Consider the following 112,665-nt stretch of genomic DNA (forward strand, 5'->3'; position numbering starts at 1 on the left):
AGAATAAACACAAAAGCGCCTTCAGCGCTCGGACGTCTGCTACGCATCCGCCCATGTTATTGGCGTTATATGATCGCAAACTCAGAAGTATGGAACATCGATGGATAAATTATTTTTTCGTTTAGGCATGCTGTCTGGGCCGTGGTGGGTTGTTACTCTGGCGATTTTTGGTGCTTTGTATCCAAATTACTCTCACCTCTATAAGGCAGTTAGCGAGCTTGGGGCGTTCGGTGCGCCTCACGCCTTGGCAATGAATGTCCTTTGTTTGTTTCTTACGGGATTATTTGTCATCCTTTCTGGCGTTGGATTTCGTAATTTCCTGCTAAAACAACAGTATTCCACATCAGCGGCTTGGTGGGTTGTCATTCTTGGGGTCATGCTGGCAGGCGCCTCAGTTCCAGCGGATATGGATCTGCGGTTTGCTAGCCCGTGGACGGTGTTGCATGGCATTTTCGTATTGCTTGGTGTGGTACCTTTTTTTGTGGCATCTTGGAAAACACACCGGGCCCTTAGAGATTTAAATATTCAGTCACGTGTTGTCAGCCATTTTCCTGTATTGATTATTCCGGTATTTCTATTGCACGGATTATTAGATCAAGGGGGGCTGGTCCAGAGACTTACAATCTTAATTGTTCTTACTTGGGTTGGGTTGCTTAGCAGGCATGTTTCAAAAGCTAAATGCACATAACAACGCGCTCAAATACGTTCCGGGCCATTGGTCCTCCACCGGACGGCCAAGGCCGCCTAGCTTGCGCTTGTCGCTACGCGCCATTTTATGCGCAAGCCAGTCAACCATGTTCGCCGTTTAGCGCAGTGTTAGGTGAATAAAACATTGTGAATCGGAATCTCGTTCATAGAATCTGCCTAGTGTTTTGCGCCAGCTTTCTTTCGGGGTGTGGTGATTCGCCTATTCTGACTACGCCTCTTCCAGACGGTTACTCGATGCATTCCAACGGTGGAGGTTTCGCCAACGTGCGGCGTCCAGATGGATTGAGAATGTCAGACTATTTTGGCATTTTGGATAACGGTCATGAGCAATGGTGTCGTGGCTTCGCATGGGATGGTCAACAAGTAATCTGCGAGTTGGAAAATTCCGTGAATGGCGGTGGTGATCTGCAAGGTGGTAATTTCTTCTCGACACCGGTACTGGAAAGGCACAGATATTGTCGAGTGACTCAGTTGAAAAAGAGTGGAAACTAAAGACTGGAGCCGAATTTCCCATCCTTCGAACTCGGTATGAGAGCACGAGTGCCAAATAATTCACCTAATATAGATAAAACGAAAATGCCGCCAGCGGCAAGGACGCGCAAAAAGATGTGCGCTCGTTTTAGGGGCGTAAGGTATACAAGTTGGAACGCTTAAGGGCTAATTTAATGTATGTCGTGATTTTAGGTTCGCTCGGCTACATTATTTACACAGCGAAATTCGATCCGGCTTATCCAACTGGTGAGTATAAGAAAGCAGTAGTTCAATCAGTAGCCCCAAATTATTCACGATTTAAACCAAAGAAGACCGTTTATATAAAAACGGAAGATGGTGAAGAATTAGTGCGTGTTGTGGATATAAATAGACGTTTGATACCAGGTCAGGAGATAGAACTTAAAGTTTATCGTTCGAAAGTAAGGGGTATAACTAAGTATGAAATTTTGTAGTAGATATCTAACAAGAACAACCACTAAAAATAGAACAGAAAGAACAATGGACACCCATTTTTTTACTTATATGCGACAAGAACGCTGAGGTTTAACATTGAACATCGGAATCTATATTTACCAAAACGCAGAAGTGCTGGACTTTTCGGGTCCATTTGAAGTGTTTTCAACCGCCAACAGGTTTACCGGTCCTGACCCTGCTTTTAATGTCTTCTTGGTAGCCGAAGATACCTGCCCGGTGCAGGCTAGAGGTGGGTATAGTATCAATCCGCACTATGGGTTCAGTGACCACCCTCACATAGATGTCTTGATCGTTGTTGGTGGCATCCACATGGAAGAGTTAAGCAAGACCAACGTAATAGATTGGGTTGCGGCAACCTCAGAGAAAGCCGAACTTGTAGCGTCTGTCTGTACTGGCGCGTTTATTCTCGCCCAAGCTGGACTATTGAATGGGCTTGAAGTGACTACGCATTGGGAGGATATCGACGCGTTACGTGGTTCGTATGCGGATCTAACGGTCGTTGAATCCAGACGCTGGGTAGATACAGGCAAGGTTGTATCATCGGGCGGAATATCTGCTGGCATTGATATGAGCCTACACTTAGTATCAAGGCTTGTTGGTGCGGAGCTGGCCGAAAGAACTGCTCGACAAATGGAATTTGAGTGGCGAAAGAACTCGTTGTAGAGCAAATCATCGCGTTCTAACCAGGTTGCGGGGTTTCACGTAAGCTTCAATCGAAAAACTATGTAAACAGAGGAAATAGCGTGGAAGTTGTAAGAAGTAAAGAATTTATTGCAGACTGTTCATGGGGGGCAAAAGACCTCGCATCAATGAATGGCATCTCTACCCGATTGCATTGGACAAAAGAGCCATACAAGTGGCATGTAAATGATGGCGAGGAAGTCTTTGTGGTGCTGGATGGAAAAGTGGAAATGTTCTACCGAATAGGTGGCGCCGAGACCTCCTGCATTTTGGAGTCAGGCGATATATTCTATGCCTCAGTGGGTACAGAACACGCCGCGCACCCTATCGGCGAAGCAAGAATATTAGTGGTGGAAAAAGAGGGCAGTGTCTAACGCGTTTGCGGAGTCCGGAGAAAGACAACGGTCAGCGACACACCGTCTTTTTGTTCTGTCATCTCTCAAAACACGGTAAGGTTCCTGAAGCGTGGAAGTTGTACTTTGCGCGCGACACAAGCTGGCGATGATGTCTATTTGGTCGCGATTGAAACCTCGCTGACCTTCGAAATGGATAATGATACGATCGTTGATGCGGTGGATAATTGTCCAGCGCAGGCGAATGAAGACCAAGCCGATTTTGAAGGCGACGGAATCGGTGACGTTTGCGACGCGGATGATGATGGCGATGGGATGTCGGATGAATTCGAAATTGCCAACGGTCTGAATCCACGGAATTCATTTGATCGTGATGCGGATCCGGACGGTGATGGCTTTACCAATGGGCAAGAAGCCGCTTTCAACACTGATCCGAATGTGCTGAATGAAGACTTAAATAATAACAATATTCCAGATAGTGTAGACCAGCAGCGTTTACGTAGTACTCGGAGTCTCCCTGCCGTATACAAACTTCTGCTGTTGGATGAAGAGATCAACTAAGAGAGATAACTATGAGCAAGCAAGCCCCCAATGCCGCATCGTCAACCCTGCGAACTCGACGCGCTTTGTTTGGCCTTGCCACAACGGCAGCCCTGGCACCGTTGTGGGCCAAACCGGTCGTCAACACGATTGTGTTGCCGGCCCATGCGCAAACCAGTGTTTGTGTGACTGATACTACGGTCGGTGGTCCACTGGCTGGCGCACCGGACAATCCACCAAATTGTCAGGTTGCCTGCGAAGCCGAGGCTGCTCGCGAAAATGCCTTATTGTGTGAAGTCCGCGAAACGCCAACTGACTCTGGTACCGACTGCGCCTGTGATATCGACGTAATCTAGCCTCTGCTGCGCGCAATGCTATGCCAGCTTGCGTGCGGCGGATGTCAGCGCAACCCAAAAACCCTCAGGCAAAGGGTGTGCTGGTAACAGGTTCTGCTGGCCGAGTTGGTCGGGTGATCTAGCGCCGTTTAGTTCGAGAGTTTGCTCCGCTGAGCTTAGATTGTGTGGTTCGACGAGCATGAGCTTGGTCGAGCAGCCAGTTTTAGTCCGCACTGCCGGTGGCCAATGTGTGCGATATACGCCTTTAGAATCCACATTCGTTGTCGGCCGCATTACTGTCATGTATATCGGTTATGTCGAGCGTAACCAGAATGCTTAACGCCTGGCAAGCCGATGAGATAGTATTTCCGCTATACTCCTACATCTTCATGATTGGGATCGTGTTATCGCACGGGTATTTTAGCGACTATGTCTACTTCAAATGCAGAGCAAAATCGATTACTTAAGTTCTTGAGTTGTGAGGCGCTAGACCTGAATTTGTTTCGTGGTCAAAGCAAAGACTTTAATACCGGTCAAGTCTATGGTGGCCAGGTTTTAGGTCAGGCAATCAAGGCTGCGTATCAAACTATTGACGAAGGTCGTCATATCCATTCAGCTCATGCGTATTTCCTGCTACGCGGAGACGTCAACGCGCCGATTATCTATGAGGTAGATCGATCACTGGATGGTGGCAGTTTCTCGTCTCGACGCGTGGTAGCGATTCAACATGGACGGCAAATTTTTCACTTGTCTGCGTCGTTCCAGAAACAAGAAGAGGGTCTGGAATATTCTGAGACCTGGGTGCCGCCCTTCGATGTGGTGGAGGAAGCACTCGCCAATGGTCCGTCAAAAGACATTAATTTTCAGGCCGGTTATCTCGATGTGTGTTACGTGCCAAATGAACGCATCGAGCGCAATGACACCACGCAGTATTGGTTCAAAACCAAAGACAGTTTGCCGGACGATCTAGCTTTGCATCACACGGTACTGGCCTACATCTCGGATATGGGGCCATTACAGGCGACCATACAACCACATGATCTAAATGCACCCAAGTTGGAAGACCGTAAACGGCAAGTGCTGTTGGCCACGATCGATCACGCGGTTTGGTTTCATCGGCCGTTTCGCGCGGACGATTGGTTGTTTTATGAGTGCCGTGCTCAGTCTACCGGTAATGGGCGTGGTTTGGCCTACGGGCGGATTTACGCGCAAGACGGCACGCTGGTAGCATCCACGTCACAGGAAGGCCTGCTGCGCTTACGTCGCTAAAGTATTAAAGCGCGCAGTTAAGTCATCCAGTTGCGTAAACCGCGATGGGTTAGCAAGAAGGTACGGCGTGCCATATTTGCTTAGATGCCATAATAAATCCCCCCAAAGTAGAGCGATTTGCGCAGCTAGAAAAATAGGCGTTTGCTGTTTAGCTTCCCAGCCGGGCGCATAATGTGCGAGAAAGTGCTGGCTTTGTTGCGAATCGAGTTCGAAGTAGAGCACGATTGCGGCCAGATCGAACCATGGGTTGTGCAGCATGGTGTATTCCCAATCAATAAACCAAACCCGTTTAGCCTCAAACAAACAATTGCTGATGACCAAGTCATTGTGGCAGACGCACCAAGGGGTAGCGTCTTGTGCAAAAGAGTGAAGGGCGTTGGCCAATCCGCGATGAATCGACGTTGCTTGTTCGGCCAGCGCACCCTCTAAATTTGCTAAGTATTGTTGACAAAATTCGATCAAATCGAACCTTGCAAATGTCGTTGGCTCAGGTGCTGAGTGCAGTTTATGTAGAGCCTGTGCCAGAAGCTTGATGTGGTGCCCAGCAAACGGGACGGATTCCTGATATGCCATCAACGCAACGTCATCGTCTGCAAAATGGATTTTAGGTGCTAGGCCTTGAGCCGCTGCCCAGCGTTGTGCCGAGATGGCCAAATCGAAGGAATGTGAGAATTGTTTTAGTACCCAAAATTCATCCGCGGACTGCAATAACACTGTCTGATGGTTTTGACCCGCGGTGAACTGTTCGACGATTTTTGGTTGAGCCGTCAGTCCCCAACGCCGCCAGTTAGCGAGTAAATTACTGGGTTGCATGTTGATACCGGGTGCGCCACTCGCGGTAACCAAATACGGCAATAACGGTGTAGGCTACAAACAGCAAAGCGTATAAATACAGCCCCTTCTGCCAGAATAACCACACTGAGACAGCATCGATCACAATCCAGTACAACCAGTTTTCTAACACCTTGCGGGCGACCATCCACGTGGTGAACACAGCCGCCCAGGTGGTGAATGAATCAACAAAAGGGTAGTCAGCTTGAGTAAACCTTTCCAGGCCCACCCCGCTGGCTACACTCAGTGCTAAAATCACCGTTATCGCGATCGCGTGGTGTAGGGGTTGCCAGCGTTGGATAGCCAGTTGGTCGTGATCTGTGCTGCCATAGCGCCACTGATACCAGCCGTAAAGCGCCATGACGAGGTAGTAAACATTCAACCCAGACTCCATCAACAAGCTGACATCCCAAAACAAGATGATTGCCGTCGCGGTGCCAATTAATGCCGCAGGCCAGCACCAGATGTTTTCTTTGGTCGCCAGAATTATGTACGCGACGCCGAATGCCACCGACACCCATTCCAAGAGCGAAGTGGCGTTCCACGCCGCGAGCAGCGCATCCATCATGTTAATTTACTCGTAGCCTTCAAGTTGACGCGCATCGCCTTCGAGGTATTTACACACAAACACGATTTTGCCGAACTGCTGCATTGAGTGACGCATCGCGGAGTTCAGGAGTTGCGTTACTTGTTCAAATTCGCCAAACACGCGTGTGCTCATGTTTGAGGTACGAATATCAACGTCATTTGCTTGGTTCAGTTGGTCTAGAAAGGCCTTAATTTTGGGTTTGTACTCATCTTGTAACGGGTACATGCTAATTTCAACGGATAACATCATAGGTGGTTCCTCCGAGCGGATCTAGAAATCGAACGTGGCGCGCAGGCCAACAACGCGAGGCGCGCCATATTGTGTGTATGGCTCAGTTTCATAGAACTTGCGCGGGTCATTACCGAAGCTCCCAAAGCCACGCGTGGTGATGGTCTCGTCACCCAGGTTCTTACCATACAATGCAATACGCAGCTTGTCGCGCGTGTAAGCCAGTTCAAGGTTGATTGAGGTGTAGGCTTGCGAACGCAATTCATGACGATCCGAAAAGTAGAAATCATCCTTGCCTTCCAGTGAGCCGTGAATTGACCAATTGTCCGCCAGTTGCAGGTTTCCACCCAACAGCCATTGGTATGATGGCGCGTGTGCTTGCTCGCGCCCAGCGAGGTTGTATGGGATACCATTGTCACGGTCTGCATTGACGTGGTCGAAGGTCAGCAACTGGTCGAACTCAGTGTCCAAGAGGCCAAGCGTACTGTACAGGCTCCAGTGCTCGCTAGGGGCCCAATTAAGCTCGACTTCCAGACCTCGATTTGTGCCGCTGGCGGCGTTATCGGTGAAGTCAGTAAAGCCACAAGGGCAGGGGTCGCCAGCCACGCCAGTGGCAATCGAACGTACCACGGATTGCTTGGTCTGAATCGCGTCGCGGTCTTGGTAGAACACGGCCGCCTGCAATTGGAGGTCTAGTGCATCGAAGTAGTGTTTGAAACCGAGTTCGTAGTTCAACATGGTTTCGGTGTCGTACTCACGTTTGGCAGCGTCGAGTTCTTGATCTAGATTAAATCCTCCGGGCTTGAAACCGCGAGACACCAGGCCATAAACAAACGCACCGCTATCGGTCCGGTATTCCAGCGCGAGTCGTCCGCCCCATAGATCTTCACTCAAGGACGCTTGAGCCAAATCGGAATCCGCGTAGTCCACATCTCGAGTTTCACTTCGCAGGCCTCCAACAATGGCCCAGCGCGCATTGAGCGCGTAATTCAGCTGACCATAAATGGCACTGTTTCGGGTGTCGAATTGGCTACGGAATAGGCCGTCGTTGTAGGTGTAGTCACGGGTCAAGTCGATAGATTGATCGCGATGATACACACCGGCAACCCAAGAAACCTGGTCTCCTTCCGATACATAGCGCAGGTCTACGCTGGTATTGTCATTATCGCGCTGATAAGCATCGAACGAGGCATAAAACCAGTCAAACCCGAACAGCGCGCTATCACACGCGGTGGCGTCGCAAATACCGGGATGGCTCCAATCTTCATCATACGAGTAGGCCAGGTCGCTGCTGGCAACGCTTAGCATCGCTTCGAGGTGTTGTTGCGCCGTGATGGCGTAACGAGCGCGGACCGAGCCGGCCATCGTATCTTGTTGATCCACGCCGGGTTCGTCAGAGTAGGTCTGGCGCGTATTGTCCAGACTGAACGCGTCGTAGCCATTGTTGATGTCCGCCAAGAATAGCGTGAAATTCATGGTGAGATCGTGATTGGCCTGCCAGGCGAGTTGCGCGCGTGCGGTGGTTTCGTCGATCCGCATGGTGTCGTCACGATCTAAGAAAACGTTTTCAACAAAGCCATCGCTTTGCACATTTTGCGCCGCAATACGATAGCCGAGCGACTCGTTTAGAGGGCCACTGATCATGCCTTGGATCAATTGCCCACCATACTCTGCAATGCCGAGGCTTAGGCGAGACTCCAAGGCCTCGGTTGGTCGATTGGAGACCATGTTGATCATGCCCGCCAGTGCGTTGGCACCGAATAGCGTACCCTGTGGGCCACGCAACACTTCGACTTGATCTAAGTCGAGCGTACTGGCTCCGGTAGCGATGCCGGTCATATCGATCCCATCCAGCACAATACCGACAGAGTTAATTATCGGGTCCTGAAATTCACTGCGCTCTCCAATACCTCGGATCTGAATAAACCGTCCACGTGAAGCGCCCGTGGCGTAGTTGATATTGGGTGACAGATTTAACAGGTCTTCAAGATTAGACGCGTGGCGTAGGTCGATCTGAGATTGACCAATGACCGACACACTGTTGGGTAATTCGAGCACGCTGGTCTCGATCAGTTCAGCTGTGACTACGACTTCTTCGAGTTCAGCCGCGGCGTTGGCGCAGAGGCAGCTACCTGCCAGCAATACGCAAATAAGATTTTTTTTCATTTTGGTCTCTTCAGATAATAGCGATGATGAGACCCGGTAGGCGAGAGTGAGGTGTGACAGTTCGCGAGAACATTGTTACCCATCCCTACGCCGGTGTTAACCGGATCAGGTTCATGGGGTTTATGTCACCGCACTGCGCATGATGAATGTTCGCGCAGGTATTAGACAAATCTCAGGTCGATAAGGTTCAACCGCCCCCTGGGTGCTGATATTTCAGCGAACGAGAGTGTAGCACGCGGGTAACAGAAAACACGTAAAAATTGGCGGGAATGCCTGGCCTTCATGAGGAATTTTGAACTCAGCATGCGATTTGTCTCAAAAAGGCGTATAGTCCGTCTCTTATCACTGTCATCGCCGTGCAATCTGATGCAGGTATGGTCAGTCAGTTTGAGAAATCAAATTCAGTTTGAATGAACGCTTATAATCACCAAACATCAGCGCTGACGACACCCGAAGCCGAAACCGCCAAAATTCTGGTGATCCGCTTTAAACACATCGGCGATGTGCTACTTACTTCGGTGCTGTGTAATACCCTCAAGCAGACCTTTCCTAAGGCCCGAGTGGATTTTCTGATCCAGAATAAAAGCGCGGACCTATTTATCAATCACCCGTACATCAATCGTGTGATTGCGTTGACTCCGGAGCAGCAAAAAAACCCCATAAAATATTGGCGTCTGATTCGCCAAATCACCAAAGACAAATACGATCTGGTAATAGATGCGCAGTCGACTGCCAAGAGTGAATTGGTCTCAATGCTGGCGAGACGGAGTGCGATCTGCATCGGGCGCAAAAAATCCAAACGCGGTTTTTTCTACACGCACAAGGTTGTGCCATCGCCGCAGCGCGTAAACAAAATCGATGAACGGCTCAGTTTACTGGCCCCCCTGGCGGGAATGGGTTTTGACATCAAACGGCACGACGAGATGGTGGTCGCGGTGCCGCCTGAGCGGCAACAGCGGTACCGTGACATCATGCAATCAAAAGGCATTGATTTTAGCCGCCCAGTGTTTGCCGTGTCAGTAAGTGCTAAGTTGTCCTATAAAAAGTGGCGCAATGATTACTTGCAACATGTGGTCGATCACTGTGTGGAAACCTTTGGCGCTCAAATTGTGTTGAACGCGGGCAGCGACGACGAGCGTCGCGATGCGATGAATTTCAAACAACAATCCAAACATGCGGAAGCGCTATACGCAGATATCAACACGTTCACCTTGATGGATTTGGCGGCGATGTTGTCACGGTGTGATTTATATATTGGTAACGAAGGCGGACCTCGCCATATTGCACACGCCGTTGGTTTGCCAAGTGTGTCGGTGTTTTCACCCAGTGCGAAAAAAGCCGAATGGTTGCCCAGCACGTCGCGCGCGCACCAGGGTGTGGAATGGGATGATTTGGTCGACACCACGCTAGAAGAGAAACAAAAGGTGCACGCAGCGCTGGAGATTGGCAGTGACGATTACTATGCTTTGTATCATACTATCACGCCACAGCCAGTGATTGAGTTGATTGATGACGTCACTGACTTCGTTGGCATACAGCGTTTGGAGCACGTTGGCTGGTAAGTCGCTGGTTGAGTTGTTCAAACCCGAAAAGAGTTGATTTATGACTGAATACACGTTTATTGCGGCCATTGCTGGTGTTCTACTCGTCGGGGCGATGAGCCCTGGGCCCAGTTTTTTGGTGGTCGCGCAGAATGCCTTGTCCAAGTCGCGCGCGCACGGAGTTGCGACCGCATTGGGCACGGGTTTAGGTGTGGCGATCTTTGCGATTCTGGCGAGCTTTGGTGTCACCGCGCTGATCGAGACGGTTCCGAGCGCGTATCTGGTGTTTAAGATACTCGGCGGTGCCTACCTGTTATACCTAGCAGTGCGAATCTGGCGCGGTGCGAGTGAGCCACTGATAACCGAGGTATCAGAGGGCGAGAAACAAACCACCTTGTTACAAGCATTTATGCTTGGATTGGTGACTCAGACCAGCAACCCCAAAACCGCATTGGTGATCGCCGGTATTTTTGCTGCCTTTGTGCCATCGGAACCACCGCAACACACAACCGCCCTGGTTGCCGTGATCGCATTTATTATTGATTTTAGCTGGTACGCACTGGTGGCAATCAGCTTATCATTGCCTAAGAGTCGAGGTGTCTATCAGCGCGCTAAAGCGGGCTTTGACCGAACCGCAGCGCTGTTCCTTGGCGCGGTTGGCGTTAAACTCTTGATGAGTCGAATCGACTAGAGTGTTGAATAATTTCTAGATGGCCAAACAGTAGTGCCTGTTCGGCCATCTTTTTAACCTGTGAGTTAATGTCTGAAGTGACGCATCCCGGTGAATACCATCGCCATACCGGCTTCATCCGCAGCGGCAATCACTTCCTCGTCGCGCATTGAGCCACCCGGTTGAATGACGGCGCTGATACCGGCTTGTGCGGCACTGTCGATACCATCTCGAAATGGAAAGAACGCATCAGATGCCATCACCGACCCTTTGACTTCCAAACCGGCGTGCTCGGCTTTGATGGCGGCAATTCGTGCCGAGTTGATACGACTCATTTGCCCCGCGCCAACGCCAATCGTCATATTACCTTTGGCGTACACAATCGCGTTGGACTTCACAAATTTGGCTACTTTCCAGGCGAATAACAGGTCTGCCATTTGGGCTTCCGTCGGCGCTACCTTGCTGACGATTTTGAGTTCATTATGCAGAGCCAGGTCATTGTCTTGCACCAGCAGACCGCCGGTTACCCGTTTGTACTCCAAGAGATTGCTGGCTTGGTCTTGCCATTGACCGCTGCTTAACAAGCGCACGTTTTTCTTCTTTGCGACCGCTGCGACTGCGTCGGGGGATACGCTTGGCGCGATGATCACTTCGACAAATTGACGATCGACGATCTTGGCGGCGGTGGCGCCGTCTAATTCACGATTGAACGCAATGATACCGCCGAAAGCCGACTCTGGGTCGGTTGAGAAGGCCTGGTCGTAGGCCTCACTCAAGCTGGCAGCGGTTGCGACACCGCATGGGTTGGCGTGTTTAACGATCACACACGCTGGTGCATCGTTGAATAGCTTCACGCACTCGAGTGCGGCGTCGGTATCGGCGATATTGTTATACGACAGTTCTTTGCCCTGTAGCTGGGTGGCTGTGGCGATACCGATGGGCGCATTGTCTTCCACATAGAACGCCGCCCGTTGATGTGGATTTTCACCGTAACGCATGGTTTGCTGATGTTTAAATTGCAGATTGAAAGTGCGGGCAAACTCACTTTTACTGCCGTCGGATTGGACTTTGCCGAGGTAGTTGGCAATCGCGCCATCATATTGAGCGGTGTGCTCGAAGGCTTTGGTGGCAAGTGAAAAGCGGGTCGCGTAGCTTAAACCGCCTTGTTGAATCTCAGTGATCAATTGATCGTAATCACCAGCGTCGACCACAATCGCCACATCGCGATGATTCTTGGCGGCCGAGCGCACCATGGTTGGGCCGCCGATGTCGATATTCTCAATCGCTGTTGGCAAGTCGCAATCTGGGTTCGCCACAGTTTGCTGGAATGGGTACAGATTGACCACCACCATGTCGATTGGCGCAATGCCATGGGCTTGCATTACATCACCATCGATATCACGTCGGCCAAGGATGCCCCCGTGAACTTTTGGATGTAGGGTTTTGACGCGTCCATCCATCATCTCTGGAAAGCCGGTGTAGTCAGAAACCTCAGTCACGGTGAGCCCCTGGTCTGCCAAAAGCTTGGCTGTGCCACCCGTGGACAACAGTTCAACACCCAAGTCTGCCAGTTGACGCGCAAAGTCGACGATGCCGGTTTTATCAGACACACTAAGCAGTGCACGAGCAGGGCGGAGTGATTTTTCCGCAGCAAAATCAGTCATAGTTAATACCTTATGAGAAGTGAAACGACGGCTTAGGCGATGTCGTAGTGTTTGAGTTTTTTACGCAGCGTATTGCGGTTGATGCCGAGCATATCGGCGGCGCGAGTCTGATTGCCATTTACTTTTTCCATGACGACCTGGAGAAACGGTTTCTCCACTTCATTGATAAAAAAGGTGTGTAGATTGGTCGGTAGCTCGCCATTTAGATCATTAAAATACTGTTCCATGGAGTGCTTAATACACACGGACAAAGGGTCGTTCTTGGTCATGATTGCATGTCAGAGTCGGTCAAGTGGTCAATGGAAGTGTCAGGCAGCAAGGTTGAGCTGCGAAAACGTTAAAAACTGTGCCAGCAGATTGCGCTGCTGGGCCGCGTTGTCAGTGGTGGTGATGGCACGCCGAGCTTGATCGTCAATTGAGACAGGCCAATGCGCCAGATACCACTTGATGTGTTTGCGTGCCAGGCGCACGCCCATGCCGGGGCCATAGAACTCATGCACAGCGTTAACGTGGTTCAAAATTGTCTTGACCCGCGTCTCTAGATCGGGTGCTGTGGTGTGTTGGCCAGTAGTCAAATAATCAGCGACTTGCCGGTAGAGCCAAGGTTGGCCCTGTGCTGCGCGACCAATCATAACGGCGTCGGCCTGAGTGTGTTTAAGCGCGATGCGGGCCGCTTCGGGCGATGCGATGTCACCGTTTAACACCACCGGGATGCTGAGCTGCTGCTTTACCTCTGCGATGGTGTCGTACTCAGCCTGGCCATCGAATTTACACGCCTTGGTGCGTCCGTGAATGGTGATGGCGCTGATACCGGCTTGTTCGGCGATCCTGCCAATCGTCACGGCGTTGCGTCGATCGGGCGCAATGCCGGTGCGAATCTTGACTGTCACCGGCACATCGACGGCCTCGACAACCCGCGTTAGAATCTCGGAAACCAGTTGTTCATTTGCGAGCAGAGCGGAGCCAGCCGCCTTTTTACACACCTTTTTGGCAGGGCAACCCATGTTGATGTCGATGATCTGGGCCCCATTGGCCACGTTGAATTGCGCCGCGCTCGCCAGTTCATCAGGTTCGGTGCCAACGATTTGCACCACCACCGGTTCAGGTTCACCGTCGAGATCGGAACGGAATTTGGTTTTAGCTGAATCACGCAGGCCAGACTGGCTGGTGATCATCTCTGACACCACCATCCCCGCGCCGTGATCACGGCACACCTGTCGATACGGTTTGTCTGTCACACCGGCCATGGGCGCGGCAATCACCGGATTAACAAGTTGATAAGGGCCGATTTGCATCGAGTGTTCCGTTGTAAAAGTTAGTCACTGTTTGCGCCTTCACGAGCAAATGTGGTGGCAAACGCGACGGGTGGTGCCGTCAGGAAAAGGGAGTCAGATGATACCGATCCGGTGAAATCGGGTAAAGATTCAACCTTAAAAAACTGCTACTTTTTTAAGCAATTTTAAAATTACTGTCGGTCAGAAATCAGCGCCGAATCAGTTTTAGCTCGTAACCGACGGCTTGTTTGGGGAAGGTGAGCATTTCGATGGTGACTTTTTTAAGCTCTTTGGCACCGATCATGGCGTCGGTTTGATTATTGTAAAGATAGTCGTGTGGCGACAATTGTCGGCGTGATACGACCTTACCGTCGGCACTCATCAGACTTAGTTCCAGCCAAGGCAAAGGTTGCGCGATCTCGGCGTGATTGATGAGGCTGACTCTAAGTAACGTGGTGGAGGATCTTGTTGGATGAGGTTCATTACGTGCGGCAACGATCTCGAGCTGCGCCAAATTACGTCGAACGGGTAGCGCAATGTCGCGTTCCGCCAGCCGCTCAGACAACGGTAAGGTAAGCTGTTGAATCTGTCGATCAAGCTTGCTCTGCGGGTCAATTGAGATCAGTTGCTTGAACCAAACCTGATACAGTAGCAGTGCGGCGAGACCCAGTGTCAATGCGAGCAGTAGTAAAAACATCATTATGCGCAGCAGACCAGCGACTGCGCTACGTTGGCGCTTCGATTTCGGTCGAGCCACAGGGCGTGGTCGAGTGCGAACCGGTGCAGCCAGTGGCACGTTAGAGCGCTTGGGTTTGATCAATTTATCTTTGATTAGCGAGTCCACTTCGTCAATCAGCTGGCTGTCATTTTTCTCAACATCGGTCGAGGACGTAGTCTCTGGTTCGGAGCCAGAATTTGCGGGCGTCGATGTTTCAGTGTTTGATGCAGGCAGCGCGATCTCTGTTTGCCCGTATTTCTCTGCGGTTGCCAGTTTGCGTGATTTGGGCGTTGTCGGTTCAGGTGCAACCAGCTCCTCAACTTCTTCCTTGTGTGCGTTAATGTCGGCAACTATTTGATCAACCAGCGAAGGCTCGCTGAGCGAGTCGGGGTCGACGGTAATCGAATTGGGTTCGAGTTGCGGGTCCGCGTCAGCCTCGTTGCTTTCGGTGTGCGGGTCGGCGAACTCAATTTCCATAGTTTCCGGCGCGCTGGTGTCTTGAGTATCGGGCGTGTCTTCGCTAATGGGTTCAATAAACGCACCGCGCGGGTCGAACTTGGGAACGCTGATACTGGCATCGATCAGTCTGGCCTGGAAGCGTTCGCGACAGGTGCCACAGCGCACCATGCCTTCAGACACGCGAAATTGTTCGTCACTGATGACGTAAGTGGTAAAGCAGTGCGGGCACTGTGTTTTGTTTAAACCCATCGATAAACGTTTAAGCTTTTGGAGTCGCGATTATCAGAGCCCATTGCTCTTGATGCTCAACATGATAAGCCATTTTATCACCAAAGGCGGCGGTCACACGATCGACCTGCGTGGTGAGAATGCCGGTGAGTAAAAGTGTGCCCTCTGCGTGTAAATGCGCCAGTAGTGTGTCTTTCAGTTGGATAATCACATCGGCCAGTATATTGGCGATGACCAGCGGATAGCGATGTCGAGGTTCATCGGCCAGTTGGTTGGGTAAACAGGCGTGTAAGTTATGGCCAAGTTCATTGCGTGCGGCGTTTTCATCGCAAGCTGTTACCGCCAACGGATCAATGTCGACCGCCTCGGCCGACTCCGCACCGCTTAATAGCGCTGCGATCGCCAAGATGCCTGTGCCGCTGCCATAGTCCAGTACTGCCTGACCACTTAGGTCTTGTCGTGATAGCCACTGCAAACAAAGGTGTGTGGTTGGGTGAGTACCAGTTCCGAATGCCAGCCCCGGATCTAAAATAATATTGCGTGCCTCGGGGTCGACTGGGTCACACCAGCTTGGACAGATCCACAAGCGATCACCGACTTCAATCGGCGTGAACGAATCCAACCAAACGCGTTCCCAATCCTGATCAACGAGCGTCTCAACCTGTACTGGAATTTCTGTGTTGGATTGCGCAGAGAAGTGTTGTTGCACAAAGTCAATAATCGGCTCCAATGCGATTTGGGCATCAAACAACGCCGTGACGCGCACCTTTTGCCAGGTGGGCTGGCCGGGGAAAGCCACCTCGTAGTACTCATCCGCACCTGCGTTTTCGGTGGTTACGGCTTGAGCTAAGAATGCCTCGAGTGTGGCCGAAAGCCGGTCCACTTGATTGGCATCCACCACAAATCTTGCTTGAGTCCAGCGCATATCAATTGCTGCTCGAAATATTGGGTGGCAAATAGGTGCTGAGCCAAGCAGCGATTTGCTGTTCATCCACTTTGCCTAGAACTTGTTCGATTACGCGACCTTGTTCGTCAAGCAGTAACGAGTAAGGCAGCAGTCCTTGCGGATTTCCAGCGGTTTCCATCACCGTCATGCCGGATTTTTCGGCGTAGAAAATCGGGTAGGTTATGTCCATTGAGTCCAGCATTGGCTGCGCGGTTTCGGGATTATCGATGGCAACGCCGATCACTTGAAAGCCATCGGACTTTGCGGCGCGGTACATCATTTCAAATACCGGCATTTCTTCTCGACAGGGTGTGCACCAGGTGGCCCAAAAATTCACCAGCGTTACTTTTCCAAGGTGCGAATCGATGCTGGCAGGGTTTGACTCATAATCTAACTTGGCTTGCAAAAGGGGCTGACTGTCGATGACTTCTGATACACGTGACTTATTGATTGCAAAGCCGACCACAAAAGCCACCACCGCAATCAGGGCGAAAAGAATTTTAGTTTGATTCGACATAGTGCGTATTAGTCTACTTGGTTTACCAGTGCCAGAAAGGTCTGTTTATCGAGATAGCCGTATTGTCGTAGGTCTTGCACTTCAGTACCATCAGCGCGAATGAACAAGGTGGCTGGAGGACCAAAGACGTCAAAATATTGTTTCAATTCTTCGCTGTCCTGGTTGGTGTCTGTTACATCCACCTCGATCAACTGCCAGCCAGCGAGAGCCGTGTGTACGTCCGGCTCGCGAAAAGTCGATTTGGCCATGCGCTTACAGTCAAGACACCAATCGGCGTAAAAATCCACCAGACTGGGTTGTCCGGTTTGTTTGGCCTGCGCCAAAAGAGTTTGGGCGGCGGAGAGTGTGGTGACCGTTTTGAAAGGAACTTTGTCGTTCGTATTTGCGGCACCGCCACTGAGCATTACCTCAGACAGCGGGTTTAGCACGTCGTCACCGCCACGCGACGCTCCGAGCAAGCACAGGCTGCCCCAGAGCAAAATCGCGAACGCCAGTGCTTTTAGTGCCGACGCGAACAACGTATGTTCAAGGTCTTTGCCGACTTGCCATAAATAAAAACCGATCCAAAGCAACAGTGCTGCCCAGAGCAACAGCGCGGGTACGAAGGCCAGAAAACTAGCAATGTAAATGGCAACGCCAAGCACCATAAAGCCGAATAAGACCTGTACGTGTTTCATCCAGGCTCCGGCTCTCGGCAGAATCCATGCCGCGCCAAACCCGACTAAAATCAACAACAAGCCCATACCTAAGGCCAGCGCGCTCATGATGGCGGCGCCTAATACGGGGTCGCCTTGTTTGATTGCAGCACCAATCGACAAAAAGAGCACCGGAGACACACAGGCACCTACCACCAAGCTGGAAATCACGCCCAGTAAGAAGGTGGTGATCGATACTGACCGGGTACTGAGCTGAGTGCCGCTGATGCGGGTTTGAATCGAGCTCGGTAGTTCGAGTCGAAACGCGCCGAATAGCGAGGCTGCCAGCGCGAGCAATAAGGTACAGATAACGCCAATCGCAATCGGGTTCTGGAAATACGCTTGCAATTGCGTGCCGGAAAGACCGGCAATCCAGCCAGCGATTGCGTACACCAGTACTGTGCCCGCGACATAGCAAGTGGCGAGCCAACCGGCACGAAGTTTACTGGGGTTGTTTTGACCTGCGATCACGCCGAGAAGGATCGGGATCATGGGGAGCACGCACGGCGTAAAGCTGAGCCCGATTCCGGCAAAGAACGCGATCACCACGTACTGCCAAAAGCTTTTATTAGGTTCATTGGCGTCTGCCGGAGTGTCGACGGGCGGTACTGTCGATACTCTGGCAGCTGACGCGTTGGTCGCCACTGAGTTGGCAGAGCGCGTGGTGCTGGGGTCGATATCAACGCTCAGCGTACGAGTTATGGGTGGGTAGCACACGCCAACCGGTTTATTACAGCCTTGGCCTTTTAACTCAAGTTCAATACTGGTGGCGTCGGGAGGTAGATTGGTGACCGGTGCAATCAACTCGACGTTATAGAAATACACCACGACTTCGCCGAATATTTCGTCGTTTTCGATTTGACCGGCGGGAAAGTCGATGGCACCAAACGAGATTGCGGGGTCGGTGCTGACGATGTCGAACTGATCCCGATACATGTAGTAATCTGGCGCTATGGTCCAGAATACTTTTAGTTCTTGATCAACGATCTGGGCGGTGGCAGTGAACGCTTGGTCGTCCGGCAACAGATCGGTCTTCTTCTTATTCCAGAACTGCGCCTGTGCGGTTGCTGTCACCAGTAATAACAACAGAGTGAGTAGGCGAATAAGATGGTGCGAAAATCGTTGCATGTGAGTTAGCGGTAAGCGATTTGGTTTCCAGTGCTCAGTAAGACCGGGTTAGTTTACGGATGCTGACCCTCGACCTGCTGAGCTGGGTATTGTGCCATTAAACGCGTGGCGAACCTATGATAATCGGGAACTCCTAAGTGTATCGTAATAGACGATTCTCGATGTCGAGACGTTCATACCTTGAAATATACCAAATCAAACCAATTAACTACGCACTGATGGGTTTGCTATGATGCAATCCGTAACCACGAACTTGCCAATACCATGCCCTCCATTTCACAGATCCTTCAAAGTATGACCAATCGACTGGTGATTATCACGGTGTTGGTGTATTTCGTTCAGACCACCGTCTTCGCAGGTCGCTTCACTGGTGGCGAGTTGTTCGGTTGGCAGTCGCCGAATTTTGAGCTATGGCAGTTGCTGACGCATGTGTTCTTGCATGGCAGTGAGATGCATTTGTTGTTTAACATGATTGCCTTATGGTCTTTCGGTCGAGTGCTTGAACGAGTCTGGGGCAATCGTCGCTTTTTATTGTTCTACCTGATCTGCGGAGTCGGCGCGGCGGTGATTTCGATGCTGGTCAATAATCTGATTTTGAACACCCAGTTCACCGGCCATATGGTCGGTGCGTCCGGTGCCATCTACGGCATTTTGGTAGCCTTTGCTTTGTTGTTTCCAAACTTCAAAATCATGCTGATCTTTTTACCGGTGCCAATTGCGGCCAAGTATTTTGTGCCGGTGTTATTGCTAATCGACCTGACGGCTGGATTTACGGGCGTGTCGATTTTCGGCCAAAATATCGCGCATTTTGCTCATGTCGGCGGGGCCATTGTGGGCGCTGTATTGGTCTTTTTGTGGTCGGCGCAGTCAACTCGGAAGTAAAGCGGCTAAGGGCGGATAGTCGGTATCAGCGTGCGGGGTATTGAGTAACTGCTGTCCTGCAACGATAGCGCGATGACCGGTCTGACAGGCTAGTACCACTCGATGACAGTCGGCAGGGAGTCGCAGCGGCTGTGACGAGGCCAGTGGTTGCTGGCTGTGCACCACAAATGGTTGTGGTTTAGCCTGTACTTCCTCTTCTGAACGCACGTCGATCACGTAGTCGGAGTCTTGGAGTTGGTGTTGGCTGATCAAATCGATCCGTGGTCCTGTCGGCTCCGTGGCTGCGCTAACATCGACGATGGATACGTCATATTGCCAGCAGTCAAGATAAAGTAATCGGCCACCAAGTGTGGGTTGATGCGTCAGCAGTTTAATCGCTTCCTGCGCCTGCAAGTTGGCCAGTAGACCGACACTCGGGCCCGTCACACCGACCTCATTGCATCCTTGTTGTTGCGTCGGGATGCGCGGAAAGACTGCGCGCAGACTCGGCCATTGTGCGCCGAATAGTCCGAGGTAGCCAAAGGTTTTGTTGACCGACGCGCTCAACAGCGGGATCCCGAGCTGTGTACTCGCGTCGGACAACAGGTAAGAAGTGCCGAAATTGTCGGCCGCGTCGATGATCAAGTCGACACCGTCTGCCAGTTCTAAGGCATTGCCAGGGTGAATCCGCGTGTTGTGACGGGTCAGGTGGACATCCGAATTCAACGCCTGCAGCGCAAGGTGCGCCACCTCGACTTTGGGTTTACCAGCATCCTGTTCTCGATACAGGTGTTGCCGATGCAGGTTGCTAATATCGACACAGTCGTGTTCCACTAAGGTGACTTCACCAATGCCGGCACCAACCAATTGACTGGCGACCACACAGCCGAGTCCACCAAGACCAACCAGCAGTACACGACTGTTGGCCAGCGCCTGTTGTCCGGTCAGACCGATCTGCTCGACCGTAATTTGTCGTTGGTAGCGTTGGTAGCGTGCGTTCATGCTGGCATTCTATGTCTTTGATCCGCCAACTGTCAGCCCACATTGCAAAAATAGTTGCTGCACGCGAGCCACGTGTTGAGCCGGAGCCTGTTGCCGTTGTTGCATCCGCCGTCGACGTTGCTGTGCCCATTGTTGGTAAGGCAAAGCCGCGAAGGGCAGCAACAGGTCTTCAAACTGATTGTAGTCATCCAGCAGCGCTTGATCGAGTTGTTGTAGTTGGATGCTCAATGGCTGGACTTGTTGGATAAACACCTTGCTAATGACAGTCTGGAAGCGGCGTGCCGATGGCGTTGCTTGTGTATTGAAGCACAGCGGTTGCGCTAAACGCAGTGCAATGAGGGAATCAGCGCGTGTTAATGCGTGCACAATTTGGTCCGATTCGATCAAGGCGTCCCCGCCTCGACCAAATCGCAATTCGCCGAGATGACGTTCGATTAGGTTGCGCTCAGGCTCGCTGAAGTGAGTGCGGCCGGTCAATACTTCGCGGCTGAACTGGGTAAGGTACGCGATACTTTTTTGTGCTGGTGCATAAACCCGTAAATCCGTTTCGTGGTGAGCCCGCCAGAAGGCACGATTCTCGTCTTGATGCAGTAATGCGTGCGCTAGTTGGTGGGGTAGCTGCGCCTGTTTGAGGGTGATGAATTGACTCAGCTTGCTGGCCAGCGTTTTATTATTAAGTTGTGCAATACACTCAGGGCCCGTCGCCAGGATCTCCAAATCGTTAAATAATCGTTGAGATTGGGAGGCCAGTTTACCCATTTGGCTATTTCGATGAGCCAGCGCGGTGTGTAAACGACAACCACGTAGACTTAAAAATTCGCGCACACTGAGTACGGTGTCGCTCTCTGGTCCGAGCAGCTGGCGTGGTGCAGGGAAGCTCAAAGTGTGATTTTCGATACGCGGAGCATCCCGATCCAGCACTCGTTCTAGACGGATTACATAGTCTTCGCCGATAGGTCGGTCACAGCCGAGCAACACCAGTAGCAGTAATGGAAAAATGCGCCTGTGCATCGTCTATCTTTGATGGATCACTGGGATGCCCAGTTGTTCTATAAAACGCTGCACCTGTTTTTTTTCCGGCCGGTTTAAAAATTGCCCGATTTCTTCCTGTTGGTTCAGGTATTGCAGTTTCAATGTTGGCGCACTGAGACGGTATCGACTTTCTTGTCGTATCAGGCGTGTCTGGTCGCGCTGCCAGTGCCATTCCTGCTTTGGAAAATACACGCCTTTTTGCAAAATTAATGACTGCTCTTCAATCAGCAGAATTTCCTTGAAGCTGAGTTTCCAGGACACATAATACATACCGATGCCGACCAGCATCACTTCCAACCCCGCGAACGGTAACACCATCCACGCGCCCATCCACGCCCAGCATGCCGCAATCGTCATATTAACTACAAACATGGCGATTAGTATTTTCTTATTTGTTTGCCAGCTCATGGATCGATTCGGCGACATGATAAGCTGAATTTGTTTGCCTACGATGTGTGTTTCAACCATAGTTGGTAGTTACCAGTGACTCTTAAGGTGTTTATAACGTCGTCACACATCACGCAGCGTTGCGTGAACAATGCGAGTGAATCCCAACTTTTGATTCGGAGGAATCAGTATGCCAGAGAAACCAATAGGCCAAATAATGTGGCGCGATTTGACCGTAAAGGACGCTGATCAAATCAAGGACTTTTATTCTGCTGTCGTTGGCTGGAAATCGCAGCCAGTATCGATGGGCGACTACGATGATTTTAATATGAACCTGCCAGAATCAGGTGAAACCGTGGCCGGTGTTTGCCATGCGCGTGGCGGCAATGCGGACTTGCCAGCACAATGGATGATGTATGTACGCGTAGCAGACGCGCAAACCAGTGTTGAAACGGTGCAGAAAATGGGTGGTGCTGTGCTGCAAGGTCCGCGTACGATGGGTGAGGAAACGTATTACGTAATTCGTGATCCGGCAGGCGCTGTTTTGACGATATTTTCGTAGTCGTGTGGATCCGCTAATCAGGAAGTATGTGCGTCCAACCATGCAAGTACGTCCGCATAGACGCTCTCGGCCTCTGGTTCGTTGAAGATTTCGTGATATAGCCCCGGATAGATTTTAAGTTGTTTGTCTTGCGACGCAACACAACTGAAGAGTTTCTCTGATCCTTCTGGCGCGGTCATGACATCTGCACCACCATGCATGATTAATATGGGCAGTGTGATTTGGCTGGCCTCAGCCAGTACGCGGTCCATGGTTTGACGTAACCCTAGAAGGAACCGCGCTGAAAGCTTGGATTTGCTCACTAAGGGGTCGCACATATAAGCTTCAACCACCGCCGGATCACGACTGATGCCAGATGCATCCAACGCAAGAACGGGTGTCTTGGGTAGTATCGCGGCGATAGCCTTAATGATACTCACCTGCCACGCGGGTGGTTCTTGCGGGCTTTGAATCGCGGCGCTTGACAGTAACGCGCCGCGGAACTTATCTTGGTGATCCAGCAACAGGTTGGCGGAAATCAGCCCGCCCATACTGTGACCGAGTAAAAAGACAGGAAGGTCCGGATAGATTGCGCGCGTGCGCGCGTACAACGACAGCACCGCATCTGAGAACTGTGAGAAACGATTTATATGGCCGGGTGTGCCGCTGGAGTTTCCATGACTGGGCAGATCCATACCGCACACGGCGTAACCTTGATTGCCAAGATAATTGGCCAGCGCATCGTAGCGCTGACAATGCTCGCCTAGCCCATGCACCAGCACTACAACCGCTTTGACATTGCCGTGGACAGGCCAACTCCGGTAGTAGTAGTCGCCGTCGAGTTGTTCGCTAATTGTTTGCATGAGAATCTGCCGAGATAATTGCTGATAAAAGCATCTTAGCAGACCCGCGACTTTTTGGATCAATACTTGCTGCTAATGACCCGCAAATAAAAACGTGCTTTTGGCGTGTGACTGGCGCTGTAATTCCGCGTGCTCGCGTTGTGCCAAGGCAGTTCTAAATTGGGTGTTGAGCACCGCGATTTCATCACTGCGGTTGACGTTGCGTAGTACCGTGATCAGGTCTTGCACACCGTCCAGCAGGGTGGCGACGATATGCCGATCAAACTTGATGTCGTCGAAGGCGGGGTCTACGTCCTTCATTTTTGCTGCTTCGTCGAACACCGCGAATAGTTCTTCCATCTTGTGCTTTGGTTCTGACAGCAGGTCGCTGCAAACCTGCCAATACTCACCTTGTACTAATAAATCCCAAACAAATTTGCTGAGTTTGGCAGCCGATTTTGGCTCACGATGGTGCAGAGCGAGAAACTGCTCCAGCGCATCGTGTTCCAAACCCAAAGCACGCGACACACTCAGATAGTCATGAAAACGCTCGGGGTCGCGGTGGCGCAGATATTCGTCCAGTAAGTTTTGTTGCTTGGCTTCTAAGCGTTGTTTGGCACCCGGAAACACGGTCGCCAGCTCGGCCCAGCCATTGAGGCAGTGTGATAGTCGTACACCGTACAAAGCATAGGGATCGTCGTCTAAGGCATGATCAAAAAAGTGTTCGTAGAACGACAGTGCGTTGACGAAATCACCGGCTTGGTGAGCCAAGTGTGCACTTTCTAACACCTCGATAATGGCAGGTTTTTCCATTCTTGTTTCGGCGTAATGGACGTTAAATCATGCCTAATTCAAGTTTGGCTTCTTCTGACATGTTGTCCATCGTCCATGGTGGGTCAAAGGTCAGTTCTACGCGCGCGTCAGATACGCCGACCACACTTTTCACTGCGTTTTCAACGATACCAGGGAAGGTCTCGGCAACCGGGCAGCCCGGTGCCGTGAGTGTCATACTGACATCGACAAAATAGTCTTCATCGATCTCGAAATTATAAATCAGTCCGAGATCATAGATATTGACTGGAATCTCCGGGTCGTACACCGTGCGCAGTGCGTCGACGATGTCGGGTCGCAATTCTTCGGGTGTGCGTGGGCGAGCGCCGCTCTCAATCGGTTTGTCGTCAGCGCCTTCGGGTTTTTTGATGTACGGAGTAAGCGTTTCGTTCATGATAATCAGGTCAGCATAGAAATTGCTTTTTGGATGGCATCGACCAAGGCGTCAATGTCTTCACGCGTATTGTAAAAGGCCAGTGACGCACGTGCCGTCGCGTCTACACCAAAAAACGCCATGACGGGCATTGCGCAGTGGTGGCCAACTCGGATGGCGACGCCTTGATGATCCAGCAATGTGCCCAGATCTGAGGCATGTACGCCAGCAATTTGAAACGACAGGATGCTGGCTTTGTCTTTGGCAGTACCGATGATACGTAATCCGTCGATCGCGGACAGTTTCGCGGTAGCGTATTCCAGCAGTGCGTGTTCATAGGCGGCAATCTGACCCAGGCCAATTTGTGTGACGTAATCGATGCCGGATGCCAGTCCGATCACGCCAGCGATGTTGGGTGTGCCAGCTTCAAATTTATGCGGGAGCTCGTTGAACTCGGTGCCTTCAAAACTGACCACCTTGATCATTTCGCCACCGCCTTGATAGGGTGGCATCGCGTCTAGCAGCGCACGTTTACCATACAACACGCCGACGCCCGTTGGCGAAAACAGTTTATGGCCGGAGAACGCATAGAAATCACAGTCCAATGCCTGCACATCGACTTCCATATGGGCGATTGCCTGTGCGCCATCGACCAGCACTTTCGCGCCAACGTCGTGTGCGGCGTCGATCATTGCCTTTAAGGGCGTAATGGTGCCGAGGGCATTGGAAAGCTGCGTGATGGCAAGCAACTTGGTTTTGGGACTCAGTAGTTTTAAAAACTCGTCGAACAGCAATTCGCCGTGTTCGTTAATCGGGATTACTCGAACCTTTAAACCGACTTGCTGTTCGAGTAATTGCCAAGGCACGATGTTCGAGTGATGTTCCATCATTGACACGATCACTTCATCACCGGGTTGCAGATTGGCGCGCACGAAGCTGTGTGCTACCAGGTTGATCGACTCGGTGGTACCGCTGGTGAAGATAACTTCCTCAAGTGAGGCGGCGTTGATGAACTGGCGCACTGTTTCGCGCGCGGCTTCGAACAGGTCGGTGGCTCGTTGGCTTAGGGTGTGAATACCACGATGTACGTTGGCGTAATCATGCGCGTAGAACGATTCGACTGCGTCAATAACCGCTTGTGGTTTTTGGGTCGAGGCGCCGTTATCCAGATACACCAATGGACGACCGGAAATTTCTTGATGCAAAGCGGGGAACTCAGCGCGATATCGATTGACATCGAATTCGCTGTGCATCGTCGCCTTGGTGATGGGCTCTATCGCGTTGTTCATAACTTTTTATCTACACACTCGCTCTAACTAGGATGGCTACACCAAATCGGCCAGCCCGCTGAGTAATTCTCCAGCGATCAGCTGTGTTAACTCGGTACGAATTGACTCGACTTGCACACGCTCAATCACTTCATTGGCGAAGGCAAAGGTCAGTAGCGCATTAGCCTGTTCCGCATTGATGCCACGGGACTTCAAATAAAATACTGACTTCGGGTCTAACTGGCCGACGGTAGCACCGTGCGAACATTTTACATCGTCGGCGTAAATCTCCAGTTGAGGTTTGCAATCGGCTTCAGCTTGCGCAGACAACAACAAATTGTTGTTCTGTTGATCTGCGTTCGTTTGCTGTGCATCCTGAGCGACCACGATTCGACCACGGAACACACTGCGCGACTGGTCATCCAAAATTGTTTTGTAGTACTCGTCACTGGTACAGTGAGGCACCAAATGGTTAACCTGTGTGTGATTGTCAACGTGCTGTGTGCCAGACCCGACCACCAGGCCGTTCATTTCGATATGCGCGCCCTGACCTAACAAGTTGCTATGCACATCATTGCGCACGATGCGCCCGCCGAGTGCAATATTGTGGCTTTTGACGTGAGCATTGCTGGCGTGATTGACAAACACGCCGCCAATATGAAAGGCCGCATCCCCGAGTTGCTGAATCTTATAATGATCTACATGGGCATTGTCGGCTGCGACGATCTCGGTAATGACATTGCTCAACTGCGCAGGGTTGCCGGCAGCACTAATATGCCGCTCGATCACTGTGCATTGGCTATGGGCACCTGCAATAATCACGTTGCGTACATGACTCACGGCATCGCTGGCTTGGCTAACAAACACCACTTCCAAGTGCCCTTTGAACACCTGCTTTGGCGGCAAAATCAGCACGTAGCCGTCACTCGCATAAGCTGTATTGAGTGCCATAAAGCCATGCTGTTTGACCGGCAGCGTGGTGCCGAATGCGGCTTGTACGTCAGTGTTGTCCAGCATGTCGGCGAGACTGCCGTAGGTGAAGTCGACGCCGTCCAGGTTGGATGCTTGAGCATCGACATACCCGTCTACGATAACCAGTCGAGCACTGCTTGAAGCAGGTAACTCGACGTCTAACGACGTGCGTTCGGTTGGTTGGTAGGCGTTACTTTTCAGTGCACGTAAGTTTGTGTAACGCCATTGTTCATCGCGCACACCAGGCAAGCCCAGTGCTTCAAACTGTGTCAGGGCATCGGAACGTTGTTTGTTTAGCCACGCTGGTGCGCTGGCCAACAAACTATGACCATCGATCCAACTTTGGGTTTGGTCTGCTGCAATCATCGCTAGCCCGCCTTTTGAAGTCCGTCGATCCAGCCGTAGCCTTTTTCTTCCAGCTCTAATGCCAGTGATTTGTCGCCAGACTTTACGATGCGCCCATTTGCCAGCACGTGCACGTGATCTGGCACGATGTAATCGAGTAAGCGTTGGTAGTGGGTAACCAGCACCATGGCACGATCTGGACTTCGCAGGGCATTTACCCCTTTTGACACAACTTTCAGTGCGTCGATGTCCAAACCGGAATCGGTCTCGTCAAGTAAAGCAAGCTTGGGTTCGAGCATTGCCATTTGTAGAATTTCATTGCGTTTTTTCTCACCGCCTGAAAAGCCTTCGTTAACCGAACGCTTGAGAAACTCCTGTTTCATTTCGACCAGATCGGCTTTCTCACGAATCAGCTTGAGAAAATCACCTGCACTGATTTCGTCTTCGCCGTGATATTTACGTTTGGAGTTGATGGCCGCCTTCAGCATCGCCATATTGCTCACGCCGGGTATCTCGACTGGATATTGAAACGCCAGGAAGATACCTTCACAGGCACGTTCGTCCGCTTCCAGTTCGGTTACATCGCTGCCCATATATTCAATAGAGCCTTCGGTTACTTCATAACCATCGCGCCCGGCAATCACATTCGACAACGTGCTCTTGCCGGAGCCGTTCGGACCCATGATGGCGTGGACTTCGCCAGCGTTCACTTCAAGGTCTACGCCTTTGAGAATTGGCGTATCAAATACGGATACATGGAGATTTTTGATTACTAACATTCGACTTTCTGTTTCGTTCTAGTTTATCTGATGAGCTGATATCCGGCTTAGCCGACGGCGCCTTCCAGAGAGACGTCCAGCAATTTTTGTGCTTCCACCGCGAATTCCATCGGCAGCTCGCGGAATACTTCTTTGCAGAAGCCATTCACGATCATGGAGACCGATGCTTCTTCATCAAGACCACGTTGTTGCAAGTAAAACAACTGATCTTCAGAGATTTTCGAGGTGGTTGCTTCGTGCTCCAAATTAGCGCTTGGATTCTCAACCTCCATATACGGGAAGGTGTGGGCTCCACAGCGGTCACCCAACAACAGGGAGTCGCATTGCGAAAAATTACGCGCATTGTCGGCACCCTTGGTGACTTTCACCAAGCCACGATAAGCATTTTGCCCGTGACCGGCCGAAATACCTTTGGAGATGATGGTGCTGGAGGTGTTCTTGCCCATATGAATCATCTTGGTGCCGGTATCGGCTTGTTGTTTATTGTGCGTGAGAGCAACGGAGTAAAATTCGCCAACCGAGTGATCGCCTTGCAATACCACGCTGGGGTATTTCCAAGTAATCGCCGACCCGGTTTCCACTTGCGTCCAAGAAATTTTTGCGCGATCGCCTTTGCAGACCCCGCGTTTGGTGACGAAGTTATAGATGCCACCTTTGCCGTTTTCATCACCCGGGTACCAGTTTTGGACCGTAGAGTATTTGATTTCAGCGTCTTTATGCGCAATCAGTTCGACCACCGCTGCGTGCAATTGGTTTTCATCGCGTTGCGGCGCGGTGCAGCCTTCCAGATAACTGACATAGGCACCTTCGTCGGCGATGATCAGCGTGCGCTCGAACTGACCGGTGTTCATTTCGTTGATACGGAAGTAGGTAGATAACTCCATCGGGCAGCGTACGCCTTTGGGTATGTACACAAAGGAGCCGTCAGAGAAAACGGCCGCATTCAGTGCGGCGTAATAGTTGTCTTGTGGCGGTACCACGGTGCCGAGGTATTGTTTAACCAGCTCTGGGTGTTCCTGCAAGGCTTCCGAGATCGGCATAAAAATAACGCCTGCTTTGGAAAGGGTCTCACGGAATGTGGTGCGCACCGACACACTGTCAAACACCGCATCGACGGCCACATTGGCCAGCATTTTTTGCTCTTCCAAAGGGATCCCCAACTTCTCATACGTCTCGAGTAGTTTCGGATCGACATCGTCTAAACTGTCCAGTTTGGGCTTCTTTTTAGGCTCTGAAAAATAGGCGATGTTCTGAAAATCGATCTTTGGGTAATCAATATGCGCCCAATTAGGTTCAGGCATTTTTTGCCAGCGACGAAATGCCTTGAGGCGATATTCGAGCATAAACTCAGGCTCGTTCTTGCGTTCTGAAATCCGACGGATGACGTCTTCGTTCAGCCCGGGTTCAAACGTGTCTGATTCGATGTCCGTAATAAAGCCCTCTTTGTATTCGCGCTTAACCAGCGCTTTGAGATCTTTATTCTTTTCGTTCAAGGCTTCTGACATGATAACTACCTATTAAATTGGATCGGGATATCACCGATTTGTAAGATATCCTGTTGGGTCGCCAGAGTTTGTACATGGCGCGTACGAACTACGTCACTGAGTTTCTTGCTATGTAAAAATGCAAAAAACTCGCGACTCAGGTTGGTCCACAAATTGTGCGTGAGGCACGGTTTGGCATCATTGCAAGTATTTCCACCGCCGCAAGCTAGATTAATGTTCTCATCGGCGGCCACTAAGATATCCGCAAGGGAAATTTCTTTGGCATCGCGAGCCAGCATATAACCGCCTTTTGCGCCGCGCACCGATAGTACGAGTCCTGCCTTACGCAGGCTGCGAAATAGTTGCTCAAGATAGGCTAATGAAATTTTCTGGCGCTCAGCAATGTCCACCAACGAAACGCGATCGAGTTTGGCGTGCAGGGCCAAATCCATCATCGCAGTGACGGCATAGCGTCCTTTGGTGGTCAGTTTCATGTGCTCTCTATCGGTTCGAGTCGGTATCGGTTAGACGATGTAGAAATAAAACCTGAGTAAATTACTCGGGAATCGAAGTATAGGTACGCATGTGACCAACTTCAAGAGTATTTACCGGTTTAAAGCCTTATTTAATGCGCCTTGCAGGACTATTCGGCATTACCAAGGGGAATACTGGTTTGGCGTTCGAACAAAATCCGGACGGTGCCGAAGTGGTTGCCATTCGCACGATACAGATTTGATGCGCCATGGTAGTAGGCCAGTTGTTGGCTGTCAGAGTAGTAAGCCACTCGCACGGGCTCCAACAGCCAGCTAAATAGTGGGTTGGCCAGAGTCATCTCAAAAGAGGTCAGGTCATGGACCCCCAGGTCACCAGGTAATTTGGTGTCACGTTGCCGAATGGCAATTTTGACCAAATCCATCCGCTCAGTACTGACGAACTCGGTGGTGAGTTTCTCTCCGGTAGTGACGCGATCCCAGTTTCGAGTGATGAATTGCGAGAAGCCGGCATCAATCGTAACTTCCTGATTGGACTTGGTTCTCAACACGGTCGAATTATCCTGCTGGTTCTTCTTAAGGCTGATGGCGATGCCGTCGACCAATCGTTGGATTTGTTCGGTGCGATCGTGCTGGTGGTACGTCAGGCGGTAAGATTGAACGCGGTCTTGGTCAAACGTTACTTCACGAGTGGCAATCAATTTCCCGTCCGGTGCTAAGTACTGTGTACGGATCCGCTGTTGGGTAATTGTATGCTGTTCTTCGTACAGCAATTCACCAGAGTTGGCGTCATAAGCTTTGCCCACCAAGGCTTCAGCTTTGGCCATGGGTAAGGCTGCTGTGAACAACAAACAACATGCGATGATGATGCGAGGATACATGGGCCACTCCGGAGATCAGTCTTCAGCCGTTGCAGCTCGTGTGTTTAATGGCAGAAGGCAGAATTAGATTGATGGTACCAACAAAAGGTCTCGTGACCCTTGTTGCCTCAGTGCATGAGGCTACCAAAGTGGGTGTGAAGCGAATTCTAGGTGTGTGTAGATCGTGTGTAGAAAGACAAACAGCCCGCTAAGCGGGCTGTTTGTAGTGATGCTGACAATCCGGACTGCCTATTTTGGAATGCGAATTTTTTGTCCAACGAAAATTTTGTCTGGATCCTCGATAACTTCTTTGTTGGCTTCGAAAATTTCTGGATACTTAGCGCCATTGCCAAGAAACTTGGCGGCAATACCCCACAGCGTGTCACCACTTTCGATGACATAGTACTCAACTTCAGGTTGCGCTTCTTCGGGAGCGGGTTCGGGTGCACTCAGGCCGTCGCCATTCACGGAGCCAACGCCTTTCATATTACCTGCCATCAGAATAGTTTTCTCTTTCGCCTCGACAGATGCGCAGCTGCCCTCGAGGGTACAAATCTCATCGTCCAGAGAAACACTCAAGTCGCTTACGCCAGGGTTGTTTGCTTCGATGTTCGCCTTAATCTGTTCAGCCGCATCTGCGTCGCCGATGCCAAATACTTTTTTGCCAATATTGGCCGCAAAATCAAATAATCCCATGCAATCTCCTACCTTCAAATAAAGGGTTTCAGTGTGGTGTTTATGAATTTACAGCGTACCCGCACAGGAATATGTTTGGCAAGGTGTAAATTTCTAAGGTAAATATCTGCGGGGAAGTTTCAGATCTAATCTGACCTTCCTTTGGCGATCAGCACGCCGATGCCGATACCCAGCAACCAAGGCCCCAGCGCCACAGTGTGTTGCCCAAGGGTTGGAAACCATTGAGGAAGCAGGTAGGCGACTAGGCCCAACGCGCAAAGCCCGATACCCCAATGGCGGGTGGTGGATTTCGGGCTGTCCTTTGATTGTAATTGTTGATGGAGTGCGCTTGGTAGGGCTGCCAATGTGGCACGCCAGAGTGGCCAATCCCGTTGCAAGTCTTCCAACAAACGCAGAGGCGACATCTGCTGCACCATCCATTTTTCCAGAAACGGCTTGGCGGTGTCCCATAAGTTAAGCTGTGGATAGAGCTGTCGACCGAGGCCCTCGATATTCAAGATGGTTTTGTACAACAGTACTAACTGAGGTTGCACAGGCATCTCGAATTGACGCACTGTCTGGAACAACTGCATGAGTACATTGCCAAAGGAGATATCACTGAGCGGTTTGGCAAAGATAGGCTCACACACCATCCGGATCGCTTGTTCGAAATCGTCCACCCGGGTATCCGCTGGAATCCAGCCCGCACGCAAGTGAGCGACTGCAATCGCTCGGTAGTCGCGGTTGAAGAAGCCGAGCAACATTTGCGCTAAATACTGTTTGTCGTGTTCGGTCAGTGTGCCCATGATGCCAAAGTCAATGGCAATCCATTTGCCCTCGTCGGACACAAAGATATTGCCGGCATGCATATCAGCGTGAAAGAAATTTTTCTCGAAAGCCTGTGTAAAAAACACTTCGACGCCGTCTTCAGCCAACTTCTTTAAGTCGTGCCCTTGGCTTTTGAGTGTGTCCAGCTCGCGAATCGACGTGCCGTAAATACGTTCCATTACCAGCACATTTTCATGTGTGTAGTCCCAGTAAATACGTGGCACATAGATAATGTCGGTATTTTCAAAATCCGCGCCCATGCGCGCGCCATTGGCTGCTTCGGAACGTAAATCCAGTTCATTGTGAATGGTCTGGTCATACTCACGAATGACATCCAACGGGCGGAATTGGCGACCACGTTTCCAGAACCGTTGCAGCCAACCGGCCATGGTGTACATGACTCGTAAGTCGCTCTCAATGACATCGGCAATGCCGGGGCGTAGAACCTTGATGATCACTTGCTGGTTGGCTAGACCGTTTTGGCCTTTGATCGCCAATCCAGGTCTCAAGGTGGCGCTGTGCACCTGTGCTACCGATGCAGACGCCAATGGCTGCGGGTCGACTTCGGCGAATATTTTTTCGAACTGAGTACCGTAAGCTTGTTTGATAATGTGCATCGCCTGTTGCTCAGAAAACGCAGGCACGCGATCTTGCAGTAAGGTAAGTTCAGCTGCAATGTCAGCTGGCAACAGGTCGGGACGAGTCGACAGAGCCTGGCCTAATTTGACGAAAACTGGCCCCAATTCTTGTAAGGCCAGACGGATTCGTTCGCCCCGGGGTTGTTTAGTTTGAGCACCGGAACTGCCGAATAGGCGTTGCGCAATCCAGCTTGCCTTGCCGTTCAGCTCCAAGTCGGTGATTAGGGTGGCCAGTTGGTATTTTTTAACCACACGCCGAATGGCAAATAGGCGTTTGATGCGAGAACGAGAGTTCGCCATGAATTATTCAGCTTGTTTGAGCAGACGCGATAAGCGGGCGGATAACCGGTCAGTATCGGCGCGTAGCGTGTCTACATCGTCTAGAAACTGATCAACCGCTTGCGCCGGAGCAACCAGCCCATCTTGGCCACTGAGTTGGGCGTTTAACAGCTGTTGTAGGCGGTGCTTGGATTCATCAGCAAATGCTTTTGCTTCGCTGGCCAAGTGTGTAATGAGTTTGGCCGAAGTCTCACCAAATTGTTCCGCTAACATAGATTCCCAATCAATATCGAGTTCTGCAATTAATTGTGCAAAACGTTGGCCAACGATGGGATCACCTGAAATTTCTAACTCTCCAGGCGCCAGGTCTGCATTCTCGAGCCCCACGCGACTGATTTTGAGCATGGCGCCCAGTGTGGCTGTCAGGCTGACATCGACGGGGGCATCGTCTTGATGCGAAAATTCAATGCCGCTTGCTTGTGGCGTGACCCGAATAACCGAGTCAAACGGCTTAATTCGCAAGGCCATGGTTTTGCCGCGCAATCGTTCGAGGCGAGCTTGTGCCGCTTGGTCATAGGCCAGTGTTTTATTGCCCGCGAGTTCGAGTATTTCCAATAACATGCCGCCTCTAATACTTGTAGCCTACGTGCAATGCGACAATGCCACCGGTTAGGTTGTGGTAGCGAACGCGATCAAACCCCGCTTCCAGCATCATCTGTTTCAATTCTTCTTGACCCGGATGACGTCGAATCGATTCCACCAGATACTGGTAGCTGTCTCGGTCATTGGAGATCAGCTCACCGAGTTTGGGAATGACATTAAACGAATACGCGTCATACAGGCGACTGAAAGTTGGGTTGGTTGGTTGTGAAAACTCCAGCACCAGTACCCGACCGCCGGGTTTTAAGCAGCGTTGCATTTCTCGCAGTGCTACGTCTTTGTGTGTCACATTGCGTAAGCCAAAGCTGATGGAGATGCAATCAAATTGGTTATCGTCGAAAGGCAATTGCTCGGCGTTCACCAGACAATAGTCAATGTTGCCAGCGATACCGGCGTCGGTTAGTCGACGTCGCCCTTGCGCGAGCATGGCTGGGTTGATGTCGGTTACCACAACGCGCCCCTGTGGGCCCACTTTAGCGGCAAATTTGAGTGATAAATCACCACTGCCGGCGGCCAGGTCCAATACTTCATTCCCCGGATTTACGCCACTTTGCGCGATGGTGAACCACTTCCATGCTCGATGAAGGCCCATTGACATTGCGTCGTTCATCACATCGTAGTTTCCTGCAACGGATTTAAATACATCCGCTACCAGGTTTTGTTTTTGATTTTCATCGACTTCTTGAAAGCCAAAATGCGTTTTGTTGGGTGATTCAGACATGACTTAACTCAGATAAATGTCGTTAGGTTGCGGTGCTCTTTCGATGTCAGCGGCAGCAAGTTTGTCGAGGTATTGTCGCCAGTATACCGAGCGTTGCGCACCGAGCTCATACAAATAGTCCCACGAATACAAGCCAGAATTATGTGCGTCATCGAAGATCAGACGCACAGCATAGTGGCCGACGGGCTCAATGGCAACGATGTTAACGGCTTCTTTGCCAACCTGCAGTACCGCCTGATCAGGGCCATGACCTTTGACCTCGGCGGACGGCGACATGACACGCAGATACTCGCATGGCAGCGTAAAGTGTTCATCATTAAACACCACATCCAGCAATTTGGATTTAGTGTGTAATCGAATATCGGTTGGCGTGTGTTTCATGCGCTTGGCCCCAAGGTTAGAGCTCGCAGTATATCGTTTCGCCCGTGATGGGAAAACGTGCTATTTTGCGAGATTGATCAAGCATATAACGAGGTGATGAATTAATCGGCATGGAACATTACAAAATCGTGCTGCCGGCGGACTTAAACGACTATGGGAGTTTGTTCGGCGGCACCTTATTAAAATGGGTGGATGAAATAGCGTATATCCGCGTGAGTCTCGATTTTCACGGGCAACATTTTGTGACGATCGGGTTGGATAACGTGGAATTCAAACACCCGATCCGAGAAGGCCAGATACTGCGTTTTCGCTGCAAACAAACACGCGTCGGAACCAGTTCTGTGACATACAACGTCAAAGTCTATGGCGCACGGTATCAGGCTGATTCGGAAATGGTGCTGTTTGAAAATAATATTACCTTCGTGTGCGTGGACGGCGATGGACAAAAAACAGCCATTCGAAAAGACAGCTAAGTTAGGCGCGGTCTCCTCGCTGGCTTTGATTGCGGCCAATTTGGTACCGCTACTCGGGGTTCTCTTTTACGACTGGAATGTGGCTTTTGTGTTGGCGCTGTTCTGGATTGAAAACCTGGTCATTGGCCTGTTCAATCTGCTGAAAATGTGGACGTTGGCACTGATTAATCGACGCGTATCCGGCTTACCCGTCAGTTTGTTTTTTGTGCTGCATTACGGCATTTTTTGCATGGGACATGGCACTCTGTTGTGGTCCTTGCTGAATATGGGTGAGCTTCCCGTGGATCAGTATTTTCCCGACGTAGCCTCGGGTTTCGCCAGCCTGTTCGCGCAAGGCGGTGCGGTATTTATGGGCTTTTTCGCAGAGTTTGGTAGACCATTGGCCTTGGCTGTGTTGGCGCTGATTGCAAGTCATAGCGTGGCATTTATTGAAACCTTTGTCCTCAGTGGTGATATCTGGCGCAAGCGCATTGGGGAATTGATGGGCGAACCGTATCCGCGCATTCTGATTATGCATGTCGGGCTACTGGGTGGGGCTTTGTTGTTGGAGCGGTTGGGCTCTCCAACCTGGTTGTTGGCGATTATGGTGGTGTTGAAAATCATCGTCGATGTCAGTCGATATCGACGTACGAAACAGCACTAAACGGCCTGATAAATCGCGTGGTCTTAAGCTTGGGTTCATCTTAGTTGTGCAATACTGCTGAAAACTAATCAAAGGATTCTCAAGGAATTATTATGCACAAGACTTTATTGACATTTTGTGTCGCGATGTTGGGCTTATTTGCCACACAATCACTGATTGCCTCGGAGCAAGTGGCAGACGACCAGATTCGTGTGTCGGGTGTGGGCGAGGTCGATGCTGAACCAGATCAGGTCACGCTCACCGTCAGCGCCTATGCGCAGGAAGCAGACAAAGCCACGGCCAAGCAAAAAGCGGACGCGGCGTATGAGCAGATTCTGGATCTAGTCAAAGCGTATGGTGTCGACGATAAGGACGTAAAAGTGCAGCAACTGAGCATGCAGCCACAGTATGAATGGTCAGACAATCGCCGAGTCTACCGTGGAGAACGCGTCAGTCGGATGATCAGTGTAGTAGTCCGTGACCTCGAAAACCTTACGCCCTTGCTTGAAGGATTGGCTCAGCAGGGTGTGTCTGAGGTCAATTCGATGCAGCCCGGATTTCAAGATAGTTCAGCGTTGCAGCGTGAGGCGCTGGCGCAAGCGGTCGCAGACGCACAAGGCAAGGCAGAATTTCTAGCTAAGCTTGTCAAGCGCTCGGTGGGGGCCGTAATCAGTATTACCGAAAAAAGTAGTCACAATCCGGTATTCGCGCGCCAAGAAATGGCGATGGCTAAGAGCATGGTCATGGACGCACCACCGGAAATGCTTGGAACACAGACCATTCGCGCCAACGTAGAGATCGTGTTTCGATTAAACTAGTAGGCCTTTCAGTCACGTCTTAGCGTCGCGGTACGAGCGAATTATGTTGCGAATTATTCTGTTTTTGTTGTTATTGGTACTCGCCGTGAGCGGTTATGTTTGGTATTCCATGCAATCCTTGCCTGCTTGGTTCGATGACAATCCGAGTCAGGCCAGTGATGCGTTGAATAATATTCAGACGCCTCCAGATGTCCACAAACTGTTGGGGGGCAAAGTGGCTGATGTCATGAATGGCCAGATTGTGTTGAGCGAAGACGAGTTCAACACCATCTTGTTGGCGAGCTTGGCGCGTGATGCAGATGGTCGAAAACTACTACAGGTCAGCGATGCGGTAAAGGCCTTTCTGCGGCCCGGTGAGGTCGAAATCGCAGCGGTGATTAATCTTGATAAGGTCGAGGCGGTGAATCCTGATGCTCGGCGTGCTGTTGAAAAATTCGATAAGATTTTTCCATTTCTGGACGGTTCACGCGTGGCCTTAAGTGTGTTTGGGACACCGGTTGTGCGCCATGGTGGCGTAGGCGTCAAAGACGACTTTCATATTCGCGTCGGAGCCTTGCCGTTCAGCAATGACACATTGCGTGGATTGGGCGTGGACGTCGAGCGTGCGAACCGTACTAATCTCGACCTTGAGTATCTCGAAGTCCAGGAAATGGCACTCACCAAACAGCAGGTGTCTATGTCGGTATTACCGCGGTTTTAGGCTTAACTGTCTTTGACCTAGTCAAGAGTGTGCGCCATTACTCTGTGGAACTCCGCTTATGGCGTTTCCAGTAATTGAACAAGCCGACCAGCGACGCGGCTATCCAAAATATTTCGATTACAAAGCTCGCTAGGTTGAAATGGATCAATAAGCTAATGAGCAGAAGAACCGCGCCAACCAGATTCCACAGATTGTAAGCCAAGCCTTTGGCATCCAATTTGTTTAATTGCAGCAAAAAGTAAGTGCCCACCACCATTGATGTGCCCAACATCCCGATGATGTTGGCCAGTAAGTCGATGTTCATTATTGTGCGTCTGCTTCTGCTGCAACTGTTGCTTCAATCAGAACTTGGACCGCCACGTCTTTACCGACCCAGGATGTGTCAGTCCAGTCACCGGTGCCAATATTCCAAGCTAATCGATCAATGGTTGCTTGGCCTTCGAGCCTTACCAAGTCACCGGTTTGGTGTACGGTAAAGGTAAAAGGCAACGTCTTACTGATGCCTTTCATTGTCAGGCGACCTTGGGTGACGAATGCGTCGCCTTGGCGGTTGAACTCGGTGGCGACAAAGCGAGCCGTCGGATGGTTGGACACGTCAAAAAATTCTGCCGATGCGATCGTTTGATCACGTTCAGCGTCGTTTGAATCCGCTGAGGCTGGATCGATAGTGACATCAAAACGCGACTGATCGAGCTCATCCGCATCAAAAAAGAGTTCCGCTTGCCATTGTTGCCATTGACCTGAAAATGGTGCGCCAGCCTGATCACCACTGAATTTGATATAACTGTTTTGTTGATTGACTTGCCATTGCGTTAACGTACTTTCACGTACCGACGGCGCATTGTCTTGTGCGTCTTCGCTGATTGCTGGCGTGGTGTCTGATGCGGTTGGTGCAGACGAATTGATTATGCGCCCAAATACCAAGGTGCAGAGTACCGTCGACGCAATGAACAAACCCCAGCCCAATTTGCTCGACATTCGTCGTAACACTTCATCGCGATCAATGAGGTGGTGTTTCAGCGCGGCTGCAATATGAATCAGTGCAACAATAAACAAGGCCTCGGCCAAATAATGATGCGTGACATGCATCGCTTTAGCCCAGGCCTCACTTGGTCCGACTAAATCTGGTAGTGCGACTAGGTTAAACCAGCTTACCGAATAGGCTTTGGCAGAAGACATCAACCAGCCGCTCAGTGGTAGGGCGAACAGGAAGCCATACAGTAATAGGTGGGAGATGTGTGAGCCCCAGACCTGCCATGTTGGCATGGTTTCTGGGAGTGCTGGTGGTGGCGATGTAAAGCGAACGACAATCCGCACCAAGGCGAGCGCCAAAATGGTGATTCCTATTGATTTGTGATTGGCCAGTACTGCCAACTGGTTTAGTACCTCGCCGCGGTCTTCAGCGGCCTCGGCCAGTTTCGCCAGGATGTATTGTGTAACGATCAGTCCTGCGACTAACCAATGCAATATTTTGGCTGGAATTCGATATTGGTGTGTTGTCATTTCGTCTTCTTGGCGCGCGGATGTGCGTCGTCGTAAACCTGTGCCAGGTGTTGAAAATCTAAATGGGTGTAAATTTGCGTGGTGCTGATATTCGCATGCCCGAGCAATTCTTGCACCGCACGTAGTTCACCACTCGATTCGAGCATATGACTCGCAAAGGAATGTCGCAGCATATGCGGGCTAACCGAGATGTCGATGCCCTGTTTACGAGCCCAGTAGTTTACCCTAGTCTGAATCGAGCGTGGGCTTAGGCGATTGCCGTGCTGGCTGATGAATACGGCCTCATAGGCGTTGAGCGGCAGCGAATTTCGTTGTATCAACCATTCACGCAGCGCCTTGTCAGCCTGCTTGCCGATAGGGAGATCTCGAGTTTTATTGCCTTTACCGGTGACGCGAATCATTCGCTCGGGTAAATTCAGGTCGTTCAAATCAAGGTTACACAGTTCGGCCAAACGCAAACCACTGGAATAAAACAATTCCAGAATGGCTTTGTCACGATAACTCAGCGGGTCCTGTGCATTTAATTCCACCAACGATGTAATCTGATCCACGGTCAGGGTTTTGGGCAGTCGTTGTTCGGATTTTGGAGCACGAACATCGTTAAATGGATTACTTTTGAGTAACCGACGCTGAATTAAATACTGACAAAACCCGCGTGCCGCAGACAGAATGCGCTGAATACTCTTGGCGTGTAAGCCCTTGGTATTCAGGTTGGCGGCGAACAGGCGTGCTGCATGGTTGGTTAATCCTTGCCACAGCAATAAGCCTTTTTGGTCACTAAACTCGAGTAGTTTCAACAAATCACGCCGATAGGCTTGAATGGTGTGTGTCGAGAGTCGGCGTTCGACAGCCAGCATGGTGAGGTATTCGTCGACCAGTTGTGCGGCGTTTTGGGCCATTGTGTCGTAACGGCTTAGATTCCGTGTGGTTGCAGACGCGCGAAACAAATCCCGGCCATCAACCCCAGGCGATCGAGGTGTGCTGTGCCCAGATCATTGGTGTAGCGATCCGGTTCGCGTGACCCAAGAGCCAGAATCGCCAAGGGACTTTTACTGTCCGGCGTGCGCATCGGCACCAGCGCAGCGGAGTTGATATCCTTGCTGAAGAACAAACTCATAATATTGCTCGGCCACCGATTGTCGCAAACCGCTCGATTATTAGACAGACGACGGATCGCGTCTTCATAACTGTCACTGTCGCTTTGGCGGCGCGAAGCGGCCTGTGATGTTTTGAACGATACTTCATCAATCTCGAACTTGGTGCGCAGTTCATTGGGGAACTCAGTGGCGAATTCAGACAAGTTGGTGAATCCAATCATTTGACAAATAACGTGCGTAAAATTATCACTGATTTGCTCGTTTTCGCGGGCAACCTGAATGAACTGATGTTGTTGGGACTGTTGTTCTTTCAAGCGCTCTTTCAAAAGCGAAATTTGGCGCTCTATCAGACTGGCAGTCCCGCGACTGTCGCTCAGTGATACCAATTCCAGTAATTCGGGGTACTGCTGAAATATGGTCGGGTGATCACGCAGATAGCTGGCAAAGTCGGCGCGGGTCATGTTGGTAGTCTGTTCAGCAGGGTTCATATAATGAGAAATCGCAGATGTTTCTTAATTGGAGACCGATTCAGTCTAGTCTACAACGAAATTCGACCTTCGAAGGTGGTTTCCGCCGGGCCGGTCATCAAAACTGCTTGGTTTTCGCCGTCCCAGCGCACGTTCAGCACGCCACCGGTCAATTCCGCCGTGACGTTGGAGTCAAGTAGACCACGCTGAATCCCAGTGACCACGGCCGCACAGGCGCCCGAACCACAGGCAATGGTTTCGCCGCTGCCACGTTCGAATACGCGCACACGCACCTCTTGTCTTGACACCACTTGCAGAAACCCAATATTGGCACGTTCGGGAAACATCGGATGGGTTTCGAGTCGAGCGCCTAGTTCAATCACCGGTGCCGCATCGACGTCGTCAACCAGGAGCACCGCGTGCGGATTACCCATTGATACAGCACTAAACTCGATGGTTTGATCATCCAGTTGCAGCGTGTAGAGTGACTGGCGTTCAGAAGCGTTGAGCGGAATGTCACTGGGCGTAAATCGCGGCGCGCCCATATTGACAGTGACCATCTGCGACGTCGGATTTAAGTCCAGCGTCATGACTCCTGAGAGCGTTTCGACGCGAACTGGATTTTTATTTGTCAGGCCCTTGTCATGCACGTAACGTGCAAAGCATCGAGCGCCGTTACCGCATTGGCCGACTTCGCTGCCGTCGGCATTTAAGATTCGATATTTAAAATCGATGTCGTCAGAAGTTGAGGATTCCACGATTAAAATCTGGTCGCATCCAATGCCAAAATGGCGGTCAGCGATCTTGTTCGCCTGGGCAGCAGTTAATGGATAAGCTGCACGCGTAAAGTCAAAGACTACAAAGTCATTACCCAAACCGTGCATTTTTGTGAAGTGTAGTTCCATGCGCGTATTTAATCACAAATTGGCTGCTGGAGCTCATGGTTGAGCGGCAACAATTTGGATAATTTTTTAGCTAAATTTCGCCTGCATTTGTATACTCCGCTGCATGCAGATTAATTGGCAAGATATTGACACGGTGCTGTTGGATATGGACGGCACGCTGCTCGATTTACACTTCGACAACCATTTCTGGTTGGAACATATTCCCCGGATCTGGGGTGAACCGCGAGGAATGTCAGCGCAGGAGGCTAAATCCCATCTTGCCCCCTTATTTGAACAGCATGCGGGCACCCTGAACTGGTATTGTGTGGATTTTTGGAGTGACTTGCTTGGGGTGGATATCATGCATCACAAACAGGAAGTAGCGCATAAAATCGCGTACCGCCCGAGTGCGAAGGCATTTCTGCAACGCTGTCGGGACGAGAGTGACGATGTGCGCCTAATCACCAACGCTCACCGCAAGGTGTTGAACCTTAAGATTGCGCACACCAAGCTGGATCAATACTTCCACGACATGGTGTGTTCGCATGAACTGTCACACCCGAAAGAGGATGAAGGATTCTGGCATCAACTGCAGAACAAAAAAACCTTTGACCCGGATCGAACCTTGTTTTTGGACGACAGTGAGGCGGTATTGGAAGCTGCTGATCGCTACGGCATTAAACACGTCTATAGCATCGCACAACCGGATTTAAGTACGGAGCGAGCGATGCCGAGTCGTTTCTATATGCTTGACAGGTTGGCGTAAGGTTTACTACGCGCCGAAGGCGCCCAACCGGTCCGAGGTATCGTTGATGTCGGGGAACTGCTCGGCATTTTCGTGCATCAAAGCGTCTTCCAGAGGTTGGTAGCGCTCGTGGATCTGATACAAGGTTTTATAGGCTTGAATAGCGGCAGTACTGCCATCACAGATTTGCGTCGTCAGGTCAGCCACGAGTTGGTCGAGTGCGTCTGCCCCTTCCGCTACATCATTGACCAAGCCCCAATCGAGCGCCTGACGACCGGAAAAGACGGCTGCACTGAACGATAATTGTCGCGCGCGGCGTACGCCAACGGCACGCGCCAGATTTTGCGCCATACCCCAAGTCGGACGCAGCCCCCATTTAGCATGAGTATCGCCAAATTTAGTATCGGCGTCGGCAATGATAAAGTCACAGCTCAGCGCGAGTTCGAGAGCCCCGGTAAAACACGCGCCGTGTACCTTGGCAATGACCGGCAGGCGGTGTGTACGAATGGCGTAGGTGACTTGGTTGGCAATGGTGTCGAAAACGTCCCCGATTTTGCCGGCCTTCGGCTCGATCCCTTGTAGGATCTTGAGGTCGACTCCGGCGGAAAACCCGCGCCCGTTGCCGTTCACCACCACCACCTTACAGGCTTCATCGTGATTTGCTTGTTCCAACGCAGCCAGAAAGTCATGGAGCATCGCCGGCGTGAATGCATTAAACGCGTCAGGTCGGTTAAAGGTAATGGTGAACACACCGTCGTGTTCGCGGGTCAGTATCGTGGTCATAGTGTCGTCTTCGTGGTCTTAGTTAATCGTTGCGAGCGTGTGCCGTCCTCTTGGGTGACGACGTTGCGTGTTTGAAACCCGAGCTTTGCGAGCAAATTCAATGACGCCGTATTTTCACAATCTACATTGGCGCGAAACTCCGACAGGGTCAAACGGTCTGCTAACGCGGGTAGCAGCGCACGGAGTATTTCTGTCATCACACCTTGCCCCCAGTTGGCTCTGGCCAGAACATAACCGATTTCGATGCTATTGGATTCCGCCAAATAGTCGAACGCAATGGCGGTGCCCACAAGTTCTGGCCGGCCTCGACGCAGAATCACGAACTGCGCCGCCTCTGCGATGCCTCGGCGCTCAAGGACACGAGCATACCAGCGCTCAGCATCCGCCCAATTTTGCCAAGTCTGGTAGGGAAGGTAGCGATTGACTTCGTCATCCGAATGGATTGCGTAGATCGCCGTGATATCCGTTTCGACAATCGGTCGCAGCAGGTAATTCTCGGTTTGTATCCTAAAGTCTGAGAGCAACTCAATCATGGTGTTTAAAACGACCTTGGCGTAAAAACGTTTGGATCTGTTTGATTACCCTAGGGTCACGCATCATAAAAGTGTGATCCACCGGCAATACAATATGGTCCTGCATGCCATCCACACGTGAGCTTTCTACGGTCACTTTGCCGTCGCTTTGACTTGGCAGCAGCCGCGACAGCACTGGGTCGACAGACCGGTTGCCAGCAATTACGCCGAGTGAAAAATCGACCGCGCCGAGCGATCTAGGCCGGCTGTCTGAGCTGGTGCCAAGTTGGCGACCCGCTGGGCCGTTCAGCAGGTCGAAAAACTGTGTCAGTATGGGGGTGCGCCGAAATGCCTCAACGATTTCACTGCCTTGATTCGGCGGACCAAGCATGACGACATGTCCGAGCTGGGGTAAAGCATGCCGACTCAGATATTGCCGCACTAAAATTCCGCCTAACGAGTGCGTGACGAAATGGACGCGCGACGCGTCGGCGCAGGCCGCCAGTGCCGACTCAATAGCAAGGTCAGCCAAGGTTTCAATCGGGTGGCTGCGCGAGGGGTATCCTTGGTTAACGACGTGAAACTCGTTGCTAAGCTCGGCGGCAATCTTGCGCATCGCAAAACGCGTGCGGCCCAGTCCATGCAGCAAGATAACGGACTCGGAAGGCACGTTGGTAGGTAGGCGTTGCGCGTCCATAGGTCGGCCGAGGGCGTTACAATTGGGTCAAATTCGCATAGGCCAGCACTAACCACTTACTGCCGGCTTCGGCGAAATTGATTTGGATACGCGCATACTCGCCGTGGCCTTCGATATTAATGACCGTGCCTTCACCAAATTTTGGATGCCCGACACGCATGCCGACGCTGACTCCGCTTTCGTGTGCGCTCTGGTCATCTACCCAGGCAGAGTGCGCGCGCACCGGTGCTGAGTACGAGGTTTTCGGTTTCGGTCGCACGGCATCGATGAGTTCATCGGGTATCTCGCCTAAAAAGCGCGACGGACTGGTGTACTTCTCAGAACCATAAAGGCGCCGACTCTCGGCATACGTCAGCCACAGTTGTTGCATGGCGCGAGTCATACCGACGTAACACAAGCGGCGCTCCTCCTCGAGCCGACCGGAACCTTCCTCCAAGGAGCGTTGGTGTGGAAACAATCCTTCCTCCAACCCGGTAAGAAACACCAGTGGAAATTCTAGGCCTTTGGCGGTATGCAGGCTCATGAGTTGAACACAATCTTCCCATTCTTCGGCCTGTCCATCGCCCGCTTCTAACGCCGCGTGCGCTAAAAAAGACGCCAGTGGCGGCAAATCGTCTTCGGTTTCGTCGATTTCATACCCGCGCGCGGCCGTGACCAATTCCTGTAAGTTTTCAACGCGTGCTTGGCCTTTCTCGCCTTTTTCTTTTTTAAAGTGTTCGATCAGCTTACTCAGGTCGAGCATGATTTCGATCTGCTGAAACAAATCCTGGTCTTCGATTTGAGATCGGATTTCCTGAATCAAATTCACAAACGTCGCCAAGGCGGATTGCGCACGCGATGTTAGATGCGAACTGCCGATCAGTCGACTTGCCGCATCCCACATCGAAAGCTGGTGTTGCCGTGCGTATTCTCGCACAGTGTCGACGGTCTTATTGCCTATACCGCGAGTCGGTGTGTTGACGATGCGTTCAAATGACGGGTCATCATCGGTGCGAGTACACAGTCGTAAATACGCCAACGCGTCTTTAATCTCGGCGCGCTCAAAAAACCGTAAACCACCGTAGACGCGATAAGGCATGCCCGCGTTGAGTAGCCGTTCTTCGAAAGTCCGTGATTGTGCGTTGGAACGGTAGAGGATCGCGACTTCACTGCGTGCACCGCCCTGATCGACCCAAGCTTGAATCTGGCCGATTACGAATTTTGCTTCATCGGTCTCGTTATACGCAGTGTACAGTTTGACTTTTTCGCCTTCTTCGCCAGCGGTCCATAGGTTCTTGCCTAAGCGGGTATCATTATTCTCGATTACCGCGTTGGCGGCGTTCAAAATGGCGCTGGTGGAACGGTAGTTTTGTTCCAGACGCACGACTTTGGTGTCGGGAAAATCTTTTTCGAATTGTAAAATGTTTTCGACTTTAGCGCCGCGCCAACCGTAGATGCTTTGATCGTCGTCACCGACTGCGAACAGGTTGCCGGACCTTTGCACGAGCAAGCGAAGCCAGGCGTATTGAATCGAGTTAGTGTCTTGGAACTCGTCAACTAAGACGTGTTGAAATCGGTCCTGATAGCGCGCACGCAATACTTCATTGTTTTTAAGCAACTCAAAGGCACGCAAAAGCAACTCAGAAAAATCGATCAAACCAAAGCGCTGACACAACGACTCGTAATGGGTGTAGACCGCGAGTAAGGTCTGTTGTTGCGGGTCGTTGCTTGGTGGCACGCTAGTCGGACGGCGACCTTCTTCTTTGTGGGCGTTGATGTACCACTGTACCTGCTTAGGCGGCCAGTAGGCTTCGTCCAATGCCAGTTCTTTTAGGCTGCGGCGAATCATGCGCAGTTGATCGTCACTGTCGAGGATCTGAAACGCCTGCGGTAAGTTGGCTTCCTGATAATGCTGACGCAGTAATCGGTGCGCTAAACTGTGAAATGTGCCAATCCACATGCCCGACATTGGCAGCCCTAGAATGTCCTCAATGCGGCTGCGCATTTCGCGGCTGGCTTTGTTGGTGAATGTGACCGCCATAATCGACAGGGGCGAGACGCCATGCGCCTCAACCAAATACGCAATACGCGAAGTCAGCACCCGTGTTTTGCCACTGCCAGCGCCGGCTAAGATCAATACCGGCGAGGGAGGCGCTGCAACGGCCTCTCGTTGCGCGTCGTTCAGCTCATTAAAAATATGCGAAATATCCACTTATTCGACCGTCACTGATTTTGCCAGGTTGCGCGGTTTATCGATGTCAGTGCCTTTGAGAAGGGCCACGTGATAGGCCAATAATTGCAATGGAACCACATACAAAATAGGTGCTATGTAATTGTTCACTGGCGCGACGTTTAACACCATACCCTGTTGGTCCGATTGCAGACCGCTTTCAGCGTCGGCAAACACAAATAGTTTGCCCCCGCGTGCGCGCACTTCCTCCAGATTGGATTTGAGCTTTTCTAACAACTCGTCATTCGGAGCCACCGCGACCACGGGCATGTCTTCATCGATCAGCGCCAGTGGGCCATGTTTCAATTCGCCAGCCGCGTAGGCTTCGGCATGGATGTAGGAAATTTCCTTGAGTTTCAGTGCGCCTTCCATGGCGATTGGGAAATGCGCACCGCGGCCCAGAAACAACGCGTGCTCTTTATTGGAAAAGTATTTGGACATGGCAATGATCTGGTCTTCCAAATCCAGTACATTCTCAATCTGCTGAGGCAAAGTGCGTAGCTCGTTCACGATCTCGGTCTCAACCGCATCGATCGAGCGCCCATCGCCGACTTGGCGGCGGCGTAGACAGATTGCCACCAGTAACAAGGTCACGAGTTGGGTGGTAAAGGCTTTGGTTGATGCGACACCGATTTCGCGCCCCGCATGGGTAAATATCGTCAGGTCACTGGCGCGTACTAAGGAGCTTTCGGGCACGTTACAGATGCAGAGCGTGTTAATGTAGTTCATGCCTTTGGCCATCTCGAGTGCGGCCATGGTATCGAGTGTTTCACCCGATTGCGAGATGGTCACAAACAGGGTGCCGTCGTTGACTACGTGTTTTCGATAGCGATACTCGCTGGCGATTTCGACATCACATTTAATACCGAATTCTTCGAACCAGTAGCGCGCTACCGAGGCTGCGTAATAGCTGGTACCACACGCAATAATTTTTATTTCACGGGTGCGGTCAAAAATATCACGCGCCTGCTCACCAAACGGCAGTTCCAGCACACTATCTGCACCGAGCCGACCCTCCAGGGTTTCGGTAATGGCGCGGGTTTGCTCGTGAATTTCCTTTTTCATGTAGTGCGCGTAACCTTCCAACTCGGTTTCGTCGTCACTCAAATTACTGACAATGACTTTGCGTTCAACTGGGTCGCCATTGCGATCAAAAATCTGGATGGACCGGCTAGTGACTTTTGCGATATCACCGTCCTCCATCACCATGTATTGATTGGATACTGGGATCAGGGCGGACATATCGGACGCAATAAAATTTTCGTTGACGCCGATTCCGATCAGCAACGGCGAACCACTGCGTGCCGCGATCAGTGTGTCAGGTTCAAGTTTTGACACCACACCCAAGCCATAGGCGCCGTGTAATTCTTGCACCGTGGTTTGTACCGCGGCAAGCAAGTCTTTGCCTTGCTGCATATGCCAGTCAATCTGATGCACAATGACTTCGGTGTCGGTCTCTGAGCTGAACGGAAAACCAAGCTCTCTCTGGCGACTACGTAATTCCTGATGGTTCTCAATAATGCCATTGTGCACCACGGCAACCTGCGACGAGCTGGTGTGCGGGTGGGCATTATTCTCAGCCGGTTTACCATGCGTTGCCCAGCGTGTGTGCGCAATGCCCACATGCCCTGCAACGTGTTCGGTAATGGCTTTCAGACTGGCAACGCGGCCAACACTGCGACGCAGATCCAGCGCTCCGTCGGCATTCACCACAGCCAGGCCCGCGGAATCGTAGCCGCGGTATTCTAGACGGCGTAGACCATCAAGCAAGGTCGGAGTGATATCGCGCGAAGCGACCGCGCCAACAATTCCACACATAGTTGTAATTCCTATTGTTTATCTTTGCTAGGCCGTTGCCAGCCGGAGATTTGTCTTTGCCGTCCGCGGCTGATGGCGAGTTTCCCGCGCTCAACATCGCTGGTGATAGTCGATCCGGCACCAATGGTTGCCTCATCGCCAATGGTTACGGGTGCTACGAGTTGGCTGTCCGAACCAACAAACACGTCATTGCCGATCACCGTTTGGTGTTTGTTTGCGCCATCGTAATTGCAGGTGATTACCCCTGCGCCGATGTTGGTATTGCTGCCGACCAGTGCGTCGCCGACATAGCTCAAGTGATTTACCTTGGCGCCGGTTGATAACTGTGCGTTTTTGGTCTCAACAAAGTTGCCTATGCGCACGTTGTCATGCAACACCGTGCCTGGCCGTAAGCGTGCGAATGGGCCAGCATTCACACCCGAGTACAACTCTGCTTCTTCGATAACGGTGTTCGCGTGAATAGTGACATTGTCGGCCAAGCGACTGGCTTTAATCACACAGTTTGGTCCGATCTTTACGTTGCGCCCGATGTGGGTTGGCCCCTCGATCACGACGTTGATGTCTACTACCGTATCACGACCAATTATGACGTCGCCGCGAATATCAACTCTGGCTGGGTCGAGCATTGTAACGCCGGACAGCATCAGTGATTCCGCTGTCGACTGTTGAAACAAACGCTCAACCTCGGCTAATTGAACTCGGGTGTTGATCCCCATGATTTCGGCTTCGGAGTCGGGCTGTGTGCCAAATACCGGAGCGCCTTCATCATGAGCCAGAGCCACGATATCAGTCAGATAGTACTCTTTCTGGGCATTCTGATTGCCGATTTGTTGTAGCCAGCGCGCTAAATCTAAACTTCGCGCGCATAGGATGCCGGAATTAATTTCGCGAATAGTACGCTGAGATTCGGTGGCATCTTTTTGTTCGACAATGCCAGTGATATTACCACTTGTATCACGTGTAATTCTCCCCAATCCGAACGGGTTGCGCACTTCTGCCGTGAGAAGTGCCAAGGGTGCATGTGCCATGGCGCTTACCAAGGCGCGCAATGTGTGCGCCTGGATCAAGGGCACGTCAGCCGTGAGCATCAGAACATGGGCGTTATCGGGAATGTCTGGCATCGCAGTGGAGACTGCGTGTCCGGTACCGAGTTGTTCAGTTTGTTCGACCCAGTTCAGTTGTTGCTTTTGAGGGTGATGAACAAATGCGTCAATCACTTGTTGTTTTTGGTGTCCAACCACCACGTGGATACAATCAGGCCCGAGTGTGAAGGCACTGTTCAGTACATGTGCGAGCAGGCTCTGTCCGGCGATCTGGTGCAGTACCTTCGGTAGATCAGAGTTCATGCGGCTGCCTTTGCCGGCGGCTAAAACGACGATATGAAGCGGGCGAGTAGTCATTCGTGGGGTGGCGTGTCGTAAAAGCTCGATTCTAGCAAATGGTGCCTCGTGGAACGAGGGTCAGACCATAAAATAACCGTTCGGTAATCGCAGAGAAGGTATAATCACACACATGATGACTGCATCGCACAGACCTATTGCGCTGACCGTTGGTGAACCAGCGGGCATTGGACCAGATTTGGTACTCCAATTGGCGCACCAAGGTGGCTTATCAAATACCGTTATTATTGGCGACACACGACTGCTGGCGCAGCGTGCAGCGCGCTTAGGATTGACGCTGCCAGACGAGTTGGTGATCCGTAATGTGCCGGTCGACGATCCAAATGTTTGCGGCGCACCAAGTACCGCCAATGTTGCCGGCGTGATTCGTATGCTGGATGTGGCGATAGATGGTTGCTTGCACGGCGAGTTTGCTGCGATGGTCACCGGCCCCTTACATAAAGGCATCATCAACGACGCGGGTGTGCAGTTCAGTGGCCACACCGAATATCTTGCTGAGCGCACCGGTGCGGCGATGCCGGTCATGTTGCTGGCTAGTAGCAAATTGCGCGTGGCGCTAATCACTACCCATTTACCTTTGCGTGATGTCAGTGATGCAATTTCGGGCGAGCGAATTCAACAGATCTGCCGGATTATTGATCAAGATCTGCGCAGTAAATTTGGACTGCAGTCGCCACGTTTGCTGGTCTGTGGTTTGAATCCACATGCTGGAGAAGGCGGGCATTTGGGTATGGAAGAGATAGAAATTATTGAACCGGCACTTAACCAATTACGCGAAGCTGGTTTGAAGGTGGTGGGGCCGCTACCTGCTGACACGCTGTTCACCGAGAAATATCTGAAAAACGCGGATGTGGCCGTCGCCATGTATCACGATCAGGGGTTACCGGTGTTGAAATATCAGGGGTTTGGTCAAGCGGCCAACATCACATTGGGTTTGCCGATCATTCGGACCTCGGTTGATCATGGCACGGCGTTTGACATCGCGGGAACAGGACAGGCCGATATTGGCAGCTTGAAGGTGGCGCTCGAACAAGCGCGGTTGATGAGCGCGAGTCAGATCGCGTCGGAGTTGGATAATGGCTGACTTTGCAGCACCGCGAAAATCACTGGGCCAGAACTTTTTACAAGACCCTAATATTATCCGCAAAATCGTTGATAGTTTGGCTGTCAAAGCCACTGACACGGTGTTGGAGATTGGTCCGGGCCGTGGGGCGTTAACCGAGTTATTGCTGCCACTCGCAGCTCACTTGCACTTGGTGGAATTTGACCGCGACCTTGTGCAGTACTGGGCCTCGCGTAACGAAACAAATCTCACCGTTCACGGCGCAGATATATTGCAGTTTGATTTGACACCAGTGCTGAGCAATGTTGATTCTATCAAGGTGATCGGCAACTTACCCTATAATATTTCTAGCCCGGTGCTATTTCACTTATTGCAATACGCCGACCGCATTGCTAGTCAGGTAGTGATGTTGCAGAAAGAAGTGGTGGATCGAATGGCCGCGCAGCCCGGCAGTAAACAATACGGCCGTTTGTCGGTGATGTTGCAACAGCGCTATCACATAGAGTCTCTATTTACGGTGCCAGCGACAGCATTTTTTCCACCACCCAAGGTTGAGTCCGCGATTGCGCGTCTAACGCCCCTGGATCGTATTCTACACCCGGTAGCCAGCCACGCGGATTTTGCCGCGATGGTAAAACAAGCCTTTTCGATGCGTCGTAAAACGTTGCGCAATAATCTAAAACCGATGCTGAATGCAACACAAATTAGTGCGCTCGAGATTGACCCAAGCGCGCGTGCCGAAACATTAACGGTCGCCGAATTTGCCGCATTAGCCAACGCGTTTAGCACGCAGCAGAGCGAAACACACTCGAAAGCTTAATTTTTGCGTAAGACCGTGCTTCAAGTGCTTGAAATAGCGGTTGGATTGCCCTATATTCGCTCGCCCTGAGGAATGAATTCGCGCAAAATCACGAGTTCGATCTCTTTAATTTGGAGAAAATCATGAAAGCAGACATCCATCCAGCATACGGTGAGATCAACGTCACCTGTGCATGCGGCAACGCATTCAAAACCGGTTCAACACTTGGCAAAGACTTGCACGTTGAAATTTGTTCTGAATGTCACCCTTTTTACACTGGTAAGCAGAAAGTAATGGACACTGAAGGCCGTGTAGGTCGATTCAAGTCACGTTACGGTAAAAAGTAAGGTTACTACATTCTTGAATTGCGTTTAAAAAAGGTGCTGCGAAGCACCTTTTTTTTTCGTGTATTCACAGCCTTAATCGATTGCCAAGCTATCCTCTGCATGGCAACCTCGCTTCTCTAAATCCCCATTTATGTGCCAGATCTATGAGTAACTCACGATTCCAACTAGCCCAAAAATATATTCCTGGTGGAGTTAATTCGCCGGTTCGCGCGTTTAAAAGCGTTGGTGGCGAGCCCGTATTCATCCAACGTGCCAAAGGTGCGTATCTATGGGATGCGGACGACAAGCACTATATTGACTATGTTGGTTCCTGGGGACCAATGATCCTGGGTCACGCGCACCCAGAAGTAATCGACGCGGTCAAACAGGCGGCTGATAACGGATTGAGTTTTGGTGCCCCGACCGAGTCTGAAACCACACTGGCACGTAAAATTTGTGAATTGATCCCAAGTATCGACAAAGTGCGTATGGTCAGCTCTGGAACGGAAGCCACGATGAGCGCCTTACGCTTGGCGCGGGGTTTTACTGGGCGCGACAAAATTCTCAAATTCGAAGGCTGTTACCACGGTCATTCGGACAGTCTATTGGTTAAAGCGGGTTCCGGTGCCTTGACCTTTGGCGTGCCAACCTCGCCGGGTGTGCCAGCCGCGCTGGCAGAACAAACATTGACCCTGCCATTTAATGATCTTGAGTCAGTTGAAACCCTGTTTGCGGAATTGGGAGAGCAGATTGCCGCCATCATTATCGAACCGGTTGCGGGTAATATGAATCTGATTACTCCCAGACCGGGTTATCTAGAAGGATTGCGTAAGCTTTGTGATGATTACGGCACGGTGTTGATTTTTGACGAGGTGATGACCGGGTTTCGTGTCGGGCTACAGGGCGCCCAAGGTGTCTACGGTGTAACGCCAGACTTGACCTGCTTCGGTAAAGTGATTGGTGGTGGTATGCCGGTTGGCGCGTTTGGCGGTAAAGCCGAGATCATGAATCACATTTCGCCAGACGGCCCGGTCTACCAAGCGGGCACCTTGTCGGGCAACCCAGTCGCGATGGCGGCAGGCATCAAAACTTTGGAGTTGGTCTCAGCGCCAAACTTCTATGAGAATCTCACCGCGAAAACCAAAAGCTTATTGATTGGTTTGAGCAATGCGGCCAGCAGTGCTGACATTCCGTTGGCTACCAACGGCGTCGGCGGTATGTTTGGCTTTTTCTTCACCGATGCCAAGCGCGTGCTTAGCTTCGCCGATTCCGTGGCCTGTGACGGAGATCGTTTTAACGCCTTTTTCCACGGCATGCTCAAGCGCGGAGTGTATCTGGCACCGTCCTCATTTGAGGCGGGCTTTGTTTCCAGTGCCCATACCGAGAACGATATTGCCGACACGTTGGAACACGCAGCGGCGGTTATGTCGACGCTGGTGTAACTGACGGTGTGCGTTCAATAATCGAAATGTTCGCTGGGTAACGAAACAGTCGGCCGTTCAACGTCACCATGATGGCGACCACCGTTGCGATCAAATGAAATAGCAAGAGTAGCGGAATGGCCAGCGCGCCGACGATGATGTAGGCCATGAACAGACACATGAGCAGATACAGATACGTTGTGATTTGAAAACAAATCGCCTCTCGGCCCTGATAATCCAAGTATTCCGATTGGCTGCGGCGGGTTACCCAAAGATAATAACAAACCAGAAAGTTCAGCAGTGGAATGCCGGTGAACAACAACAGCCCGCTGGCGTGGATCCAGGCCGCCGTGGTGCGGTCATGGGTTTGCGCTAGATGTGTTTTTAGTTTGGGTTGTCGTCTTACCAACAACAACATCGCTGTTAGCCCGCACATCAAACCGGCGATCAGCAAAGAGATGACGGTGAGAAACGACATCTGGATTTCAGTGTCGATGCCGATTGCAGCACGCACCAATGGCATCAGGGCAATGCCCATTAACAACATAGCCAGACTGAGAAAAATCCAGCTGGGAAGACGATTTACCATAGAATTTATTGAATTAGGGAAAAAGCTGTAAGTACTTCACTCGCGTGAAGTGTATTAAAACATAGTTGGTGCTAAACTCCGCCGACTTAATTGAATCAAATACCCTTAGAAGCACGAAAAGGTATAGCAATGCGGAATTATTTGTTTACGTCAGAGTCCGTCTCGGAAGGCCACCCTGACAAAGTTGCGGATCAGATCTCTGATACCGTTCTCGATTATCTTCTGGAAGAAGATCCATACTCGCGCGTCGCGTGTGAAACCTTGGTTAACACCGGCTTAGTGGTGTTGTCTGGTGAGATCACCAGTGCGCGTAGTTTGGACGGTGTGGTTGAACGGATACGCGATACTATCAAAGAAATCGGCTACAGCGGCTCAGAAATGGGTTTTGATCACAGTAGCTGCGCCATTATGCTAACGCTGGATCCGCAGTCCAAAGACATTGCCCAAGGCGTGAACGAAGGCGAAGGTATTGATTTGGACCAAGGTGCTGGCGACCAAGGCTTGATGTTTGGTTACGCCTGTAGCGAGACGGATGTGTTGATGCCGATGCCGATTGAGTACTCGCATCGTTTAGTTAAAAAGCAATCCGAGTTGCGCAAAAACGGTCAGTTGCCCTGGTTGCGACCCGATGCAAAATCACAGGTCACTGTACGTTACGAAAACGACAAACCAAGTTTCATTGACACTGTGGTGCTGTCGACGCAACACGATGAGTCAGTCTCACATAAAGATTTGGTTGAGGCGGTAATCGAAGAAATTGTTAAACCTGTTTTGCCTGCCGATATGGTCACCGCAGAAACAAAGTATCTGATTAACCCGACCGGGCGTTTTGTTATCGGCGGGCCGGTTGGTGACTGTGGGATTACTGGGCGTAAAATTATCGTGGATACCTACGGTGGTGCAGCGCATCACGGTGGCGGCGCGTTCTCTGGCAAGGACCCATCGAAAGTTGACCGCTCCGCCGCGTATGCCGGTCGCTATGTAGCTAAAAACGTGGTGGCCGCGGGGTTGGCTGACCGTTGTGAAGTCCAAGTTGCGTATGCGATAGGTGTGGCTAAGCCGGTGAGCTTAATGGTGAACACGTTTGGTACGGCCAAGATTGAAGAAACGAAGATCGAAGCCTTGGTGTTAGAGCATTTTGACTTGCGTCCAAAGGCCATTATCCAGACCTTGGATCTACTTCGACCTATTTATCGAAACTCAGCCGCGTATGGCCATTTTGGTCGTACTGAACCAGAATTTACTTGGGAGCATACGGATAAGGCGGATGCCTTACGTGAGGCAGCCGGGCTGTAAAGTCCAGGACCCAGGATTCAAATCAAGGGCTGCAATTGCAGCCCTTTTTTGATTTTTAAGCGGTGTTTCTGGAATCCGAGTTGGCTTGTTCCATCCCCGCCAGTTCACCGTTGACTTCGGCAAACTTAAGACTGCCATCGCCGGATAATAGGATCGCAATGTAGCGTGTTTTTTCGAAGTGCGCGAACACAATCAGCATCATCACCGTGATTGGCACACTCAAAAACATCCCGGCAATTCCCCAAATACTGCCCCAAAGCGTCAACGACATCATTACTACGAATGGGCTGACATTTAATGAGTTACCCATCAGTCTCGGTTCTAAAAAGTTCCCTACAGCGACCTGAATCGCGCCAACACCGGCAAGGACAATGAAAAATTGCGTGAACGTGTCAAACTGAATCAACGCGAGAATGGCAGGAAACAGCGTTGCGATAATTGACCCAATTGTCGGAATGTAGTTCAGCATGAATATGGTGAACGCCCAAAAGCCAGCGAAATCGACACCGACCCATTTCAGTACGCCGTAACTGATGATACCAGTGAGCGAGCTGGTGACGGTTTTGATCCAAAGATAGGTCTGAATGTCTTCCTGCGCATGCGACAAAATACTCATAATCGAATGGCGCCGATAGCGGTCCGGAAAGATCGCCGCAATCTTCTTTTGGAACGTGCCTTGTTCCAGCAACATGAACATCACGTAGAACAGTACTAATGAAATGTTGCCGATCATGCCGGTGAATGTGCTGGCTAGCGTACTAATCAACGGTGCAATCTCGATTCGACTAACCATCTGCTTTACGTTAGGCAACAAATCAAAGCGTGAGTCGGCCCCTAATTTAATCAACATTTGGTCAAAATTAGCCTTGTACTCGGGTGCGGCTGCACGCACGGCGGTGATGTTGTCAGACACCATATTGATCGCGAAGCCAAAAAATAGACCAATACTGATCAGTGCCAAAATTAAGGTGATCCAGTTGGGTTTTTCAAACAATGGGATCGCACGCGCGAAGGTTCGGCTTAGCGCGTTGATCACGTACCAGACCATCACGGCGACGGCCAAGGGTACTAAAAATGCTTGCCCGACAACCAACACATAGAAAACCGCGATGGTGGCTAAAATGACGAGCGAGACAGAAATGGCACGGTTATCTATGGTCATTGGAGTACTCAACTGAATAGCAGAGCACCTATAGTAAAGCCTCGCCCAAATCACAACAAGTCGCATGGGAGGCGTGAAGCAAAGAGAGCAGGTATAATCATCACATTGTTTGCTTACCTGCTCGATACGAGCACTGATTTGATGGATCTCAAAAATTTAATTCGCACTATTCCGGACTTTCCAAAACCGGGTATTCAGTTCAAAGACATTGAGTCGATTACCGAGCACCCAGAGGCCTTTTCGCATGTGGTAGAGCGGTTTTCTGAAGCCATGGAAGCGCACGACATTGATAAAATCGTGGCGCTGGATGCCCGCGGCTTTTTATTTGGTGGCGCGTTAGGGCTGCGACAAAAATTGCCGATCGTGATGGCACGCAAAAAAGGCAAACTGGGCGGTGACTGCGTGGCTGAAACCTATGCTTTAGAATATGGCAGTGCTGAAGTCGAGTTGCAGAAAACCGCCATTAAATCAGGCGAGAAAGTAATGATTATCGACGACTTGCTAGCGACCGGTGGCACCGCGGCGGCAGCGGCGGCCTTGGTGAATCAGGTCGGTGGCGATGTGACCCTATTTGCGTTTGTGATCGAATTAGACGGTTTGAATGGACGTGCTCAGCTCGGCGACGTCGATACAGTTGCGCTGGTGTCTTTCTAACAATGTACCGGTAGGGGACAATATGGGTTCTGGTTGGGTCAAACAAATCGTATTGATTGCGGCGATTGTGTTCGCCGCGTGCGCCGCCATTGCGTCGGAATACGCCGGAATGCGCGTGGCCTTTATGGCCCTTAAACCGCTGACAACGATCCTGATTATTGCCTTGTTTTGGCAGTTGGCAAATGGGCTTGGGTCGATTGAATTACGTGTGATGTTCGGTGCGCTGTGTTTGTGTCTTCTGGGCGACACCTTGCTGCTGTTTGATGCGCTGTTTGTTTTTGGGTTGACTGCGTTTTTGTTTGCTCATCTTGGGTTTATCGTGGTGTTTGCGCGCGCATATGGCCTGCGATTATCCTGGTTTCCAACGCTCGTAATCGGTTCCGCGGCGGTTGGGTATTTCTCTCTACTTTTCCCACACCTAGGGGTGTTGACTGTGCCGGTCGCCGTCTACCTCAGCGTAATTATTTCGATGGTGTTGTGCGCGGTCGGAATGGCATCATATTCTGGCTCGGCCGTGGCCAGAGGTGTGGCCTTGGGTGCAATCGTGTTTGCAATCTCGGACTCCGTGATTGCCTACAATAAATTTCTTCAGCCGGTCTGGTGGTCTAGCTTGGTTATTCTGAGCTTCTACTGGTTGGCCATGACGTTACTCGCCATGTTGGTGCCGCCTCTACTGAAGCAGGCCCACATCGAACGAGGCTCAAGGCTTTGATCGAGCATGCTTGCATTCTAGCTGGCGGGCGTGGCACACGCATGTTGGGCGGCGCAGAACAACAACCGAAAACGTTGATGAGAGTCGGTGGCGTATTTTTGTTAGACCATATTCTGGTCCACCTAGCGACCAGCGGTGTCCAACGCGTAACCATTGCCGGTGGTTACAAAGTTGAACACTTAGAACGGCATGGGTTCAATCGTCCCAGGCACGGGCTTGATCTACAATTGATCGACACCGGCCTGGATACCAATACTGGGGGACGTGTGCTGGCGTTGAGCAGTGCTATTGGCGACCAGCCTTTTCTGTTGAGTTGGAGCGATGCGGTATCCAACGTTGATTTCGCCGCCATGTGTGCCCAACACCAAGCCGATTCCGCAGAACTTACCCTGGCTGCCGTGCATCCGCCTCAGCGTTTTGGGGCATTGCGTCTTCATGACCGGACGGTGACGCACTATACGGAAAAGCAAAGACAATCCGATCATTGGGTCAGTGGGGGTTACTTTGTGGTTAACCCGTCTGTGTTGAAGATGATTACGGGGCCAGAGTGTTCTTGGGAACACGACGTCCTCACTCCTTTAAGTCAAGGTGGGAGGTTACAGGCATACCGGCATGAAGGGGATTGGCAGTGCATGGATATACAATCCGAATGGCAATACCTTAATGAGCTGGTCGCACAGGACAGGGCTTTCTGGCCTCTGCCGGCCACACACAATCAATACCAGACTATGCAAACATGAAAGTACTCGTGACTGGTCATCTTGGGTATATCGGCGGTGTTCTCGTGCCTATGCTCAATGCGGCAGGTCACGAGGTCGATGGTTGTGACATGAACTTTTTTGCAGACTGTGTCTATGTGCCGGAGGCCAGCTTTCATGGCCACAATCTCGCTAAGGACGTTCGAGATCTAACCGTACAGGATCTCGAAGGCTATGAAGCCGTGATTCATCTGGCTGGGCTTTCCAACGACCCATTAGGTAACTTTGATCCAACCTTAACGATAGAAATTAATCAATCTGCTTCAGTTAGGTTGGCAGGTCTAGCAAAACAAGCCGGTGTGCGTCGTTTCTTGTTTGCCTCGTCGTGCAGCAACTACGGCGCCAGTGCGGGCGAACTGCTGGATGAGCACGCGCCATTCAACCCCCAAACAGCCTATGGGCATTCCAAAGTGGGGGCAGAAACGGCTGTTTGCGAACTGGCTTGCGCAAGCTTTGAACCTTGTAATTTGCGCGCCGGCACGGTGTATGGCGTAGCCCCGCGTATCCGATTTGATCTGGTGGTGAATAATCTGGTGGCGTACGCGCTCGCGAGCAAACAGGTGGTGTTAAAAAGCGATGGCCGTGCCTGGCGTCCACTGGTACATGTCAGTGATGTTGCGCGAGCCTATGTCGCCACGCTCGAAGCGCCATCAGCACGGGTAGCAGGGCAGGCCTTTAATGTGGGCCGAACTGCAGAAAATTACCAGATCCTCGAGGTGGCTAGGTTGGTACACGCAGCGGTTCCCGGATCGGAGTTACGCACCCTAGATGAAGCGTTTGCCGATACGCGGAATTACCGTGTCAATTGCGACAAACTGGTGCAAACAGTGCCAGCCTATCGGCCGGTCTGGGATCTGGCTGCTGGAATTCAGGAATTGGTTGACGTTATTACGCGCGTGCCGGTCGCGGTCGAGGACTTCGAGGGTAATCGGTTTAATCGACTTGCACATTTGAAATCGCTGATATCGAACGGCGTCATTGATTGCGCTTTGCGTGCCACTGGTAGGTAGTGCGCGTGTTATTTCAACGCGATAACGTCACCGTCGATGCGGAGCGTCTTTAACATCGTAGCCACTTCGTCGAGGTAAATTGGGTTGGCCACAAGGATGATTGCAAACTGGCGGTTTTGGAGCTGTTGCGGGTCGTGAATAAGCAGATCAGTAGCAGGCAAATACGTGCCGTGCTTATGGGGATTGATGTCCACCAGTGTCGTGCCGACTTTGAGTTCAGGTAGGGCGCTCAGTAATCCCACGGCCTTCGACGCAGCGCCCCAAACCAGTAACGCATTTTGCGTTGCAGCGGGTAGTAGGCGTTCGCGCCATGCGGCTAATTCAAGCTCTAGGTTCTGTTTGAATGCGGTGAATGGCAACGGGTTGGGTGCGGTGGTGCGTGTTGATTTGGTAACTGGCCGTGCCACCACATTGAGGTACTGGTCATCGAAAATGGTCTCAGATTGGATTACCTCAAAGCCACACATTGAAAACAGCCTAGCGACCGCGTCGGCGCTAAAATAATTGCAGTGCTCGTAGTAAACATCCCAGTATGCGGTGGTAGTCAGGATGCGTTCCAGTGCCGGTACCTGAATCGCCATTAGGCAATCGTGGTCGCCAATCGAGCTGCGTAACTGGGATAAAAATTCACGTGGCTCAAACACATGTTCGAGCGTCATCTTGCATAGGTAAAAGTCGATCGCCGGGAGCGTTAGCTTGGCGCTTGGATTGGGCGGGTAGAGCTGCTGATACACGGTTAAACGTGCATCGCTGCGTGCACGTTTTGGGTTAAACGATGGGTCAAAGCCAATCGCTTCAGTAATCCCAGCGTCGAGCAGGGCCGTCAGGAATTCACCTTTCCCACAGCCGATCTCCAGTACGGTCTTACCACGAAGTTGATAGGACTCCACAAGCGTTACGGCAAATTGTCGATGAAATGTCTGGAACTTGGGTGAGTAAGCTTGGGTTTCTTCATAGTCGCCATCGTAGTGCACAAGCGTAGCATCAAAGTCGCCGTTCCAAGCCATATTGCATTGGTTGCAGGCCAAGAGACGGATATCGCCTGTCGGGATTGCCTTCGCAGCATCGGCGCTTGGGGTGAGTCGTACGCTGTGGACTGGCACCGCCGACAAAAAGAAAAGTTCGGTGGTGCTGTGTTGCAGGCAGATCGGGCAAGGTGATGACATCAGTCGATTACCCTTAAGCTCGGATGCGGTAATACGAAGCGGCCACCTTGGGCACGAAACCAGGCTAGTTCCGCCATAATTTCGTCGGCATAGTTCCAAGCAAAAACAATCAGGTAATCCACTGGCGCATTTCTAAGCATGTCGATAGACTCGATTCGAAGCCCGCTGGCAGGCATGAACAAGCCATGCTTGGCTGGATTTTTGTCTAGAACATAACTCAGTTGTGGTGCATCCAGCTCGGAGATGGCCAATAAGGTGCTGGCTTTGGCCGCAGCACCATAACCAGCAATCTTTTTACCTTGGTGATGCAGCGATTCCACGAGCTGTTTCAAAGCCCGTGGTGCTGCATAGAACGATGCAGCAAATTGAGTGATCGAGGCTTGCTTCAACAGCATGTTTTCGACGTCAAGGAGTGTCCGTACACTGTCGTCCTGCCGGGGTTGGTGGCCAAAGTGAATACGCAGGGAACCGCCATACGCTTCGATTTGTTCCACTTTGTTGACGTGTAATCCGTGGTTTGCCAGTAGGCCTTTGAATGAAGTGAGGCTGTAATAGAAAATATGTTGATGGTACAGAGTATCGAATTGGCGCTGACCGAGCATCGGCAACGCATGGTGGAACTCAACCACGGCAGTACCGTTAGCGTCTAGCAAGAGGCCAATACCAGCTAGCAAGTCGTGGATGTCAGGGACGTGCGCAACAACATTATTGGCAACGATCAGGTGTAGCTTTCCATGTTTCGCCAGAATCTGTTGCGCGAGTGCCCGCGTAAAAAAGGCGTTGATGGTTGGAACACCCTTGGCAATTGCAATATCAGCTTGTGGGGTGCAGGGTTCAATCCCCAGCGTGCGGTAGCCATGGTGTTTTAGATGTTGCAGAAAATACCCATCGTTGCTGGCGATTTCGACCACCGGGCGGGCAACATCGGGGGCATACTCTGCAATAAGCTGTGCCGCTAAATCACCCATGCGCGCGACCAGTGACGCAATGTTGGAGGAAAAATACGGGTACTGATGATTGAATATCCGCTCTGGGATCAGGTGATATTCAAGTTGCAATAATAAACACGCATCGCAATAGTGCACTACCAACGGCGCCTGGCTGGTCATATCGTGCGGCGATGAACTGAGTGCATCGCCGACCGGAATCATACCGAGGTCCAACAGGGGGGCGGCGAATGGGGTGTCACAGGCTCGACATTGGCTGACTGATTCAAACATCAAGAATGCGCGCTTTTGTTGGGGTAAGCTCGTGCCTTAAATTCAGCGCGCGCGCGCCGTACCATGGCTTGGTCGATCAGAGTGAGTGTTGGGTAAGGAGGCAGTGGGGCGCGACTGTACAGTTGCTTCAATTCCAAACCGATTCTTTGGCGATTGTTGATTACCCAATGCCACCATTCACGCAGGCACGCGCGCCGCTCAGACCAACTTAGCGGTATCAAGAACACAGACCGCAAGTGTTCATACACTATGCGACACTCGGGGAACACGCGGCCTTGTCCCGCATTTGGATTCCACCAAGTGTAAAACCCATTACCTGATGCCATCAAATTCGACGCATTGGTTGCATGCCAACGGTATTGGAATAGTGGTTCGTCAATGAACACAAACGGGTGCATCAGCGCCAGTCGAATCAGTACCACTCGGTCACTGGCTTTGTACGGTTCAAACCCCGGGATTGAACGCAGTGCCTGCGTTCGTACAACTCCAAAGATTGGGAAAGCGGGTGGCGCGGCGTGAATCAGGTCCCCGTATCGAATTGCCGCATTGAGCGAGCTCAGCTCTACGTCGTCTTGGTAAAAGGTCATGGATGATTGGTCGCCATGCATCATCAGCGTTCGGGTGTATGCCAACTGTGCCGTGGGGTTCGCATCCAATGCGGCAACACAGCGTTCTAGGTGCGTTGGTAGGCACACATCGTCATGCGCTGCCAGCTTGAATAGCGGCGCTTTGGCGTGAGTGATCACGAAGCTGTGGTTCCAGCTGGCGCCGTGATTTTTGTCTGCTCGGTAGTAGCGGATTCGAGAATCCTGGGCGGCAAATTCTTCGCAAATGGCTTGAGTTGAATCCGTGGATGCGTTGTCAGATATGATTAACTCGAACTCGGTGTAGGTCTGACCCAACAGCGACGTAATCGCTTCACGTAAATAGTTCTCACCGTTGTAGACCGGCAGGCCGATGCTGACTTTGGGCGAGCTGTGATCAATCGCTTGGTTAGCTTGTTGGCGTTTTACGGTCGGCAGCACAATATTGGAGGATTTGATCAGTCCAGTCAGACAGTTTAAACGAAAGTGCTCGTGCGTGGGCGGCTTTGCTGATTCGCTCACGAAGTGTGGGGTCACGCACCAGTTGTGCAACATGTGATCGACACTCAAGATCAGTGTCAAAACAAAAACCTGATTTGCCATGTACCACCCGTCGTTGCGGGCCATCGCGGTTCACCACCACCGGAGCACATTGCGCCGCCATTGCTTCGACCAATGAGCGTGGGCCTGGAATGGGGACCATCGGTGCGTAGGTTAGCAAGTAGATGTCGGTGGCGCGCAGGAACGCCAATGGGGAGATTTCGTTGGGTGCAAAAAAATGAAATTGTGGATGGCCTTGTAGTGCCTCAGCGAGGCGCGTAGGTGCCGGCATAAACCAGAACACGGCTTCGGGTAGCGCTGTGGCTAATTCCGTGTAAAAGTCGATGGCGTTCTCGGGCACATCGCCATCGCCCGCCAGTCTACCAATGATGACTGGCTCTTCTGGGTTCTTTGTGGCGTGTTTTTCAGTTGTCAGAAAACCAGAAATATTCACGGGCGGCGGCAGGATACTGACGGGAGTTGATCGCAGGCCCGTTCCCTTGACCAGTGTGCGCCATTCGGCGTGCATGTGGGTATCTTGAAAATACAAATGCGTCAGATGCGGAGCGAGCCAAGTCTCCAAGGGCATAGCGCCGACGGTGCGATTGAATGCGATCTGAATCGAATCGGCGTGACACAATGCTGACTGCCAAGCGCGACTGAAGTTTCGCCACAGGGTTGGGTACTCATTCATGTAGAAAAATACGTGATCACCAGGTTCAAGCTCAATGCAAGGTTGGGCTTGATTAACTGTGAGGCTGCGATTCGCAAACAAAGACAGCAAGCTGTCGTCGTGTTGGGGTACCAGATTCCAGACGCACAGATCAACATACGGCTGTAGTTCGTCAATCAGAGTTAATCCGCTGAAAAAGCCGCCGTTACTGCGATTACACATTAACGCGAAATGCAGTCGCCCGAGTTCGTTCATAAATATACAGTTGTTAACTTAAATCCATGTTTATGAAATTTCCCATCGCCACCGCTGGAGAGTATGAACGAGTATGTGATAGGCTAGTGTGACTAGGTTGGGTTTCATGGGCATATTCTGTCTGTTCAGCGTCCTGAACGCAAATGCCACTTTTTCCTTGTCCTTAAACATCAAAATTCAAAACGGATTGGAGCATGCTATGCCAGATTGTAGTGGTTACGGGTTTGGACTCGAGATTAATATGTGTGTGGATGGCGAGGTTGGTGCCGGTAACTATGCTCAGGTAACGTTTTCGATTAACGAAACACTGAACACAAATTTTCATACCGACAGCATCACACGTTCTTGGGACGGGTCGCGAACAGTATTTGACGTGACTTCAGAAATGTCTTCTTACGGCGGATATGGTTCGGCTAACTGCACCACGAAGGCGGCGCGCATCACCATCATCCCGGATGCCAATACCAATACCGGCACGTTGCTAATCGAGTTTGAATTGGATGGCTGCGGTGCTGCTCCGTCGTCATATTCCCCGCAGGTGGTAGAAAATTGCGGTGGTATTGGCCCGTATATTATTTCCGAAATGACAACTTACACGCTGGATCAACCAGCGTGCGTGGTATAGCGAGGAGCGTAGCATGCAAGACAGACGAAAGTTTATCAAAACAGTCGCGGCGGGCACCGGTGGTCTCGTCGTCAGTAGCTCAGCATCGGCTCAAAATGTGAGTCATATCTCAGGTATTGTGACGTACCTGCTCGATGAGCCGCAAATTGTTACAACGGGTTCGGCGTCGGGATCCGTGTTGATCACAAATTTTAATGTGACCCAGGCCGCTGCTTCCACCAGCACGCTCACGATTGGTATCGCCGCGTCCGGATCGATCGAATAAGTCGCTAAACGAACAAAACAGAGGATTTGAGAAATGGCAGATTGTTCAGGTTACGGGATTGGGGTCAGGTTCTTCCTATGTGTCGACGGGGCCGTGGGGAATGGTAAAAAAGCAAATTTAACGATTAGTATCAGTAATCAAGGGCGATATTCATATGATACCTCGTCGCCGATTACGGTGCCGAACTGGGACGGTTCAGCGTTAAGCGTCAATTTGGATAACCTGTTAACCTATGGGTTCAGCAACGCTAATTGTGATATCAAAACCACTTTAAAAATCAAACCCGACGGGGGTAGCAACAGCGGCACACTTCTGCTTGAGCACGTATTAACGAATTGTGGCCCGGCAACGACAAGTTATTACCCGCAAGTGTTTGAAAACTGTGGTGGAGTAGGGCCGCACGTCATTTCTGAGATGAGCACATTCTCACTCGAATTCGTAGGTTGCGATGGGTAAACGGATTGGCGTTGTCTGTATCAACACTGCTGGGTTGATCTGAATGGGGGACATTGAGTCCGATATGGACGCCAGCCGCTGGCGCTACACCGATCTGATTCAAGTAGGTGTTAACCGCTGGAGTAAGCTCTCCGAGAAATTTTGGCGGGTGCCGAGCGAGATCAAGGACCGACGCTATACCGCCTGTAAGCAGTGCGAGCATTTTATCTCAGCCACCACCCAATGTTCCAAATGCTTGTGTGCTATGGGCATTAAAACCTGGCTTGGTGGATTCGCCTGCCCAATCGAAAAATGGCCAGCAGAAAAGCATGTAAGCGAATAGGTCAACTCAGCTGCCACGCTATAAATCCAGTTGAGAATCCTGCTTAAGTCCAATACTATCACGCTTAACATAGTATGTTGTCAGGGTCGGGGCGCTTACCGTAGTACAGGGAATTTTGAATGAGTACCAAATATCACGTTGTTTTCTCAGGGCAAACGCAAGCAGGCGTTGATCCGTTGATCGTCGCACAGAAACTAGCGCGAGGACTCAAAAAAGAGCCAGAATACATCGATGTTCTGTTGAGCGGTAAGCCAGTCGTGGTGTCGCGCACCAGTAACCCGAATCGAGCAAACCTTGTTGTCAGTCAGCTGGAAAAGATTGGCGCGATAGTGGAGCTCAAAACAGTGGACAACGAAGTCGCTGTCGTGGCGGATCAAACCGACGCACACAGCGTGACGGAAGCAACGCAAGCACGGGCGCAATCAAATACCAGTCCCATCGAATCCCAACCTGATGACGAATCAAGTATTGGGGTGACGTTGTTAAACAAGTTACAGTATCGCTTTGATACCTTTATGGCACGTGGTAGTACGTCGTCATTTAAAGCACTACTGTTTGTATTTCTAGCCATTTTTCTGATTGTGGCTGGATTGCGTGGATTAATGCATTGGTTTAGTCCGGACCTGACGCAACAATACGAGGGTTTGGATTTTCTCGGCAATCTTTACATCACGTTTTTGCAGCTCACGGACCCGGGAAATATGGCGCAGGATATTCTGTCGTCTTTCTGGTACAAACTATTCGCCATCGTCGCGGGACTGGCTGGTGTAATTTTGTTGTCGGCCTTAGTCGCCGTGATAACGACCGGATTGGACCAAAAGTTATCTGAGTTAAAACGTGGCCGCTCCAAAGTGATCGAGGCTGGTCACACGCTGATTATTGGCTGGGACGAGCAGCGTGTTATTGAGATTCTGCGCGAGTTGGTGTGGGCCAATGAGAGCGAGGATGACGCCGCTGTGGTGATCTTAGCCGATCGCGACAAGCAAGAGATCGATGACGTATTGCGCTTGCGAATGCCAGACACCAAAACCACGCGCGTTGTCACTCGATCTGGTAAAGGCACGATTCTGGTTAATCTGGACATGGTCTCGATTGAGTCCGCTAAATCCGTCATTGTGCTTGCCGCGTGCTCGGATACCGATACGGATGCCGCGAAAACTGCCAGTGACGCCATGGTGATTCAAACGGTGTTGGCGGCGACCACTAAGAGCGTGAATAAGGAAGACTATGCAATCGTAGCGGAAGTCTACAATGACACCTATCGCGACATTATTGAAAACACCTTCCCCGAATACGTGGTGACGTTAGATACCGCGAATATTCTGGCCAAACTCTTAGTACAAACCTCGAGGTCGGTTGGTTTGTCCGTCGTGTACAACGAAATTTTATCGTTCGATGGGTGTGAAATGTATTTTTACGCCGCAGACTGGCGCCTGGCGGAGTTTGGTAAACTTGCTTATCATTTTCCCGACGGTGTGCCGATTGGTGTGCGTCATGCCTCTGGTGAGCTGCTAATCAACCCGCCGCGCGGCTACATGATGCAAGATGATGATGAAGTCTTGATCGTCGCAGATGACGATTCGACCATCGATTATCAAGCCCAACCATTAGTAAGCCCGCGTGTGATCCCGCCGTTAAATACGCGCGCCGATCAGGGTACTGAACGCGAGCTCATCGTTGGCTGGAATCACAAAACGGAGACCATCCTCAAAGAATTCGCCGACTACGTGAAAGAAGGCAGCGTCATCGACGTGGTGATTCACAATGCGAGTCAGTCGGAGCAAGATGAATTGACCAGAATCGATGCCGAAATTGATAACATCAAAATCAATTTGATCGATATCAATCCGTTAGATCGCGCCTCGTTGGTGTCAATTCAGCCTGATCGCTACGGCAACATTATCATTCTGGCTAGTGCACATAAGGATAAAGATACGCAGCAAGTTGATTCCGAAAACATCGTCACCTTGCTGTTACTACGCAGTATTTTTCAGGGTATCGATCAGTCGGGTCGCGAGACCAAGTTGATTACCGAGGTGCTCGAATCGCAGAATTATGAATTGATTGCGCGGGCCGGTGTGAAAGATATGATTATTTCCAATCGACTGGTCAGCATGATTACGGCGCAAATCTCCGAGAGCCGCCACATTAAAGATGTGTACGATGATATCTTTCAGGAAGACGGGTCTGAAATATACCTCAAACCGATGACACTCTACTTCGATTCGTTTCCGGTGCAGGCTAATTTTGCAGATTTGATCAGCGCAGCCCAGAACCGTGAAGAAGTGTGCTTTGGCGTCAAGATCAAAGCACTCGAAACCAATCAGGCAGAAAATAGCGGCGTAGAATTGATACCACTCAAAGACAAAATGTTCACCTTGAATCCTGATGATTGCTTGGTGGTCGTCGCTGAGGATGAACTGTAATCCGCTGAACTTGTCGATAATGACAACGCAGGATCCTTAAAATGAGCAAAAAGAAACTTGCCTTAAGCACAGTCGCCTTGGTAACACTGGTGTTCGGTGCGTTGGTGTTTTTTCATAAGCCATTATTGGCGTGGTATATCGAGCCACCGAAAGCGTTTGTGCAAGCAGATATTCCGACGCCGCCGGACTACGATTCCTTGTCGTACTGGAGTGCACATCCCAAAACCACTGAGAGTGCAGACCTGTCGCCGGATAATGCCGATCGTGGGGCGCTCAGTCATGCGGCCGTGGATGTATTTTTTATCCAGCCGACCACGCTCTTCAGCGGTGGCCGTTGGAATGGCAGCATGGCAAAAGATGCCTACGCGGAGCAGGGCACTGAGCATGTGATGGCGACTATGGCGAGCGTATTTAGTGCCTGCTGTGATGTGTATGCACCGCGTTATCGTCAGGCGCACTTGTCCGCATTTTTACGCACCGGTTCGGATGCCGCCCTCGCCGCGTTAGATCTAGCATATCAGGATGTCGAAGCCGCTTTCGATTATTTTATTTCGCGTCGCCCTGACCCTGGGCGGCCTTTTATTGTGGCCAGTCACAGTCAGGGCACATTGCACGCAGTGCGCTTATTGGCCAATCGGATTGAAGGGCAGCCGTTGCAACACAAATTGATTGCGGCCTATTTGATTGGCTATTGGGTGCCGCCGGATGTATTCGATGACACCATTCCGTCTGTTCCATTATGTGTGATGCCAGGGCAAACCGGTTGTTTGGTGACTTACGATACCTATGATCGCAGTGGAACGGGTCGAGACACGAGCGGCGTACTGCCATTTTGGTTACGCAGTGGCTGGGAGTGGGCGAGTCGAAATGAGACCTTGTGCGTTAACCCCTTGAGTTGGCGTGCGGACACAACGTTGGTTGAAGCAGGTCAGCACTTGGGTGCGGTCCCGATGCGATGGCAAAACAATATCCCCAGGTTAGTAAGCGACCAAAATCCGGGTTTCGAATATTCGTCGCTGGGTAACGCCATGTTGGAATACACGTCGGCACAGTGCTTACCGAGTGGTGAGTTGATGGTGGATCCACAGCGCGATACCCTGTTTGATAACCGGGGCGCTGGTGAAGACCGCAGCTTGCACCCGAGTGATTGGAATTTGTTCTATATGAATTTACGTCACAATGCGCGACAACGTATCGACGCGTTCATGAAGGGTACTTAAAGATACGGTGACATCAGCGAGACCAGTGAGTCGCGTAAACGCACGAACACTGAACGTGACGCGAGTTCTTGAAAAGTGACGGGCGTTGATTGCTGATAAATTTGATCAAAATGGTGCCACATTCGTCGATTAAACGGCGCTGAAAACACCTCAAGTCCCAATTCAAAGTTAAGCCGCAGGCTGCGTGGATCAAGATTGGCGGAGCCGATCAGGCAATAGCGGTCGTCGATGCACAGCAGCTTACTGTGACTGAACGGCGGTGGTTGATAACGCACTTCCACGCCCCAATTGAGCAGTTCAGACAACAGATTACGATTGGCCCAGTGCATGTAAATTAGGTTGTTCTTTGCTGGCAAGATGACGCGCACGCGTACACCGCGAATCGCAGCAGACTGAATCGCCGAGACCATCTCACGAGAAGGCAAAAAGTACGGTGTCATAATTGCAATACGATCTTCCGCGCAACTGATCACACTTTGTATGGTTGTCGCTAACGCATCCAATGACTCATCCGGACCATCTGGAATTAGCCGACATGCCATTTCGCCTTGCTCAGAAATGACATCGGTAGACGGCTTCGGTAGTTCACCACCACGCGCGTACTGCCAATCGTAGTGGAACAACTGCGTCAATTGCGGGCTGATCGGTCCGTCGACACGAAAGTGCAGATCCGTGACGCTGCGCAGTCGGTTCTTGCGGTCCATATTCTGGTCGCCAATATTTAGCCCGCCGACAAAACCCAGCTGATCGTCAATCACCAACATCTTACGGTGATTACGCAGATTTATATTCACACTTGGCGGCAGTAGACGTGGCGGTAGAAATCGCACTACGTCAATGCCGCGTCGTCGTAATAAAGTCGTACTGCGTTTAAAAGAATATAAATTCCCAATGCCATCAATGATCACCTTGACGGTGACGCCGCGTGCTTTGGCCTCGGTCAGCGCATCAATAAAACGTCGCCCAATGTCGTCACGTCTAAAAATATAGCTGGTCAAATAGATACACTTTCTGGCTTGGTCGATCGCCGCGAGCATGGCGGGATAGGCTTCGTCACCATTGTAATAAGCCGTGACGTGATTACCCGCCACCAGCGCGCGGCCAGAAACCGTATGACCGATAGACTCGAGACCACTGGCCGCATCATCGGCGCGCCGTTGCGGCACGTAATCGGCGATTTCATAGTCTACCTTTAATAATGCCAGTCGCATGCCACGTGCACGCCGTTGGATTCGGTTGATACCAAACAGAAAATAAGTGATCGGCCCGACAAACGGCAACAGCACACAGATGATAATCCAACCGAGAGCCGCACGCGTGTCACGTTTGAATAAAAGGTTATGGTAAATCGCCCAAGTCGCAGCACCAAAATACGCTACAAAACCCAACACGACATAGATATCTATCATGGCACTGATCAGTTCACATGTTTGCTTGCGGCCAATCCATCGATCTGACCTGTAGTGGGGCCGTGTTGTAACCTGGTGGAATAGATCATTGCACGGATTCTGTAACTATACGTGATGTGGTGGCGATCGCAAATCGCAGACGTAATCACGCTAGAGTAATGGATTTTGTAATGCACTCGGATTATCGTATATCGATGAAATTTCACAGCCTTATCAAGTTGTCATGCTGCTGGTGTGTGCTGGGCAGCGGACTGACTAGCGCCGACCTTATTGCGCAGATACCATTTGCTGATGCCAAAGACGTTGCCAACGGCAGTGTGCGCGGTGTGAGTTCACTCGATGTGGCTGACATCAACGGCGACGGCCGTGGCGACGTGGCGGTCATCGAAGGCGGCAAACATGCAGGTGGGCGCAAAACCTTCGCATGGTTTGCTGCACCGAGTCAGATCCAGGGCACGTGGACGCGTCACGAGTTCGGCAACGACACGCACTTACGTTCATTTCTCGGTGCGGCCAAGCTGGCGGACATGGATGGCGACGGCGACGTGGATCTGGTAGTGAGTTCCGACAATCATTCCGGCGGCACCAAACAAGCAGATGTCTACGTGTACTTAAACCCTGGGCCGGGTAGCGCCACCAGTACGTGGCCGTATCAACGTGTGACCAGCAGTACCTTGGCATTACATCATATCAACGACATGGAAATTGCAGATATGGACGGTGACGGCAGATTGGATATCGTCACGCGCAGCCTGACACCGAATCAGATACAGATCTTTTTTCAAAACACGATTTCGAACTTTACCCGTAAGGATATCAACACCAATATTGCGTCTTCCGAAGGGTTGGCGGTGGGTTTGCTGGATGCCGATAATCGCCCAGACATCAGCTTTACTGGGCATTGGCTCAAATCACCTACGAATCCACGTACTCAGGCGTACACACGGTTGAACATTGATGCGAGCTATAAAAGCATTAACCAAAATACCAAGGAAGCCATCGGCGACATCGATGGTGATGGATTGAATGACGTGATTATTGCCCCAGCAGAAGCATTCCGAAATGGCGGTAATGCACCGTTGGCGTGGTATAAAAACCCCGGCAATACCAGCACTGCCAACTGGGCGTCGAACACGATTGTCAATCAAACAAACAATACACACACCGTGAAACTTGGTGACATCGACAATGACGGCGACCTCGATGTGGTGACGGGCACGCCGTGGTCAAACAGTGCTTCAAGTATTGCGGTGCGCGTGTATTACAACAACGGCCAAGGCGGCTTCGGGCCGGCGCAGACAGTGGTGTCGGGCAAAGGCTTATATTCCGGTGCGTTGTTTGACATTGACGGCGATGGTGATCTCGACATCATTGGCCAAAACGCCTACGCATCCACGTCGAAGCCCTATGTATATGAGAACTTGCACAACCCTGTTGCGCCACCATCGCCGCCACCTGGAGGTCCCAGAAAGAAGGCCGTGCTGCCATTTCTGGACCTGCTGTTAAATGAATCAAATCAATAGTTGATTGAACCAGGCATTTAATATCGCAAGCCTGATTCGAGCGCATCGAACCTCACTGCGGCGATGTCGCTAGCTGCCGAGCGAGAGACTGAAAGGCCACCAAACTCTCGAGATCCATCAGACCACCGTCTAGTAGATAGTCGGGGTAGGCAGATGTCTTCGCAATCAGAATTTTATATTTTGGATTGATGTAGATATATTGCCCATAAATTCCAATCGCAGCAAAATCGTTACCGTCTTGGGTTGGTGGTAGCCACCAGTGGTTCGCATAGCCAAACCGTGTGCCAGGTTGGTTGCCTTGATCAATGGGGCGTAGATGTTGGGCTTCTGGAGAATACGACTTGCGTACCCAATCACTCGACACAATTTGTTCACCGGCCAGGTTTCGACCTTCGTTTAAATACACCAGTCCAAATCGAGCCATATCGTGAAGGCGGATATTCGCACCGCCAAAGGCGAGTGGCTCGCCAAGCGAATCCACCAGCATTTTTACGTCATCTTCGGCACCGATCTTCGACCACAGATTGCGTTCAAAGTAACTTTGATACGACTCGCCAGTCGCGCCGCGAAGGACCATGCTTAATACGTGAGTATTTATGCTGGCGTACAGTTTTCGAGTGCCAGCTGGATGGTCCGCCATCATGCTGGCGGCGAATTGATCGAGAGAGCCAACTGTCATTGCGACCAATGATTGCACGATTTCAGAATCGTAGTCTCCGTAATCTTCGCTCCACTTAATCCCCGTCGACATGTTTAAGGTCTGGCGTACTGTAATGCCTTCATAACCAGAACCTTTTAATGCTGGTGCGTAATTCGTGACGAGTTCATCGATATTGATTCTGCCTTCGTCAACCGCTATGCCGATTAGCATAGCGGTCATACTTTTGGATACCGAGGCCATCAGGACTTGGCTCTCTGCCGTATTACCTCGCGCATAGTCTTCACTGATGACGAAGCCGTCTTTGATGACCAACAGTCCGGTGGTATGGGTACGCTCCAGAAACTCCTTGAATTCTCGCTGTTCTCCGTAGAAATCAAAGTGACTTGGCAGTGGTGTCGCGGTTGATGCGTATTCCAAGGGCAAGCTTGGCCCATTGTTGGGAATAGAGATGGAGGCATTGAGCTGAAATAAACTACGAAAATTTTCGTCGATCGCATCGGCTTCGAACGTTGCTGCGTATTTTCGCAATGCTTGTATCTCGACCAAGGTAGGCCAATAATAGATCAAGGAACCTGCGATGATGGCGATCAAAGCCAAGCAAAAGTACTTAAGTTTCACTATCAAACACCCGGGTGAAATCAGTTTATTGAGTATGGAGATCACACTCAAGATACACCAAGCCGGATGTTTGTTGATGGTGCGAATAGCGTCTACGCTGTTGTGCTAGGTGCAACGACTCACCAGGCGAGACAAGCGCACCGCGTTTCCGCGTGCCTTGTAATGTGCCGCCGATGACAAGCAGCGTATAACCGGACTCCGCGGGTTTTTTCGATGAGTTATGAGTTTATTGTGCCTGTTTCTGCAGTGCGGCTTTGACCTCGTCTTCAAACGCCTTACCGTTGACCATCGACAGCGTGGCATCACCCAGTGCGATTAGTCCACGTTGGCTCAGGGTTTGTAATGCATCATCACTTGCGCTCCAGATAATGGCGGTTTGATCGCTGGTAGGAAGCGTAACAAACCGGCTTTTAAAGTTCTCGGCCACAGCAACGCGATTCATCAGCCTCAGCATGGCTTCGATGTCGTACCAATCCCCATAGTTCTCTGCTTGTTGATAATAGGTATTGCCATTGACCTCTGCGCGCAGTTGATACGCGGCATCGCTGTTTGGATCGGACGGTGGTGTTTCGAAAAAAGAGACGTCTTTGAGGTCTGTGCCGCTCGCCACGCTGGCCATCAGATAATGATGATCGTTGGGGAACATCCCAGTTTCAGCGTCGAACCAGACTATGTCAGCCAGCGCTTCAATAAAGTAGGAGGCTGTCAAGCCGCGTTCCAAATCGACCTCCCCAGAAACCGGCTTAGTCAGGACGCCAATCTCGCGTAGATACGCTTCCATACTGCCAGGCTCGGGAAACTGACTGAGTCCATTGACCAGCGGAACCAGCTCTGAGTATGGGCCCTCAGTAATGTGCCACGTAACAAGAATACTCGCGTCTTTCACTGCCGCGGCGCGGTCGCGACGCGCTTTCTCGACTAAACATTGTTCAATCGCGTCGGTTTTTTTACCATCTGCCAAGCTCGCCTGCCAGCCGACACAACTGCCGTCAACTGGTGGAAGGTCAAGCAAGGCGGAATCGACAGTTGCGGAAGCAGCAGGTTCGGTTTGCTCAGCAGTGGTGTCCGTGTTAGCCGGGACACATGCGTTAAGCGCTGCGATGGCGAAGAGGTAGGGCAGTAATCGTGTCATGAGCGAGAGTGTATAGGCTGAGATTTAGAATGCAACGCGGCGGTCGAAATATGAATAAAACGCGGTATTGGGCTTAGTTGTATTGTGAGCGATCCAGCAACTCGATGAGTCGGTCACGAGCCATTATACTGCCGTTAACGCTTTGGCTGATCTTATGCAGTAGTAGTTGCGGCGAATCACAGTTGTCAATAAGTTGCGTCATCACGGCATCGATGCAGTGTCGCCATTCCTGAATTTCGGGTGATTCTGACGCGACTAAGAATGCGCCACGATACATTGCCATGGCCTCATTCGTTCGTTGTGTATCCAGTGCACGCCAGATATGGATAAAGTCGGCCCAGGTGCTTGTGGTTAGTCGATAGGGGCGGGAACCAATTTCGCCATCCAGACATCGCCTTAGATGTGAGACGTCCGCTTTTAGCGTAGAGAGTGAGACTGGCGCATCGCCATAGATGGCGGCATGTAATTGTTGCAGATTTAATCCGTCCGGATGCAGTGCCAACAGACAGAGGATTTCAATTTGACGCGGCGGCAGGTTCACTGGTTTGCCGCGAAATACCACTTTGGGTTGTCCTAGTGCGAAGAGTTCTAATTCGGCACGAGGCAAGACTGACGGCAGACTTTGCGCAATCGATTGCGCCAGCTGAGTTGTTGCACTTTGTCCGAGTGGCGTGTGTTTATTCCAGGTCGTCGAGATATCCAGTGCACCTAAACATTCGCCGGTGATCGGATGAATAATAGGGGCGGCATAACAAACCCAGTCCTGTACATACGGCGAATAATGTTCGGAAGAGAATACCGTAACGGCGCGTTTCAGCGTAAGTGACAGGCCGACCGCGTTGGTGCCCACGTCGCGCTCGGCCCAATGTCCGCCTGCGGTAAAATTAAGTTTCTCGGCACGCCGACTCATATAGCCGCTGGCGCAGGTCCAGAGCAATCGACCGCAGGGGTCAGCGATGGCAGCCACCAGCTGGCCTTCCTTGACCAATTGCTGCATATTGGATTGTTCCCTCCGCGCAGCGATGGACAGCGGCGATTCCTTCCATAAGGCCGATGTCACCGCGTGGTCATCACACGGAGCGCATTGTGAGGTGTCGTGTATGACTTTGGCACTGCGTTGCCAAGATTGAAGGATTTCGCGCGAAACACTTTTTTCTTTTGGCAACAGGCGGTCGGCATCAAACTGACTTCGTTGATGCTCAATGGCGCCGCGTCGCTGCCTTAATGTGTTCGTTTCGCTCATACTCGTTAGTTGTGCAACCGGTGTGAGTACTTAGTTAACCGCAATCATGGTGGTATTGCGGTCTTTATCGTGAACTGCTCCTCGCAAGACAGTCTACACCCAAGCCGTTCGTGCACGCAAAACCGCAGGGTCAAATAATGGGTGTTTCTCGTGACCATTCGGTTAAGGTCTCTAGGTAAATGGATTCAAAATGGCGTAGTGATTTGATTAAATCCGCCTTAGGCACGAGATCAGAGAACGTGCGCGCCAACACATTGCAATTCCATAGCCCAACCGCCGCCTGTTCGCCAAAGGCGTAGCGGCCTTTGGTGTCGACTTGGCTTGCGATAAACATTGGATCTGGTTTGGTTAACAATTGCGCAGACCCCAAATCAAGTGTCAGGCCGGCAACTGATTGATTGTCGGTGTTCATCATGCCGTGCACAAACCCAGCATGATGCCAATCCGCGATGAGACGAGCGGTGTGCTTTACCATCGCATCAAACAGTGCCCCATAGCGCGTTGTGTGCTCATCAGGATCACGTAATAGGTCGGGGAAGCACCGTTCGAACACATGATCGGCAAGTTTTCTAAATGCGGCGTCGTTGTTACGAAAATAGCAGGCTTCGAATGAACCGAAGCGCACGAAGGTCGGAGCCATGCGCACCACAATGGCAGCAGATTCTGTGCGGCCCCCGGTTAACAATTGCTCGCTACCTTTAATCACCGCCAGACAACGAGTTGTGGCGATACCAAGTTGTTCGAGCTGTTCGCTCAGTTCGTATTCATGCAGGCATTCCGACAACGTTGCGCGCCCGTTACCCTGAAAAGTAAAAGGGGTGACGCCGCTGCCTTTTAAGGCAATATCCCAAATACCCTTGGCCGTAGAAACGCTGCCGAGTACCACTGAACGACCATCACCCAAGAACGGATTGAAGCGGCCGAATTGGTGTCCGGCGTACGCCATCGCGACTGGTGAACTTGGAATCGAAGTTGGATTGCCGCTAAATAGCGCGAGCAGGTTGTCGTTAAAGTGAACGTCGTGCTCAAGCTTCAGTGCGTGTACCAGCGTCGTGTTCTGGCGAACCCATTGCGGGTCTAGCAGCGGGGTCGGCGCACAAGGTTGAGACAATTCGTGGTCGGTATCTGCGAAAGGCGTCTGTAGTCTTAACACGGGTTTTAATTTTGCTCACAAAACTGACCGGGTTGATAACAGTATATCAACCCGGTCCAATATCCCCATACAAGCCCAGGAGTGACGGGCGCGAGGTTTAGAAGAAACCTTGTGGGTTGGTGTCGTAGCTTACCAGCAAGTTCTTGGTTTGCTGATAATGCTCAAGCGCGACCTTGTGTGTGTAGCGTCCGATGCCGGACTTTTTGTAGCCGCCGAATGCAGCATGGGCTGGGTACATGTGATAGCAGTTGGTCCACACGCGCCCGGCCTGAACACCACGCCCCACTTTGTACGACAGGTTCATGTCTCGTGTCCAAACACCAGCGCCTAGGCCAAAGTCGGTGTCATTGGCAATCTCAAGTGCCTCTTCGGTGGTCTTAAACGTTGTGACCGACACCACTGGACCAAAGATCTCTTCTTGGAAGACTCGCATTTTGTTGTTGCCTTTGAGCAAAGTCGGCTCCACATAAAAGCCGTCTTCATAGCCGTCGCCAACGCTCGCTGCCTTACCACCGGTAATGACTTCCGCGCCTTCATCCAGACCAATCTTGATATAACTCATAATGCGATCGAACTGCTCCTGCGACACCTGTGCACCAACCATGACTTCGGTATCCAGCGGGTTACCGCGTTTGATCTTGCCAGCACGCTCGACCACCATGCCAATAAATTTTTCATAGATCGACTCTTCAACCAACAGGCGCGACGGGCAAGTGCATACTTCGCCTTGGTTAAAGAACGCCAACACCGCGCCTTCCACGCACTTGCTAACGAACTCGTCTTCGTGGTTCAAGATGTCTGCAAAGTAGATATTGGGTGATTTACCACCGAGCTCCACAGACGACGGAATCATGCTGGCAGCGGCGCATTTCATAATGTGTTGCCCGACTGGGGTGGAGCCAGTGAAGGCGATTTTGGCGATGCGCGTGCTGGTTGCCAGTGCATTCCCCGCTTCCTCACCAAACCCGTTGACGATATTCAGTACGCCTGCGGGTAACAAATCACCGACCAGTTCCATCAGCATCAGAATCGTGGCCGGGGTTTGTTCTGCCGGTTTGAGCACCACACAGTTTCCTGCCGCTAACGCTGGCGTGAGATTCCACATTGCCATCAACAGCGGAAAGTTCCACGGAATGATCTGACCGACCACGCCCAGAGGTTCATGAAAATGATACGCCACCGTATTGCCGTCAAGTTCGCTGATCGCCCCTTCTTGTGCCCGCAAGCAGCCAGCGTAATAACGTAGGTGATCAACGCATAAAGGAATGTCGGCGTTCAGAGTCTCACGAACTGCTTTACCATTATCCCAAGTCTCGGCTACCGCCAACGGCTCCAGATGTTCTTCCATTCGATCTGCAATCTTCAGCAAAATGTTCGAACGCTCAGTGACCGACATCGCGCCCCAGGTATCCTTGGCGGCATGTGCTGCGTCTAATGCCAGTTCAATGTCTGCTTCATCTGAGCGCGGTATTTGACAAAACACTTTACCGTTCACCGGCGACACATTGTCAAAATATTGGCCGTTAACCGGTTTAACCCAGTTGCCGCCAATGTAGTTTTCGTAACGTTGTTTGAAGGAGACGATGGCCCCTTCGGTATTTGGGTTTTGGTATTGCATTGCATTACTCCTTTGATGATTCGATTGTTGTTATTGGCTTAACTGCCTATGGCAGACAGCTTAACGGAGCAATGGTTGGTGGAAGGTTGGTGTGGTGGTGAGTTTAGGAGGGGTGTTGTTGCGCTATACGCCGTGTCAGCGCTCCAGGGACAAACGCTATAACGTCGCAAGCCACGCTGGCTCACGACGTTATAGCGTTCAAGGTGTACGGTTTGCGAATGTGAAATTAGCGAGACTGTGCAATAAAGGTTTGGGCGAGTTCTTTATAGACTGAGGCGAAGTCAGAAAATTTTGTGGTCTTAGTATTGATATTTACCGCAATGACCATTTGATAGTCTGGAATGATCACTAGCCAACTTTGCGCACCGCGAGAAACCCCGCCATGGTGGTAGGACGCGTGTGGAGAACCCTCAAGAAGAAGCTCGCCCTTGCGCCATCCAATGGCGTAGTTTTGTGGGTTAATCTCACCGTTTGATAGCCGCTGGGGCTGCCATAATGTATCGACTACATCGGGGGCTAGAAACGAATCGGTAAGATACGCCGAGCCCAACTTCACCAAGTCGCTCGAGGTAGATATAAATCCGCCGCCAGCTAATCGATGGCTTAAATTAACATCCCGCCACTCGCGTAGATGTGGTCGCTCGGGGTCTTCGCTGCGCCAGTAATGGGTTGCTAGGTTAATCGTAGGTTCTTGCCAATGTGTGTCGTGCATCAATAACGGCGTCAAGACTAACTCGTTTACCAGTTGTTGATAGGGCTGTTTGCCGCTGCGTTGCATGTATGCACTCAATAACACGGTGCCAAGGCTGGAATAACTAAAGTCGTTGCCCGGTTGAAACAATAGCGGCGTGTTGTTAAACAGATTGACTGCATCTTCAACGTTCTCGTAGTGTTGGTTTAATGCCATGAACTGGTACGCTCCTTGCCAGTCTTTGGTTTGTCCGTAGTGCGCGAGTCCCGCCGTGTGCGACGCCAGCTGGCGAGGTGTAATCTTTGACCATTCCGAGTTCGGTAGTACCTCATACACAGTAGATAAAGGCTGATCGAGGTCGGCTAATCCGTGTTTTAGCATGCGGGCCAGTGTGGTAGCGGTAATCGCTTTGGAAGTGCTACCGATTCGAAACTGCGTGCGGTGCGTCGCCGGCTGGCCTGATCGAACGTCTTGCCAGCCCACTGCGCCAGTCCAAACGCGCTTTGCATTGATCGCTACTGCGGCAGTGATCGCGGGCGCGTTGATTTGCTGACGGTGAGACGCCAATATCGCAAGCGCGGTATTAGCTGATGCCTCGAAACGCGGGTCATCAATCACTTGCGACTCCGGATACTCTGTTGGCGGAGTTATCCAGCCGAAAGGTGGGTGTGGCAGTTTCTCTCGGTGGCTCAAGAACCCATAGACTGGGAATAAATAGTGTATCGCTAAGCCGGCTAGGGCAATGAGCAACCCATAGCGGGCAAGACGTTTTTTAGACTGAAACATAGAACACGTTAGGCAGACAAGTTTAAGGGTGGTAAAGCATGTCGGTTAACGATGTTGACGACTAATCAGAAATAAAATCGCACCGGGCAATTTTTAAAAAAGCAACAGATTAGTTGGGATTTATGTTGCTCGATGGTCTCTGGGTGCCATTTTGTATCGCGCTTTGAACGCGCGATTAAATGAGGTGATGGAACCGTAGCCTAGGTTCAGGGCAATGTCGGTGATCGACAGTTCAGGCTTGGATGAGAGCCAATCGCACGCAAGCGGCATTCGTTGATCGTTCAGATAACTGGAAAAATTCCGGTAGCCCAACGTTTGGTTAATCAGATTTCTGAGCAGGTATTCTTTGGTGTCCAGCATGCTGGCGAGTTTGCTGACCGTTAGGTTTGGTTGTGTGAAGCCTTGGTCATGAATAAAGCTCTCTAACCTAAGATACAGTGCACTGTGTTCCTGTGGCAACGAATGGGGTGGCGTGTTTGGGGACGCTCGTTCTGTATCGGTGTGAGGTTGCGGTTGGCCTAGCGCGGCGTGAAGAAAATGGTTAACACCAAAAGACACCGAAAGCGACAACATTAATAGTGCCCCAAACAACGAGCCGACTTCACTTCGCATAAAGCGGCTTCCGCTAACTTCGCTGATCACATACATCATGATGAGCGCGCATGCAGCGATCAAAAACAACGCGCGTTTGCGACGCCGTGCGTCGACCAAATCATCCCGCCATGATCTGATGCTTAGAAAAATGATGTGCAGTATCCCTAAGCCAGAGGCCAGATGCAGCACCTCGTGTACGGTACCACGGCCTTGTCCGAGTACAAAATAAGCCACATGCCAGAATGCGTACAGCGCGGGAATCAGTTTCAGCCAAGGTCGTGCCTGAAGGTAGACCTCAACCCGAGTTAGGCTGTGTAGCGCGTACAGCCAAAACACGATGGGCAAACCGTCGGTCAGCGCCAACAAAATAGGACGAGCGGCGAGCGCCAACGGTGGGCGATAATGCATTGTAAAAATCACCGCGCCAAGGCAACAAATCAATAGAGTAGCGACTAAGCTACGTTCCACCGTGAGGCTTCTGCGCTGCACGGTAAGAGTTATTAGCCAAATCAGAAAGAACAGAAGCTGCCCTAAGCACAGCGAGCGTAGAAACAGATCGAGCAAAATCAATTGAGACACGATTATTCCTATTCTCTACCCAAAGCCAGGCAGTGCTATGCTGCGCATCCTAAAACGGATAGTGGCTGAAAATCGATTCGACTTTTGCGCCGAGCTGCGCTTTGTCGTTATTAATTTTAGCAAACGAGCGTAGTCCGGCGATTTGGATTTGTACATGTTCAGCCAATGCTTGTGGATTCTTGTTCGCGTCGACCTCGCCTTGTATCTGCGCTTGCTCTATCAATGCAACAATTTCCGCGGAAATCTCGCCAAAGTAACGCTTCGTTGCGTCAATTAAGTCTTGGTTCTCGGTCGTCAATTCGCTCAAGGTTTTGCACAGCATGCACATGCCATTGGGCGCATCAGTCAGGGTGTCGACGACCTGCGCATTAACAAACGCTTTAAGCGCCGCTATGGGAGACGAATGCTGCGCGGTCAGTTGCCGGATCTGTGCTAAGCCCATATTCGCGTAGTTACGCAACGATTCCTTGAACAAGCCATCTTTGCTGCCGAAGGCTGAGTAAATGCTGCCCGGTCGCAGGTCGATCTCGTCTTGCAGGTTGCGCATTGAGGTTGCATGAAAGCCCTTCGCCCAATACAGGTTCATTGCCTTGTCGATCACTTTTTGGCGATCAAATTGTACTGTCTTTGCCATACTTCAAACCTCTCGCGACTTCTTGAGCATTCGTTCAATTATAGGTTTGTCTCTGTGTGGGGTAAAGCGCAGTCAGCCGAAGATGAGAATAATTGAACGTTCATTCAAATATATATTGAACGTTCGTTCAATTATGGTTATAGTGCACAGATCAAGCAAAGGTAGGTCGACGTGATTGCCCTGTTTCATTAGGGCGTAGTTCGCCACCATGATCAACAAACCCTTAGGACTAGAGAACCACTATGAGCAAATTTACTTTTCACACCATCGAAACCGCACCTGAAGACAGCAAAGCTATTCTGGAAGGTGCTAAGAAGCAAATGGGCCTAGTGCCGGGCTTGTATGCCGCCATGGCCGAGTCACCTGAAACCTTACAAGCGTATCAACAATTGCATAAGTTTTTCACCGCGACCTCGTTTGACGCCGAGGAACTTACCGTGGTTTGGCAAACGATCAATGTTGAGCACGAATGTAAGTTCTGTGTGCCCGCGCACACCGCAATTGCGCATTCAATGAAGGTCGACCCAGCGATTACCGACGCCTTGCGAAATCAAGCGCCGTTACCAACCGCCAAGCTGCAAGCACTGCACGACTTTACACTGGCCATGGTGCGCGAACGTGGTAATGTGAGCGATGAACAAATGGAAACGTTTTTCGCAGCTGGATACAGCCAAAAGCAAGTCATCGAAGTTATCTTAGGTCTTTCGCAAAAGGTGATCAGTAACTACGTTAATCACGTGGCCAAAACCCCGATCGACTCCATCTTTGAGGAATATGCTTGGCGTAAGTAATGTCACCGCCATTGGTGGCAGAACGCACTAAATAAGTGACTTGGCCTATGCATCGGAATGACTAAGGCCAAGTCATAAATGTCACCGCGTTGACTTAGGTTGGTCCTGTTCTAAGCCTTTGCGTTGACGTCTAACGGCACTAATCCCGCGTAAAATACAACGCGGTTGGTGCGATACCAGCAAAAAGCGTGTAAGGCGTGGCGTCCCAGCCGGTTGAGTAAATGGTGCCTCGGAATAGAGCTCGAAGACTCACGTTCAGCTTGGTACCTGCGGAGTACGTTACTTTGGTACTGCGAGAACCCTCATGTGACACTGAACCTTGATGCCGCGATGAGAAACTATCCTCATGGCTCCAACCTAATCGATGGTAGCCTTGCTCTCGATTAAAGATCGCCCCGGTACTTAAGTATATATTCGAAGAACTGCTGACGTTACTTTTACGAAAATCAATATCGTAATAGAGTGCGGCGTCAACTGGAATAAATGACCGTCTTTTCGTATCAGTCATGCGTGCACGCGCCGCTTCCGCATCACCAAAATGGCCGTGGATGGTGATATCACCGCCGTCGACTATGGTGATTGGGGCGACACGTCTCACTAACTTTGTTGTATCAAAATCCCGTTTACCAGCAGTGCCTTCAAAGATTTTGTTGGAGTTATAGATAACGCTTCCTTCAGCGCGTGCGATCACGACAGGTTGCGTTCGGGTTCCATAGTTATTGGGGCCAGTCTCTTCGCTAAAATTCGTGGCCCAGGCATTGTACATCATGGCATACGCACCGCCAGCTCGCGCGATAGCAGTAAACGTACCGAAAGTGATTACGCCTTCTTCGGCTGTTTCGTCAGTCACTATTTCGCCGGTTTGCACATCATACCTATTCAATTCGAAACGGCCGGTATGCCATGGCAACGGGCTGTCAATTTCGAGTTTCTCGTTCTCGGACACATCTAAAGCAACGTCGTAAATACGCCATGCAGGTGCAAAATGAACCTCGGTATATGGTTGGTTGGCGGCGGAGCGGGTCCACCAGTCAATATCTGCAGAGCTGGTTATGGTGCGTGGCGGTTTCGCTTTAGTACGCTTGTTGTTTATCGAAAGCGTGCCAGAAAATGCATCACCGGCGGAAATAACACGTCCGCGCATGCCTTGGCGATTTGGCAAGTGTATCGCAGCAAAAAAATCTGCCGAGATGAAGACGGTGATCGCGTCTTCATGGAGAAAATTACGATTAAGACTACTGGGTGAACTGTGTTCCAGAACCAATCGTTCTACATTGTTTCGAAACAAATCAAGCATGGCAGTTCGATGCAGTGATGAGTTATTGCGCATTTGCTCTGAGCTTGTGGGTATAGCGATACACTCTTTATTTTGCTCAAGCAGTACCGCACATCGTGCTTCCAGCATGCGCACTGCCCAGGAGTACATCATTTCACCTTGGCCATAGTGCATTAAGGCGCTGGACATAGCCGACTGGTAGAACTTGTAAGGCGTTTCCAGGTCATCCATGGTGGCGTTTTCTAAGCCTAGCAACAGAATATTCATCTGTTGTGTAAGAAGCGGTAACGAGTTGCCGAATCCATTTTTCGTCATCGCTACCGACAGTGTACCCAGCTTCCGGTCGACTTCGTGTTTAAAAACAATGTCATTTGCCAACTGCAGCAACTGTTGCGGTGTGTACGAGACGGTGCCATTGCTAACCGGAAGGAAATGATCATTCCAGAGCACCTGAATCTCGGCAACCGCAGCCTGAGCAATGGTTTCAAGTGGTACGGCTTCGACTTTCGCTTCTATGCGGCTTAGCGCGTTTATTATTAAGCCTTGATTCTCTTGTAACCTACCAATGTCTTTTTGCACTTGGTTTACGACTTCTTTTATTGCCGATAAGCCCTCGCGTAATTCGTTTTTGAACTCCTCTTCTTTGCGACCTGACATCGACGCCGCGGAATTGCAGATGAAACCTTCTAGCCCGTTGAGGTTTCTTGGGTTGTCTGGCGTGCTACAACTGGAGTCATAGACCTCGCCTAATGCATAATTAATTGCCTCTGTTACTACCTGTTGCGCAACCGCTTTTGCAGCTGCGGTGACCACTTCAGATTGCGCACGCGCAGGGGTGGCAAAGCAAGATAAACCGATTATATAGAGCGTCAAAGCGCACGAAAGCATACGATGTGTGTTCATAATTCCTATCCAAATGTCCAATATCCAATGAGTCTCACAACATAGCGCGCATTGAGTAATAAAGAAATTGGTCAAAAGTATGATTGGTTGTTGACTGACATCATTTGAAATCGTGCTGACAAGTGAGAAACGCTAAGGGTGGGGCTAGTTAGGCTTTGATGGGTTCGAACTGCTTTGGTTTATTGTTGAGATCGAACGATCAGTGGGTTAACGCGATTCTCATGCCGGCCATGGCATCCTATCGAGGATCAGGTCGACACTGACCACAGACACTGTAATTAGTTTTTAACTAGAGTAATCGATGAAGAATATTGTTATTTTTATGACCAACCATGCCACCTTGGGCGAGACGACTGAGGCGAACGGAACCTACGCAGCAGAGTTGACGCATGCGGTAGCGGAATTTGATAAGGCAAATTTTACCTATGATTTAGTAAGCATCGCAGGCGGACCAGCACCGCTCTATGGTGAAAATGACTTTGACGATGACGCACACAAGCGTGTTCTTGCTGACCCAGCGTTCATGGCCAAGATAGAGTCAACCAAGAAAGCGAGCGACATCCAAATTGACGAGTATGACGCGGTTTTCTACCCTGGCGGTTTTGGCTTGTTGTCAGACCTGGCGACCAACGACGAGGTTGCTGCGTTAACCGCTAAGCTCTATGACAAAGGTGGCATTGTTGGTGCCGTCTGTCATGGTCCAGCTGGGCTGCTTCCCGTGGTTTTGAGCTCGGGAGATAAGTTGTTGTCAACTAAAAAGGTGACAGGTTTTACACGCGATGAAGAAGTAGCGGCGGAGACTATCGACAAAGTTCCCTTGGTGCTCGAAGACGAGCTGCGTAATTCAGCTAAGTCTTTTAGTAAGGTCGACGTATGGCAGGAACACATCGTGATAGATGGTCGGCTGATCACTGGTCAAAACCCAGCGAGTGCACATGCTGTTGGCAAAGCTATGGTGACTGCATTGACGTAACGCGATATTGGGAATCCATTAAACGCATCATATTAAACGGGTCAGAGTCGAACTAAATTATATCGACGCTGGCCCTTTTCTTTGTCCTATCGGCTCTAAAAATAGGTATATACACTCATTCATTTTCTTTCCTGAAGGCCTAAGCTCGTGTGCACGAGTCATATCACAACGTATATCACAGGGAATACTATGCGCTTTCAAAAATACCTCACTTCATTAAGTTTCATTCTATTAACGGCCGTCATCACGAGCGTCACTGCCCATGCTCAAAATAAGGTTGTGGTGATTCCCCTCGCAGGGGACGCACAACCGTTACAAAATATTATTACTGTGAGCGCAAATAACGGAGACTTCACAAACCCGGTAGACGCCATAAACTCAATCTCGGATGCGAGTAACACCAATCCGTATCTCATTGTACTTGGGCCAGGTAGTTACCCAATTATTGGCCAGCTGGTTATGAAAGATTACGTAAGTATCACGGGCAGCGGAATGGAGACCACTGAACTACGCGGAGCTGTAGGCGGTGCCGGTTTTACTGAGTCAGCAGCGTTTATTGTTGGTGCGCGTGAAGCCGATATTAGCGATTTGAGTATCGTAAATTCAGTGGGCCAAAACGTTGTGATCGGCGTGCACACCTCGCAACAAGACATGCGAATATCGCGCACCAGAGTGATTGTGTTTGGTGCACTCAATTCACAATATGGTGTGGTAAACCAAGACGCTGAATTAAAATTGTACGAGAGTGAAATCACCAATACCGGGAGCGGTGGAACCTGCTACGGAATATACAGCTACTCAGATGCGGTGTTGAAGGTCAGTGATATGGATATGTCACTAAATTGTAACCACGGAACCCAATACGGCATCTATACCAACGCTTCCTCGTTTTCGTACGTAAGCAATTCGATCATTGACATCGACTGGGAAGGCGTAGGGGTGAACAATAGTTATGGCTATTTTTCGAATGGTAATAACAGCAAAGGCTATATCTCAGACAGCATTATCGGCGGCGAAAACGGTGCGGTATATGGCGGCTCAAGTATAGGGAACTACTACATTACACACGTTTCAAATTCCGATTTACGATCTCACGCAAGCGGGAATGTGAATTGTAATTTCGTCAGATTTTATACTGGTTTTCCGTTGGATGATGAGTGTTCTTAGTGGGTGTTAATATCTTAGGCACTGAATAAAATCAGGCGTATCGAGATGATCAATTGGTAAAGAATCAGCGAGGCTGCTTCCATGCGACCTCGCTGGAAAGCTACTTACTCCACAACCGCATTAAAATTGTTTACGCAGGGTTGTTGCGGCGTGTAAGTCACAGCGACTGGAACAATACCGCCACTGCTACATACGCCAACGATCGGGCCAATAAACGGCACACCACCGCTCTTCACGTCTGATCCACCAAGCCACCAATTATTAACGGTGGTGAAATTGCCTTGCGCAACAATCATATTTTCACAGGTCGTGACTGTGTCACCTTGGGTAAGTGTGAGCGTGCCTTCAACGGCGAAGTTTAATTCATCTGGCATCGGCCCCGACGAGTCGCAGGCAATCGCATTGCCAGTACCGATTTGCTGTTTAAACCAGTTGGCCACGCTGCTCGATTTCTTGCGGCCTGCCTTGACTGTGATCGTGCACTTTCCGTCGCTGCCGCTGGCCGTGGTACCGCTGTAAGGCTGGCCGGACGTGATGGAATGGCCGGTTTCAGTAAAACTACATCCGGTCAAGCCATTGGTATGCAGGTATACATCGTTATCGTGTTCCTTGGTAGCATGGGCGGTTAAAGACGATGCGGTCATACACACGACCAGCGCCGAGAATACGAATTTGGATTTCATCTATTTCCCCTTTATTGAAAAGTTAGTGATGGGTGAACACCAACGCTAAGTCGTACAAGTGAGTTCAATGCGTCGGTCAAAAGAGGATAGGCCCGAGCAACGGAACTGAAAATTACAGACTATTACAGATGCCAAGTGAGCTTTGAGGGGCGCCATTATGGGGTGTATTAAAAAAGGCAGGTATGCAGGGAAGTGGGTGTCCAGTAAAACATTAATCCGTCGGTATTGGCTTTTTGTGTATTCCTAGTCGGCTGACCAGCAGATAGTTGGACAGGCAAAAGGCTAAAGAACTTGTTGCTCAAAGTGTCTTCGTTATTTCACGAGCATTGCTTTCATCGATAACGTATGGCAAGTAAACTCCATGGATGATCGATTTATTAAAAGACATTCCTCCAGAAAAAGCCTTAGCTCACTACACAACCATGCCAACTGCTTTGGAAGGGATACTTAGAACGCATAGCATCCGATTTAGACCAATAACAGCGGCTAACGATCCGAGAGAGTCACGTCGCAGATGGTCGGGAATTAGTTGGGAGGGAGCAAACTCTAAATTTGAGTCAACAGTCTTATCAGAGTTCGAAAGAGCCCAAACAGAATATGTGAAAATGTTTTGCTTTAGTAAGTCTGATCCAAACATTCACCCCTTGTTTACTCAAGCTGGGCTGTGTTATGCCTTACCTAACATGTGGGCGCATTACGGCGATAGGCACAAGGGTGTCTGCCTTTTATTTGATGAATCAAAGATCGTCGAAATGATACCGCCCGGTAAACTTATGGCTGCTGAGTCAATATCTTATGATGATTTCTTTTTAGAGAATCAAAGTATCGGGTCCTTCGGTAATTTTGATCAGATAGATGCGGAATTTGGTGGAAATGTTAGTGAATTCGTTAAGGCTCACATTCAAAAAGAGTTCCAGCCCGATTTACTGAAGAAAGACAATGGTTGGCGCGGCGAACAAGAGTTTAGAGCATTGATCTATGATCGAGACCCTGACACTCGAGAACACCTTGATCTGGGGTATGGAGAAAGCCTCGTGGGTATTGTTCTAGGAATTGATTTTAGTGAGGTGTATATCCCCCTGATTAAAGAGTATACAAGTAGCCAGGTACGTTTATGGAGATTGGCCTGGTCTGAATCAGATGGGACTTATAAAACTAAAATTATTACGTAGGACAAAATAGCGCGTCTGTAACTGAAAAAGAAGGGACCTAAAAGCTGCTACCAGAGTTCGCGAATACATGGCCATTCAGCTCAAGGTAGTAATTAGAAATTTTGCAGGTCCGTGTAGATTGAAAACCCGCCTTCATTCTCAGCAGTGTAAATATTGACACAGAGTTGTTTTTTTATTTTTTCCCTTCCCTTGTGTTCGATTCCCCATGTGATTTCCATTGGACTCGAGTTGGGTTGAAGAACACCGTTGCATGTGTCCAATATCGATGCTATTTCTTCCTCAACTGAGCGCCCTTCTGTTATGAAACTAGTATCTTCGCCTTTGTTGAACTCTTGATTTATTTCACGCTCCCAAGGGTCGTCGCCGTAAAAATCAACCCTCATTTTAGGTCGATTATTAGTTATCCCCGTCCCGGTTATACTGGTTATATGTGCTGCTTTTTTGCCTAAGTTATAAAGCCGCAATCTGCAATTAATATAGTGGTCGTGGGGGTTAAATTCTTTCTTGAGGCATTCTGGATGTTTGGTCAGTTCAGCCTCAAAAACAACCTTAATGTTTTCTCTTTCATATAAATAATGCCTAACTGCAAAACCTATTCCGCCAAAAACAATTGGTGATGCAACACCAATCAGCGCAATTATTTGTGGGTTGCAAATTTTCATTGATTAATAACTATTTTTGTTGGATTTGTTTTGTCTGCTTTGTTCTGGCTAGGTGCGGCCTTAACTGGGCTGATTTCCTCTTGACTTTCTCGTGCTGATGATTTGTTCATACTTGTCTCATCGTCAACAGCTGGGGTAGATTCGCTGCGTGTTTCAATGTTGATTTTTGGTTTCAAATCTTCTATTGCTGAAGTTAACTCTATTAGGCCCTTAGCGTTGTTCTCTTCTAATTCAATTAGCCGCAGAGTTACATTGGTTGAGTCAATGTTAATGATATGGTTTTGAATAAGCGCGCCCATGGCTATTGCGGCGGTCACTACTAAGCTAATCCACATTAAATTACGAGACTGTTTGGCGTGGGTTTCCGAATTCACTGCATCTTGGCCGAGGCGCGTATTCATGGAGCTTAATTCAGTTACGAAATTGCCAAATACTTCAGTCATTTGGTGATGTTGAGAATTTTTTTCTACAAGCTGCTGTTCTAATTTTTCAACAATTTGATTTGTGGCTTTTTGAAATTCTTCTGGGATTTCTGCGTCTCCATGCGAGTTAGGCATAAAAGTAGGGATTTCTACGTGGCCTACTTGATATATGGGCTTTGTTTCAACTTCTCGCATTTGATTTGTTAGACTGGTCAATCTCTCTAATGAGTCACCTATGTTCACTGCTGATGGATTAGTATTGCTGAATTGCTCAATGGACTTTGTTGCGTTCTGCATTGCCTCCCAGGTGCTCAAGCCCATTGCTGATTTCATTATGTCCGAATGGTCTGGTTTCATCGCTTTGAGAGCATCTGCTGCAGACTCACCAATCCCGTTAAAAGGGTCTAGCTGAGATGCCTTAATTGAATCTGGCGTGGTGGCTGTGACAGCCGACTCAATCAGACTTGCCTTAATTGGAGTCTTTTGGGGCAGGTCGTCATTGCGCTGTGTTTTGCGTTCTACATCCTGAGGTTCATTGTTTCCCTTATCTATCGGTTCTTCCTCCCTGGTGTGCTTATCCTTTTTCTTCGTCATAGAAAGTGCCGCCCGAATTTAATGAAATTTATTGTGATCTAAAATGCACTGTCTGGAGTCAAGTTTCAAATGGTAATTGTTGTGTTTAATAAGGTAATTTGTAGCCCATCTGTAGCCCAAGAACTTGCTCTGACGCCATGCAACGAGAGCAGTCAATTAAGTTGACTTTAAGTGGTTGATATTGCGGGAATAAAATGGTGGCCAGGGACAGAATCGAACTGCCGACACGGGGATTTTCAGTCGGCACTTGAAGCAATGACCGTAAATTATCTAGGATAACTTACGCGTAACCTGACGATATAAAAAGTAATTTAATACCAGTAGTTTAACGTAATTTTGAGGAATTGGTAAAAGCTGATCAATGTACCTAATTTGTACCCAGTTTGTTTTGATGAGAAGCGTACGCTTGACTCTTAACGTACAGGTAAACTTATTGAAAAAGTAAAATCGAAACCATATTCACGATCCTGCTAAGGTAAGGAATACTAGTGACCTTCTCCCCAAAAAGAGACCCATGACATGGATGAGATTGGACTTACCCCTGATCAGCTGACCACTCCGCGCTATTCCAATTAATCTATCAATAAGGCAATCTAGGGGCTGTTTGAAATAAGAAATTGGCTCTGAGATACTTGAAGCGGATGATATCAATGGATGAATATAATTGACTAATGAACAAAGCAACCCCTCAAACCATTGAAAGGAAGCAGGTGCGTAAATTGAGTTCCTCAAAAACGATAGCTTTTGGTACTTTATTATTTGCAATCACAGGTTACGGAGTACTTGCACAAGGATCCACCAGCAACCTCGATTTAGATAACATCGCTCGTGTAGATTTGCAGCCTGAAGAAATCAACCGATATTCGCCCTCGTATCGTGATTATGAACGTAGGCTCAGTTCAAAAATCGACCGCAGTCAAAATAGTATCGCGCTCTTAATGCTTGCTGACACGCTAAGGGGTAGTGATCGTCATGGCGGCAATATGATTGCTATTCTCAATGATCATAAGAATCGTGTTAGTGGCGCTGTATCTTTTAAAGGCGGAAGGCATGACTTTAGTATTGGAGGGAATCTTGCTGGTAGGGTTGGAAGCTCTGAGCTGGTCCAGAAAGTCACGGGAGTTGGGGCTGAAGTTAGAGCGAAACTTGACCTAAATTTGATTAAAAGAGGTCGTGAGCTCATCCCCACATCTGGGCGAATTAAGGAACAAACGGGGATGGATTATGTTCTTGGTGGTGGTGGAATCGCAACTAGAGAGTGTGGATCAATATCTGGTGAGGTTACGGCACCACTAGCCCAAGGCTTAGCCAAGGGTTCTTTGGGAGCTGGTGGACAACTCTGTCATGCGTACGAACCTTCCAAAATGACCTATTTAGGAAAATGGGTAGCTGAAAATCAGACAAGGCTTAGAGCGATAGAGGATGGGAGAGGAGACGACTTTCAATTCATTACTGAGGCTCTATTCAGACACCATGTTTCCACTTGTGGGAATCTGGTTTTGGCCGAACCGCAGAGCTGTGGAGAAATAGAAACACATCTTAATGCGCTGAGGGAGGGAGGATTTTTAGGGGCATTGCCAACGGATATTAGGACTGAAGATCAGATTAGAGAGGCTTTTAAAAATGAGCCAGGGAATAAGTTGCTCAACGAGTTTTCTGTCGAGTTTAAGAGGGAGATCGAGGAGCTTGAAAATCTCATTGGTCGCGAACTGGGTGATATGGAGCAGCAAATGCTCGCTTTACTGGCTGGAGACAAAAAGCTGACAGAATCATTAAGCGAAGTTCAATTAGAGCAAGTTAAGCAAGGCGCAATATTAGAGGTGCTTGCCGATCCTTTGGTGAGAGAGCATCTTTACACGCAAGCTATTATTCAGAGTCAACAACAGCTACAGCAGCGCCAAGAGGTTATGAATAATTTCTTGCGGGATACCTCGTATGATTCGTTTGCTAATGGAGTGAGGACTGACGAAGAAGTGCAAGATCTTAAAGACCGAAAGTTCAAATTAGACGTAAGACAAATCAATAGTGAATTTGAGCTGAGACGAGAGGCAAGTCTAGCTATTCAGAACACGCTTCTATTATTGGGAGCATTGTCTGACTCTCCGGAGTTTCAGCAAAGAGTTAATAAGGCTTTCTTATTAATAAATTCGGCAAGTGAACTCATCAGAGCTGGTCAAATAGTAAGTAAGGCAATCAGTGCTGGTAACCTCACCAGTACTGCGACATTGGGCGCCATTAGTGGTGGCGCAGGTGCGGCTTTAGTTATTGTCTCCTTACTTTCCAGCTCATCAGATAGCGGCCCATCTGAGCTTGAGGTGGTGATGGATTTTCTTGAACAAAGATTAGACGTGGTTGATCTAAAACTCGATCAACTCACGAGAATTGGTCTTAGCAATAGTGAAAAACTTGATACGCTCTTGGAGGCTCAACGTACGATTACAGATGTAGTCGTGCAGAACGCTCGCAACATTCAAGCGTCCCGAGTCGACATTGCGCAACTTCGTCAGGTTGTAGAGTCGCTTGAGCATCGATTTGATGAGCTTCAGTCATTCGCACAGAGTGAGTTTGACAAGGCGACGTTTCATCGGAACCTAATCTTTCAGGAACAGTTGAAGATAAATCAGGATGATCATATGTCTTCAATCGATACTATATTTCGCAAGTGGTTTAGCGTAGATGCAGGAGTTATTAACAAGCTAAATACCGGAAAATATGATGATGCTTTCATTGATAACGTTCGAGATCAGCGCGCAAGATTACTAGCCTTAATTACTCAACTAGGCGAAGAAAAATTTATTAGTTCGAGTGAGTTGGTTCAATCTGACCCAGACAAATATCGGCTATTTCCGGCTCAACTATTGTCTCTTTATCCTGAGTTCTCTGACCAAGTTAATTCAGTTGTCTTGGATGAGAGCTACCGTATTCTATCGGATGGTTTAGATCTTATACCTTGGAGGTACGAAGAAGACCTTAAGCAAAAACATAGAGCAATATTTGCTCCGGTTGATACACAAGACTTTACCGACCTTAAGAATCCAGACTTTCTGGCTTATGCCGTTCGAAATTATCTAACATTTATACTAGCTCTGACGCCGGAAGCACAGCAGGCTGTAGGATTTAGTGACCTGTCAGAAATCGACGCAATGATTGGTCGTCTGAGTAGAAGTAAGGTGTCAGCACAGACTTTACTTTGGCAGTCACTTACTTTGATACAGAAGATGATGGTTTCCTGGGATGTTCAACTATCATCTGGCTTTGAATCTGCTAGCTCCCTATTTTTGACTCATCGCCGAGATTTTGATGGTTATATTTTTTCAAGCGAAAAATTGTCAGCAAAAGACTTCAAGAATCTTGGTGATTTGGAGGTTTTTGTTAAAGACTTAGGACGGGATAGGGAAGTAGTGGATTGGTTGATTGCAAATTCTGAGAGCTATGTAGTGGATGAGCTTGAAGGCGATTTCGCTGAGATAATCCAACTACTAGAAAGTTTTTCCGATGGCAGTTTTGAGATAAATCCTCGCATATCTGAGAAAATTGATCTTGCTGAGTTTTTGTCTTACCAGAGACCTATTTCCCATATTAAGGCTCTCCATGATGCTTTTTCTCAAGGAAAATTATTCTCAAAAGAAGACTTAAGCTTTTTAGAGGCTTTTAAACAAAAGCCTCTACTAGAGATTAGTCCCAAAGATATCGAAAAGCTGATTGGTCTAATCAGATCGGATAGACAATTATTAAGGTTTGCTCTTGAAGAGGGATTAGTCGATCTGGCCCTCCAAAGAGATAATCAGGTAGTTGATGCCAATGGTGATGAACCTGGCTTGGCTAAGCCTGTCGCTGAAATTGAAGACACAACTTATCACAGCGATACAGTCACTCATAAGTACGTGGAAACTTTCTTGGGTTGGAAGTACAACAATACCTATGAGCGATACCGATATGACTGTAACGGAGTCAAAATTAACTCATTGGACGAAGATTATATCGAGCAAGCACACTATGGCTTTCCTCTTGATGAAGGAGGGCTTATAAGAGGGAGAAACATCAACTGGCTTCTGGATAGTCGTCTCTATCCACTTAGAGAAGAAGCAATGATTTATTGCATTCGGGAGGGTGAGAAACAAAACGTAGTAGACATCCGACCATACCTTTTGGGTTATTACACCGGTTACGATTTCTATGTCGCTCTGCGTGATGAAGAACGTTATTCGGACGAAGAATTTGTTAGGAAACACGTAATGATGGGAAATGGCGCTAAGCTTTTCTATCGAGAGAACTCAGTTTGTAGATTGTCGGTTGAATGGAGGCCCGATAATAACGGCGTAGATGGTGTTGACATTGGTCGTTCGATCGCGATCGATAGTCAATACGTAATTGGAAAGGTCGATAGTCCTTTTTTATATGCCTCAAGCAGAGAGGTTGATCAGGTACACAAGAAGTTATTTGCTCCTGATGGAACGCCGCTGAGAGAAGGCTTTGAGAGGTCATGCAATGCCTATGATCAATCTGTTAGCTATTCAGATCATCCCGGGAAAATGAGCGCTGTTCAAGTCGGCAAACCTAAACCGGCCAGAGAGATTCTTAGTGAGTGGCGCTCAATTGATGAAGATAACTTGCAGGTAGATCAGAGCTTCAGAAAAGGTCTAATAGGGGTATTTACTAAGAGACTCAAAGAGCAAAGTGTCCAGAGAGTGAAGGATATTGGTTTCTACTTTAGAAATCCGGCCAACTATTCTCGGGATATATTGCAACTAATGAAAACGCAGGCTCCCAATGAAATTAGCAGTGATGACCGAGAACTGTTAAAGCGCGTTTATGAATCGAGGGGTAACAATGCTTTCTTTTCACATCCTATTTTTGAAAAGTTCAATAGTGTTCTGCGGGCTTCAGATGGCGCTGGTACAGCAACGCAGGCCGATGAAATTGCCAAGAAGGTAGAGACAATAAAATATGAAAGAAAATTACCAGAAGCTATAAAGTTATTTGCGGAGTGGGGACTAGGAGAGTGCCTCTATCAAACACCAGAGTATTTTCCAATTCTTGCCTTATTTAGAGAGCCTATCAATGGCATTACTCTTCCTCAAGCAATGGAGATCCTATATGACGAGAAACAGTTCGAGAGCTATCGGTTGGCTCATATAGTTATTAAGACTGCAAGGATTCGTTTGGAGAATCGCTTGGATCAGATTAGAGATTTTCCACCTCGGCCTATAAATTCGGCCACTAGAAATCATCCACATTGGGATAAATATTTGGGAATCGATAAAGGTGAAGCACTCAAAATTGCACTACAGTCTAATTGCGAACCAGGTCATTCATCCATTCTTGAGCTTGAGGAGTATGCGGATCTCATGAAGGAGTTTGATTTAGTTCATTAGCCAGCTTACAAGCCCCATCTGGTGACAAATAGATCTTTCATGATTGATAGCATATAGATGTAGATGTAGAAGTTAGTTTAGACCATATCCGGCACTTGACGGTCTGAGAAGATTGCAAAGAAGTTGAACTGCAATTCCTATGTAAGTTCTATATCTATGCTCTCAACTGAACCACTCTGCCTTATAGTGCCATACGGACATTCTAGTGCGGTGGTGTCTTTTGTAAGCACTCCTTTAATCCACTTTTGATGCAATCGATCTGTCATATCAAGTGTGCCATCTTTATTTATTTTACCAATATCGTTCAACTTATCAGCTAAAGCTACCGTGCATTTGTTTAGTCGGCCGTCTGCTCGAATAGCATACGCATTGGGTTTTGCTGCGTAACATATTTTAAAGTCGCCATTTTTGTTTGTTGAATTAACTAACTGTTTAGCAAGTATCTGATCATTTAGTTTATTCTCAACCAATATTTCATCAGCTCTAGAAATCGGTGTAATATTTATATCGTCATCACCACCGTACCTTCCGACTGATTTGAAAATTACTGAGTACCTACTATCATCCGAGAAATTGGTGTTAATCATTTCTACAAGCTCAGGTAGTTTTGAAAAAGTCAAAGGGGTGTAGTGCACCCTTAGCATTACATGAAATTCTAGTGGAAGTTTTTTTAAGTGAACTAAGTTTCCCCAAATCGTACTAAAAGTCCCCAAGCCGTTAGCTTTTTTCCGAGTAGAATCATGAATTTCTTCTATACCATCCAAGGATATTTGAAAGTTCGTCACCCCAAGACTAATTACCTTTTTTGCTCTTTCGCTATCAAGCAGATATGCATTGGTTGTCATGTCTGACTCAAATATAAAATCTTTATCACCTAAGAAAAGATCGTTAACGAAAGAATTTATTTCTTCGATGACATTTACCGCTAATAATGGCTCTCCGCCAAACCAGCTAATCCTTAGGTAACGTAATTCACCGGCTCGTCTCTTTATAAGGTTTTTGATTCCGGTAATAACGTCAGGTTTCATGCGACCTATTTCAAAATCTTCATAGCAATATGTGCACCTAAAATTACATTGCTCAGTAGGAAAAAGAAATAACTCTAGCCTTCTATTGTCAAGCGTAGATAGTAATTTGCTATCAAACTCAGACATTTCTTAGCGCCTTAAACTCAATATTGATCGTATCTACTTGCTCTAGCTTAAGGTTCAAAATCTGTGAATTGAAATCAGGATTTTTTATGATAACGTTATCTGGTTGGATGAGTATTTCATCATTGTTTAGGAGAGATGAATTACAACTGCCGTTGACTGTATTGCCACACCCTCCTGCATTTACATCATTCCCACAAGCTCCATTATTTGTACAAGAGTTGCTCGCGACCAAATCACCGCTATCAACTATAGCTTCTAATTTTTCTTTTAGAATCTGGTCAGAAATTACAACTCTGCCCAGCTCATCAATGAGTACTTGATCATTAGCTAAAGAAAATTTTTCTTGCATGCTTATCTCCTATCTAATTTGAATTAAAGCCTTTGAATTCGACGTTGATTTCCTGACCGTTCATTTTTCTTTCTAAAATAGAAGCGTTGAACTCTGGGTTTATGAATGTCACATCTTCAGCTATCGTTATTTCTTCTAAACTCATGAAAGATGAAGAGCAGCTACCGTTGGCCGTATTCCCACATGCGTTAACCGAATTACCACATGTATTTGTACAAGTGTTGCAAGCTGCGAGTTCGCTTTGATCGACTAAAGCTGATATCTGATCCTTTAGTTCTGCATTAGAAACGACGACTCGACCAAGGTTATCGAAAGATACTTCCTCATTTTTTAGTGTGATTTTAATTTCCATAGTTAACACCTTTAATTTTCACTCAATAAGCTTAAGTGATAAGAAAGGTATTTGTAAAGAGTGCGATAGTCGGAGCTGCTTACTTTCAAGCTCAACACATTGCATTACACCCCTCGTCTAAGGCAGTTATTTTTACTGTTTATATAGTTAATGGCCGAAAGCTCTAGTTATGTAAGCCCAATATCCTCTCTATCCTTGAATCCAATCTCCAAAAGCCTCTATTCCTCCTATTTGTCTTTCAATTTCTAGACGAGTTTGAGAGACCCTCATCTTTTTACTCGCCGACTCTATTTAATTACGCGAATCTAGTAAACACTACAGGTGTTCAGTAGAAGCCCATCCCGTAAAATTTTCGTAAGAAGATTAAAGGGCGCACTTATGCAAACTTTCAGTTTGCGTGCGTAAAAATTAAAACCAAGGTTTGAATTTTTTATGGCGATCTACAGCTGTCGTGTACAGACAATCAGTCGATCTAAAGGCCGTTCGGCCACCGCTGCCGCTGCGTATCGAAGTGGCACTTCGATAGAAGATATTCGCACGGGCGAAATCCATAATTACACCAATCGGAATGGTGTAGAAACGACGGGCATTGTGTTACCCGAAAATTCACCTCGTGAACTAAATCAACGAGAGAATTTGTGGAATGCCGCTGAGCAATCGGAGACTCGTAAAAACTCAACAGTCGCGCGCGAGGTGCTAGTTGCTGTTCCGCATGAGCTAGATAAAGAGTCACGTCAAGATCTGATTGAAGTTTACGCGCAACATCTTTCTGATCGTTATCAAACGGGCGTTGATTACGCGATTCATGAGCCAGATGCACAAGGCGATAATCGCAACTATCACGCACATATCTTGATGACCACTCGTCGAATTGATGAGCAAGGTTTTGGTGCAAAGACGCGAGAGCTTGATGAAATTCGTGGCGACAACCCGCGTGGAAAATTAGAAGTAAATAACATCCGCCAGGCTTGGGAAGAACACGCTAACCGTGCTCTTGAACGATCAGGTCAAGAGGAACGCATTGATAGTCGCAGTTTGAAGGATCAAGGAATTGACCGAGAGCCTACTGTGCATATCGGGCCTAGTGGAAATGCGCTTGATCGTCGTAATGAGTTTTCTGAACGAGCCGAACTCAACAAGCAAATCCGTGATTTGAACAAAGAGCGAGTGCAAGCACTGCGTGAGTTAAAACAACTCCACAAAGAGCAACGCGAATTGAGCTCTGAACTGTCTGAGCTTTACGCAGAACGTAAAGAAGTTGGCCGTGATTTGAAGAAAACGGAAAGGCTCAAAGCGGCTGTTGACCAGGTCAATGAAAACCGGGGCGAAGTGTTCCAAGAACTGCAAGACAAACACTCAAAATATCAGCGATGGCATGACAGGGAAATTCACAAAGCCATTAGCGAGTATCACAGCTTTTCTGCATCTGAGCCGACCAAGAAAGGATGGTTTGAACGGCAGGCGAGGTTTGAACAACGTCAGCAGGACTTTGAGGTAGAGAAGGCGCAAAAGTTTGAGTCGATGCATAAAACGATTTCTGAGCATCGAGCGCCAACGATGGACGACGCTATATCAAAAGCATCATCAAAAGCCGCTTACGAACACAAGATCAAGAAAACCGAAATCGAAGCCAATACGCAAACCGATATTGGTGGCCAGGTAGAGAAGAAAACCTCGCATTACGAGGATATTCAAAAACAGATTTCGGAACGCTCAGAAGCGCGCTCTGAAGTTCAAGACCGTATCAAATCAAATCGTGAATTACTGGCGGAAGTGGAGAAAAAATCCGCCGCCGCACAACAGCAACTCGAATCAAACACTAACTCGTTTACAGGAGGCTCCGTGAACCAAGACACCGAAATTCAACCCGATAACACTCAAGCTCAGATTGATGCTGGTAGCAAACAAGAGGCTGAGTATTACAAAGGAGCGTTCGAGCGAAGGGAAGCCGAGGCAGAGTTAGCGCTCAAGGATCACAAAGAACACTTTGAACGACTTGAGCAGCCTGAACTCGACAATATTGACCCGATTCAAAATACGCCAAGCTCACAAAATGTAGAGGTCAATTCCGAGCGTCAGCAAATAGATTCAATGCTGAATAAGGCTGAAGAAAAGTTAGCCGAAGCGGAGCAAGCCCAAGAGAAGGAGGAAGACGATCTAGGCTACTAAAGATGAGGCGGGGCTGATGTTGGCGCACCAGCCCCTAATTCAACGTCACACACGAGGTTCAATTCATGTTTTTAACGTTAAATCGTTCGCAATATACCAAATATTGCGCGGGAGGCTCTATATGGGTCTAGTCGAGTTTTTAACCCTGCGCGGATTTTTGACTGCGTTCTCATTTTGTTTTTGGAATGGGCAGTATGCGATCAGAAAAGCAATTCAAATTAAATGGCGAGGCAACGTGCCTATTGGAGTGTATTGGGAAACAGACATACCCGCCGAAGCACAATACCTGGGCATGCAACCGCATGGCACTCAAGACTGGAAAATACAGAGAGCCTACCACTCGCTACTTGCAAATTACGGTGCGGATCGTTTGCATTTTGATCGTACCTTCAAATACCTTCCAGGCTTATTGTTGTTAGTGCCTTTGCTTCAATGGTCGTTTACCTGGACACTGAACTCAACCTGGGAGCTATACGAGCTCGTTATGGCTTTCTGGACAAGTTTGGCCGTGTTCATTGCTATTGCACCCTGCCTATCATCATCATACATCTGGCGTTGGCTATTGCCTTCCGTTTTGGTGACTTCGAGCGAAGAAAAAGCCTCGCTTGATGTGCTTTCAAGATGCTTGGTGCGTTTGCTCCCAAACAACAGAGTGCCAGACGACTTAGCCGATAAATACCGTGTTGGCGATATCGACTCTGAGGGTGACAGCGTTGTTGGCCAAATACTGGCCGCAGATTTTGAAGTCTCAGCCCTTTATTTACAGATCAGAGAAACACGCATTGTGTTCTTTTTCGCTGGAGTCATTCTAATGCTGGCGACTTGGCTACCAACTGACTTCACAGCATTTGGAATGGCAAGCAAGAGCACGGTTTTGTTCCTGCTCATTGTCGCGCTGTTTGTATACGAAGTGACGCAGCCAGCGCCGAGCCAATTGCGAGCGGAAGTGATGGATAAAGCCGCCAAACAATCGGCAACTGAGTATTTAAGAGACTCAGCTGGCCGCGACTATTGGCAGAACATTGAAAAAGCTAAAATTGCCCAGCAAATGAAAGCCGCTGAAGACGATTCGCCCATTTTCCACTTTGGCGAATCAACTGGCATCTTGGCATCTAGACGAGATCCTTTTGCTCCGTCGTCTGAAGGAATAAACGTGACACTGTCACAGAATGATCTATCAACGCATCTGTGCGCATTAGGCGCATCAGGAACAGGTAAAACGAGTGCCATCATCCGCCCGACGGTCAGTCAGTGGCTAAATCACAAAGCAGGTGGTTTGCTGGTTCTGGATGGTAAGGGTCAACTCGCTGAAGAGCTGCAAGACGCTCCAGGTTACACCGTGATCTCACCTGATCGCTGTGATTACAACGCTATTGAGGGCTTGTATCCTGAAGAAATAGCCGACGCTTGCCAGGCAATCTTTGGTGGTAAATCGAAAGAGGTCAGTATCTTCGATGACGCGGCCAGAAATGCGATTCTAAATGCCGCCATCCTGTTGCACGAAAGCGATTCAGATTACACGATCAAGGCGATCTTCCGATTATTGGACGACGAGGAAGATCGAGAAACCTTAATGCGGGAAGTCGCCGAGCCAACGCCATTGTTCGCCAGAGCATGTGAGTATTGGCTGATCGAATACTCCGAGTATTCAGACCGAGTTAAATCATCCGTGATGGTCACGGCAAAGACCTGGTTAACGCCGGTGGTTCAAAACCGTTACCTAAGCCGCTGGAACGATTGCGCAACGGGCGAGCGTATCGAGGACGTATGTAACGGCTCTCTGATCGGACTTTCTCTGCCTGAAGCCAAATATGGCAAAGCAGGTAACTTGATTTCCATGTTTGCCATGCGCCGCATATACCAAGCCGTTAAGCTCCGGGGCGATGGCTGGCGCAAAGCGGGTGGTGCTCAAGTGTTGATGGTTGCCGATGAAGTTCAGAACCTGGTTGGCCAAGCGGATCTCGAAATGGTACCCATCGCACGATCTCTCGGTTTAGCCATGCTCTGGTCTACCCAAAACCTTGATGGCCTTAACAGCCGATTGGGTAGAGAAGAGACTCAGCAACTTTTGGGCAACTTCGCCAATCTGATCGCGTTTTCCCCAAGAACCAATCTCAGTGATGAATTTGTCGCAAAGCGAGTAGGTGAAGTATGGCGCACCGTCGTAGAACGTTTTAACGGTTTTCCAGATTCGCGTTTTTCAGTTGAATCATTTGTGCATTCAGGAACCGCGAAGATCATGCACGCCACGCCAGAAGAGCCAATGATTAATCGCAATATTAACTTCGGCAGAATGGGGCACGTTGCCGGCTCTGAGAACCTTTTATACGGCAGTTTCAAAATGCACCTGCTGTTTAGAAAGTTGTTGCGGCTACCTATGCCTGACCACCCCGACATCAAAGAACCGTATGCCGATGTGCAGATCAAACCATCGAAAATCGTCAGTGCTGACGAAATCGAATCACTACTATCACGTCAGGGTCTAGCTCTCGTCGTATTCAGGCGTGCTGGTGTAATTCGTCGCGACGTGATTGCCACCAAACCAATGTACTCATTTGGAGGCAATAATGATTGATTCCCCTAGTCACATGATCCGACAGTTATTCGGTTTCGATCACGGAACAGTAACGAACGCGAATCAGGTTCATCCTATCCGTGAGCAATACCCCGAGCTGGTTGGTGAAAACGGCATAAGTAATGCAGCAAAGCAGAACTGGCAAAGGACTGATTGGATACCCATCGGCATCATTGTTTTGTTCCTGGTGTCGATGATTGTCTTCTTTGGCTATTACAAACCCGCCGCCAGGCTGGCCAAGACTAACGCCGATATAGCCCGTATATCTGCCGCCTTCGACCAACGCGTTAACCAGATTAACAGTATGGCGAACCAGCTTGATCAGTTTGTGATAGACAACGCACTGCCCAGGGAACTACAAAGCGCAGTGTCAATCTCGCGGAACGCGGTGAACGCACTGGCTCAGGCAAAACCAAATGAACAAACAATCGCCCAACGGTTCGAGGCTGAGGCGAAGTTTAAGCAGCTATCCGAGCAGATCATCCAGAACCGCGACTTGGCCGTATACGGCGAGCTGAGCGAGCTTCCAGATGACTTTACGGACAAAGATGTAATCAATCGTGGAGTAAAGACGCTCGAACTGGTTGAGCAGTGGGGAGATCGTTTGTCGAGTACTGAGCGGGAAGCCGCAGATCTACTCGACATCTTTAACAACAAGCTGATGCCAAAACGTAAAATGGAGCTACGCAACTCAATTCTGACCGAATGGCAAGATGCCCATAACTCGTTATTGCAGAACTGGAAGCAACTTAAGGATTTAGAGATCTCACTCGCTGCCCGAGCAGAAGCAATCAAAGCAGCAAATGTACGCCAGGAAGAAATCAAACAAGCTGCTCTGGAACGACAGCGCGAATACGAACGAGCTCAGGCTGAACGAGAAGCTTTGCGACCAAAGCCAGTCAAACAAATTCGTAGGCAGCAACCTGTTAACCAACCTAAGCCAAAGCAGCAACGGAAACCCAAAAAGCAACTAAGTGAGCTTGAGCGCCGTAAACGTGCCGCTTCGAAGCTAATCGATTAAGAAGGTAACAGAGATGAAAAAAATCATCGCACTAATTTTAACGACCATCACCTTAAGCGGCTGCATGCCGAATAAACAACTTGGCCAAACTGTAGAGGAACTGAGACAACGGTTTACGGGCAAGAAATACAGTATAGAACCTATTCAGGGCAAAGATCAGCAATACCTGATTCGCATATTCAACACGGATGTTAAAAAGCGACGGTTGAATCGACAGATCGCGATGAGTGAGGTGTGCCCGTATTCCCGGCATGCCGAAGTGTTGGTTGAGAAAGACGATCACAAGCTCGGCAAGACTCAACTCGTTGTCTGGTGCAGACCGAAATAGGAGGCGTTATGAAAACAATTATTTTGAGCGCTGTTCTCATGCTCGCTGTAAGTTTTATAGCACTTTCGCATGACGCAGAAGTCACTAGAGAGTCTATATGTCAGCGTGGGCCTGGCGTCTATTTTCTTGAGGTCAATAAGGTCTTTTACCGAACGACCGTTGTCGAGAAAGGAGGATTGATATTTATAGACAATCCACCACATGAAGCCGCTGGTGGATTGTGCTACTGCCGAGACCAGAAAGAATACCCGCCGATTCTGGTTTGTGATTAAACTTTCAACAGGAGAATATGAATGAAACTATGGCATTTTATCGGGGCGGGCATAGCTACTACGGCAACCGCGCCAATAACATCGATCTCGCTACCATTGGCGACGCTATTATCTTCTGTACTCGTTATATATCCGCTATCTTTATGGATGCTCAAAACGATTGATGATTGGCATCTAAAGTGCTCAAGTTAGTAAGGCTAGGAGATCACAGTCAACACTATTCCAGTGAGCTAGTTTAGTATGAAAATTGTATATATCGACATGGATGACACGCTCTGTAACTTCAAGAACAGTTATAAGCAATCGCTCATCGATAGGCCTGAGATTACGTGGCCGCACTCACAGTGTGGATTCTTTGTTCACTTGGAACCACTCCCGCAAGCACTTGAAACCGTGAATCTACTAATTGAATCGAATAAGTATGACCCTTATATTTTGACTTCACCATCGGTCCGAAATCCGAATAGTTATATCGAGAAGCGAATATGGATAGAGCAATACTTTGGGCTCAATTTCTGTAAAAAGCTAATTATTTCGCCTAATAAAGCTTTGAACATTGGTGACTATTTAATTGATGACAATGTTCAAGGAAAAGGCCAGGAAAATTTCCAAGGAGAGCTTATTCATTTCGGTAGCAAAGCTTTCCCTAATTGGGAATCCATAGCGCGATATTTAGAAATTTAAAGTTTCTTATCGAGCAAAAGTACGTTGCGTGGATCATAACCTGGATGTACACATACTCTACGAATGAGGCTTTTTGGTGGACCAGACACCTGTTTTAATAGACAAGTTATCGTTTCGCACGAAATGAGTACATTAAAGTATAGCGATCCCCCTTCAGTACTTTTGAAACGGCATGATGGGACTTTTCTGAAATTTCAAACGTGAAAACTGAATTAGACAGTGGAAGGTATGTTCGATTATCAGACAAATTCGGCGTTCCGTTATCGTCGCCAAAAACCATAAAGTATCCTCCATTTTCTTCGGTCCAACCTTCGTTAAAATGAATAAGAAATCTATGAGTCTGTTTCTTTTTCGAGTGATGATCGGAGTGAATTTTAACGTAGTCGTTTTCACTCATTTTTTGAAATTGTATATCTATTTGAGAAGAAAGTTCCACGTCATACACTTTTTGTACGTGCCGTAAAGCTGAAAAAAATGCTTCATCAGAGAACAGCCAACTTATGGACTTAGGTATTTCATCCTGAGCCGGGCGGTTTGAATAAAGCGACAAAAAATCGGGTAGGGTTTTATGTTTCCAATTTGGATATTCTCTACACCAGATGAGAACATCTCTAACCAAATTATTAGGAAGCACTCCTATTCCTGTAGAGTGTCTAAATGGATGGGCTACGAGATCGTTGTTTTCTAGATTAAACAAACTCATGGTCAATTGACATAAGAACTCGCAGTGTCATAAATGTGCCGAATGAGCTTTTCATGATTCGTGCAGTAAACGCTTGGGTTGTTGAAATCCCGTTCCTTGGAATATCTTGTTGGAATGTATCCCCCCCCCGCAAATATTAACCAGATCACAAGATCTACATTTTTCAGCAAGCGATTTGGCACCAAGTTGTCGCGCAACAACACTTGAATGATTTGCGGCTTCGTTAAAGGAATTATTAAATACATTAAGAGATAAATCCGTTATCCCATCCTTTGCGGCTTTTAAAGAGTCTACCGCTTCAATAGCTCCATCTGTTTCCACTACTACCAAATCTACAGGTTCGACTCCCATTGACTCAACCAAGCTTTTACCTCCGAACATAATTCTTAGCATACTGTCAAAAGTACGAATAGGAATTGGGTTCTTATCTTCAATCCAGTGGTCAAAGAGCCGGATAAACCAGTCTGCATACAAATTGTTTGTTCCAGTTTGATCAAATTTATAAGGCAACCGATGCCAGTTATCATATGGTAATAAGAAATCCATGCTGGGTGGATTAAAGCATCTCAGATATTCGTAAATCTCTATTGGATCATTATCTAGGTCTACTACGCAAAGAAACCCCGAAAGAAGCTTTTTATATTTAGCTGAAGTTAATAGCTGGAGACGTTCGTGTAGTTTTTGTCCAGACCCTCTCCCCTTATGATCAACGCGAAATCGGTCGTTGATATGAGGAGGGCCATCGATGCTTATACCAGTTCTGAGGCCGAGTTTTAGCATCAGGTCTCCCATTTCTTCGTTGAAAAGTAAACCGTTTGATTGCATTCCAAATCTGCAATCAATGCCTTCAGCTTCAAGCGTGCTTTTTAGTATAGAAGTAACCATTTCAATATGGTTACAACCTCCAAGCATAGGTTCGCCGCCGTGGTAAATTATGGAAGTGTATTCTTTTTGATGAAACTGATTGTGCTCAAGAATACGTTGAGCTGTTTTTTGCACTGTTTTTTCTGAGATTAAGCCTGGCTTGGACTTCCAGGATGTATCTTCTCTATTGTAAACAAAGCAGTAGTTACAGTTTAGATTGCACCTACTTTGTATTTTCAGTATGAATGTATGAAAGGGGATCAGTTTAGAATTTTGTAAATCACCGGTTATCGCTGTCATGATGTTGCTGATGATCATTATGAGCGCATCCAGTTTCCTCGAGGGTCCTTAACGCGAAAAGAATTGCTTTAGGTGCGCTTACGCTAAGGTTCTCCTTAGATAACTTATTTTCATGCTCAATTACAGTGGATTTAAGAGTGCCTATATTTTGGAACTCTTCTACTGACTTGTTTTCGGAATTGATGCTTGAAGAATCTGACAAAGTCTGCTCCTAGTTGTGATTTGTGTGATCACTGAAGTCGTAATGACTCAAAGTTGGGTCTGGGTCCCTTGTTACGCTTTCAATTGCCATAGCTATAGCTTTCGGTACGTCGTCACCAATTGTTTGAGGAGAAAGCAAAGCTTCTTGCTTCAAATCTGTTTCGGTTGAATTCTCTTTCATGACTACAAGTTATCCCAGTTGCTCAAAAATTACAAATGTTAGTTTATATCCATTTCGAGTTACTTGTAGTAGTCTTCAGACTTAATCGGACTTCGAGCTTTTTATCGTCAGGCTTAATTCCGATATTCACGATTAAAAAAACCAACTTTAGTTCAGCTACATAAATCCAAACTTCGGCTCTGGAGCTTCTAAGTCTTCCTTTAACGATTTGGATTTGCTTGGTAGTTTCGTAAGGGGCTCTAGTAATGGATATATCAATTCGTTCAATGGGGTGTCGCTGATTGCTCCATCGATATCAGTAAGCTTCAGAGGTATCTTGTATTCAAATACGTTGCTATCACCCATACCACACAGATAGTGAACAGATCGCCCTTTAAAGCTAAAACTACCTAGAGTCGGGTTTCTGTCAAAGGCGAGAGACTCGAGAAAATATCCTTTTATGCGCATGTAAGATTGAGGGAAGCGCAAGTACATATATTCGTTTTTTATTGTGAATTGGTAAGGTATTCTGTGATGGCGCTTAATAAAAATGTTGATGACTCTACGAGCTAGTTCAACGCCTTTGGCCAGTTGAATTACTTGTGCAGAGTGACTATTAACTTGCCCGACCAGATTAGATTTTAATTTTCTCTCCGTAAGTTCTTCTCGGTCAATGGGCGCAGGCTTTTCAATTCCCTTTTTCAAAGTTGTGCTTGGATGGCGTTTTGAAAAAGTGGCTATGTGCTCCAATGCGAACGTCAGACCTTCAATTTCAAAAACCTCGGTGTGGCCGTCACCATTACCCTTATCAACGCTATAGTCATCTAGAAAAAGATGAAGAGCCTTCTCTATTTGATAAACCTTACGCTCATTGAGTGTTAGGCTGTAAGAGTTATCGTAATCCGGTTCAGCAAGCCATGCGAAGCTTTTGCTTCGTTTAAATACGTCATTTGCCTTACCAATTTTGAAGCATTCTTCCTCCGGAAATATCAACAAGTAAAGTTGGGTTAAATTCATAAATAGCTCAGGAGTTTAAAAGTAAATTTCGATAGTTTATTAGAGTATTTTTGTCTCTGTCAGAGACTTCATTTAGCGCAACTTCTAGCAAATCAAGGAATTGAGGATCTTTCCTCTTTATCCGAGATGCTAAGAAGCCACCTAGAATTATTTTAGCTCTAGTTTCTTGTTTTCTGGCAGCTTCTCGTTCTCGTGCGTCGATGGCCTTGAGCTGGTTCTTTAACTGTTTTTCTCGCTCAGCAACTTTACGTAACTTTTTTTCTAGTTCTAACTTTTTCTTGTGGACTGTTTGAGTCATATTTACTCCTGGTTATCTAAAAGCTGTTTGTTCAAAGCTGAAAGTGATCGCTCTAGTACTTCAGCTATCTTGGGTTTTTTCCCTTCTTTCCTTTTTATGGCCAGAGTCAACTGGTCTAAAACTTCTCCAGCATCTTCGCTGATATAAGTGCTAACTCGATAAGTGCGTCTTGGCTTTTGTGTTTTAAGTGGAATTGCTTCAGATTGCTCAGGCAAACGAGTATTGGCCACTTCGTTAGATATCTTTGGAGGTGATGCCAGTCCTTTCCCTCGCGTTTTTCTGTTTTTCTGCAATTCTGCAAAAACGTTTTTCTGATCTTCTGTTTTCACGCGCAATTACCGGAGAAGTTTTGATAACAACTGGTGGATAACTGCTTTAGCGCTGTCGTTAAGTGTTTGGAAAGATGTCTCAGTAATCGAGTAAGAGTCGTTGATTGCTCCACGATAACCGACACGTTCCCAAATCACACTTGAGAGAACGTGCGGCGATCTATCACCAAAGTTAGCCATCCCTATATAGTCGATAGCTTGGTTCAATTCTGCAGCTGTTCCTACGCGCGTAAGAACTAACACTAGCCTATTCATTGGAACGCCGTCATTTATTAGTTGATAAAGTGTGCCTAGCGACAGGTCGATGTCTTTTTTGCTGGGAGGCGTTGGTAGAACTACGAGATCAACATTTTTTGCTATTAAGGCAGTCGCTGAAGTTGCTCTACTGGGTGCATCGATGATTGCCAGGCTTTCATCACTAAAGCAATTTAGTGCGTCTTTAGCGCTGTTTACGCAATAAACATGAAAGGTTGGATTGATCTCATTTTCTATTCTTGCGGCGAGCCATTGAGATATGGTTCTGTGTTCTTTGTCCAGGTCGGCTACTGCTACATCAAGCCCATTTATGGCGCATTCGACTGCCATTGCACTTGCGAGACTGGATTTCATCACATTGCCGCTTTGAGATATGAAAGCAATTTTATTCATAGGATTATTTTACAAAGTCTCATGGTTAAAAAGTTGTCCACAATTTCGACCTGTTTAACTACAGGTTTATAGATATCAATATTCATATTAGGTTGTACCCCCAAATATGCGTATAAATACCGCCAAGTATGCTAAGAAAAACCCCCATTTATGCGTAAATGCATTCAAGGAAAAACTACCGTTTATGCGTGGATAAATATCTGAATTCACAGCCTTATCCACAACTACTTGTCTTGGCTGGTACGTGAGTTGGGCTAGGGTGAAGGCGCACAAACCCGTATTTAAGTTCAACATTCACATCCGGGTAAATTGCCTTTATCGTCGCCAGGTATTTTTTAAAGGCTTCTTGAAATCGGTTTAAACCTTTCTTGTCACTTGCATACCCAGTTCCAAATTGTGCTTTTAGACTTACCCAAGAAATATCAACACGCCTCTTTAGATGGCTCATTTTGTAAGTGAGCCAAATATATATATCCATGGCCATAGGCGAGTTTTTGAGCAGGTGCAGGGCTCTCATGTCTACGGGAGCCGAGCTTTCTAGAATGTGGTTATAGAACTCATCAGAGAGCTCTATAAATGAGCCGTTATAGCCACTACTGGTTTCGATTAGAGGTGTCCACCAGTATTGTTGTCTGCGAGTCAGAGATAGCGTTTCAATCGTTTCCTTGTCGTCATCTTTAAAGTGATGGCCGATGGAGCATGAGAACAAGCTTATAAACTGTTTCTTTACCCGCTTAATGCTCCCTTTCTCTCCGCCTGTTGATGTCATGCTCAACACCTTCAAAAACTGAGCGAGTGAACGATGAATATCTATGTGTTTAGACTTTTTAAGCATCACCTCAGCAGCTACCCAAGCCATGATTATTCTCGGCAGCCCTCCATAGGGGAGTCCTACTCCGTTTACGTCGGCATAAGTCACTTTAAGCTTGCCGTCAACACGCTCAAATATTCTCTCTTGAGTAGCCCTGTGTGGCATGGTTGCTCTTATGAGATTTGTGGGCATATAGCCTATTGCGCCAGCTTGAAAGGCGCTGTGCATTTGAATAACAGCGGCACCCTCGATCAACCGCTTCTGATGGCGTGTCATGGTGATTATCAGCCGAAGACGTTGGCTATTCAGCCGAGAATTTCTCTTGGAGCTCAGCTACACAATCAGCTTTGAAATAGACTCTGCGGCCAATTTTTACTTTGCCTGCGTTCAAATGGCGCGATAAAGGATCATCTTTACAGAGTGATACGCGTAGTCCTTCTGGGCTGCGACCTAAAAACTCTGCAACAGCGCCCATCTTCAACAGAGGGCCATACGTCTTTTGCAAGTAATCTAGCGTAGTGTTCATGTTGTTTACCTTTACTTTACGTTGTTAACGCAATATAAAAAGGTAATGAAACATTATCCCCCCAAATTTATTGCCAATTAAATCGGGAAGTCATATGGCTAGTAGAGGTAGAGGAAGAGACGCGAAGGCTACTAAGCTAGAAAAGTCTATTCGGACCAAGGTTTGGCTGCATCATCTTTGCAAGGTTACTGGGGCTGAATCAATCAACCATCTTGGTAGAATCTTGGATGATACCGATGAAAAAGCGAGTTCAAAATGGCATTTATATGCTGCTGGCTCTAATGCCGGGCCCTTAGTTAGGGACCGAATAGAAAATTTAGTTCCTAGCTCCAGCTATATATATTGCTCAGGGCCCGCCGATTCCTATTTATTCGATGCTATGTGGTCGGATATGGCTCGCATCCATGAGTTAATCGAAGAGGGTGATGGAGAGTTTGTATGGTTAAACGCCATATTACCGCACGGCTATCTTCGGCAAGCAGACAATCAATCATTGAAAGCCGTTATCGGCGGCTTATTAGTATTCTTGAGAGATGAAAACTTTGATAGTTCTGAAGTCGAATTTTTGGGTAGACGCACACCACTAAGCTTTGTGAGTGGTTGCATTCTAGTTTTCAGGTTTTGCCTAGAAAGGGACTATTACCATCATTTTTCCTATGTACTCGAGATGGCTGATGTTTTAATCGAGTGTTTAAGTGACGAATCTATAAGTCTTGAGCTTAGTGAAATAGGAATTCTTGAAGAAATGTTCATTTGGCTATATCGAGCCTTGTTTGTTTGGTGTGGATATAGTCAAACCGGTATCTATTATCAAGCTTTTGCTAACTTTCCTGACGAAGAGAGTTTTTTGTTGTCTCCATCCATATTCCATAAAAATTACAAAAATATTTCTAGTGATATTGTTCGAGAATATGGGGCTGAGTATCGGGAAGATTTACAGTCCCAAGAAAATGCGGCTGACAACGCATCAAGATTCGATAATGAATTTGCGAAACTTTAAATAGATCCTTTTTGGGCATGCGTAGACGTCATGAAATTATCTGACTATTGGCAAAATTTTGAACTTCTAAAAGAAATAGAAGTAGCTGGCGGGTTTATTTACGATGGATTGCGCGCCCTCCATGAGATCGAGTACCTTCATCATGAAACAGAAATTTTTAGTGTCCTCTATAATCTATCCGTCGGACTGGAGCGATTGATCAAGGTGTCGATCATACTTCTAGAGTATGAAGATGGAATCGATCCTATCCAGTTCGAAAAGACTCTAATAACACACAATCATTCTGAGCTAATTTCAAGAGTCCAGAAACAACAGAATCTACGCTTAGGTAAAGCACATAATGAGTTTTTGTCATTGCTTGCTAAATTCTATAAAAGTTACAGGTATGACCGATATAGTCTGGATACTGTAAAAGAATTGTCTAAAGAAAAAGAGGCACTAATTTCGTTCTTAGATAAGCATATAGAGCTTGAATTTAGCTCGAATATACTTGGTGATTCATTTGTTTCTAATACTAGAAAGACTAAGAAGTTTATTGGAAAGTTAGTGCGTAAAGTGGTGGACGAAATTTACAGTGTGATCAGAAACGAATCCTATAGAAAAAATATATATACCTATGAAGTACGTTCAAAGTCTAAAGCTTATAAGTTTATCTTGGGAGATGATGTGGACTTTTCTTTGGAAGATATCTTATGGAAGGAGTTGTTAATTTTTCTGCTCTCATACAAGGGTAAATCAGACCACCTTGATTTTATAAAAAGTTTTGACCCTCTGAATTTTGATATCGCTATGCTGCGCGAGTATTTAGACGCAGTTAAAAATGATGTTGATAAAATAGGATTAATCGACGAGTTAGAATATCTCTATGAAGACGTTGAAAATAAGTCTGAAAGGTTTGAGAGGCTTAAATATATGAATGCTAAAGACGTTTTCTTTGACAGCTAATTAGTTACATGGTCTTTAAATAACTATCAATAAAACCGTTTAGTTTTTGAAAAAGAGATTTAGTAAATGAGTAATTGGATGCCTAGTCTAGATACCATCAGCTCCGTAAGCTCCATTATTGGGTTGATAGTGACTATATTGATATTGTTTGAGGCAAGAAAGATTAGAATTTCTTTTCTGCGTAGAGCAAGATTACCTGAGCTCAATAGAGATTTGGCGAAATCGGCTTCCCAATTATCCGATCAATTGAAAGAATGGGAGGTTGATAAAACCT

Annotated in this window: 119 protein-coding genes and 1 riboswitch (1 of these 120 only partly in view); of the genes, 48 read left to right on the top strand and 71 right to left on the bottom strand. The window is 49.0% G+C overall.

Going from position 1 to position 112,665, the window contains the following annotated elements:
• The first annotated feature begins 100 nt into the window (after positions 1 to 100).
• From IE055_RS15020 to IE055_RS15050, 7 genes are all read left to right on the top strand, one after another.
• Entirely contained in the window at positions 101 to 688 is a 588-nt protein-coding gene (locus IE055_RS15020) for a DUF998 domain-containing protein (protein ID WP_189402500.1), read from the top strand.
• A gap of 308 nt (positions 689 to 996) precedes the next feature.
• Entirely contained in the window at positions 997 to 1,200 is a 204-nt protein-coding gene (locus tag IE055_RS15025) for a hypothetical protein (protein WP_189402501.1), read from the top strand.
• A 173-nt stretch (positions 1,201 to 1,373) separates the two neighbouring features.
• Positions 1,374 to 1,652 carry a hypothetical protein gene (locus IE055_RS15030; RefSeq protein WP_189402502.1) on the top strand — a complete coding sequence of 93 codons (279 nt, stop codon included), beginning with the start codon at positions 1,374 to 1,376 and terminating at the stop codon, positions 1,650 to 1,652.
• Between the two features lie 97 nt (positions 1,653 to 1,749).
• Complete coding sequence (locus IE055_RS15035) at positions 1,750 to 2,337, top strand: DJ-1/PfpI family protein (RefSeq protein WP_189402503.1); 588 nt, start codon at positions 1,750 to 1,752, stop codon at positions 2,335 to 2,337.
• 80 nt (positions 2,338 to 2,417) lie between these two features.
• Positions 2,418 to 2,729, top strand: a complete 312-nt coding sequence (locus IE055_RS15040) for a cupin domain-containing protein (RefSeq protein WP_189402504.1) — start codon at positions 2,418 to 2,420, stop codon at positions 2,727 to 2,729.
• 105 nt (positions 2,730 to 2,834) lie between these two features.
• Positions 2,835 to 3,269, top strand: coding sequence for a thrombospondin type 3 repeat-containing protein (locus tag IE055_RS15045; protein WP_189402505.1), 435 nt, complete (start codon positions 2,835 to 2,837; stop codon positions 3,267 to 3,269).
• Between the two features lie 11 nt (positions 3,270 to 3,280).
• Positions 3,281 to 3,604, top strand: a complete 324-nt coding sequence (locus IE055_RS15050; RefSeq protein WP_189402506.1) for a hypothetical protein — start codon at positions 3,281 to 3,283, stop codon at positions 3,602 to 3,604.
• 18 nt (positions 3,605 to 3,622) lie between these two features.
• Here IE055_RS15050 and IE055_RS15055 read toward each other — a convergent pair whose 3' ends face one another.
• Positions 3,623 to 3,886, bottom strand: a complete 264-nt coding sequence (locus IE055_RS15055) for a hypothetical protein (RefSeq protein ID WP_189402507.1) — start codon at positions 3,884 to 3,886, stop codon at positions 3,623 to 3,625.
• 126 nt (positions 3,887 to 4,012) lie between these two features.
• Between IE055_RS15055 and IE055_RS15060 the strand changes: the two genes are divergently transcribed.
• On the top strand, positions 4,013 to 4,852 hold the full coding sequence (locus tag IE055_RS15060; RefSeq protein ID WP_189402508.1) for an acyl-CoA thioesterase: 840 nt from the start codon (positions 4,013 to 4,015) through the stop codon (positions 4,850 to 4,852).
• On the opposite strand, the gene IE055_RS15065 is transcribed toward IE055_RS15060, so the two are convergent.
• The 4 genes from IE055_RS15065 to IE055_RS15080 are packed head-to-tail and all read right to left on the bottom strand — an operon-like array spanning position 4,841 to position 8,666.
• A complete protein-coding gene (locus IE055_RS15065) occupies positions 4,841 to 5,665 on the bottom strand; it encodes a phosphotransferase (protein ID WP_189402509.1) in 825 nt (274 codons plus the stop codon). The two genes, IE055_RS15060 and IE055_RS15065, sit on opposite strands and share 12 nt — an antisense overlap.
• Positions 5,652 to 6,251, bottom strand: coding sequence for a nicotinamide riboside transporter PnuC (gene pnuC, locus IE055_RS15070; protein WP_189402510.1), 600 nt, complete (start codon positions 6,249 to 6,251; stop codon positions 5,652 to 5,654). The genes IE055_RS15065 and pnuC overlap by 14 nt, the downstream gene beginning before the upstream one ends.
• Before the next feature lie 6 nt (positions 6,252 to 6,257).
• A complete protein-coding gene (locus IE055_RS15075; protein ID WP_189402511.1) occupies positions 6,258 to 6,521 on the bottom strand; it encodes a YkoF family thiamine/hydroxymethylpyrimidine-binding protein in 264 nt (87 codons plus the stop codon).
• Between the two features lie 21 nt (positions 6,522 to 6,542).
• Positions 6,543 to 8,666, bottom strand: a complete 2,124-nt coding sequence (locus tag IE055_RS15080) for a TonB-dependent receptor (RefSeq protein ID WP_189402512.1) — start codon at positions 8,664 to 8,666, stop codon at positions 6,543 to 6,545.
• 65 nt (positions 8,667 to 8,731) lie between these two features.
• A riboswitch (TPP riboswitch) is annotated at positions 8,732 to 8,875 on the bottom strand.
• Between the two features lie 201 nt (positions 8,876 to 9,076).
• Here IE055_RS15080 and IE055_RS15085 point away from each other — a divergent pair.
• Together IE055_RS15085 and IE055_RS15090 are read left to right on the top strand one after the other, a co-directional pair.
• The gene (locus tag IE055_RS15085) at positions 9,077 to 10,228 is read left to right on the top strand and encodes a glycosyltransferase family 9 protein (RefSeq protein ID WP_189402513.1); all 1,152 of its coding nucleotides are present in this window, start codon (positions 9,077 to 9,079) and stop codon (positions 10,226 to 10,228) included.
• 40 nt (positions 10,229 to 10,268) lie between these two features.
• The gene (locus IE055_RS15090) at positions 10,269 to 10,898 is read left to right on the top strand and encodes a LysE family translocator (protein WP_189402514.1); all 630 of its coding nucleotides are present in this window, start codon (positions 10,269 to 10,271) and stop codon (positions 10,896 to 10,898) included.
• A gap of 65 nt (positions 10,899 to 10,963) precedes the next feature.
• On the opposite strand, the gene purH is transcribed toward IE055_RS15090, so the two are convergent.
• From purH to dsbD, 7 genes are all read right to left on the bottom strand, one after another.
• Complete coding sequence (gene purH / locus IE055_RS15095) at positions 10,964 to 12,541, bottom strand: bifunctional phosphoribosylaminoimidazolecarboxamide formyltransferase/IMP cyclohydrolase (protein ID WP_189402515.1); 1,578 nt, start codon at positions 12,539 to 12,541, stop codon at positions 10,964 to 10,966.
• A 32-nt stretch (positions 12,542 to 12,573) separates the two neighbouring features.
• Positions 12,574 to 12,810 (bottom strand): helix-turn-helix domain-containing protein, encoded by a 237-nt coding sequence (locus IE055_RS15100; protein WP_189402516.1) that lies wholly within the window; start codon positions 12,808 to 12,810, stop codon positions 12,574 to 12,576.
• 39 nt (positions 12,811 to 12,849) lie between these two features.
• A complete protein-coding gene (gene dusB, locus IE055_RS15105; RefSeq protein ID WP_189402517.1) occupies positions 12,850 to 13,836 on the bottom strand; it encodes a tRNA dihydrouridine synthase DusB in 987 nt (328 codons plus the stop codon).
• 187 nt (positions 13,837 to 14,023) lie between these two features.
• A complete protein-coding gene (locus IE055_RS15110; protein WP_189402518.1) occupies positions 14,024 to 15,241 on the bottom strand; it encodes a zinc-ribbon and DUF3426 domain-containing protein in 1,218 nt (405 codons plus the stop codon).
• Between the two features lie 10 nt (positions 15,242 to 15,251).
• Complete coding sequence (prmA, locus tag IE055_RS15115) at positions 15,252 to 16,145, bottom strand: 50S ribosomal protein L11 methyltransferase (protein ID WP_189402519.1); 894 nt, start codon at positions 16,143 to 16,145, stop codon at positions 15,252 to 15,254.
• A 1-nt stretch (position 16,146) separates the two neighbouring features.
• Positions 16,147 to 16,683, bottom strand: coding sequence for a TlpA disulfide reductase family protein (locus IE055_RS15120; protein ID WP_189402520.1), 537 nt, complete (start codon positions 16,681 to 16,683; stop codon positions 16,147 to 16,149).
• Between the two features lie 8 nt (positions 16,684 to 16,691).
• Positions 16,692 to 18,506, bottom strand: a complete 1,815-nt coding sequence (gene dsbD / locus IE055_RS15125; protein ID WP_189402521.1) for a protein-disulfide reductase DsbD — start codon at positions 18,504 to 18,506, stop codon at positions 16,692 to 16,694.
• A 264-nt stretch (positions 18,507 to 18,770) separates the two neighbouring features.
• On the opposite strand from dsbD, the gene IE055_RS15130 reads away from it, so the two are divergent.
• A complete protein-coding gene (locus IE055_RS15130) occupies positions 18,771 to 19,388 on the top strand; it encodes a rhomboid family intramembrane serine protease (RefSeq protein WP_229794322.1) in 618 nt (205 codons plus the stop codon).
• Here IE055_RS15130 and IE055_RS15135 read toward each other — a convergent pair.
• Genes IE055_RS15135 through IE055_RS15145 form a run of 3 tightly spaced genes read right to left on the bottom strand, consistent with a single transcriptional unit; the run spans position 19,374 to position 21,869 of the window.
• Positions 19,374 to 20,369 (bottom strand): HesA/MoeB/ThiF family protein, encoded by a 996-nt coding sequence (locus IE055_RS15135; protein ID WP_189402522.1) that lies wholly within the window; start codon positions 20,367 to 20,369, stop codon positions 19,374 to 19,376. The genes IE055_RS15130 and IE055_RS15135 overlap by 15 nt on opposite strands.
• Before the next feature lie 9 nt (positions 20,370 to 20,378).
• Positions 20,379 to 21,380 (bottom strand): DUF3080 family protein, encoded by a 1,002-nt coding sequence (locus IE055_RS15140; protein ID WP_189402523.1) that lies wholly within the window; start codon positions 21,378 to 21,380, stop codon positions 20,379 to 20,381.
• A gap of 3 nt (positions 21,381 to 21,383) precedes the next feature.
• On the bottom strand, positions 21,384 to 21,869 hold the full coding sequence (locus IE055_RS15145) for a DUF2244 domain-containing protein (RefSeq protein WP_189402524.1): 486 nt from the start codon (positions 21,867 to 21,869) through the stop codon (positions 21,384 to 21,386).
• A 109-nt stretch (positions 21,870 to 21,978) separates the two neighbouring features.
• On the opposite strand from IE055_RS15145, the gene IE055_RS15150 reads away from it, so the two are divergent.
• Positions 21,979 to 22,350 carry a VOC family protein gene (locus tag IE055_RS15150; RefSeq protein ID WP_189402525.1) on the top strand — a complete coding sequence of 124 codons (372 nt, stop codon included), beginning with the start codon at positions 21,979 to 21,981 and terminating at the stop codon, positions 22,348 to 22,350.
• Between the two features lie 17 nt (positions 22,351 to 22,367).
• Here the strand turns inward: IE055_RS15150 and IE055_RS15155 are convergent, their stop codons facing one another.
• The 14 genes from IE055_RS15155 to IE055_RS15220 all read right to left on the bottom strand — a co-directional run bounded on the left by IE055_RS15155 (position 22,368) and on the right by IE055_RS15220 (position 34,756).
• Positions 22,368 to 23,192: an alpha/beta hydrolase gene (locus IE055_RS15155; RefSeq protein WP_189402526.1), complete on the bottom strand. Its 825-nt coding sequence runs from the start codon at positions 23,190 to 23,192 to the stop codon at positions 22,368 to 22,370.
• A gap of 72 nt (positions 23,193 to 23,264) precedes the next feature.
• Positions 23,265 to 23,984, bottom strand: coding sequence for a hypothetical protein (locus IE055_RS15160; RefSeq protein ID WP_189402527.1), 720 nt, complete (start codon positions 23,982 to 23,984; stop codon positions 23,265 to 23,267).
• Between the two features lie 22 nt (positions 23,985 to 24,006).
• Complete coding sequence (locus IE055_RS15165; protein WP_189402528.1) at positions 24,007 to 24,396, bottom strand: SUF system Fe-S cluster assembly protein; 390 nt, start codon at positions 24,394 to 24,396, stop codon at positions 24,007 to 24,009.
• A gap of 5 nt (positions 24,397 to 24,401) precedes the next feature.
• The gene (locus IE055_RS15170) at positions 24,402 to 25,664 is read right to left on the bottom strand and encodes a cysteine desulfurase (protein ID WP_308428223.1); all 1,263 of its coding nucleotides are present in this window, start codon (positions 25,662 to 25,664) and stop codon (positions 24,402 to 24,404) included.
• A gap of 36 nt (positions 25,665 to 25,700) precedes the next feature.
• A complete protein-coding gene (sufD, locus tag IE055_RS15175; RefSeq protein ID WP_189402529.1) occupies positions 25,701 to 26,981 on the bottom strand; it encodes a Fe-S cluster assembly protein SufD in 1,281 nt (426 codons plus the stop codon).
• Between the two features lie 2 nt (positions 26,982 to 26,983).
• Positions 26,984 to 27,739 carry a Fe-S cluster assembly ATPase SufC gene (gene sufC, locus IE055_RS15180; RefSeq protein ID WP_189402530.1) on the bottom strand — a complete coding sequence of 252 codons (756 nt, stop codon included), beginning with the start codon at positions 27,737 to 27,739 and terminating at the stop codon, positions 26,984 to 26,986.
• A 47-nt stretch (positions 27,740 to 27,786) separates the two neighbouring features.
• Positions 27,787 to 29,244: a Fe-S cluster assembly protein SufB gene (gene sufB, locus IE055_RS15185; RefSeq protein ID WP_189402531.1), complete on the bottom strand. Its 1,458-nt coding sequence runs from the start codon at positions 29,242 to 29,244 to the stop codon at positions 27,787 to 27,789.
• 5 nt (positions 29,245 to 29,249) lie between these two features.
• Complete coding sequence (locus IE055_RS15190; RefSeq protein ID WP_189402532.1) at positions 29,250 to 29,717, bottom strand: Rrf2 family transcriptional regulator; 468 nt, start codon at positions 29,715 to 29,717, stop codon at positions 29,250 to 29,252.
• Positions 29,718 to 29,866: 149 nt separating this feature from the next.
• Entirely contained in the window at positions 29,867 to 30,595 is a 729-nt protein-coding gene (locus IE055_RS15195; RefSeq protein ID WP_189402533.1) for a hypothetical protein, read from the bottom strand.
• Positions 30,596 to 30,823: 228 nt separating this feature from the next.
• Positions 30,824 to 31,270, bottom strand: a complete 447-nt coding sequence (gene lysM, locus IE055_RS15200) for a peptidoglycan-binding protein LysM (protein ID WP_189402534.1) — start codon at positions 31,268 to 31,270, stop codon at positions 30,824 to 30,826.
• A gap of 125 nt (positions 31,271 to 31,395) precedes the next feature.
• Positions 31,396 to 33,015, bottom strand: coding sequence for a ubiquinone biosynthesis regulatory protein kinase UbiB (gene ubiB / locus IE055_RS15205; RefSeq protein ID WP_189402535.1), 1,620 nt, complete (start codon positions 33,013 to 33,015; stop codon positions 31,396 to 31,398).
• 3 nt (positions 33,016 to 33,018) lie between these two features.
• Positions 33,019 to 33,615 (bottom strand): ubiquinone biosynthesis accessory factor UbiJ, encoded by a 597-nt coding sequence (locus IE055_RS15210; RefSeq protein ID WP_189402536.1) that lies wholly within the window; start codon positions 33,613 to 33,615, stop codon positions 33,019 to 33,021.
• Between the two features lie 7 nt (positions 33,616 to 33,622).
• Positions 33,623 to 34,375 carry a bifunctional demethylmenaquinone methyltransferase/2-methoxy-6-polyprenyl-1,4-benzoquinol methylase UbiE gene (gene ubiE, locus IE055_RS15215; RefSeq protein ID WP_189402537.1) on the bottom strand — a complete coding sequence of 251 codons (753 nt, stop codon included), beginning with the start codon at positions 34,373 to 34,375 and terminating at the stop codon, positions 33,623 to 33,625.
• Positions 34,376 to 34,378: 3 nt separating this feature from the next.
• Complete coding sequence (locus tag IE055_RS15220; protein ID WP_189402538.1) at positions 34,379 to 34,756, bottom strand: gamma-butyrobetaine hydroxylase family protein; 378 nt, start codon at positions 34,754 to 34,756, stop codon at positions 34,379 to 34,381.
• 110 nt (positions 34,757 to 34,866) lie between these two features.
• On the opposite strand from IE055_RS15220, the gene IE055_RS15225 reads away from it, so the two are divergent.
• From IE055_RS15225 to IE055_RS15240, 4 genes are all read left to right on the top strand, one after another.
• Entirely contained in the window at positions 34,867 to 35,229 is a 363-nt protein-coding gene (locus IE055_RS15225; RefSeq protein WP_189402539.1) for an acyl-CoA thioesterase, read from the top strand.
• Entirely contained in the window at positions 35,195 to 35,872 is a 678-nt protein-coding gene (locus IE055_RS15230) for a DUF6498-containing protein (protein WP_189402540.1), read from the top strand. Before IE055_RS15225 ends, IE055_RS15230 begins: the two co-directional genes overlap by 35 nt.
• A gap of 92 nt (positions 35,873 to 35,964) precedes the next feature.
• Positions 35,965 to 36,669, top strand: coding sequence for an SIMPL domain-containing protein (locus tag IE055_RS15235; protein WP_189402541.1), 705 nt, complete (start codon positions 35,965 to 35,967; stop codon positions 36,667 to 36,669).
• 43 nt (positions 36,670 to 36,712) lie between these two features.
• Positions 36,713 to 37,369: a hypothetical protein gene (locus IE055_RS15240; RefSeq protein ID WP_189402542.1), complete on the top strand. Its 657-nt coding sequence runs from the start codon at positions 36,713 to 36,715 to the stop codon at positions 37,367 to 37,369.
• 37 nt (positions 37,370 to 37,406) lie between these two features.
• On the opposite strand, the gene IE055_RS15245 is transcribed toward IE055_RS15240, so the two are convergent.
• The 5 genes from IE055_RS15245 to dapF form a co-directional block, all read right to left on the bottom strand.
• On the bottom strand, positions 37,407 to 37,673 hold the full coding sequence (locus IE055_RS15245) for a CBU_0592 family membrane protein (RefSeq protein ID WP_189402543.1): 267 nt from the start codon (positions 37,671 to 37,673) through the stop codon (positions 37,407 to 37,409).
• On the bottom strand, positions 37,673 to 38,872 hold the full coding sequence (locus IE055_RS15250; protein WP_189402544.1) for a YceI family protein: 1,200 nt from the start codon (positions 38,870 to 38,872) through the stop codon (positions 37,673 to 37,675). The genes IE055_RS15245 and IE055_RS15250 overlap by 1 nt, the downstream gene beginning before the upstream one ends.
• Positions 38,869 to 39,771 (bottom strand): tyrosine recombinase XerC, encoded by a 903-nt coding sequence (gene xerC / locus IE055_RS15255; protein WP_189402545.1) that lies wholly within the window; start codon positions 39,769 to 39,771, stop codon positions 38,869 to 38,871. The genes IE055_RS15250 and xerC overlap by 4 nt, the downstream gene beginning before the upstream one ends.
• A 14-nt stretch (positions 39,772 to 39,785) precedes the next feature.
• Entirely contained in the window at positions 39,786 to 40,430 is a 645-nt protein-coding gene (locus tag IE055_RS15260) for a DUF484 family protein (protein WP_189402546.1), read from the bottom strand.
• A 77-nt stretch (positions 40,431 to 40,507) separates the two neighbouring features.
• The gene (gene dapF, locus IE055_RS15265; RefSeq protein WP_189402547.1) at positions 40,508 to 41,341 is read right to left on the bottom strand and encodes a diaminopimelate epimerase; all 834 of its coding nucleotides are present in this window, start codon (positions 41,339 to 41,341) and stop codon (positions 40,508 to 40,510) included.
• A 103-nt stretch (positions 41,342 to 41,444) separates the two neighbouring features.
• Between dapF and yrfG the strand changes: the two genes are divergently transcribed.
• On the top strand, positions 41,445 to 42,086 hold the full coding sequence (yrfG, locus tag IE055_RS15270; protein WP_189402548.1) for a GMP/IMP nucleotidase: 642 nt from the start codon (positions 41,445 to 41,447) through the stop codon (positions 42,084 to 42,086).
• Positions 42,087 to 42,092: 6 nt separating this feature from the next.
• Here the strand turns inward: yrfG and IE055_RS15275 are convergent, their stop codons facing one another.
• Genes IE055_RS15275 through glmU form a run of 6 tightly spaced genes read right to left on the bottom strand, consistent with a single transcriptional unit; the run spans position 42,093 to position 49,484 of the window.
• Positions 42,093 to 42,848: an enoyl-CoA hydratase/isomerase family protein gene (locus tag IE055_RS15275; protein WP_189402549.1), complete on the bottom strand. Its 756-nt coding sequence runs from the start codon at positions 42,846 to 42,848 to the stop codon at positions 42,093 to 42,095.
• Positions 42,845 to 43,381 (bottom strand): GNAT family N-acetyltransferase, encoded by a 537-nt coding sequence (locus IE055_RS15280; RefSeq protein ID WP_189402550.1) that lies wholly within the window; start codon positions 43,379 to 43,381, stop codon positions 42,845 to 42,847. Before IE055_RS15280 ends, IE055_RS15275 begins: the two co-directional genes overlap by 4 nt.
• Positions 43,374 to 44,057, bottom strand: coding sequence for an alpha/beta hydrolase (locus IE055_RS15285; RefSeq protein WP_189402551.1), 684 nt, complete (start codon positions 44,055 to 44,057; stop codon positions 43,374 to 43,376). Before IE055_RS15285 ends, IE055_RS15280 begins: the two co-directional genes overlap by 8 nt.
• A 16-nt stretch (positions 44,058 to 44,073) precedes the next feature.
• Positions 44,074 to 46,248, bottom strand: a complete 2,175-nt coding sequence (gene uvrD, locus IE055_RS15290) for a DNA helicase II (protein WP_189402552.1) — start codon at positions 46,246 to 46,248, stop codon at positions 44,074 to 44,076.
• Positions 46,249 to 48,084: a glutamine--fructose-6-phosphate transaminase (isomerizing) gene (gene glmS, locus IE055_RS15295; RefSeq protein WP_189402553.1), complete on the bottom strand. Its 1,836-nt coding sequence runs from the start codon at positions 48,082 to 48,084 to the stop codon at positions 46,249 to 46,251.
• Positions 48,085 to 48,095: 11 nt separating this feature from the next.
• Positions 48,096 to 49,484 (bottom strand): bifunctional UDP-N-acetylglucosamine diphosphorylase/glucosamine-1-phosphate N-acetyltransferase GlmU, encoded by a 1,389-nt coding sequence (glmU, locus tag IE055_RS15300; RefSeq protein WP_189402554.1) that lies wholly within the window; start codon positions 49,482 to 49,484, stop codon positions 48,096 to 48,098.
• Positions 49,485 to 49,599: 115 nt separating this feature from the next.
• On the opposite strand from glmU, the gene pdxA reads away from it, so the two are divergent.
• The 4 genes from pdxA to hemL all read left to right on the top strand — a co-directional run bounded on the left by pdxA (position 49,600) and on the right by hemL (position 53,114).
• Positions 49,600 to 50,568 (top strand): 4-hydroxythreonine-4-phosphate dehydrogenase PdxA, encoded by a 969-nt coding sequence (pdxA, locus tag IE055_RS15305; RefSeq protein WP_189402673.1) that lies wholly within the window; start codon positions 49,600 to 49,602, stop codon positions 50,566 to 50,568.
• Positions 50,561 to 51,367, top strand: a complete 807-nt coding sequence (gene rsmA / locus IE055_RS15310) for a 16S rRNA (adenine(1518)-N(6)/adenine(1519)-N(6))-dimethyltransferase RsmA (RefSeq protein ID WP_189402555.1) — start codon at positions 50,561 to 50,563, stop codon at positions 51,365 to 51,367. Before pdxA ends, rsmA begins: the two co-directional genes overlap by 8 nt.
• Positions 51,368 to 51,489: 122 nt before the next feature.
• A complete protein-coding gene (gene rpmE / locus IE055_RS15315) occupies positions 51,490 to 51,693 on the top strand; it encodes a 50S ribosomal protein L31 (RefSeq protein ID WP_189402556.1) in 204 nt (67 codons plus the stop codon).
• A 143-nt stretch (positions 51,694 to 51,836) separates the two neighbouring features.
• On the top strand, positions 51,837 to 53,114 hold the full coding sequence (gene hemL, locus IE055_RS15320; RefSeq protein WP_189402557.1) for a glutamate-1-semialdehyde 2,1-aminomutase: 1,278 nt from the start codon (positions 51,837 to 51,839) through the stop codon (positions 53,112 to 53,114).
• On the opposite strand, the gene IE055_RS15325 is transcribed toward hemL, so the two are convergent.
• Positions 53,095 to 53,682 carry a DUF4870 domain-containing protein gene (locus tag IE055_RS15325; protein WP_189402558.1) on the bottom strand — a complete coding sequence of 196 codons (588 nt, stop codon included), beginning with the start codon at positions 53,680 to 53,682 and terminating at the stop codon, positions 53,095 to 53,097. The genes hemL and IE055_RS15325 overlap by 20 nt on opposite strands.
• Positions 53,683 to 53,811: 129 nt before the next feature.
• Between IE055_RS15325 and metK the strand changes: the two genes are divergently transcribed.
• A complete protein-coding gene (gene metK / locus IE055_RS15330; protein WP_189402559.1) occupies positions 53,812 to 54,978 on the top strand; it encodes a methionine adenosyltransferase in 1,167 nt (388 codons plus the stop codon).
• A gap of 55 nt (positions 54,979 to 55,033) precedes the next feature.
• Here the strand turns inward: metK and IE055_RS15335 are convergent, their stop codons facing one another.
• Positions 55,034 to 56,140 carry an AI-2E family transporter gene (locus tag IE055_RS15335; RefSeq protein ID WP_189402560.1) on the bottom strand — a complete coding sequence of 369 codons (1,107 nt, stop codon included), beginning with the start codon at positions 56,138 to 56,140 and terminating at the stop codon, positions 55,034 to 55,036.
• A gap of 141 nt (positions 56,141 to 56,281) precedes the next feature.
• Here IE055_RS15335 and IE055_RS15340 point away from each other — a divergent pair, with 141 nt between their 5' ends.
• Genes IE055_RS15340 through IE055_RS15355 form a run of 4 tightly spaced genes read left to right on the top strand, consistent with a single transcriptional unit; the run spans position 56,282 to position 59,274 of the window.
• The gene (locus tag IE055_RS15340) at positions 56,282 to 56,794 is read left to right on the top strand and encodes an adenine phosphoribosyltransferase (protein WP_189402561.1); all 513 of its coding nucleotides are present in this window, start codon (positions 56,282 to 56,284) and stop codon (positions 56,792 to 56,794) included.
• Between the two features lie 22 nt (positions 56,795 to 56,816).
• Positions 56,817 to 57,506, top strand: a complete 690-nt coding sequence (locus IE055_RS15345; RefSeq protein WP_229794324.1) for a lysoplasmalogenase — start codon at positions 56,817 to 56,819, stop codon at positions 57,504 to 57,506.
• The gene (locus IE055_RS15350) at positions 57,503 to 58,246 is read left to right on the top strand and encodes a sugar phosphate nucleotidyltransferase (protein ID WP_189402563.1); all 744 of its coding nucleotides are present in this window, start codon (positions 57,503 to 57,505) and stop codon (positions 58,244 to 58,246) included. The genes IE055_RS15345 and IE055_RS15350 overlap by 4 nt, the downstream gene beginning before the upstream one ends.
• Positions 58,243 to 59,274 carry an NAD-dependent epimerase/dehydratase family protein gene (locus tag IE055_RS15355; protein ID WP_189402564.1) on the top strand — a complete coding sequence of 344 codons (1,032 nt, stop codon included), beginning with the start codon at positions 58,243 to 58,245 and terminating at the stop codon, positions 59,272 to 59,274. Before IE055_RS15350 ends, IE055_RS15355 begins: the two co-directional genes overlap by 4 nt.
• Before the next feature lie 8 nt (positions 59,275 to 59,282).
• Here IE055_RS15355 and IE055_RS15360 read toward each other — a convergent pair whose 3' ends face one another.
• The 4 genes from IE055_RS15360 to IE055_RS15375 are packed head-to-tail and all read right to left on the bottom strand — an operon-like array spanning position 59,283 to position 63,712.
• Positions 59,283 to 60,440, bottom strand: coding sequence for a class I SAM-dependent methyltransferase (locus IE055_RS15360; protein ID WP_189402565.1), 1,158 nt, complete (start codon positions 60,438 to 60,440; stop codon positions 59,283 to 59,285).
• On the bottom strand, positions 60,440 to 61,660 hold the full coding sequence (locus tag IE055_RS15365; RefSeq protein WP_189402566.1) for a class I SAM-dependent methyltransferase: 1,221 nt from the start codon (positions 61,658 to 61,660) through the stop codon (positions 60,440 to 60,442). The genes IE055_RS15360 and IE055_RS15365 overlap by 1 nt, the downstream gene beginning before the upstream one ends.
• Entirely contained in the window at positions 61,660 to 62,766 is a 1,107-nt protein-coding gene (locus tag IE055_RS15370; protein ID WP_189402567.1) for a glycosyltransferase family 2 protein, read from the bottom strand. The genes IE055_RS15365 and IE055_RS15370 overlap by 1 nt, the downstream gene beginning before the upstream one ends.
• A complete protein-coding gene (locus IE055_RS15375; protein WP_189402568.1) occupies positions 62,654 to 63,712 on the bottom strand; it encodes a glycosyltransferase in 1,059 nt (352 codons plus the stop codon). The genes IE055_RS15370 and IE055_RS15375 overlap by 113 nt, the downstream gene beginning before the upstream one ends.
• Before the next feature lie 199 nt (positions 63,713 to 63,911).
• Between IE055_RS15375 and IE055_RS15380 the strand changes: the two genes are divergently transcribed.
• The 6 genes from IE055_RS15380 (at position 63,912) to IE055_RS15405 (ending at position 69,026) form a co-directional block, all read left to right on the top strand.
• Entirely contained in the window at positions 63,912 to 64,337 is a 426-nt protein-coding gene (locus IE055_RS15380) for a hypothetical protein (RefSeq protein ID WP_189402569.1), read from the top strand.
• Positions 64,338 to 64,350: 13 nt separating this feature from the next.
• The gene (locus IE055_RS15385; RefSeq protein WP_189402570.1) at positions 64,351 to 64,602 is read left to right on the top strand and encodes a twin-arginine translocation signal domain-containing protein; all 252 of its coding nucleotides are present in this window, start codon (positions 64,351 to 64,353) and stop codon (positions 64,600 to 64,602) included.
• A 33-nt stretch (positions 64,603 to 64,635) separates the two neighbouring features.
• The gene (locus tag IE055_RS15390; RefSeq protein WP_189402571.1) at positions 64,636 to 65,058 is read left to right on the top strand and encodes a hypothetical protein; all 423 of its coding nucleotides are present in this window, start codon (positions 64,636 to 64,638) and stop codon (positions 65,056 to 65,058) included.
• A gap of 43 nt (positions 65,059 to 65,101) precedes the next feature.
• Positions 65,102 to 65,380 carry a hypothetical protein gene (locus IE055_RS15395; RefSeq protein ID WP_189402572.1) on the top strand — a complete coding sequence of 93 codons (279 nt, stop codon included), beginning with the start codon at positions 65,102 to 65,104 and terminating at the stop codon, positions 65,378 to 65,380.
• 119 nt (positions 65,381 to 65,499) lie between these two features.
• Positions 65,500 to 67,806 carry a CASTOR/POLLUX-related putative ion channel gene (locus IE055_RS15400; RefSeq protein ID WP_189402573.1) on the top strand — a complete coding sequence of 769 codons (2,307 nt, stop codon included), beginning with the start codon at positions 65,500 to 65,502 and terminating at the stop codon, positions 67,804 to 67,806.
• 41 nt (positions 67,807 to 67,847) lie between these two features.
• The gene (locus tag IE055_RS15405) at positions 67,848 to 69,026 is read left to right on the top strand and encodes a DUF3089 domain-containing protein (protein WP_189402574.1); all 1,179 of its coding nucleotides are present in this window, start codon (positions 67,848 to 67,850) and stop codon (positions 69,024 to 69,026) included.
• On the opposite strand, the gene cls is transcribed toward IE055_RS15405, so the two are convergent.
• Positions 69,023 to 70,435, bottom strand: coding sequence for a cardiolipin synthase (gene cls / locus IE055_RS15410; protein ID WP_189402575.1), 1,413 nt, complete (start codon positions 70,433 to 70,435; stop codon positions 69,023 to 69,025). The two genes, IE055_RS15405 and cls, sit on opposite strands and share 4 nt — an antisense overlap.
• Before the next feature lie 194 nt (positions 70,436 to 70,629).
• Here cls and IE055_RS15415 point away from each other — a divergent pair, with 194 nt between their 5' ends.
• Entirely contained in the window at positions 70,630 to 71,958 is a 1,329-nt protein-coding gene (locus tag IE055_RS15415; RefSeq protein ID WP_189402576.1) for an FG-GAP repeat domain-containing protein, read from the top strand.
• A gap of 52 nt (positions 71,959 to 72,010) precedes the next feature.
• Here the strand turns inward: IE055_RS15415 and IE055_RS15420 are convergent, their stop codons facing one another.
• The 8 genes from IE055_RS15420 to IE055_RS15455 all read right to left on the bottom strand — a co-directional run bounded on the left by IE055_RS15420 (position 72,011) and on the right by IE055_RS15455 (position 81,667).
• Complete coding sequence (locus IE055_RS15420; RefSeq protein WP_189402577.1) at positions 72,011 to 73,237, bottom strand: serine hydrolase domain-containing protein; 1,227 nt, start codon at positions 73,235 to 73,237, stop codon at positions 72,011 to 72,013.
• Between the two features lie 226 nt (positions 73,238 to 73,463).
• Entirely contained in the window at positions 73,464 to 74,369 is a 906-nt protein-coding gene (locus IE055_RS15425; protein WP_189402578.1) for a hypothetical protein, read from the bottom strand.
• A 73-nt stretch (positions 74,370 to 74,442) separates the two neighbouring features.
• Positions 74,443 to 75,612, bottom strand: a complete 1,170-nt coding sequence (locus IE055_RS15430) for a helix-turn-helix domain-containing protein (RefSeq protein WP_189402579.1) — start codon at positions 75,610 to 75,612, stop codon at positions 74,443 to 74,445.
• A 130-nt stretch (positions 75,613 to 75,742) separates the two neighbouring features.
• Positions 75,743 to 76,765, bottom strand: a complete 1,023-nt coding sequence (locus IE055_RS15435) for a protein adenylyltransferase SelO family protein (protein WP_189402580.1) — start codon at positions 76,763 to 76,765, stop codon at positions 75,743 to 75,745.
• Between the two features lie 97 nt (positions 76,766 to 76,862).
• Positions 76,863 to 78,383, bottom strand: a complete 1,521-nt coding sequence (exaC, locus tag IE055_RS15440; RefSeq protein ID WP_189402581.1) for an acetaldehyde dehydrogenase ExaC — start codon at positions 78,381 to 78,383, stop codon at positions 76,863 to 76,865.
• A gap of 226 nt (positions 78,384 to 78,609) precedes the next feature.
• On the bottom strand, positions 78,610 to 79,860 hold the full coding sequence (locus IE055_RS15445; protein ID WP_189402582.1) for a serine hydrolase domain-containing protein: 1,251 nt from the start codon (positions 79,858 to 79,860) through the stop codon (positions 78,610 to 78,612).
• A gap of 120 nt (positions 79,861 to 79,980) precedes the next feature.
• A complete protein-coding gene (locus IE055_RS15450; RefSeq protein WP_189402583.1) occupies positions 79,981 to 81,033 on the bottom strand; it encodes a helix-turn-helix transcriptional regulator in 1,053 nt (350 codons plus the stop codon).
• A 49-nt stretch (positions 81,034 to 81,082) separates the two neighbouring features.
• Positions 81,083 to 81,667 (bottom strand): TetR/AcrR family transcriptional regulator, encoded by a 585-nt coding sequence (locus IE055_RS15455; protein ID WP_189402584.1) that lies wholly within the window; start codon positions 81,665 to 81,667, stop codon positions 81,083 to 81,085.
• 242 nt (positions 81,668 to 81,909) lie between these two features.
• On the opposite strand from IE055_RS15455, the gene IE055_RS15460 reads away from it, so the two are divergent.
• Complete coding sequence (locus tag IE055_RS15460; protein WP_189402585.1) at positions 81,910 to 82,458, top strand: carboxymuconolactone decarboxylase family protein; 549 nt, start codon at positions 81,910 to 81,912, stop codon at positions 82,456 to 82,458.
• Between the two features lie 139 nt (positions 82,459 to 82,597).
• Here IE055_RS15460 and IE055_RS15465 read toward each other — a convergent pair whose 3' ends face one another.
• Entirely contained in the window at positions 82,598 to 84,637 is a 2,040-nt protein-coding gene (locus tag IE055_RS15465; RefSeq protein WP_189402586.1) for a hypothetical protein, read from the bottom strand.
• A 301-nt stretch (positions 84,638 to 84,938) separates the two neighbouring features.
• Between IE055_RS15465 and IE055_RS15470 the strand changes: the two genes are divergently transcribed.
• Together IE055_RS15470 and IE055_RS15475 are read left to right on the top strand one after the other, a co-directional pair.
• Positions 84,939 to 85,610 (top strand): type 1 glutamine amidotransferase domain-containing protein, encoded by a 672-nt coding sequence (locus tag IE055_RS15470; RefSeq protein ID WP_189402587.1) that lies wholly within the window; start codon positions 84,939 to 84,941, stop codon positions 85,608 to 85,610.
• 189 nt (positions 85,611 to 85,799) lie between these two features.
• Positions 85,800 to 86,777, top strand: a complete 978-nt coding sequence (locus tag IE055_RS15475; RefSeq protein WP_189402588.1) for a pectinesterase — start codon at positions 85,800 to 85,802, stop codon at positions 86,775 to 86,777.
• Positions 86,778 to 86,881: 104 nt separating this feature from the next.
• On the opposite strand, the gene IE055_RS15480 is transcribed toward IE055_RS15475, so the two are convergent.
• The gene (locus IE055_RS15480; RefSeq protein WP_189402589.1) at positions 86,882 to 87,460 is read right to left on the bottom strand and encodes a hypothetical protein; all 579 of its coding nucleotides are present in this window, start codon (positions 87,458 to 87,460) and stop codon (positions 86,882 to 86,884) included.
• Positions 87,461 to 87,825: 365 nt separating this feature from the next.
• Between IE055_RS15480 and IE055_RS15485 the strand changes: the two genes are divergently transcribed.
• Positions 87,826 to 88,632, top strand: coding sequence for a DUF2971 domain-containing protein (locus IE055_RS15485; RefSeq protein ID WP_189402590.1), 807 nt, complete (start codon positions 87,826 to 87,828; stop codon positions 88,630 to 88,632).
• Between the two features lie 92 nt (positions 88,633 to 88,724).
• Here the strand turns inward: IE055_RS15485 and IE055_RS15490 are convergent, their stop codons facing one another.
• The gene (locus IE055_RS15490; RefSeq protein ID WP_189402591.1) at positions 88,725 to 89,294 is read right to left on the bottom strand and encodes a hypothetical protein; all 570 of its coding nucleotides are present in this window, start codon (positions 89,292 to 89,294) and stop codon (positions 88,725 to 88,727) included.
• Positions 89,291 to 90,310 carry a hypothetical protein gene (locus tag IE055_RS15495; RefSeq protein WP_189402592.1) on the bottom strand — a complete coding sequence of 340 codons (1,020 nt, stop codon included), beginning with the start codon at positions 90,308 to 90,310 and terminating at the stop codon, positions 89,291 to 89,293. The genes IE055_RS15490 and IE055_RS15495 overlap by 4 nt, the downstream gene beginning before the upstream one ends.
• Before the next feature lie 671 nt (positions 90,311 to 90,981).
• Between IE055_RS15495 and IE055_RS15500 the strand changes: the two genes are divergently transcribed.
• On the top strand, positions 90,982 to 95,685 hold the full coding sequence (locus tag IE055_RS15500) for a GAF domain-containing protein (protein ID WP_189402593.1): 4,704 nt from the start codon (positions 90,982 to 90,984) through the stop codon (positions 95,683 to 95,685).
• Positions 95,686 to 95,822: 137 nt separating this feature from the next.
• Here the strand turns inward: IE055_RS15500 and IE055_RS15505 are convergent, their stop codons facing one another.
• The 3 genes from IE055_RS15505 to IE055_RS15515 are packed head-to-tail and all read right to left on the bottom strand — an operon-like array spanning position 95,823 to position 97,540.
• On the bottom strand, positions 95,823 to 96,839 hold the full coding sequence (locus IE055_RS15505; protein ID WP_189402594.1) for a radical SAM protein: 1,017 nt from the start codon (positions 96,837 to 96,839) through the stop codon (positions 95,823 to 95,825).
• A complete protein-coding gene (locus IE055_RS15510; RefSeq protein WP_189402595.1) occupies positions 96,832 to 97,188 on the bottom strand; it encodes a hypothetical protein in 357 nt (118 codons plus the stop codon). The genes IE055_RS15505 and IE055_RS15510 overlap by 8 nt, the downstream gene beginning before the upstream one ends.
• 13 nt (positions 97,189 to 97,201) lie before the next feature.
• Positions 97,202 to 97,540 (bottom strand): hypothetical protein, encoded by a 339-nt coding sequence (locus IE055_RS15515; RefSeq protein ID WP_189402596.1) that lies wholly within the window; start codon positions 97,538 to 97,540, stop codon positions 97,202 to 97,204.
• A 432-nt stretch (positions 97,541 to 97,972) separates the two neighbouring features.
• Here IE055_RS15515 and mobQ point away from each other — a divergent pair, with 432 nt between their 5' ends.
• The 7 genes from mobQ to IE055_RS15545 all read left to right on the top strand — a co-directional run bounded on the left by mobQ (position 97,973) and on the right by IE055_RS15545 (position 104,589).
• On the top strand, positions 97,973 to 99,709 hold the full coding sequence (mobQ, locus tag IE055_RS15520; RefSeq protein WP_189402597.1) for a MobQ family relaxase: 1,737 nt from the start codon (positions 97,973 to 97,975) through the stop codon (positions 99,707 to 99,709).
• A gap of 121 nt (positions 99,710 to 99,830) precedes the next feature.
• On the top strand, positions 99,831 to 102,284 hold the full coding sequence (locus tag IE055_RS15525) for a TraM recognition domain-containing protein (protein ID WP_189402598.1): 2,454 nt from the start codon (positions 99,831 to 99,833) through the stop codon (positions 102,282 to 102,284).
• Positions 102,277 to 103,305 carry a hypothetical protein gene (locus IE055_RS15530; protein WP_189402599.1) on the top strand — a complete coding sequence of 343 codons (1,029 nt, stop codon included), beginning with the start codon at positions 102,277 to 102,279 and terminating at the stop codon, positions 103,303 to 103,305. Before IE055_RS15525 ends, IE055_RS15530 begins: the two co-directional genes overlap by 8 nt.
• A gap of 13 nt (positions 103,306 to 103,318) precedes the next feature.
• Entirely contained in the window at positions 103,319 to 103,633 is a 315-nt protein-coding gene (locus tag IE055_RS15535; RefSeq protein WP_189402600.1) for an META domain-containing protein, read from the top strand.
• Positions 103,634 to 103,641: 8 nt separating this feature from the next.
• The gene (locus tag IE055_RS15540; RefSeq protein ID WP_189402601.1) at positions 103,642 to 103,905 is read left to right on the top strand and encodes a hypothetical protein; all 264 of its coding nucleotides are present in this window, start codon (positions 103,642 to 103,644) and stop codon (positions 103,903 to 103,905) included.
• A 29-nt stretch (positions 103,906 to 103,934) separates the two neighbouring features.
• Positions 103,935 to 104,069 (top strand): hypothetical protein, encoded by a 135-nt coding sequence (locus tag IE055_RS17980; protein ID WP_268244551.1) that lies wholly within the window; start codon positions 103,935 to 103,937, stop codon positions 104,067 to 104,069.
• Between the two features lie 76 nt (positions 104,070 to 104,145).
• Positions 104,146 to 104,589, top strand: coding sequence for a 5' nucleotidase, NT5C type (locus IE055_RS15545; protein WP_189402602.1), 444 nt, complete (start codon positions 104,146 to 104,148; stop codon positions 104,587 to 104,589).
• 106 nt (positions 104,590 to 104,695) lie between these two features.
• On the opposite strand, the gene IE055_RS15550 is transcribed toward IE055_RS15545, so the two are convergent.
• From IE055_RS15550 to IE055_RS15590, 9 genes are all read right to left on the bottom strand, one after another.
• Positions 104,696 to 105,292: a 2OG-Fe(II) oxygenase family protein gene (locus tag IE055_RS15550; RefSeq protein WP_189402603.1), complete on the bottom strand. Its 597-nt coding sequence runs from the start codon at positions 105,290 to 105,292 to the stop codon at positions 104,696 to 104,698.
• 51 nt (positions 105,293 to 105,343) lie between these two features.
• The gene (locus IE055_RS15555; protein ID WP_189402604.1) at positions 105,344 to 106,474 is read right to left on the bottom strand and encodes an FxsB family cyclophane-forming radical SAM/SPASM peptide maturase; all 1,131 of its coding nucleotides are present in this window, start codon (positions 106,472 to 106,474) and stop codon (positions 105,344 to 105,346) included.
• Between the two features lie 193 nt (positions 106,475 to 106,667).
• Positions 106,668 to 106,838, bottom strand: coding sequence for a hypothetical protein (locus IE055_RS15560; protein WP_189402605.1), 171 nt, complete (start codon positions 106,836 to 106,838; stop codon positions 106,668 to 106,670).
• Positions 106,839 to 106,994: 156 nt separating this feature from the next.
• A complete protein-coding gene (locus IE055_RS15565) occupies positions 106,995 to 107,834 on the bottom strand; it encodes a GIY-YIG nuclease family protein (protein WP_189402606.1) in 840 nt (279 codons plus the stop codon).
• A gap of 7 nt (positions 107,835 to 107,841) precedes the next feature.
• Positions 107,842 to 108,132, bottom strand: coding sequence for a hypothetical protein (locus IE055_RS15570; RefSeq protein ID WP_189402607.1), 291 nt, complete (start codon positions 108,130 to 108,132; stop codon positions 107,842 to 107,844).
• 2 nt (positions 108,133 to 108,134) lie between these two features.
• Entirely contained in the window at positions 108,135 to 108,461 is a 327-nt protein-coding gene (locus IE055_RS15575; RefSeq protein ID WP_189402608.1) for a hypothetical protein, read from the bottom strand.
• Positions 108,462 to 108,467: 6 nt separating this feature from the next.
• The gene (locus IE055_RS15580) at positions 108,468 to 109,109 is read right to left on the bottom strand and encodes a ParA family protein (RefSeq protein WP_189402609.1); all 642 of its coding nucleotides are present in this window, start codon (positions 109,107 to 109,109) and stop codon (positions 108,468 to 108,470) included.
• A gap of 214 nt (positions 109,110 to 109,323) precedes the next feature.
• The gene (locus tag IE055_RS15585; protein WP_189402610.1) at positions 109,324 to 110,196 is read right to left on the bottom strand and encodes a replication protein RepA; all 873 of its coding nucleotides are present in this window, start codon (positions 110,194 to 110,196) and stop codon (positions 109,324 to 109,326) included.
• 25 nt (positions 110,197 to 110,221) lie between these two features.
• A complete protein-coding gene (locus IE055_RS15590; protein ID WP_189402611.1) occupies positions 110,222 to 110,446 on the bottom strand; it encodes a hypothetical protein in 225 nt (74 codons plus the stop codon).
• A 223-nt stretch (positions 110,447 to 110,669) separates the two neighbouring features.
• Between IE055_RS15590 and IE055_RS15595 the strand changes: the two genes are divergently transcribed.
• From IE055_RS15595 to IE055_RS15605, 3 genes are all read left to right on the top strand, one after another.
• Positions 110,670 to 111,446: a hypothetical protein gene (locus tag IE055_RS15595; protein WP_189402612.1), complete on the top strand. Its 777-nt coding sequence runs from the start codon at positions 110,670 to 110,672 to the stop codon at positions 111,444 to 111,446.
• A 30-nt stretch (positions 111,447 to 111,476) separates the two neighbouring features.
• Positions 111,477 to 112,391: a hypothetical protein gene (locus IE055_RS15600; protein ID WP_189402613.1), complete on the top strand. Its 915-nt coding sequence runs from the start codon at positions 111,477 to 111,479 to the stop codon at positions 112,389 to 112,391.
• Positions 112,392 to 112,457: 66 nt separating this feature from the next.
• Positions 112,458 to 112,665, top strand: partial view of a hypothetical protein gene (locus tag IE055_RS15605; RefSeq protein ID WP_189402614.1) — the start only. The gene runs 239 nt beyond the window's last position; 208 of the gene's 447 nt are visible here — the first part of the coding sequence; it begins with the start codon at positions 112,458 to 112,460; its stop codon lies beyond the right edge, outside the window.

This window comes from Arenicella chitinivorans (assembly GCF_014651515.1).
Classification (GTDB): domain Bacteria; phylum Pseudomonadota; class Gammaproteobacteria; order Arenicellales; family Arenicellaceae; genus Arenicella; species Arenicella chitinivorans.

What these genes read in the sequence shown, in the direction of transcription:
- IE055_RS15020 (WP_189402500.1), top strand. Translation starts at nt 101, where the DNA reads ATGGATAAATTATTTTTTCGTTTAGGCATGCTGTCTGGGCCGTGGTGG.
- IE055_RS15025 (WP_189402501.1), top strand. Translation starts at nt 997, where the DNA reads ATGTCAGACTATTTTGGCATTTTGGATAACGGTCATGAGCAATGGTGT.
- IE055_RS15030 (WP_189402502.1), top strand. Translation starts at nt 1,374, where the DNA reads ATGTATGTCGTGATTTTAGGTTCGCTCGGCTACATTATTTACACAGCG.
- IE055_RS15050 (WP_189402506.1), top strand. Translation starts at nt 3,281, where the DNA reads ATGAGCAAGCAAGCCCCCAATGCCGCATCGTCAACCCTGCGAACTCGA.
- IE055_RS15055 (WP_189402507.1), bottom strand. Translation starts at nt 3,886, where the DNA reads ATGACAGTAATGCGGCCGACAACGAATGTGGATTCTAAAGGCGTATAT.
- IE055_RS15060 (WP_189402508.1), top strand. Translation starts at nt 4,013, where the DNA reads ATGTCTACTTCAAATGCAGAGCAAAATCGATTACTTAAGTTCTTGAGT.
- IE055_RS15065 (WP_189402509.1), bottom strand. Translation starts at nt 5,665, where the DNA reads ATGCAACCCAGTAATTTACTCGCTAACTGGCGGCGTTGGGGACTGACG.
- pnuC (WP_189402510.1), bottom strand. Translation starts at nt 6,251, where the DNA reads ATGATGGATGCGCTGCTCGCGGCGTGGAACGCCACTTCGCTCTTGGAA.
- IE055_RS15075 (WP_189402511.1), bottom strand. Translation starts at nt 6,521, where the DNA reads ATGATGTTATCCGTTGAAATTAGCATGTACCCGTTACAAGATGAGTAC.
- IE055_RS15080 (WP_189402512.1), bottom strand. Translation starts at nt 8,666, where the DNA reads ATGAAAAAAAATCTTATTTGCGTATTGCTGGCAGGTAGCTGCCTCTGC.
- IE055_RS15085 (WP_189402513.1), top strand. Translation starts at nt 9,077, where the DNA reads ATGAACGCTTATAATCACCAAACATCAGCGCTGACGACACCCGAAGCC.
- IE055_RS15090 (WP_189402514.1), top strand. Translation starts at nt 10,269, where the DNA reads ATGACTGAATACACGTTTATTGCGGCCATTGCTGGTGTTCTACTCGTC.
- purH (WP_189402515.1), bottom strand. Translation starts at nt 12,541, where the DNA reads ATGACTGATTTTGCTGCGGAAAAATCACTCCGCCCTGCTCGTGCACTG.
- IE055_RS15100 (WP_189402516.1), bottom strand. Translation starts at nt 12,810, where the DNA reads ATGACCAAGAACGACCCTTTGTCCGTGTGTATTAAGCACTCCATGGAA.
- dusB (WP_189402517.1), bottom strand. Translation starts at nt 13,836, where the DNA reads ATGCAAATCGGCCCTTATCAACTTGTTAATCCGGTGATTGCCGCGCCC.
- IE055_RS15110 (WP_189402518.1), bottom strand. Translation starts at nt 15,241, where the DNA reads ATGGGTTTAAACAAAACACAGTGCCCGCACTGCTTTACCACTTACGTC.
- prmA (WP_189402519.1), bottom strand. Translation starts at nt 16,145, where the DNA reads ATGCGCTGGACTCAAGCAAGATTTGTGGTGGATGCCAATCAAGTGGAC.
- IE055_RS15120 (WP_189402520.1), bottom strand. Translation starts at nt 16,683, where the DNA reads ATGTCGAATCAAACTAAAATTCTTTTCGCCCTGATTGCGGTGGTGGCT.
- dsbD (WP_189402521.1), bottom strand. Translation starts at nt 18,506, where the DNA reads ATGCAACGATTTTCGCACCATCTTATTCGCCTACTCACTCTGTTGTTA.
- IE055_RS15130 (WP_229794322.1), top strand. Translation starts at nt 18,771, where the DNA reads ATGCCCTCCATTTCACAGATCCTTCAAAGTATGACCAATCGACTGGTG.
- IE055_RS15135 (WP_189402522.1), bottom strand. Translation starts at nt 20,369, where the DNA reads ATGAACGCACGCTACCAACGCTACCAACGACAAATTACGGTCGAGCAG.
- IE055_RS15140 (WP_189402523.1), bottom strand. Translation starts at nt 21,380, where the DNA reads ATGCACAGGCGCATTTTTCCATTACTGCTACTGGTGTTGCTCGGCTGT.
- IE055_RS15145 (WP_189402524.1), bottom strand. Translation starts at nt 21,869, where the DNA reads ATGGTTGAAACACACATCGTAGGCAAACAAATTCAGCTTATCATGTCG.
- IE055_RS15150 (WP_189402525.1), top strand. Translation starts at nt 21,979, where the DNA reads ATGCCAGAGAAACCAATAGGCCAAATAATGTGGCGCGATTTGACCGTA.
- IE055_RS15155 (WP_189402526.1), bottom strand. Translation starts at nt 23,192, where the DNA reads ATGCAAACAATTAGCGAACAACTCGACGGCGACTACTACTACCGGAGT.
- IE055_RS15160 (WP_189402527.1), bottom strand. Translation starts at nt 23,984, where the DNA reads ATGGAAAAACCTGCCATTATCGAGGTGTTAGAAAGTGCACACTTGGCT.
- IE055_RS15165 (WP_189402528.1), bottom strand. Translation starts at nt 24,396, where the DNA reads ATGAACGAAACGCTTACTCCGTACATCAAAAAACCCGAAGGCGCTGAC.
- IE055_RS15170 (WP_308428223.1), bottom strand. Translation starts at nt 25,664, where the DNA reads ATGAACAACGCGATAGAGCCCATCACCAAGGCGACGATGCACAGCGAA.
- sufD (WP_189402529.1), bottom strand. Translation starts at nt 26,981, where the DNA reads ATGATTGCAGCAGACCAAACCCAAAGTTGGATCGATGGTCATAGTTTG.
- sufC (WP_189402530.1), bottom strand. Translation starts at nt 27,739, where the DNA reads ATGTTAGTAATCAAAAATCTCCATGTATCCGTATTTGATACGCCAATT.
- sufB (WP_189402531.1), bottom strand. Translation starts at nt 29,244, where the DNA reads ATGTCAGAAGCCTTGAACGAAAAGAATAAAGATCTCAAAGCGCTGGTT.
- IE055_RS15190 (WP_189402532.1), bottom strand. Translation starts at nt 29,717, where the DNA reads ATGAAACTGACCACCAAAGGACGCTATGCCGTCACTGCGATGATGGAT.
- IE055_RS15195 (WP_189402533.1), bottom strand. Translation starts at nt 30,595, where the DNA reads ATGTATCCTCGCATCATCATCGCATGTTGTTTGTTGTTCACAGCAGCC.
- lysM (WP_189402534.1), bottom strand. Translation starts at nt 31,270, where the DNA reads ATGGGATTATTTGATTTTGCGGCCAATATTGGCAAAAAAGTATTTGGC.
- ubiB (WP_189402535.1), bottom strand. Translation starts at nt 33,015, where the DNA reads ATGGCGAACTCTCGTTCTCGCATCAAACGCCTATTTGCCATTCGGCGT.
- IE055_RS15210 (WP_189402536.1), bottom strand. Translation starts at nt 33,615, where the DNA reads ATGTTATTGGAAATACTCGAACTCGCGGGCAATAAAACACTGGCCTAT.
- ubiE (WP_189402537.1), bottom strand. Translation starts at nt 34,375, where the DNA reads ATGTCTGAATCACCCAACAAAACGCATTTTGGCTTTCAAGAAGTCGAT.
- IE055_RS15220 (WP_189402538.1), bottom strand. Translation starts at nt 34,756, where the DNA reads ATGAAACACACGCCAACCGATATTCGATTACACACTAAATCCAAATTG.
- IE055_RS15225 (WP_189402539.1), top strand. Translation starts at nt 34,867, where the DNA reads ATGGAACATTACAAAATCGTGCTGCCGGCGGACTTAAACGACTATGGG.
- IE055_RS15230 (WP_189402540.1), top strand. Translation starts at nt 35,195, where the DNA reads ATGGACAAAAAACAGCCATTCGAAAAGACAGCTAAGTTAGGCGCGGTC.
- IE055_RS15235 (WP_189402541.1), top strand. Translation starts at nt 35,965, where the DNA reads ATGCACAAGACTTTATTGACATTTTGTGTCGCGATGTTGGGCTTATTT.
- IE055_RS15240 (WP_189402542.1), top strand. Translation starts at nt 36,713, where the DNA reads ATGTTGCGAATTATTCTGTTTTTGTTGTTATTGGTACTCGCCGTGAGC.
- IE055_RS15245 (WP_189402543.1), bottom strand. Translation starts at nt 37,673, where the DNA reads ATGAACATCGACTTACTGGCCAACATCATCGGGATGTTGGGCACATCA.
- IE055_RS15250 (WP_189402544.1), bottom strand. Translation starts at nt 38,872, where the DNA reads ATGACAACACACCAATATCGAATTCCAGCCAAAATATTGCATTGGTTA.
- xerC (WP_189402545.1), bottom strand. Translation starts at nt 39,771, where the DNA reads ATGGCCCAAAACGCCGCACAACTGGTCGACGAATACCTCACCATGCTG.
- IE055_RS15260 (WP_189402546.1), bottom strand. Translation starts at nt 40,430, where the DNA reads ATGACCCGCGCCGACTTTGCCAGCTATCTGCGTGATCACCCGACCATA.
- dapF (WP_189402547.1), bottom strand. Translation starts at nt 41,341, where the DNA reads ATGGAACTACACTTCACAAAAATGCACGGTTTGGGTAATGACTTTGTA.
- yrfG (WP_189402548.1), top strand. Translation starts at nt 41,445, where the DNA reads ATGCAGATTAATTGGCAAGATATTGACACGGTGCTGTTGGATATGGAC.
- IE055_RS15275 (WP_189402549.1), bottom strand. Translation starts at nt 42,848, where the DNA reads ATGACCACGATACTGACCCGCGAACACGACGGTGTGTTCACCATTACC.
- IE055_RS15280 (WP_189402550.1), bottom strand. Translation starts at nt 43,381, where the DNA reads ATGATTGAGTTGCTCTCAGACTTTAGGATACAAACCGAGAATTACCTG.
- IE055_RS15285 (WP_189402551.1), bottom strand. Translation starts at nt 44,057, where the DNA reads ATGGACGCGCAACGCCTACCTACCAACGTGCCTTCCGAGTCCGTTATC.
- glmS (WP_189402553.1), bottom strand. Translation starts at nt 48,084, where the DNA reads ATGTGTGGAATTGTTGGCGCGGTCGCTTCGCGCGATATCACTCCGACC.
- glmU (WP_189402554.1), bottom strand. Translation starts at nt 49,484, where the DNA reads ATGACTACTCGCCCGCTTCATATCGTCGTTTTAGCCGCCGGCAAAGGC.
- pdxA (WP_189402673.1), top strand. Translation starts at nt 49,600, where the DNA reads ATGACTGCATCGCACAGACCTATTGCGCTGACCGTTGGTGAACCAGCG.
- rsmA (WP_189402555.1), top strand. Translation starts at nt 50,561, where the DNA reads ATGGCTGACTTTGCAGCACCGCGAAAATCACTGGGCCAGAACTTTTTA.
- rpmE (WP_189402556.1), top strand. Translation starts at nt 51,490, where the DNA reads ATGAAAGCAGACATCCATCCAGCATACGGTGAGATCAACGTCACCTGT.
- hemL (WP_189402557.1), top strand. Translation starts at nt 51,837, where the DNA reads ATGAGTAACTCACGATTCCAACTAGCCCAAAAATATATTCCTGGTGGA.
- IE055_RS15325 (WP_189402558.1), bottom strand. Translation starts at nt 53,682, where the DNA reads ATGGTAAATCGTCTTCCCAGCTGGATTTTTCTCAGTCTGGCTATGTTG.
- metK (WP_189402559.1), top strand. Translation starts at nt 53,812, where the DNA reads ATGCGGAATTATTTGTTTACGTCAGAGTCCGTCTCGGAAGGCCACCCT.
- IE055_RS15335 (WP_189402560.1), bottom strand. Translation starts at nt 56,140, where the DNA reads ATGACCATAGATAACCGTGCCATTTCTGTCTCGCTCGTCATTTTAGCC.
- IE055_RS15340 (WP_189402561.1), top strand. Translation starts at nt 56,282, where the DNA reads ATGGATCTCAAAAATTTAATTCGCACTATTCCGGACTTTCCAAAACCG.
- IE055_RS15345 (WP_229794324.1), top strand. Translation starts at nt 56,817, where the DNA reads ATGGGTTCTGGTTGGGTCAAACAAATCGTATTGATTGCGGCGATTGTG.
- IE055_RS15355 (WP_189402564.1), top strand. Translation starts at nt 58,243, where the DNA reads ATGAAAGTACTCGTGACTGGTCATCTTGGGTATATCGGCGGTGTTCTC.
- IE055_RS15360 (WP_189402565.1), bottom strand. Translation starts at nt 60,440, where the DNA reads ATGTCATCACCTTGCCCGATCTGCCTGCAACACAGCACCACCGAACTT.
- IE055_RS15365 (WP_189402566.1), bottom strand. Translation starts at nt 61,660, where the DNA reads ATGTTTGAATCAGTCAGCCAATGTCGAGCCTGTGACACCCCATTCGCC.
- IE055_RS15375 (WP_189402568.1), bottom strand. Translation starts at nt 63,712, where the DNA reads ATGAACGAACTCGGGCGACTGCATTTCGCGTTAATGTGTAATCGCAGT.
- IE055_RS15380 (WP_189402569.1), top strand. Translation starts at nt 63,912, where the DNA reads ATGCCAGATTGTAGTGGTTACGGGTTTGGACTCGAGATTAATATGTGT.
- IE055_RS15385 (WP_189402570.1), top strand. Translation starts at nt 64,351, where the DNA reads ATGCAAGACAGACGAAAGTTTATCAAAACAGTCGCGGCGGGCACCGGT.
- IE055_RS15390 (WP_189402571.1), top strand. Translation starts at nt 64,636, where the DNA reads ATGGCAGATTGTTCAGGTTACGGGATTGGGGTCAGGTTCTTCCTATGT.
- IE055_RS15395 (WP_189402572.1), top strand. Translation starts at nt 65,102, where the DNA reads ATGGGGGACATTGAGTCCGATATGGACGCCAGCCGCTGGCGCTACACC.
- IE055_RS15400 (WP_189402573.1), top strand. Translation starts at nt 65,500, where the DNA reads ATGAGTACCAAATATCACGTTGTTTTCTCAGGGCAAACGCAAGCAGGC.
- IE055_RS15405 (WP_189402574.1), top strand. Translation starts at nt 67,848, where the DNA reads ATGAGCAAAAAGAAACTTGCCTTAAGCACAGTCGCCTTGGTAACACTG.
- cls (WP_189402575.1), bottom strand. Translation starts at nt 70,435, where the DNA reads ATGATAGATATCTATGTCGTGTTGGGTTTTGTAGCGTATTTTGGTGCT.
- IE055_RS15415 (WP_189402576.1), top strand. Translation starts at nt 70,630, where the DNA reads ATGAAATTTCACAGCCTTATCAAGTTGTCATGCTGCTGGTGTGTGCTG.
- IE055_RS15425 (WP_189402578.1), bottom strand. Translation starts at nt 74,369, where the DNA reads ATGACACGATTACTGCCCTACCTCTTCGCCATCGCAGCGCTTAACGCA.
- IE055_RS15430 (WP_189402579.1), bottom strand. Translation starts at nt 75,612, where the DNA reads ATGAGCGAAACGAACACATTAAGGCAGCGACGCGGCGCCATTGAGCAT.
- exaC (WP_189402581.1), bottom strand. Translation starts at nt 78,383, where the DNA reads ATGCAATACCAAAACCCAAATACCGAAGGGGCCATCGTCTCCTTCAAA.
- IE055_RS15445 (WP_189402582.1), bottom strand. Translation starts at nt 79,860, where the DNA reads ATGTTTCAGTCTAAAAAACGTCTTGCCCGCTATGGGTTGCTCATTGCC.
- IE055_RS15455 (WP_189402584.1), bottom strand. Translation starts at nt 81,667, where the DNA reads ATGGCAAAGACAGTACAATTTGATCGCCAAAAAGTGATCGACAAGGCA.
- IE055_RS15460 (WP_189402585.1), top strand. Translation starts at nt 81,910, where the DNA reads ATGAGCAAATTTACTTTTCACACCATCGAAACCGCACCTGAAGACAGC.
- IE055_RS15465 (WP_189402586.1), bottom strand. Translation starts at nt 84,637, where the DNA reads ATGAACACACATCGTATGCTTTCGTGCGCTTTGACGCTCTATATAATC.
- IE055_RS15470 (WP_189402587.1), top strand. Translation starts at nt 84,939, where the DNA reads ATGAAGAATATTGTTATTTTTATGACCAACCATGCCACCTTGGGCGAG.
- IE055_RS15475 (WP_189402588.1), top strand. Translation starts at nt 85,800, where the DNA reads ATGCGCTTTCAAAAATACCTCACTTCATTAAGTTTCATTCTATTAACG.
- IE055_RS15480 (WP_189402589.1), bottom strand. Translation starts at nt 87,460, where the DNA reads ATGAAATCCAAATTCGTATTCTCGGCGCTGGTCGTGTGTATGACCGCA.
- IE055_RS15485 (WP_189402590.1), top strand. Translation starts at nt 87,826, where the DNA reads ATGATCGATTTATTAAAAGACATTCCTCCAGAAAAAGCCTTAGCTCAC.
- IE055_RS15490 (WP_189402591.1), bottom strand. Translation starts at nt 89,294, where the DNA reads ATGAAAATTTGCAACCCACAAATAATTGCGCTGATTGGTGTTGCATCA.
- IE055_RS15495 (WP_189402592.1), bottom strand. Translation starts at nt 90,310, where the DNA reads ATGACGAAGAAAAAGGATAAGCACACCAGGGAGGAAGAACCGATAGAT.
- IE055_RS15500 (WP_189402593.1), top strand. Translation starts at nt 90,982, where the DNA reads ATGAACAAAGCAACCCCTCAAACCATTGAAAGGAAGCAGGTGCGTAAA.
- IE055_RS15505 (WP_189402594.1), bottom strand. Translation starts at nt 96,839, where the DNA reads ATGTCTGAGTTTGATAGCAAATTACTATCTACGCTTGACAATAGAAGG.
- IE055_RS15510 (WP_189402595.1), bottom strand. Translation starts at nt 97,188, where the DNA reads ATGCAAGAAAAATTTTCTTTAGCTAATGATCAAGTACTCATTGATGAG.
- IE055_RS15515 (WP_189402596.1), bottom strand. Translation starts at nt 97,540, where the DNA reads ATGGAAATTAAAATCACACTAAAAAATGAGGAAGTATCTTTCGATAAC.
- mobQ (WP_189402597.1), top strand. Translation starts at nt 97,973, where the DNA reads ATGGCGATCTACAGCTGTCGTGTACAGACAATCAGTCGATCTAAAGGC.
- IE055_RS15525 (WP_189402598.1), top strand. Translation starts at nt 99,831, where the DNA reads ATGGGTCTAGTCGAGTTTTTAACCCTGCGCGGATTTTTGACTGCGTTC.
- IE055_RS15530 (WP_189402599.1), top strand. Translation starts at nt 102,277, where the DNA reads ATGATTGATTCCCCTAGTCACATGATCCGACAGTTATTCGGTTTCGAT.
- IE055_RS15535 (WP_189402600.1), top strand. Translation starts at nt 103,319, where the DNA reads ATGAAAAAAATCATCGCACTAATTTTAACGACCATCACCTTAAGCGGC.
- IE055_RS15540 (WP_189402601.1), top strand. Translation starts at nt 103,642, where the DNA reads ATGAAAACAATTATTTTGAGCGCTGTTCTCATGCTCGCTGTAAGTTTT.
- IE055_RS17980 (WP_268244551.1), top strand. Translation starts at nt 103,935, where the DNA reads ATGGCATTTTATCGGGGCGGGCATAGCTACTACGGCAACCGCGCCAAT.
- IE055_RS15545 (WP_189402602.1), top strand. Translation starts at nt 104,146, where the DNA reads ATGAAAATTGTATATATCGACATGGATGACACGCTCTGTAACTTCAAG.
- IE055_RS15550 (WP_189402603.1), bottom strand. Translation starts at nt 105,292, where the DNA reads ATGAGTTTGTTTAATCTAGAAAACAACGATCTCGTAGCCCATCCATTT.
- IE055_RS15555 (WP_189402604.1), bottom strand. Translation starts at nt 106,474, where the DNA reads ATGATCATCAGCAACATCATGACAGCGATAACCGGTGATTTACAAAAT.
- IE055_RS15560 (WP_189402605.1), bottom strand. Translation starts at nt 106,838, where the DNA reads ATGAAAGAGAATTCAACCGAAACAGATTTGAAGCAAGAAGCTTTGCTT.
- IE055_RS15565 (WP_189402606.1), bottom strand. Translation starts at nt 107,834, where the DNA reads ATGAATTTAACCCAACTTTACTTGTTGATATTTCCGGAGGAAGAATGC.
- IE055_RS15570 (WP_189402607.1), bottom strand. Translation starts at nt 108,132, where the DNA reads ATGACTCAAACAGTCCACAAGAAAAAGTTAGAACTAGAAAAAAAGTTA.
- IE055_RS15580 (WP_189402609.1), bottom strand. Translation starts at nt 109,109, where the DNA reads ATGAATAAAATTGCTTTCATATCTCAAAGCGGCAATGTGATGAAATCC.
- IE055_RS15585 (WP_189402610.1), bottom strand. Translation starts at nt 110,196, where the DNA reads ATGACACGCCATCAGAAGCGGTTGATCGAGGGTGCCGCTGTTATTCAA.
- IE055_RS15590 (WP_189402611.1), bottom strand. Translation starts at nt 110,446, where the DNA reads ATGAACACTACGCTAGATTACTTGCAAAAGACGTATGGCCCTCTGTTG.
- IE055_RS15600 (WP_189402613.1), top strand. Translation starts at nt 111,477, where the DNA reads ATGAAATTATCTGACTATTGGCAAAATTTTGAACTTCTAAAAGAAATA.